This window comes from Geodermatophilus bullaregiensis (genome assembly GCF_016907675.1).
Taxonomy (GTDB): domain Bacteria; phylum Actinomycetota; class Actinomycetes; order Mycobacteriales; family Geodermatophilaceae; genus Geodermatophilus; species Geodermatophilus bullaregiensis.
The window spans coordinates 5,017,718-5,132,522 of sequence record NZ_JAFBCJ010000001.1 but is presented as its reverse complement, the minus strand read 5'-3'; the positions used below and the strand labels follow the sequence as shown (position 1 = coordinate 5,132,522).

The window sequence follows — 114,805 nt, the reverse complement described above, 5'->3', positions numbered from 1 at the left end:
GGTGACGACGCCGGCGCCGACCTCCTCGACGATGCCGAGGTCCTCGTGGCCGAACACGGTGCCCGGCTGGGCGGCCGTCCGACCTCCGTAGACGTACAGGTCGGTTCCGCAGATGCAGGTCGACGTGATCCGCACGATCACGTCGTTCGGCTGCTCGATGTGGGGGTCGGGCACCTCCTGCACGGCGACCTGGAAGGGCTCCTGGTAGACCACCGCGCGCATGCCCTCCCCCCTCGGCTCGGCCCGCTCCCCGCCCTTGGAACACCGGCTCCCGGCGGCTAGCGTGCTGCTCCTCGACCGCGCCCCGAGCCTGGGACGCTCCCCCGCACAGTCCAAGGGGAACGGGATGAACGGCGCGAAAGGTCGGACGAACGGCGCACCACCCGCGACGAGTGGGGCGGCGCTCTCCGAGGAGAACCTCAAGCGGATCGCGGCGGCCCGGGAGCGCTTCACCGCGGGGGCGGACACCGTCCACGGGGTTCGGCCCGAGATCCTCATGTCCTGGTACCGGTGCCGGTCGGAGTACGAGGTCGACCCCGACCTGGAACGGGCACCCGTCGCGGCCGAGGGCGGGACCCACTCGATGGAGCACCACGTGGTGTTCGCCGAGCTGGGCGGCTCGGCGGCCTGCGCCGCCGGGGACGTGACCGGCGTGGACGCTGTCGTCACCGTGGCCGACTCCGACGGCCGCGTCCTGGCCTCCTGGGGGAGCAGACGGATGCTCCGCCTCGCCGCGGGGAGCAACCTCGCCGCCTGGTCCGCCTGGGCCGAGCGGACCAGCGGCACCAACGGCGTGGGCACCTCCCTGGAGAGCCAGCGTCCCGTCCTGGTCAGGGGCCCGGAGCACTGGTGCCGCACCTTCGACGCGTGGACGTGTGCCGGCGTCGCCGTCCGCGACGTCGTCACGCACGAGCCGCTCGCCGTGCTCAACGTGTCCTGCTGGAGGACGCCGCTGTCCGACGCCGTGCTGCCGTGGCTGAGCAGGGCCGCCGCGGCCACCGAGGCCAAGCTGCGGCAACGGGCGCGGCACACCGGCACGCTCCTGGCCGCCGCCTTCGCCGATGCCCGGGTGCCGTGCGCGACGCCGCTGGCCGCCGTGGACACCGCCGGCAAGGTCGTGCTCGCCAACAGCGGGGCCGCCGTCCTGATCGGTACGCCCGCGGACACCCCGGCGTACGCGCCGGCGCAGCGGTGGGCCCCGCAGGTCCCCGGGATGCCCGAGCTGGCCCGCAGGGTCACCGAGCGCGCCCGGCAGGACCCGTGCTGGAACGGGACGACACGGGTCTACGTGCCCTTCCTCGGCACCGCTCTCCCGGTCGCCGTCCGCCCGGTCCTCGACGGCACCCAGGTCATCGGCGCGCTGCTGGCCCTCGGGCCCGCCGACGGGTCCGACGCCGACTCGTCGGAGGTCGAACCGCCACCCGGCCGCCCCGGACCCTCCGTCCCGTGTCCCCGTTCGTCACCCCACCGGGTCGTCGCCCTGCGGGAGGACCGGTGGGTGCTGCTCGACCCGCGCGAGATCCGGTTCGCCGAGGCCGACCACAACAACGTCTGGCTCACCAGTGACCAGGGACGGCTCCTGGGCGCCGCCCGCGGCCTCGACCGCCTCGAGCAGGAGCTGGTGGACGAGGGGTTCCTGCGCGTCCACCGCCGGTTCCTCGTCAACCTCGGCCGCGTGCGGGAGGTCGAGCCGGGCTTCAAGGGGACGCTGTTCCTCGCCACGGACACCCGCGCCCGCGAGACCGTCCCGGTCTCCCGCCGGCACGCGCCGTCCGTCCGCCAGGTGCTCGGTCTGTAGGACACCCCGGGAGGTCCGTGATGCGCAGTGGTCCCGCCGCGGCACTCGCCACGGCCCGTGACCTGTTGCGCCACCACCCGCTCGTCGACGGTCACAACGACCTGCCGTGGGCCGTCCGCACGCGTTTCGGCCGGGACCTCGGCCGAGTGGACCTCGCGGCCCCCGTGCCACAGACGCACACCGACCTGCCGAGGCTGCGGCGCGGCGGGGTCGGTGCCCAGTTCTGGTCGGTCTACGTGCCCGGCACGCTGCAGGGTGACGCGGCGGTGGCCACCACCCTGGAACAGATCGACCTCGTCCACCAGATGGTCCACCGCCACCCGGACGACCTGGAGCTCGCGCTGAGCGCCGACGACGTGGAGCACGCCTTCTCCCGCGGCAGGATCGCCTCGCTGCTGGGCGCCGAGGGCGGCCATGCCATCGCGAACTCGACCGGTGTGCTGCGGATGCTCCACCGGCTCGGCGTCCGCTACATGACGCTGACGCACAACGTGAACGTCCCCTGGGCCGACTCGGCGACGGACGATCCCGTGGTCGGGGGGCTGAGCGCGTTCGGCCGGGAGGTGGTGGGCGAGATGCAGCGGCTCGGGATGCTGGTCGACCTGTCGCACGTGGCGGCCACCACGGCGCGTGACGTCCTGCAGATCGCGGAGGCCCCGGTCGTCTTCTCCCACTCGGGGGCTCGTGCGGTCTGCGACCACCCGCGCAACGTCCCCGACGACCTGCTCCGTCGGCTGGCTGCCAACGGAGGCGTCTGCATGGTGACGTTCGTCCCGGACTTCGTGTCGCCGCGGTGCCGCGCGTGGACGCTCGGGCTCCGGGCCGAGATGGAGCGCCGTGGGCTCGACCCGCGGGACGCCGGCCAGCGAGCCGCGACGGCGGCGGAGTACGTCGCCGACCGTCCCCGCCCGCGCGCGGTGCTCGCCGAGGTCGCCGACCACGTCGAGCACGTGCGGCGGGTGGCCGGCATCGACCACGTCGGCATCGGCGGGGACTACGACGGGACCGACGACGTCCCCGACGGCCTGGAGGACGTCGCCTGCTATCCCGCGCTGATCGCCGAGCTCCTCGACCGGGGGTGGAGCCAGGACGAGTGCGTGCGGCTGATCGGGGGGAACGTCCTGCGGGTGCTCCGTGAGGCCGAGGCCGGGTCGCGGTCCTCGTCCGCCCGGCGAGGCCCGTCCACGGCGAGCATCGCGGACCTCGACCACACCTGACCGGCTCCTGCCGTGCTCACCGCCGGGCAGGCGGCACCGTGACAGCGGCCGCCGCGGTCACGCTGCCGCCTCGAGCACCGCCACGAGCTCCTCCTCGGTGAGCCGCACGGGATTGCCCTGCATGCTGCTCGAGCGCGCGGCCTTCCCGGCGACCTCGGCGTACCGCGCCCGCGCCAGGCCCACCGCCCCCAGGGACGGCACGTCGAGCGCGGCGACCGTCGCGCGCAGCCACGCCACGGCGTCCCCGGCGGTGGCGTCCTCCCGGCCGGTCAGCAGCCGGGCGGCCTCGGCGTAGCGGCGCAGCCCCGGAGCGTCCGGCTCGCGCTCGTGCAGCGCCCGGAGGTTCGCCTCGACCACCGGCGCCAGCAGCGCGGCGCACACCGCGCCGTGCGGTGCGTCGACCGTCCCGCCCACGACGCCGGCGAGGCCGTGCACCGCCCCGAGCTTCGCGTTGGCCAGCGCGATGCCGCCGAAGAGGCTGCACAGCGCCATCTCCTCGCGGGCGACGCGGTCGTCCCCGTGCTCGTGGGCGCGCCGCAGCGCCCGCGCCCCGCGCCGCAGCCCCTCGGCCGCGACGGCGTCGGTCGCCGGGTTGGCCCGGGGCGAGACGTAGGGCTCCAGGCACTGGGTCAGCGCGTCCAGACCGCTGCTCGCGGTCACCGCGGGCGGGCAGCTCAGCGTGAGCAGCGGGTCCACCAGCGCGACGGCCGCGAGCAGGTGCGGGCTGCGGATGCTCGCCTTGACGCCGTGCTCCGGCGAGCCGAGCACGGCGTTGGCGGTCGCCTCCGCACCGGTGCCCGCGGTCGTCGGCACCGCGACGCACGGCGCGGCCGGCCGCCCGACGGGCACCCCGCGGCCCACGCCCTCCAGGTGGTCCAGCGGATCGGTGCCGTTGCCGAGCAGGACCGCGACCGCCTTGCCGAGGTCAAGGACGCTGCCGCCACCGATCGCGACGACGACGTCGGCGCCGGCGGCCCGCGCCTCGCCGGTCGCCGCACGCACGTCGTCCACCGTCGGCTCGCGCGCGACGCTCACGACGGCGACCGGGTCGACCCCGCCGAGGAGGTGGCGGTGGCGTGAGGGGTCCCGCCCCGTGCACAGCACGACCCGCCGGCCCAGGGCGGGCAGCAGCTCGGCGAGCTCGTCGGCCCGGCCCGGGCCGAACAGCACCCGCCGCGGGACGGCGAGGTCGAACGTGCTCACCGGCCGTCGTGCTCCAGCACCACCCGCCCGGGGACTAGTGGGACGCCGTCCCGCGGGCGGGGTGGGCCTTGCGCCGGTGCACCGTCAGGTTCACGACCAGCACGATCAGCGCGCCGACGGCGAGCCCGACGAGCGCGCTGGCGAACGTGTTGACCAGCCACCCCACGACCCCGCCGAGGGCTCCGGTGGCCTCGTGCGCCAGCTCCTCCAGGTGGTGCACGACGCCGTACACGGCGTGCAGCCCGAGCTCGTCGCTGCCGACCAGCAGGATGTGCCCGCCGACCCACAGCATCGCGGCGGTCCCGATCACCGTGAGGGCGGTCAGCAGCCGGGGCATGCCCTTGACCAGCCCACGGCCGAGCCCGGCCACGCCCTTGCGCGAGGACTGGGACAGCCGCAGCCCGGCGTCGTCCATCTTCACGATGAGCGCGACGACCCCGTACACCAGGATCGTGATGAGCAGCCCGACGACCGCGAGGATGATCGCCCGGGACCAGAAGGTCTCGGCGGCCACCTCGTTCAGCGAGATGACCATGATCTCCGCCGACAGGATGAAGTCGGTGCGGACGGCACCGGACACGATGGTGTCCTCGTCCGGTGCCGCCTGCTCACCCGCGGCGTGGTCGTCGTGGTGGCCGCTCAGCCGGTGCCAGACCTTCTCCGCGCCCTCGTAGCAGAGGTAGGCGCCGCCGATCATGAGGATCGGGGTGAGCAGCCAGGGCAGGAACTGGCTGAGCAGCAGGATGGCGGGCAGGATGACGAGCAGCTTGTTGCGCAGCGACCCGAGCGCGATGCGCCGGATGATCGGCACCTCGCGTTCGGCCGCCAGTCCGCGCACGTACTGCGGCGTCACGGCCGTGTCGTCGACGACGACGCCGGCGGCCTTCACGCCGGCCCGCCCGGCAGCGGCACCGACGTCGTCGATCGAGGCGGCTGCTGCGCGCGCCAGCAGCGCCACGTCGTCGAACAGTGCTACGAGTCCACCCGCCACCTTGACGTCCTCCTGATCGGTCGGCACCGGTGTGCCGTCAGAGTGATGGTGGTCCGTCCGGCCGCTCCGCGCGCGCTCACCGCCCCCGGCTCCGCCGATCAGGTCCCGTTCGGCCCCGGTCCGCCGCGGGCGACGGCGAGGTGGTGCGCCACGACCTCACCCAGGGACACCGCGTCGACGGCGACCGTGACGATCGTCGCGCCCTCGGCGGCGTGGCCGGCGGCCTCCTCGCCGCTGTAGGCGTGCACACCGACGGGCACCCCGGCGGCGCCGGCCCGGGCGACGATCGAGGACAGGACCCCGCGCAGCTCGGCCCGGCGGTCCTCGCCGGTCAGCCCGAGGGACAGCGAGAGGTCGCCGGGACCGACGTAGACCCCGTCCAGCCCCTCGACGGCGAGGACGGCGTCGAGGTCGGCCAGCGCGGTCGCGGCCTCCACCATCACGACCACCAGCGGCGCGTCGGCCCCGCCGGAGAGCCGCCCGATCGACCGGCTCCCGGCCGGGGCGTGGCGGCAGGCGGCGACGACCTCCCGGGCGTGGGCGGCGTCGCGCACGTTGGGCACGATGACGCCGCGGGCGCCCAGGTCGAGCGGGCGGCCGACGTCGGCGAAGGACGGGCTGCGCGTCCGGACGAGCGGCACCGAGCCCGCCGCGGTGATCGCCGCCGCGGTCCCCGGCAGCTCGGCCTCGGCCGTGGCGCCGTGCTGCAGGTCGACGACCACGAAGTCCGCGCCCGTGCGGGCCAGGACCTCGCCGGTCACCGCACCGGGCAGCAGGCTCCACAGGCCGTGGCACGGCTGCCCGGCCGACCACCGCGCCCGCAGGTCGCCCTCGCTGATCACCATCCCGGTCCCCCTCCCCCGCGCTCAGCCGGCCGTGCGCGGCAGCAGCGTCAGGCGGACCGTCTCCGGGAGCGCCCGCAGCGCGGCCAGCAGCTCCGGGGGCGGCGGCGCGCTGACGTCGGTCACCGCGTACCCCAGCTCGCCGCGGGTGGCCAGCACCTGCCCGTCCACGTTGAGGCCGTGCTCGCCGACCAGCGCGTCGGCGCGCGCGAGGACGCCGGGCACGTTGCGGTGCAGCAGCGCGAAGCGGGCCGCCGAGGACCCGTGCAGTGCGACCGCGGGCAGGTTGACGCTCAGCGTCGTCGTCCCGGAGCCGGTGAAGTCGACGAGCTTGCCGGCGACGAACCGCCCGATGTCGTGCTGGGCCTCCTGGGTCGAGCCCCCGACGTGCGGCGTGAGGATGACGTTGGGCAGCCCCCGCAGCACGGAGGTGAACGCGTCGCCCTGCTCCCTCGGCTCCTCGGGGAACACGTCGACGGCCGCGCCGGCGATGTGCCCGCTGAGCACGTGGTCGCGCAGCGCCTCGTGGTCGACGACGAACCCCCGGGACAGGTTGAGGAACAGGCTGCGCCGGCGCATCCGCGAGAACTGCTCGGCGCCGAACAGCCCCGCGTTGCCGGCCCGCCCGTCGACGTGCAGCGTGACGGTCTCGGCGGCCTCGAGCAGCTCCTCGAGGCTGCCGCAGGCCTGCGCGTTGCCCAGGGCGAGCTTGTCCTCCAGGTCGTAGAACAGCACCCGCATGCCCAGTGCCTCGGCCAGCACGGACAGCTGGCTGCCGATGTTGCCGTAGCCGACGATGCCCAGGGTCCGCCCGCGGATCTCGTGGCTGCCGGCCGCGGACTTGTCCCAGGTCCCGGCGTGCAGCGCGCGATCCCGGTCGACCAGCCGGCGGGCCAGGCAGATGATCTCCGCGATCGCCATCTCCACGACGCTGCGGGTGTTGGAGTAGGGGGCGTTGAACACCGCGACGCCGGCCGCGGCGGCGGCGGCGAGGTCGATCTGGTTGGTGCCGATGCAGAAGGCGCCGACCGCCGCGAGGCCGGGACTGCGGCGCAGCACCTCCGCGGTGACCAGGGTCTTCGACCGGATGCCCAGCAGGTCCACGCCGTCCAGGGCGGCGACGAGGTCGGCCTCGTCCAGGGCTCCGCGCAGCGACTCGGTCTGGTAGCCGGCCGAGCGGAGGACGTCGGCCGCCACCGGGTCGATGTTCTCCAGCAGCAGGGCTCGGGGCCGGTCCAACGACGTCCTCCTCGTGAGTGGGGCGACCGGCCGCGCGAGGTGGTCCCCGGGTCGTCGGCAGCCGGTCGACGGGGCGGCACGCTCGCGGGCCGTGCGGTGGTCCGATGATCGGCCATCGCCGTCCGGGGACCACAGTGCCCGGTCCGTCGTGCGCGCGCCCTCCGACGTGCCCGCTCGTCGTCCGGACGACGACCGCTCCCGGCTGCGGGCCGTGCGGGGGGACGACGGACGGGCGAGACTGGCACCGCAGCTGACCGGCCGGCGTGTGAGGAGCTGTCGATGATGACCGTGGTGACGACCACCCGGCTGCGTCCGGGCGGGGAGGACGAATGGGACGCGGCGGTGCGGGCCCGGTTCGAGTCGGCGCGCGACCGGCCGGGCTGGGTGTCGGGACAGCTGCTCACCCCGGCGGAGGAGACCGGCACCCGGGTCCTCGTCGGCACCTGGCAGAGCCGGGAGGACTGGGAGTCCTGGCACCACGACCCCGCCTTCCTCGAGCAGCGGTCGACGCTCGAGCGGCTCGAGGAGGAGCCGAGCCGGACGGAGTGGTTCGAGGTCGTCGCGGACGCGCGCCGCGGCTGACCGGCCCGGTCCGGCCCGTGCCGCGCGGGCCGTCCCGGGCCGGCGGGTGAGCGCCCGCCCCGGCCGGTCACCGGCCCGGACGCCGGCTCCGGGAGCGGCCGTGGCCTTCGCCGGCCTGAGCCGGCCGTTCGTGATCGCCCACCGCGGCGGGGCCCTGCAGGTCCCCGAGCACACGCTCGAGGGCTACCGGGTCGCGGTCGGCCAGGGCCTGCCGGTCATCGAGCAGGACGTGTCCGTGCTCGCCGACGGCGGCCTCGGGGTCATGCACGACGGGACCGTGGACCGCACCACCACCTCCACCGGCAACGTCGCCGACCACACGTCGGTGTCCTGGAAGCAGCTCGACATCGACGCCTCGGCCACCCTCGGCGGGGGCTGGCCCGACGGGCTGCGCCCGCCGCTGTTCGAGGAGGTGCTCACCGAGTTCGGCAACCGCGTCCTGCTGTGCGCCGAGGCCAAGAGCAGCGACGCGATGGGCCCGATGATCGACGCGCTCGAACGACGCGGTACCAGCCCGGCGTCGGTGCTGCTGCAGTCCTACGCGCTCGCCGACTGCCGGCTGGCGCGCTCGCGGGGGTGGGACGTCATCTGGCTCGGGAGCACCGACGTCGCCCGCGCCGCCGCGGAGGGCATCGGCTGGATCGGCCCGGAGGCGGGCAGCGTCACCGAGGCGGTCTGCGCGCGAGCGCACGCGGCCGGGGTCGAGGTGGCCTGCCACACGGTCAACCGGCGGCACCAGCGGGACACCCTCGTCGCCCACGGCGTGGACGCGATCTTCTCCGACGACCCGGTCTACGTCGCCGGGGACGCGGGACGCCGCACCTCCGACCTGTTCGCCCGTCAGGTCTGGCTGCCCGGGATGCTGCCCGACACCGGCCGCGGCCGGTTCCACCCGGACGACTCCTCGTGGGGCTGCGACGTCTCCGATCCCGCCACCTCCACGCTCATGGGCTTCCTCGCACCGCCGGACCCGGCGGCGTTCACGCTGCACCTCGACCTCCGCGTGGACGAGGTCCGCGGCGACGGCCGCTCGAGCTTCGGGTGGGTCCTCCTGAGCACCGACGACCACCCGTACCGGCCGTCCCGTCCCTCGCCCGGCGCCGACGGCTACCTGTTCCTCCTGCGGGCGGACGGCGCCCTCGAGGTCCGCCGGGTGACCGACGGGGTGGGCGGCACGCTCGTGTCCTCGGCGGGGGGGACGGCGCTGCGGACGGGCGCCTACGTCCCGCTCCGGATCGGCGTCACCCGCTCGAGCCTCCTGTTCGCCCGCGCGGACACCGTCGGCGCGACCGTGACCGTCGCGGACGCCACCCACCGACCCGTGCCCGTCGTCCACCTCGGCAGCGCGTCGGCCGGGGTCCGCTTCAGGAACCTGGTGCTCGCATGACCGACCCACGCGAACTCCCGGGCCACGGCCCGGCCGACCCCGACGGCTACCTCATCGAGGAGGTCCCGGAGGGCTACCGGTGGACGTGCCGCGCCGACGGCCGCACCGCGGGGCCGTTCCCCAGCCGCGACGAGGCCGTCGTCTCCGCCGAGGCCGACGGCACCGCCTGACGACGTCCTGCTCCGTGGTGGTCGGAGGCCCCTCGCCGGGGCCTCCCAGGGCGTCGTGCGCGTCGGGACCCGCGGTGCCGCACCGGCCGGCGGGTCACGGTCCTGGAGCGGTCGTCCCCCCCGCAACACCGTCCAGCGTCGGCGGACCCGCGGCCGGGACCCGGGCGGTCACCCCGGCGACCACGGCCCACAGGCAGGTGAGGACGTGGAGGACGGCCAGGACCCACCGGCCCTCGGCCGCCGAGAGGCTGGCGTTCGCCAGGAACACGGCTCCGGCGCTCCACCAGAAGACGGGCCGGTCGACGGCCCGGCCGAGGGGGGAGGCGGGACGACGCTCCCACCTCCCCCGCACCTGCAACGGCTCGGCCATCACAGCTGGCTGCAGACGCCGACGTACGTCCAGTCGTACCGTCCGCCGCACGTGGCGCCGTAGTCCTCGTAGGCCGACCCCGGCGGGGACACGTACCACAGGGCGTCGCAGCTGGCCCCGTATCCCTCGGCGCACTCCACCGCGAGCAGGTCGAGCAGGGCCGTGCAGGCTCCGGCGTCCCCACCCTCGCAGTCGTCGATCAGGGTGGAGGCCTCCTCGTTCATGGAGTCCTCCTCGAACCCGTTCGGCAGGTCGTCGGGGTCGGCCTGGCCGGAGCCCTCGGGCACGGGTCCGGCCCCTTCGGTGGTGCTCGGGAGGGCCGAGGGCGGACTGCCTCCTGTCGAGGAGCCGTCGCCCTGGCTGAGGTAGATGCCGACGGCACCGGTGACCGCCGTGATGAGGCCGGCCAGGGCCGTCAGGACACCGGGGAGGGTGGTGAAGAAGCTCCCGTGCGGAGGCGTCCCGCCGGGGGTCGACGGGTCCTGGACCGGCTGCGGGGCTGAGGCCACCCCGAGGGAGGGGGCGGCGCGCCGTAGGTCATGGCGATCCTCCTGTCAGGGGACCGGAGGTGCCCGGGCAGCCGCGCCCGGGGAGGCCACGCGGTCCCGGACGGGCCTCGCCAGGACGGAGCCCCACCCGCTGCCTCCTGATACCGCCGCAGGACGGCGACCCCGGACCCCGTCTCCCCGCCGGCTGCGGGACCGGGGGCTCCTCCGCCACCGGGTGCGGGGACGACGGGCGCGCAGCGGGCCAGGATCTCGACCTGGGTCAGGTGGAAGACGGCCTCCTCCTGGTTGCCCACCGCGGGCACCAGCAGGCGGAGACCGTCGCGCACCCGCGGGAGCGCGTCGCGTCCGTCAGCGAGCCGAGGTCGTCGTGTCCCAGGCGGGCGTCGACCTCCTCCGCGGAGGCGAGTGCCCGTGCCGCCGGCGGGGTGCGGGGCGGGCGCATGACGGCTCCTCGGGAGGTGCGAGGGCCGCGGACGACCACGGGGACCGCCGGCGCGACCGCTTCGGCGGGTGGATCGGTGCTCCACCGACCCGGAGCCCCGGGGCCCGGCCGCTGGTACGCACGGTGCACAGGCGGGCAGCAGCGGTCGACCAGGAGGGTCCGACCCACCACGAGGTCAGGCGTGCGCGGGCCCCTCGGTGGGCGACACGACCTCGCCCCGGTCCCCGCGGTCAGTCCTCCTGCTGGGCGGCCGCCCGCCGCTCCGCGCCAGTCTCCTCCGCGTAGCCGACGTCCTGGCCGGCCACGCGGCCGACGAAGGTCTCCGCCTCGCCCGTACCGGTCGTGCCGTCCGCGTCAGGGCCCGCGCCGGCTCCGCCACCGGTGGCCCGCGACAGCGCCTGTGCGTCGTCGCGCTCGACGTCGTCCTCTCCCGGACGTGGGTCGGACTGCATGGCTCGTCCTCCGTGTCCCCCGGCGACGCCGGGCAGTGATCGGGGCGAGCCGGACATGCCCGGCCCCGACGCCCGCGACACGTCCACGGCCGGACGGCCCGGCTGATCACGCCCCCGTCGAGCAGCCGCAGACGGCGGAGCGGAGCCCCTTTCCTCCGCGACGGGTCCGTGGTCGACTGCCCCATCCCGGCAGCGCCAGCAGGGGTCTGGAGGCGGCGATGTCCCTGGAACAGGACGTGGCGGCGGCTCGCGGAGCGGTCGACGCCCTGGAGAAGGCGTGCGCACCGTTGGCGAGACACTTCGGTGACACGGTGGACTCGCGCAGGCTGAGAGTGGACGTCGCCCGGCTGCGCGACGACCTCAACCTCCTGTGCGGCGCGCACGCCCGCGCGACGCACGAGCCGTTCGCGGTCGTCTACGGCGACGGCGACGACGAGGGCATCGGCGGGTCCGGCCGCACGCGGCGGTGACCACCACCGCGCCACGCGGAGCCGGGGCGGCCACCCCCGGACGCAGGACCGGCACGGACACCTCGGGCCGTGCGGCCATCGGCGCGCGGACGCTGCGCACCGACCGCTGGTGGGTCCAGCCACTGCTCACCGTGCTGGCGCTGGTGGCGTTCATCGCCTACTCGTCGTTCCGCGCCTTCCAGAACGCGCACTACTTCGCCGAGCCCTACATCTCGCCGTTCTACTCGCCGTGCATCACCACGGCCTGCGAGGGCGACACCTTCCCCGAGCTGTTCACCGGGCCGGCCTTCATCTCCCCGGCGATCTACATCCTCGTCGTGCCGCTGGGCTTCCGGCTGACCTGCTACTACTACCGCAAGGCCTACTACCGCTCGTTCTGGCTGTCGCCGCCGGCGTGCGCGGTCGCCGAGCCGCACCGGCGGTACACCGGTGAGACGCGGCTGCCCCTGCTCGGGCAGAACCTGCACCGCTACTTCTTCTACCTGGGCCTGCTCTTCAACGTCGTCCTCACCTACGACGCCGTCCTCGCCTTCCGCGACGAGACCGGCGCCTGGGGTCACATGGGTCTGGGCACGCTGGTGCTCCTGGCCAACGCGGCCCTGCTGTGGCTGTACTCGCTGTCGTGCCACTCCTGCCGGCACATCGTCGGCGGTCGGCTCAACTCCTTCTCCCGCCACCCGCTGCGCTACCGGGTCTGGACGCTCGCGTCGCGGCTGAACGCCTCCCACGTGCGGTACGCGTGGGTGTCGCTCTTCGGCGTCGCGTTCGCCGACCTGTACGTGCTGCTGCTCGCCACCGACACGATCTCCGATCTGAGGTTCTTCTGATGGATCTCGAGAGGCACGAGTACGACGTCGTCGTCGTCGGCGCGGGCGGTGCGGGGCTGCGGGCCGCGATCGAGGCCTCCGAGTCGGGGGCGCGCACGGCCGTGGTGTGCAAGTCGCTGCTCGGCAAGGCGCACACGGTCATGGCGGAGGGCGGCATCGCGGCGGCGATGGCCAACCTCTATCCCGAGGACAACTGGCGGGTGCACTTCCGCGACACCATGCGCGGCGGGAAGATGCTCAACCACTGGCGGATGGCGCAGCTGCACGCCCAGGAGGCGCCGGACCGGGTCCGCGAGCTGGAGGACTGGGGCGCGCTGTTCGACCGCACGCCGGACGGCCTGATCAGCCAGCGCGACTTCGGCGGGCACCGCTACGCCCGCCTGGCCCACGTCGGCGACCGCACCGGCCTCGAGCTGATCCGCACGCTGCAGCAGCGCACCGTGGCCCTCGGCATCGACGTGTACATGGAGTGCACGGTGACCCGGCTGCTCACGGATGCCGACGGCATCACCGGGGCGTTCGGGTACTGGCGCGAGTCCGGCCGGTTCGTGGCCTGGCAGGCGCCGTCGGTCGTGCTGGCGACCGGCGGCATCGGCAAGTCCTACAAGGTCACCTCGAACTCCTGGGAGTACACCGGCGACGGGCACTCCCTCGCGCTGCAGGCCGGCGCCACGCTCGTGAACATGGAGTTCGTGCAGTTCCACCCGACCGGGATGGTGTGGCCGCCGTCGGTGCGCGGGATCCTCGTGACGGAGAGCGTGCGCGGCGACGGCGGCGTGCTGAGGAACTCCGCGGGCAACCGGTTCATGTTCGACTACATCCCCGACTTCTTCCGCAAGGAGACCGCGGAGACCGAGGAGGAGGCCGACCGCTGGTACGACGACAAGCGGAACAACCGGCGCCCGCCCGAGCTGCTGCCCCGCGACGAGGTCGCCCGCGCGATCAACAGCGAGGTGAAGGCCGGGCGCGGCACCCCGCACGGTGGCGTCTTCCTCGACATCGCCTCGCGCCGGTCGGCGGAGTACATCCGCAAGCGGCTGCCGTCGATGTACCACCAGTTCCGGGAGCTCGCCGAGGTCGACATCACCGCCGAGGCGATGGAGGTCGGGCCCACCTGCCACTACGTGATGGGCGGGGTGGAGGTCGACCCCGACACCCAGGCGGCCCGCGTCCCGGGCCTGTTCGCCGCGGGTGAGGTCGCCGGCGGGATGCACGGGTCCAACCGGCTGGGCGGCAACTCCCTGTCGGACCTGCTGGTGTTCGGACGGCGGGCCGGGCTGGCCGCCGCGGAGCACGCGCTGCAGCGCACGGGCCGGATCGCCCTGGACGACGACGCGCTGGCCGACGCCGGACGGGCCGCGCTGGCGCCGTTCGAGCGGGAGGGCGGCGAGAACCCCTACACCGTGCAGCACGACCTGCAGCAGACGATGCACGACCTCGTCGGCATCATCCGCACCGCGCCGGAGGTGCAGCAGGCCCTGGAGCGGATCGCCGCGCTCAGGCAGCGGGTGGCGGACCTGTCGGTCGAGGGCCACCGGCAGTACAACCCCGGCTGGCACCTGGCGCTGGACCTGCCGCACATGCTGCTGGTCAGCGAGTGCATCGCGAAGGCCGCCCTCGAGCGCGAGGAGAGCCGGGGTGGGCACACCCGCGACGACTTCCCGGCCACCGACGCCGAGTGGGCCAGGACGAACCTCGTGTGCTCACGCGCCCCCGACGGCTCCGTGGCGCTGACCCGGCAACCCCTCCCGCAGATGCCCCACGAGCTCGCCGAGATCTTCGAGGAGGTCCCGGCGTGACATACGACGCGACGTTCCGGGTCTGGCGCGGGGACGCCGGCGGCGGCGACCTGCAGACCTTCACCGTGGCGGTCAACGAGGGCGAGGTGGTGCTCGACGTCATCCACCGGCTGCAGGCCACCCAGGTCGGGGACCTCGCCGTCCGGTGGAACTGCAAGGCCGGCAAGTGCGGGTCCTGCAGCGCGGAGGTCAACGGGCGGCCGCGGCTGATGTGCATGACGCGGATGAGCACGTTCGGCGAGGACGAGACGGTGACGGTCACGCCGATGCGGACGTTCCCCGTCATCCGCGACCTGGTGACCGACGTGTCGTTCAACTACACGAAGGCCGCGCAGATCCCGGCCTTCACGCCGCGACCGCGCGACGAGGACGGCAACCACCGGGTGCAGCAGGTCGACGTCGAGCGGTCGCAGGAGTTCCGCAAGTGCATCGAGTGCTACCTCTGCCAGGACACCTGCCACGTCATCCGCGACCACGAGGAGAACAAGGCGGTCTTCGCCGGACCCCGTTTCCTGATCCGGCTGGCCGAGCTGGACATGCACCCCCTCGACGTCCGCGACCGGCGGGGCGCGGCGCAGGACGAGTTCGGGCTCGGCTACTGCAACATCACCAAGTGCTGCACCGAGGTCTGCCCCGAGGGCATCCACCTCACCGACAACGGCATCATCCCGCTCAAGGAGCGGGTGGTGGACCGCCGGTACGACCCGCTCACCTGGCTCGGGTCGAAGATCGGGCGACGCCCGCGGCAGTGACCGCGACCACCTCCCGCTCGAGCCGACCGGTGTGGCCCCACCGGGACCCGGGCGGGGCGCCTAGCCTCGGGTCCGTGGGTTTCACCGTTCCCGACGCGCACCTGCTCGCGCTGCAGGCGCACGAGGGTCAGGTGGACGCGCAGGGACGCGACTACTACCTCGCGCACCTGCGGCCGATCGCCGAGGCCTTGCGCCCCTACGGCGCGCACGCGGAGATGGCGGGCGTCCTGCACGACATCGTCGAGGACACCAGGGACCACCCGGACCCGGCCCGCCGTCACGACCTGGACCGGCTGCGCGCCCTCGGCGTCCCGGAGGTCGTCGTCGAGGCGATCGACGCGGTCACCCGGCGCCCCGGCGAGCTCTACATCTCCGGCTCGATCCGCCGCGCCGCCGCCCACCCGCTCGGCCGCCTCGTGGAGCTGGCCGAGAACAGGCACGACCTCGCCGCCAGTACCGAACTGGCCCGGACGGACCCGGAGAAGGCCCGCTCCCTCCGGGAGGGGCGCTACCGCCCGGCCCGCCGGATCCTGCTCGCCGCGGAGGCCGCTGACGCCAACGGGCGCCGCATCCTGGCCTGACCGCGCCGCCCCACCGGCGTCGGGAGGGAACCCAGGGCGCGCTCCCCCGCACAGCCCTGCTCAGGTCGTCGGCGACAGCGGTGCCGGCTCGCGGGCGGCGCCGGGTGCCTCCTGCCAGCGGTCCGGGAACGGCGAGCCGCGCCGCAGCAGGCCGAAGAGCACCCCGTGCGGCAGCAGCCGCAGCGGGAGCGCAGAGGCCCGGTAGGGGGCCGACGGGACGACGACGCGCCGATTGCGCGCCAGCGCGTCCAGCCCGCGCTCCGCGACGCGGCGCGCGTCGTCCAGTGCCCACGCGGGCACCTGGTCGATCGCCGCGCCGAGGCCGGCGAGGTCCATGAACTCGGTCGGGACGGTCCCCGGGCACAGCGCGGTGACCGCGACCCCGTGCGGGCGGCACTCGGCGTGCAGGGCCTCGGTGAACGACAGCAGCGCGGCCTTCGAGGCCGCGTACGTCGCCATCCGCGGCATCGGCACGACGCCGGACACCGAGCAGACGGTGAGCACCGCGCCGCTCCCCCGCCCCCACCGGCACCGGCCGCGGGCCCGTCGCGGCCCGTGCGGTCGCCGCCATGGTGCGGACGGGGCGTCACCACGACGTCAACCCGCGGCGGGCGGGGCACCGCCGCGCTGCGGACGGCCCGCGGAGCCCGGCAGGCGTCCTCCGGCTCGGCCGCCGCGGCCGCCGGGGGGCAGATACTCGCCTGACCTGGGCGTCGGCGGGGCCGGGGGACGGTAGCGTCGGTGTCGGACCGAGGAGGCCCCATCACCACACACCGTGGACGCTGCGCCGAAGCCCATCTCGGGTGCCCCTGCCGGGGCGACGAGACCATCCACGAGGAACGGTCCCGCGAGATCACCGAGGCCCGCACCCGGTCGGCCGAGCCGGTCGACTGCCCGGAGTGCGGCGCCCCCACCACACCGCTGGCCCTCGTCGCGTGGGGCAACTGCCGGGCCTGCCGCACCGCACACTCCCGGCGGGTCGAGCCCCTGCGCTGGTGACCGGACCGCCGGCCCCCGCACGGCCCGGGGCCCGGTGCGGCGTCAGGGTCGCTCGGCGGGCCCCGACCAGGAGGTCTCGCAGTCGGGGCAGGACCACGCCAGGTGCCGGTGGTGCCGGTGGCGACGCTGCACGCGCCGGACGACCGCCGCGCCACACGACCAGCACGACGAACGGACGTCCAGCGTGCGGGTGTGCTGCCCCACGGCGGAGGACGGGACGACCGACACGGGCACTCCGGGGGTTCGCCGACGCGACCCCGCTCGGGTTCCCGGCGTGGCCGGCCGGCAAACCGGGTCGCCGCGTCCCCGCCCGCGCCGCCCCGGTCTCCGGCCGGGGTCCGGCGGTGCGGCACCGGCGTCCCCGGGTACCCAGCCGCCGGGGACGGCGCGTCGAGGAGGGCGGTCCGGCCGTGGAGGAACGGGTGCAGGTCGACGTCGAGCGCACCGGCGGTCTCGGCGGGCTGGTCACGCACCGGTCCGCGGACACCGGGTCGCTGCCGGCCGAGGAGGCCGGCCGGCTCCGGGACCTGGTCGGCGGACTCGACCTCGAGGCCCTCGGGCGCGCGCCTGCCCCGGCCCGGTCGGTGCCCGACGCCTTCGAGTACGACGTCGTGGTCTCCATCGGCGGGAGGTCGGTCCACCTGCACGCCCGCGACCCCGACGTGCCGGAGCAGCTGCGCCCGCTGATCCGCTTCGTGCTGCAGCGGACGTAGCCGCCTGCGCCTACAGGATGCCGACGGTGCGGAAGGCGCCGCGGACCGCCTGCGCCGCCTGCCGGTCGACCTTGCGGTCCCGCGCGAGGATGCGCGCCTGCGCGCTGAGGACCTGGGCCGCGTCGGCGAAGGTGGCGGTCGGCCACAGGTTCTGCAGGCCGGCGTACCAGATCCGGCCGGCGCTGTCGGTGCCCAGCTCCGACGCGGTGAGGTAGAAGGCGCGGTTGACGATGCCGCTGTTGATGTGGACGCCGTAGTTGTCCTTGGGCCCGTCGTAGTACCCGCTCATGTGGTCCGGCTGCGGGTCCTTGCCGAGCAGCGCGTTGTCGTAGGCGCTGCCGGGGTGCGCCATCGAGCGCAGGGCCTCGCCGTAGAGCCCCTCGGCCATGATCTCGTCGCCGATCAGCCAGTTCGCCGAGTCGAAGTCCTCACCGCGGACCCGCTGCTCGATGAGACTGCCGAACACGTCGGAGAAGGACTCGTTCAGCGCGCCGGACTGCCCCTTGTACTGCAGGTTGGCCGTGAACTGCACGACTCCGTGGGACAGCTCGTGCCCCATGACGTCGGGCGAGGCGGCGAAGTCGACGAAGACCTCCCCGTCACCGTTGCCCAGGACCAGCCGCACGCCGTCCCAGAAGGCGTTGAGGAAGTCCACGTCGAAGTTCACGTTGACGGTGACGGTCATCCCGTTGTGGTCGATGGAGTCGCGGCCGTGCTCGGTGCGGAAGTAGTCCCGCGCCGCCCCCGCGTAGTCGTACGCCTGGTTGACGTTGCGGGCCTCGACGGCCGGGTCCCCCTCGCCCCGCACCAGCTGCACGTCGAAGTTCGCGGTGTTCTCGTCGTCGTAGACCGCGCGGTCGCCCTTGGTCGGCCGCGGCGAGACGACCGTGGTCCGCGCCGACGGGAGGTCCGGGGAGGCGCTCTGGCGCAGGTCGCGCAGCTGCTGGGTCAGCACGGCGGTGCGCTGCGCCGCGCCCGGGTCAGGGGTGTCCACGCTGCTCGACCGCGCGAGGTGCTCGATCACGGCGGGGGGCACGAACGAGCACCGCACGTGGCTGCTGGGGACGGACATGGAGGAGCCTCCTGCGACTGGCGGGGACGGACCCGCCGACCGGGGTGCGCGCACCCGCTCGGTGGGGACGGTCCGGGGCCGTCCCCGGACCGCCCGGGGAGGATCGCGGGGACGACGTCACGCCGGCGTCACGACCGCGTCACCGACCGGCCCACCGGCCGACCGCCGCGACCGGGCACCGGCGGCTCGAAGGAGGGGACGGACGCCCGGCGCCCGTCCGGGGTCACCGCGACGCCGGTCGGGTTGTCGCCGGCCGGGATCCGGGCCGTCACGGCCGTGTGGTGGGGGTCCCTCGACGCCTCGCTCCGGTCGCTGCCCGGGCGGACGTCGTCGAGCCGCCCCCGGCCCGGGCGTGACGGACCCGTGACGACGCCGTGACGGGCGACCCGGACCCTCGCGCCGAGGTCACCCCTCCCCCGCAGCGGACCCCCGGAGGTCTGGGCATGAACGTCCGGATCGGCACCTTCAACGTGCTCAACCTCGCCCGGCCCGGCGAGCGCTACTACCCCGACGAGGCCCCGTACTCCGTGGCCGAGTACGAGGAGAAGGCCGCCTGGACCGCCGGGCAGCTGCGCCGCATGGCCGCGGACCTGGTCGGCTTCCAGGAGGTCTTCCACGAGGAGGCGCTGCGCGACGTCTGCGGCCGGTCGGGCCGCTTCGACGGCGCCACGGTGGTGGCTCCGGGCGCCGACGGGGTCAGCGGCCCCCGGCTGGGCCTGGCCACCCGGCTGCCCCTCGCCGAGCCGGTCTCGACCGTCGTGGACTTCCCCGACGGGCTGGACGCGGTCGTCGACGGCGTCGGTCTCCCCGTCGGGACGTTCAGCCGCCCGGTCCTGCGTGCCCGCGTGGTCCTCGACCCGGCGCTGGACACGCCGGCGACCGTGTTCGTCGCCCACCTGAAGTCCAAGCGGCCCATCCGGGACCCGCAGGCGCCGGAGCACGACCCCCGCGAGGAGGCCCTGGGCAAGGCGCGGGCGCTCGTCCGCCGCGCCGCCGAGGCGGCGGCCCTGCGCTTCCTCGTCCTCGACGAGGTCGTCGGGAACGCCCGGCCGGCGTTCGTGCTCGGCGACCTCAACGACGCCGCCCGCGCGGTCTCCACGGACATCGTCATGGGCGACGCGCCCTCGCGGTCCTGGCCGAGGGCCGCCGCCGACCGGAGGGCCTACTGGGACCGGCTCCTCTACTCGACGTACGAGATGAACGCCCGGCGGGTCGGGCGCGACATCAGCTACACGCACGTCTTCAACGGGCACTACGAGACCCTCGACCACGTCCTCGTCAGCCAGGAGTTCCACGACCGCAACCCGGACCGCATCGGCGAGGTGAGCACCCTGCGGTACTTCAACGACCACCTCTTCGACAGCCAGCTCGGTGACGAGAGGCGCGGTCGCGTCGTCTCCGACCACGGCCAGGTCGTCGCGGAGGTCAGCCTGCGCTGAGACCCGTCACGCCGGGGCGGCGGCGGTCACCGCGGCCACCACCGCCGGGTAGGCGTCCTCGGCGACCCGTCGCAGCTCGGCGTCCGTGCGGTCCTGCACGGGGTGCGGGACCAGCACGAACGGCGCCGGGAAGCCCAGGGCCGCGCCCTGCAGCCGGGCGGCGTCGGCGAACGCCTCGCTGGCGAGGAAGACCCCCACCACGCCGCGACGCTCGAGGTCGGCGATGTCGTGCACACTGCACGACGTGCACGAGCCCTAGTCGGCCAGTGCCTCGATGACCACCTCGCACTGCTCGGTGATCTCGTGCCGCAGGTCGACCGGGGCGACCCGCGCGAACGTCGGTTTGCGGTAGCGGCGCACCGTCACGCCGTCCGCGCGGAGCAGCTCCTCCAGCCGGTCCAGGACGACGTCGCCGCGGGCCTTGCCGATGTCGAGCAGCCCCACGGTGCGGTCCCCCAGCGAGGACGGGCGTGGCAGCGGTGCCCGGGCCGGCGCCTGCCGCTCGCCGGTGGGGTCGAGGACCGTCCTCATGCGCGCACCTCCCGTGTCACCGGGACGCTGCCCGTCGCGCCGCCCACCCAACCACCGACGACGGCACTGAACAGGCCGGCGTCGCCGCCGGCGGAGACGACCAGCAGCCCGCCCGGCCGGAACTTCGGCAGGCCGGCGCCCGCCGGCGCCGCCGGCACCCCCTCGGCCATGCCGCCGGCCCCGCGCGCCACCTCGGCGCCCGGCAGGGTGAGCAGTCCGTCGAGCTCGGCCAGCAGGCGGGCGCGGTCCCAGCCGGACTCCCGGAGGACCCGGCCGTGCTCCGGGGAGACGACCAGCATCGCGTCGAAGGCCATCGGCAGCTTGGGGTGGCCGTTGACGCGCAGGCAGGCGGCGAACGACCGGGCCAGCGACCCCGGATCCCGGCTGAGCTGGTCGACCACCGGCTGCACCCCGCACCCGCCGAACACGGTCACCGCGTCACCGGGCACCCCGCGCTCCGCGGCCAGGGGCGGGAACGGGCTGTCGTGCTCGCGCTCGGCGAAGCAGAAGGTGTACTTGCCCGGGTTGCCCAGCGTCGCCCGGTCGACCTCGCCGGGACGGCCGCCGCCGACGTTGCGCACGACCAGCTGCAGGGCCCGGCCGATCGTGGCGTTGGCGCGGTTGCCCTGCCCGAGGGCGTTGACCCCGCTGTTCATCCCGATCCGCGCGGCGACCGGCCCGTTGACGACGACCACCGGCCCGGCGAAGTAGGTGGTGGCCAGCAGGCCGTGCAGCGCGAACTCCTCCGCGCACGCCGCCTCCAGGGCCGCCAGGACCACCGGCAGGTGCTCGGGCAGGCAGCCGGCCATCACCGCGTTGACCGCGACCTTCTCGACGGTGCACTCGACCAGGTCCGGCGGGACGACGGCCACCACCTCACCGGGGTCGCGGGTGGTCCCGCGCAGCATGCGCAGCACCCGCTCGGGTGTCGGCGGGACGACGGGCAGCCCGTCGGTCCAGCCGCGGTCGAACAGCGCCTCGTGCTCGTCCTCCAGGTCGGCCAGCTCGACCCGGCGGCTGGCCAGCCCCGTGCTCCCGTACCGCGCCTCGAGCGCGTCGACCCGGGACGGGTCCACCGACAGCGACCCGCAGCCGGGCCGGTGCTCGGGCAGGCCCGGGCCCAGCCCGGCGACACCGGTCAGCGCCTCCCACTGCTCGCGGCTCCAGCCCACCACCCGCGCCGTCTCGACGCCGTCCTCGACCCGCAGGAGCGTGGGCACCGTCTCGACGTCCAGCCGGTAGGACACCTCGAGGCCGGTGTCGTCGTGGTCGAACCAGCCGGCGTCGTCCTGGCACCACACCGCGGCGCCGAGCCGCCGCAGCACCGGCTCGACGAGGACGCAGGTCGGGCACTCCCGCTTCACGACGGCGACCAGCCCGTCCGGCAGCTGCACGCAGCCGACCCTAGCCCCAGTCGCCCTCCCCCGTCGCGGGTGCCGCCGCAATGGGAGACACCCAGGGTCCGCCGGGACTAGGGTCGGCGTCCCTGTGACGTGCCTCACACGAGGGGGACCCGATGGCCGACACGACCACACCACTGCGACCGCGCACCACTCCCCGCCCGCGTCCCGCGCCGGACGACGCCGCGGCGCCGGACGACACCGCGCCGCCGACCCCGGTCGAGGGTGGGGAGCCCGTCGGCCTCCCCTCACCGCGGGGCATGGCGCGCGGCCTGGTCGCGACCTTCACCCAGCCCCGGCCGATGGCCCGGGAGGCCGTCCGGCTCGGGCGGGACGCCGCGCGCATCCTCCGGGGCACCGGGGAGATCGCGCCCTCCCCCAGGGACGGCCGGTTCGCCGACCCGGCCTGGTCGCTGCACCCGGGGTACCGCCGGCTCGTCCAGTCCTACCTGGCGACGTCGGCGTCCCTGGACCGGCTCGTGGCGGACTTCGCGGCCAGTGGCGCGGACTGGCGCGAGGTCGAGCAGGTGCGGTTCGTCCTCAACGCGCTGACCAGCGCCATGGCGCCCACGAACACCCTGCTGGGCAACCCGGCCGCGCTCAAGCGGGCGTTCGACACCGCCGGGCTCAGCGTCGTCCGCGGGCTCCGGAACACGCTGCACGACCTGGTGCGCAACGGCGGGCTGCCCCGCCAGGTGGACCGCAGCGCCTTCACCGTGGGCGAGGACCTGGGCATCACGCCGGGAGCCGTCGTCCACCGGGACGAGGTCGTGGAGGTGATCCAGTACCGCCCCTCGACCCCGCGCGTCCGCACGCGCCCCCTGGTGATCGTCCCGCCCCCCATCGGCCGCTTCTACTTCCTCGACCTGCGACCGGGCCGGAGCCTGGTCGAGTACGCGGTCAGCCGGGGCCTGCAGGTCTTCATGATCAGCTGGCGCAACCCGACCAGGGAGCAGTCCGAGTGGGGCCTGGACGAGTACGCCGGCGGCGTCGTCACCGCCGTCGACGTCGCGCGCGAGGTGACCGGGTCCGACGACGTCACCACCCTCGGCCTGTGCGCCGGCGGCCAGGTGATGACGACGGCGCTGAACCACCTGGCCGCGACCGGCGACGACCGGGTGCACGCCGCCGGCTACGCGGTGACCCTGCTCGACTTCTCCAGCAAGGCCCCGCTCGGCGCGTTCTCCGGGCCCCGGCTGCTGGAGGTCGCCCGGCGCAACTCGCGCCGGCGGGGCGTCATCACGGCCCGGCAGATGGGCTCGATGTTCACCTGGATGCGCCCGGACGACCTGGTCTTCAACTACCTGGTGCAGCAGTGGCTCATGGGCGAGGACCCGCCCGCGTTCGACGTGCTCGCCTGGAACGCCGACGGGACGAACCTGCCAGCCCGGCTGCACGAGCAGTTCCTCGACGTCTTCGCGCACAACGCGCTGGTGAGGCCGGGGGCGCTGCGGGTGCTGGGCACGCCGGTCCACCTGAGCCGGATCACCGTCCCGACGTTCGTGACCGGTGCGCTCACCGACCACATCACCCCCTGGGACGGCTGCTACCGGACCACCCAGCTCCTGTCCGGGCCGAGCACCTTCGTGCTCAGCTCCAGCGGCCACATCCAGAGCCTGGTCAACCCCCCGGGCAACCCCCGGGCCCGGTACTGGACCGGCGGGGAGCCCGGGCCGGACCCGCACGCCTGGCGCGCGGCGGCGGAGGAGCACACCGGCAGCTGGTGGGAGCCGTGGTCGGAGTGGGCGGTCGAGCGCTCCGGCGACGAGGTCGCGGCACCGGAGACGCTGGGCAGCGCCGCGCACCCGGTGCTGGAGCCGGCCCCCGGCTCCTACGTGCGCGACCGCCGTCCCGCGTCCGGCTGAGGGGGGCACCGGCAGGACGCCACGACCGTCCCGGCGATCGCGCCGGGACGGTCGTGGCGTGCGGGCGGTCCCGCGGCCGGGGAACCGGGCTCCCCGGCCGCGGACCGCTCAGCCGAAGGCCTGCCGCATCCCCTCGGACGCCGACTCGGTCTCCGCGGACGGCACCGGGGCGGGCAGCTCGGCACCGTGCTCCTGCGGCACGGACGGCGACTGGACGGCGACGACGGCCGGGTCGACCCGCATGACCGCGTACCCGGCCACGGCGCCGGCGCCGAACCCGGGCGCGAAGACCCGCACCGGCTCGGTGACCACCCCGTCGCGCACCGCGTCGTGGATGGCCAGCGGGATGCTCGCCGAGGAGGTGTTGCCGACCTTCTCGATGTTGAAGTAGAGCTGGTCGGCGGTCAGCCCGGCCCGCTCGGCCAGGCCGATCACCATCGTCTTGTTGGCCTGGTGCGGCACGATCAGGTCGATGGCGTCCATCAGGGACCCGTCCCGGCCGTCCGGGGCCGGCAGCTGCCCCAGCTCGTCGATCATCTGGGAGAGGTAGCGGCCGGCCAGCGCCTTCACCTGCGGCCCGAACACCGTGATGTTGTTGTCGAACTCCGGGTTGGGCCAGAGGATCGAGTTGACCTCGCTGGCCGGGCCGCTGGCGTAGGTCTTCATGTAGTCGATGTCGCCGTCGGCACCCTCGGGCGCCGGGCCGACCACCAGCGCCGCCGCGCCGTCCCCGAAGATCATCCGCGACGTGCGGACGTTGCCGATCTTGTCGGAGAACTTCTCGACGCAGACGACGAGGACCGGCCGCTCGACCTCCTGCAGCATCCGCACGGCGTCGGCGACGCCGTAGGGCATCCCCGCGCAGGCGGCGATGACGTCGTAGGCGGCGTAGACCTGGTGCATCCCCAGCTGGCCGCACAGGTAGGTGGCCAGCGACGGGATGAGCCGGGAGCTGGTGCAGGTGCAGACCAGCACGGCGCCGATCTCCTCCGGCTGCCGGCCCGCCTTGTCCAGCGCCGCCTCGGCGGCCTGCAGGGCGAGCTCCTCCAGCGGCAGCGAGCTGTACTCGCGCTGCTCGATGCCGGTCTTCGAGGAGATCTCGTCGGCGCTCATCGGCGACCAGTTGTAGGCGGTGTTGCGGATCAGGTCGTCGTTGCTGCAGACCTGGTCGCCGTGCACCGCGGCCAGCGCCTCGATCCGCGGCTGCACCGAGAAGCGCTGCCGCACGTCGAGCTCCGGGTAGGGCCGGACCGGCGGCCGGGACTCCCGCGGCCCGGCGACGTGCCGGGGCTGGGCACCGGCACGCAGCCGGCGCAGGAAGGCCCGCACCTCCTTGTCGCGGGGGTGGAAGGCCACCACCCAGTCCTCGTCCTTGAGCTGGCTCGCGTCGGCCAACTCCACCTGGGAGCGCTCCCACGGGTACTGGTTGTGCAGCACCATCGCCCAGCGGTGCAGCGCCTCGAGCTCGGGGACGTCCTCGGAGACGTCGAGGATGTCGGTGTAGTCGTAGACCGGGTAGTCCGGGTCGTAGCGCGGCAGCCGGAAGGTCAGGTTGCCCGGCTGCTCCAGGAACTCCGCGACCGTGGGCTTGAGCGCCGGCAGCGTGGACGCGTGGTGCCGGCGGTTGGCGAAGACGTCGAACAGGACGTCGAAGATGCGGTCCTCGCAGCCCTCGTTCCACTTCGACGGCAGCTGGGGGTAGGCCTCCTGGACACCGGTGACCTTTGCCTCGCCGTCCTCCCAGGGCTCGAGGACGGGCAGGAAGACGTCGGAGCGGTTGCGCGGGAGGTCGCCCCAGCGGGTCGGCCGCTTGTCGTACATGGTGATCGAGAAGCGGTTGGCCCAGAACAGGTTCAGCGCGAGGTCGCGCATCAGGTCGTACCGGCTGGCGTACGCGCCGGTCTGCACCCGCTCCAGGATCTCGGTGCCGCTCGGGGCCTTGGTCTCGAAGTCACGGCGGATGACGCTGTCGAGCTGCTCGAGCGTCTCCATGGTGGAGAAGTCCAGCTCGGGCATGATGTTCGAGGGGAACACCATGCGGCCGTGCCGGTTCAGGACGAAGGCGTTCACGGCAGTCCTCTCGGTCGGACGGGTCCAGCTCCGGGGGGGTCCAGCTCTGGGGTTCAGCTCTGCGCGGCGGCGCGCTCCATGCCGCGCTCCACGGCGGCGATGAGGCGGGGCCGCAGTTCGGCGGCGGGGATGATGGCGTGCACCGAGCCCGTCCGCCGGGCGCGCTCGATGTCGTGGACGGCCTCGAACTCGGCGGCGACCTCGCCGAGCTTCTCCGAGCGGACGGCGCTGCGGAGGGTCGCCAGCTGCGCGCGCAGCTGGGCCTGCTCGACGGCGTCGGCCGAGCGGAGCGCGGCCTCCAGCTCCTGCACGCGGGGGTCGGCGCCGGTGCGCTTGTCCACCTCGCGGGAGAAGACGACCGCCGCGGCCGGGGCGCCCCCGATCACCGAGGCGTAGGAGCCCTCGACGGCGAGGACCTCCATGTTGTCGTTGAGCACGCCGGAGAAGACGACGAAGGCGCCCCCGTGATAGCGGGAGACGACGCAGAAGACGATGGGGCCGTCGAAGTTGGTGATGGCCCGGCCGATCTCCGCGCCGTACTCCAGCTGCAGGTTGCGCAGCGACTCCGGTGACCCGTCGAAGCCGGAGAGGTTGGCCAGCACGACCAGTGGCCGGTTGCCGCTGGCGGCGTTGATGGCGCGCGCGGTCTTCTTCGAGGAGCGGGGGAACAGCGTCCCCGCCGTCCACTGGTCGGGCCCGTCGGCCGGGTAGCTGCCCCGCCGCGGGATCGGCCGGGACTCCACGCCCAGGACCGCCACCGGGTGCCCGCCGAGGTGCGCGTCCAGGACGACGGCGGTGTCGGCGTCGGCCATGCCGGCCCACCGCTCCAGGACCGGGTGGTCCTGGTCGGTGACGGCCCGCATGACCGTGCGGATGTCGAACGCCTTCTTGCGCTCGGGGTTGGCCTCGGCGGAGAAGACGTCGCCGACGGTGGTGAACTCGCTGGACGGGTGCTCGTGCGGGAAGGGCCGCACGTCCCGGTCCCGCGGGTCGGAGGTCTCCGCCGGCCGCGGCCAGCGCTCCCCCGGCGCCCGGTAGGTGTGGTCGTAGTGCCGGAACAGCACGTCGAGCGCGCCGGTCAGGTTCGGCGCCCAGTACTGGGCCTGCCCGTTGGGGCCCATCACGCGGTCGTAGCCGCCGATGCCGAAGTTGTCCTCGGCCGACACCCCGCCGGAGTAGTCGAGGGAGTGCTTGCCGGTGAGCACCATCGCGCTGTCCGGCGTCATCACCAGGATGCCCCGGGTGTGCATGAGCATCGTGGCCTCGGCGTTCCAGTACGGCTGGGCGCCGACGTTGATCCCGGTGACGACGACGTTGATCTCCCCGCCGGCCTGGGTGAACTCGATGATCCGGCGCAGCGCGCGGGAGACCCAGTCCATGTTCTCGGTGCCGCTGTCCATCGAGATGCGGGCGCCGGAGGACAGCGCGAACCACTCGACCGGGATGCCGCGCTGCTCGGCGAGGTCCAGCGCCGCGACCACCCGCGCGCACTCGGGCTCGGCGACGGTGCCCAGCGCCTTGGTCGGGTCGCCGAAGAGGGCCACCCGGGTCATGCCCTCGGGGTAGCGCGGCGTCGGCGTGGTCACCAGGCCGGCGACGATGCCCGCCCGGTTCTGCCCCGGCGGGCGCTCGACGGGGACCAGCCGGCCGTCGTCGTCCAGGTCGTGCTCGACGAACGAGCCGGAGGAGCCGGCCAGCAGCGGGGCGAGCTCGTACGGGTAGGGCGCGCCGCGGGCCCGCGAGCTGAGCACCTTCGCGGTGTAGTCGTCCAGCGGGCGCATCGGCCGGGTGGGGCGGTCGGTCACGTCCATGCGCAGGCCGGTGCCGGGCCGGTAGGAGAAGCGCAGCGCCACGTCGCGCGGGGGCCGGCCCTCCTCCTCCTGCAGCCGGGCCAGGAGCACGATCTGGTCCAGCCCGGCGCCGATCGTCAGCGGCGCCGACGTGCGGGCGAAGGTCGCCACCTGGGACAGCGGCACCTCGATCGACGGCCAGGCGTAGAGGTAGACCCGGTTGTGCTCCAGCGGCCGGCGGGACCGGCGCAGCGACTGCGCCCGCCGCAGGCTGTCCAGGCAGGAGGTCAGCTGGCGCTCGACCGTCGGGAAGCCGACGACCTCGCCCTGCTCGTCGCGCAGCGGGGTGAGGTCGCGGACCTCGGCCATCGCGATGAAGCGCTCGTCGTTCGGGTTCTCCTTCGCCGTGACGTGCAGCAGGTAGGTGTCCTCGGCCGACGGCACGCGCGCGCCGTCGAACTCCTTGAGGCGCCAGATCTGGAACCGCTGCGCGGTCAGCGGGTGCAGGCCGCGGACGATGTGCTCCTCGGCCAGCCCGGCCCCGTCCGGCGTCCGCCGGTAGGTGAGCGTCTCGGCCTCGCCGTCCGGGGTGCAGACGGTGACGGTGACCCGGCGGCCGGTCCGCAGCGCCGGGACGTCGACGAGCACGCCGTGCAGCTGCTCGGACACGGCGTCGGCGTCCGCCGGGCGGTCGGGCCAGTTCACGTAGAGGTCGACGACCACCTGCGCCGGGTCGGCGACGTCGGCCAGCGCGCCGGCCACCGACGCCAGCGCCTCGGGCAGCCGCGCCCGGTCGGTCATGAGCGCCAGCAGGTGCAGCCGGGCGCCGTTCAGGTCGTAGCCGGCGGTGACGCAGGTGTCGCCGCCGAGCAGGGTCGCGCGCACGTCCTCGAGGCTGCGGCTGCGGTAGTAGCGGCGGGTGAGCACCTCGAGGACGGGGTCCGGGACGGTGGTCTCCCGCTCGAAGCGCTGGGCCAGCAGGCGGATGAGCGGCTCGGGGCTGGCGACCAGCGCCTCCATCCGCCGGATCTGCTCCGCGGTGTCCCCGCGGGCCGCGGCCTCGTCGAGCGCCTCGAGCAGCTCGCGGGCCCGGTCGAGGACCTCCTGGCGGGCCTGCTGGACGACCGGCTCCTCGAAGTACCGGTAGCGGACGGCGCGGGCCAGGTCCCCCAGCGAGGGGTGGCGCAGCTGGGTGGCCACGACGAGCCGGTCGAGGACCTCCCCCAGCTCCGCGCGCGCCGGGCCCTCCGGCAGCCGGTCGGCGGTCAGCCAGCGGTCCAGCAGCGCCGAGACGGCGGGCAGCTGCTCGCCGACGCGCTGCTGGGCGAGGAAGACCCGGTGCACCGCCTCGGTCAGCGCCGCGCTGGGCTCGAGGTCCTCGACGCCGTAGTGGGCCAGCGCCCGCTGCAGCCGGTCGCGGAAGGTCTCCGGCAGCCCCTCCCGCTCGGCGTCCAGGGAGTGCAGGTAGGAGTGGAAGTACTCGCGCGGGCTGTGGACCTGGGTGTCGGCCTCCTCCTCCTCGCTGGCCGGCCGGTTGCGGGAGAGCTCCGACAGGTCGGCGAAGGTGACCAGCACGTCGAGCTCGGCGGACAGCAGCTGCGCGTCGTCGACGGGCAGCTCGTCGCGGGCGGCGGCGTACTCGGCGACCAGCCGCTTGGCGTGCCCGCCGCTGACGTCGTAGCCGGTGACCAGCGCGCGCAGCGACGCCAACCGGGCCAGCGCCCGGCTCCGCGGGTCGCCGTCGGGCGTCTGCGCCTCCTCCGGCAGGGTCACCCGCTCGCCGGTGGCCTCCTCGACGTCCCCGCCGGTCCGCTCCAGGCTCAGCAGCGGGGCGCCGGCGTCGACCTGGCTGTTGACCGCGGCGCGCAGCTCGCGGACCCGGCCGGCGAACGGCGCGCGCACCGCCGTCTCCATCTTCATGCTCTCCAGGACGGCGACCGGCTGGCCGGCCACGACCTCGTCACCGGGCGCGACGCGGACGGCGACGACCACGGCCGGGGCGGGGGCGCGGACGATGCCGCCGACGTCGCGGCTGACCCGGTGCGTCTCGCCGTCGACCTCCACGAGGGAGGACCCGGGCGCCTCGGCGGCGACCACCGAGTGCCGCCGTCCGCCGATGGTGAGGCGGCTCTCCAGGCGACCGAGCCGGTCCACCTCGACGTCGACGACCCGGCCGTCGAGCCCGACCCGGTGCCGGTCGCGGTCCACGGTGGCGACGGTCAGCCGGTAGACCTGCCCGCGCATGCCGAGCTCGACGGTGCGGCCGACCTCGTGCGGGGCCCGCGGCCGGCCGCCCCGGGCCGAGGCCAGGAAGGCCAGCCGCTCCTGCTCCTCCTCGGCCTCGGCCAGGTCGAGCGCCACCTGCACGAGCGCCACCCACGCCGAGCCGGCCGGCCGGGCGCCGTCGGCGGTGCCGGCACGGTCCAGCCACCCGGTGTCGGCGGTGCCCTGCACCACCTCCGGGCGGTCGAGCAGGTCGAGCAGGAAGGACTTGGTCGTGGTGCCGCCGCGCAGGACGACGGTGGTCTCCTGCAGGGCGCAGCGCAGCCGGGCGAGGGCCTCGGGGCGGTCCTGTCCCCACGCGATCACCTTGGCGATCATCGAGTCGTACTGCGGCGGGATGACGTCGCCGACGCTCATCCCGGTGTCCACCCGGACGCCGGGCCCGGTCGGCAGCCGCAGCAGCTCCACGCGGCCGGGGGCCGGGGCGAAGCCCTGCTCGGCGTCCTCCGCGGTCAGCCGCGCCTCGACCGCGTGCCCGTTCGCCGGCGGCGCGCTGCCCTCGAGCCGGCCGCCGGCGGCCACGTGCAGCTGCAGCTTGACCAGGTCCAGGCCGGTGGTCGCCTCGGTGACGGGGTGCTCCACCTGCAGCCGGGTGTTGACCTCGAGGAACGTGGTGAGCTGCTCCTCCGGCTGGTAGAGGAACTCGACGGTGCCGGCGCCGACGTAGCCGGCGGCGCGCACGAGCGCGACGGCGGACTCGCGCAGGGCGGCGTCCTGCTCCGGGCTCAGCGCCGGGGAGCTGGACTCCTCGAGCACCTTCTGGTTGCGCCGCTGCACCGAGCAGTCGCGCACCCCGGGCGCCCACACCGTGCCGTGCCGGTCGGCGATCACCTGCACCTCGACGTGCCGGCCGCCCTCGACCAGCCGCTCCATGAACACGACCGGGTCGCCGAAGGTGCGCAGCGCCTCGCCCTGCGTGCGGACCAGCGCCTCCTCGAGCTCGTCGGGCGAGCGGACGACGCGGATCCCGCGTCCGCCGCCGCCGCTGCGGGCCTTGACGATGAGCGGGTAGCCGATGGCCTCGGCGTGCCGCCGGCCGTCGTCCGGGCCCTCCACCGGGCCGTGGCTCCACGGCGCGACCGGGACGCCGACCTTCTCGGCGAGGACCTTGGCCTCGATCTTGGCGCCGAGCAGCCGCATCGCCTCCGGCGACGGCCCGACGAACGTCACGCCGAGGTCGGCGCACAGCTCGGCGAAGGCGGGGTCCTCGGCGACGAAGCCCCAGCCGACCCAGGCCGCGTCCGCGCCGCTGGCGCGCAGCGCCCGGCCCAGCTCGGCGTGGTCGAGGTACGGCGAGGTGGCCCCGGTGTCGTCGAGCAGCACCGCCTCGTCGGCGGCGCGCACGAACGTCGCCCGCCGCTCGGCCTCGGTGTGCAGGGCGACGACGCGGGTCCGGGTGCCGTGCTCGGCGTTGAGCTCCCGCACCGCACGGATGAGCCGGAGCGCCGGCTCCCCACGGTTGACGACGGCGATGCGGTCGAACACCGGGCACTCTCCTCGATCGCTGGGCTGACGGGGGTGCGGGTGCTACATGTCCAGGCCGCCGTTGACGCCCCAGACCTGGCCGGTGATGTAGCCGGAGGCGTCCGCGGCGAGGAAGTGCACGACGCGGGCGACCTCCTCCGGCTCGCCGAGCCGGGCGAGCGGGATCTTCGCCTTCAGGTTGTCGAGCACCTTCTCCGGGACGCTCTCGAGCATCTCCGTGGCCGTGTAGCCCGGTGTCACGGCGTTGACCGTGATGCCCAGGCCGTCGGTCTTGCCGGAGCGCTGCACCTGCATCGCGGCCTCGCGGGCCAGCGTCTTGGTCAGCCCGAGCAACCCGGCCTTGGCCGAGGAGTAGTTGGACTGGCCGATGCCGCCGGTCTCCCCGATCACCGAGGAGATCATCACGATCCGCCCGCTGCCGCGCTCGATCATGTGCTTGAGGGCGGCCTGGGAGAGGTAGAAGGCGCCCGAGAGGTTGACGTCGATGACCCGGCGCCAGTCGTCGTCGGTCATCTTCAGCACCGTGCGGTCGACGGTGATGCCGGCGTTGTTGACCAGGATGTCGAGCCGGCCGTGCTGCTCGATCACCTCGGCGACGGTGCGACGGCAGTCGTCCGGGCTGGCGATGTCGCCGCGGTGCACGGTCGCCTGGCTGTCGGGGTAGGCCCCGGTGACGTCCTGGACGAACATCTCGGCCCGCTCGGTGTTGCCGCTGTAGCCCGCGGCGACCACGGCCCCCTGGGCGGCCAGGCTGCGGCAGATCGCCGCGCCGATGCCCCGGGTACCGCCGGTCACGAAGGCCACCCGCCCGGAGAGCTTGTCGCCGGTCCTGCTCGTGCGTGTCTGGGTGGCTGTCACCGACTCCTCCTGAGGACTCGGACGCGTGCGCCCCCGTGCCTGCACCGGGGCGACCACGACGCCGTCTTCTCCGGCGTCGGGGTACGGGCAGCATCCTGCGCTGGAGGCCGCACGGCAAGGCAGAGGGCGCGCTGGGTCCGACGACGACGCGGCGGACCGGCGTGGCGGGGGTGTTCCGTGGCCGGCCGGGCGGGCGGCCGTGCCGTGGGTGGTCCCCGGCGGGGGTGGTCGCCGACCGGCTCCCGGACGGCGGGCGGCGGGTCAGGGACGACCGTGGTCGGGCCGCCCCGGGCCGCCGGCGTCGCGGCGCCGCGCGCCCGCCCGCCGGGGGACGGCGCCCGGGCGGACGGGTGCGGGCAGCGCGTGGCAGACCGGCGCGCACGGCGGCCTGTTCGCCGCCGGCGGCCGGCAGTGCGCCGCCGGGGGTCTCCCGTCGACGGCCCGGCGGTGCTGCTGGGCGCGGGCGCAGGCCAGGGACTCGCGGAAGCCCTGCGCGTACCAGAGCGGGGCGTTGAGGACGACCCCGGCCGGTGCGGCCGCCCCGAGGTCCCAGACGAGGCGGGCGAGGTCCTCGGGACCCAGCCCGTGGCACCACGGGCCCACCGGGGCGGGTTCCCCGGCCGGCTCGAGACCGGCCGCCAGGCGCCCGTCGGCACGCCCCAGGACGCGGGCTGCCTCGAGGGCGCGCTGGAACGGCGACGACGACTCGTGCGCGCTCGTGTCCACGGCCCGCCTCCAGACGCTCGTGCGATCGCGGTCGTCGACCTCGGCGACCCGCTCCCCGGGCGGGCCGCGGTGGTGGACACCGGTCAGAGGAGGCGGAGGGGTCCGGTGATACCCAGCGGCCGCCCGGCGGCGCCGACGTCGGAGGGGACCGCCACCCGGCCGGCGGCGGTCCCCTCCGACGTCACCCGGCCGCAGTGGTCACCAGGTGACCGGCGCGTCCGGTGGTCCCACGTCCGGCGGCGGGGGCTCCGGCTCGACCTCGGCCACGCCGGGGACCGCCTGCAACCGCTCGCGCGCGTCCTCGGGAGCCGCGCCGACGATGACGCCGATCTGGTCGAGCACCTGCTCGGCGGCCAGCCCGCGCGCGGTCAGGTCCGCGGCGATCTCCGCGAGGTCGCGCTGCCCGTCGGTGGTGACCACCCACCGCCTGCTGCCGGCCACGGGGACTCCCTCCGCCCGGTGGGCGACCCGCGGGCCGCCGGGGACGGCCCGGCGGCCCGCGGGCACGCTCACGCGGCCACGCTCACGGGGCCTGGACCAGGCCCGCCCCGACCCGCGCCGCCGGGTGCGGCAGGTGCCGGGCCGTGGCCACCAGCCTCCGCCACAGGCTCTCCCCGCGCAGGGACGGCGAGGGCTGCGCCCAGAGCGCCGCGCAGCCGGCGACGTGCGGGGTGGCCATGCTGGTCCCGCTCTTGGTGCCGTACCGGGTCGGCCGCGGCACCGAGGACAGGACGTCACGCCCGGGAGCGGCGATCTCCACCTTGCCGAAGTTGGAGAAGGCGGAGGGTGCCAGCGTCCGGTCGAGGGAGGCGACCGACATGATCGTCGGCGAGTTCGCCGGCGCCCCGGTCGCCGCCGAGGCGTTCCCCGCGGCGGCGACGATCAGCGACCCGTTGTTCAGCGCCGCCCGCCCCGCCGCCGTGTAGGCGGCCTGGACCGGCGCCTGCGACCCGAGGGACATCGAGATGACCTCGCAGCGGTTGGCGATCGCCCAGTTCATCCCCGCCAGCACGCCGGCCGTGGACCCCGACCCGGTGTTGGACAGGACCTTGCCCGCGAAGACCGAGGTCCGGTGGCCGATCCCGTACCGCGGGGTGCTGCCGGCCGGCGCCTTGGGGCCGCAGGCCGTGCCGATGCAGTGGGTGCCGTGGCTGTGCAGGTCCTGCACGGGCTGGCCGACGAAGGTCTGGTGCACGACGTGCCGCCCGGTGAAGTCCGGGTGCCCGAGGTCGAGTCCGGTGTCGAGCACCGCCACCTTGACGCCGGCCCCGCTGCGCGTGCTCTGCGGGACCCGGCAGGCCACCAGGCCCCACGTGGCGCCGAGGACGAGGGTCTCCTCCTCGCCCACCTCCACCTGGTGCCGACGGCCGTTGCCGAGGTCGCGGGCGATCACCTCGGCCGCCTGCACGAAGCCGCGCAGGTACTCCGAGACGCCGTCGGTGTCGCCGTCGGTGAGGTGGGTCCGGAGGGACTCGAGGGTCTGCTGCTCGGCGAAGACGAAGTACTCGGGCTCGATCGCCTCGACGGGGCTGTCGGAGGCGACGGCCGTCTCGGCGGTCATGCCGCGCTCCGTCGCGGCGGGGCCGCTGAGCACGGCCGCGCCGATCTCCGGGAAGACGAGGACCTCGGCGTCACCGACGTCCCCCAGGGACACGGCCTGCCGGTCGAAGTCGCGGGCGTCGGCGACCCGCATGCCGCTCGAGCTGAGGGACTGGATCCCCGCGTCGACGGCGTCCTCCCGGAAGGTCGCGATGAAGCGGCCCGTCTCGAGGCTGTCGCCGCCGCTGTCCAGCGCGGCCGCGAGCAGGTCGTCGACCGGGGTCGACAGGGTGGGACCGGACGGGGATCCGGGACTGGTCATGGTGTTGCACCACCGTCTCTGGGGTGAGGGACTACGACACCGACGAGCGTGGGGATCGCGCGTCACCGGCCCGTCAACGCGCCGTCACCCCACCGGCGGCCGGGCCGGTGCCGCCGGCACCGGCCCGCGGCGCCCTCGTGGCTCCCGCCCTCGCCGTCCTCCCCCGCCGTGGCCCGGCGGCGCGGACGACGCCGGGGTGGGCGGCGCCGCACCACGACACCGTCACGCGGCTCCCGGCGGGCGCGGCGGGCGGTCTCCGGCGGCGGCTGCCCGTCCGCAGCGGCTCCTCCCCTGACGCCGGGTCCGGCCTCCGCGGTCAGCGGGTGAGCGCGGGCTCCTCCTGGCGGGTCCCGCTCCCCGGCACGTCGGTGACCCGGGGGCTCCCGGCCAGGTAGGCGAGCAGGCCGCGGGGCGCGTACTCCTCACCCAGCAGCTCGTGCCGCCGGACCGCGCTGGCCGCGACCGACTCCGAGGACGGGTCCTCCTGGCCGATGGCCCGCGAGTGGGGCCGCAGCAGGCGGAAGGCCCACCTCCGCGAGTCGTGCAGGCGGCCCAGGGGATCGGGGTCCACCGGGAAGGTCCGGCCGTCGTAGGCCGCGGGGCCGCCGTCCCCGGACCGGCGGAAGGCGTCGTCGCGGAACCCCAGGCCGCACGAGCGGGCGCGGTCGACCATCCACAGCAGCGCGATGTCGGCCAGCTCCGACTCCCGGTGCCCCCCGCCGACGTCGCAGTGGTCGCCGGTGAACCAGACCTGCTCCACCTGCGCGCGCCCGGCGACCGACCGGCGGTCCCAGAGGGTCGGGGCGAAGGGCCGGCGCCGCTCGTCGACGGCCAGCGCCTGGTAGGCGGCGTCGACCGTGCTGCTCAGCCGGGTGTCGTGGAACTCCAGCCGGCGGTTGGCGATCCGCGACAGCCCCAGTCCGACCGACGGGATGCCGAGGGAGCCCACGGTGTCCCACACGCCGAGGAAGCGGATCCGCGGTTCGTGGCTGTAGGACCGCCGGAACAGCTGCGACTCGAGGTCACGCGGGCGCACCGCCCGGGACCGGTACAGGGTGTGGGCCTCCTTCAGCCGGCCGGCGTGCTCGCGCCGCAGGACGCCGCAGTTGCGGATCAGCCCGACCGTGCTGCGGGCGGTGTAGGCCCCGCGGCTGAAGCCGAGGAAGAACAGCTCGTCGCCGGGGTCGTAGTGCTCCACGACGAAGCGGTAGGCGTCCTGCACGTTGCGCGAGAGGCCCACGCCGAAGGCCCCGCCCCGGAGCCGCTCGCCCGGCTTGGTCCCGACCCCCCGCTGGTAGTAGACCCGCTGCTCGACGCCGTCCTCCCCCCGGTCGTCGACCGCGAGGGCGACCTTGGTGACGTTCGTGGGGCAGGGCCGGCCGTCACGCTCCTGGTCGGCGGTGTTCCAGGTGCCGTCGCAGCACAGCACCAGACGCTTGGGCACGGGCCTCTCCTCCGCTGGTCGCGTCCCCCGAGGGGCAGGTCGCGGACACTAGGAGCCGCCGCGTCACGGCGCCGTCACCGCCGCCCGCCGCAGGGCCGGGTCACGCGCCCGGCGCCCCGGCGGTCGTGCGGGCCCCCGGTCGCGGCCCCGGGACGCCCGGGCCGCCGACGACGACGCGCACCTGCCACCGGGACACCAGGTCCTCCATCTGGCGGGTCGGCGGGACGCCGAGCTCGCGGGCCAGCGCGTCCCGGAAGGTGGTGTAGGCGCGCATCGCCTCGGCGAGGTTGCCCTCGGCGAGGTGCACCCGGACGATCGCCCGGTGCGCGCTCTCGCGCAGCGGCTCGTCCCGGGCGGCCTCGTAGGCGGCCTGCACCGCCTCGCCGTAGCGGCCGGCGAGCACCAGCCGGTCGGCCAGCACCTCGAGCGCGTGCATGCGCAGCTGGCGCAACCGCTCCCGCTCGAGCAGGACCCAGTCGTCGTACCAGCCCGGGAGCAGCTCACCGGCCAGCGCCGCCGCGGGCGTGGCGATGCGCTCGACCCGGGTCCCCGGGTCGAGGACCGCGCGCGCCCAGTCGACGAGTTCGCGGACGTCGACGCGCACCCCCCGCGCCAGCGCCACCGCGCCCCCGGACACGTCCACCAGCCCCGGCACCGCCTTCTGCACGCGCCACAGGGCGGAGCGCAGGCTGCCGTGGGCGTGCGACTCGGGGACCTCCGGCCACAGCTGGCCGGCGACCGCCCCGCGGGCCGGGCGGCCGCTCAGGCCCAGGTGCGCGATCAGCCGCTGGACACCGTGCGGCAGGCCGCCCACCGTCGTCTCCGCGCGGGCGTCGTCCACGGAGACCCGGAAGCCGTCGAGCAGGGAGACGCGTGCGTTCATGAGGCCCCTCTCGAGCCCTCGTCCGGGCGGTCGGTGGGTCCTGGCAGGTGGTGTGGTGGTGAGGACGAATCGTTCCGACACGCCGGGTGGACGTCAATGGACGTTGGACCCTGACCGCGCCCGGACCGGGACGACGGCCGTCGTCCCACCGTCAGGAGGCCGCCCGCCGCAGCCGGGCGGCGCCTCGGACCAGCTGGGTCATCTGCTCCGTCGGCGGCACGCCGAGCTCGTCGCGCAACAGGTCCCGGAAGACGTCGTGGGCGCGGAGCGCCTCGGCGAGGTTGCCCTCGGCGAGGTGCACGCGCACGACGGTGCGGTGGGCGCTCTCCCGCAGCGGCTCGGACCGGATCGCCAGGTACGCGGCCTGCAGCGCCTCCCCGTGCCGGCCGGCGGCGGCGAGGCGGCCGGCCACGGTCTCCAGCGCGCGCAGCCGCAGCTGGGCGAGCCGGTCCCGCTCCAGCAGGACCCAGTCGTCGTACCAGCCGGGGAGCAGGTCGCCCAGCAGCGCCGGGTGCGGCAGCGTCACCCGGTCGCCGCCGGCCCGGGGGTCGCAGGCGCGCTCGACCCAGGTGCGCAGCTCCCGCACGTCGGTCCGCACGCCGACCGCGAGCCGCAGGGTGCCGCCCGACACCTCCACCAGCCCCGGGGCGGACCTGCGCAGCCGCCACAGCGCGGACCGCAGGTTGGCCTGCGCCCTGTCCTCGGGGACGTCGGGCCACAGCGAGCCCGACACCGCCGTGCGCGCCGGGCGGCCGGCCCCAGGCACAGGTGGGCCACCACGCGCTGCGCCGCCCGGGGCAGCTCCTCGTCGACCGGCCGGTCCGCGATCCGGCCGTCCAGGACGCTGAAGCCGTCGAGCAGGGTGACGCGCCGTCCGCTGTCCGGAGCGGCACGCAGGAGCTGGTCCATGGGCGTCCCCGATCGTGAGTGCCGACGTCGACGAGCAGAGGGGTGCCGGGGGCCGCTGATACACCGGAGCCGGGGACGGCCCGCCGTGACGCCGCGGTGACGCCCGGCCGGGAGGGTCGGCCCGGACGGACGGCACGGCGCACGACGAGACGAGGTGGCGCAGGTGACCGCGACGCGGACCGCCGACGACCCGGTGCAGAGCCCACTCACGCTGGTCATGGGCGTGCGCTCGCCCGACGACCGCCGGGCGCTGCAGGCGAAGCTCGAGGCGCTGCAGTCCCTGCCCCGCGAGGAGAACCCGGTGGTGACGGCCCTCGACGCGATCGCCACCGTGCACTTCGCGCGCTTCGTCTTCCTCGACGCGGACCGGCTCGCCGTGATCACGACCTACGACGGCGAGTTCGACGTGTACATCAACGAGTTCGTCGACCACATCGGGGACGTCTTCAACGACCTGCTGCAGCACGTGGACGGCGCCCCGCCGCTGCCCGTGCAGCGCCACCGCGAGGAGTTCCTCGACTACGTGCGCCGCCACGACCTGCGGTGCCTGCCGCCGTTCTACAGCGCCTACCCGGACCGGACGGTGCTCGACGTCCTCGCCGCGGACAGCGGCAGCTGACGCGAGGTCCCGGTGCTCGACCTCGCCGACGTCCAGGGCGTCGTCCTGCGCGGGTACACGATGCCCCGCGCGCGCCACCTGGCGCTGCGGGTGGACTCCCCCGCCGCCGGCCGGGAGCTGCTCGGCTCCCTCGTCGACGGGGACCCGCGCCGACCCCAGGTCACGACCGGGACGCCGTGGACCGAGAAGCCCGACTGCTGCCTCAACCTGGCGGTGACCGCCGGCGGCCTGCGCGCCCTCGGGGTCCCCGAGGAGTCGCTGGCGACCTTCCCGGAGGAGTTCACCGCGGGCGCGCGGGCCCGGGCGGACCGGGTGGGCGACGTCGGCCCGAGCGCCCCCGAGCACTGGCTGCCCGTCTTCCGGGACCCGGGGCTGCACCTGCTGGTCTCGCTGTTCGGGCAGTCCTCCGCGGCGGTGGAGCGGGTCACCGACGACCTGCTGGCCGGGACCGCCCCGGGGCTGACCGAGCTGTGCCGGCTCGACGCCGCCCTGCTGGGCGACCGGGTGGACCACTTCGGCTACGTCGACGGGATCTCGCAGCCCACGGTCTCCGGCGCGCCCCCACCGGGACCGCCCGACCGGCTCCCCGTGGCGCCGGCGGGCGCCTTCGTCCTGGGTCACCCCAGCCAGTTCCGCGACTTCACCTACCCGGTGCCGGCTCCGCCGGCGCTGGGCCGCAACGGCAGCTTCGCGGCGTTCCGCGTGCTGGCCCAGGACGTCGACGCCTTCCACGACCTGCTCGCCGAGCAGTCCCGCCGCACCGGCGCGTCACCGGAGCTCGTCGCCGCGCGGCTGTGCGGGCGCTGGCGCGACGGGACCCCCCTGGTCCTCTCCCCGGACACCGGCTCGCCCGTGCCGCCGGTGCCGCCGGAGCGGCTGAACGACTTCGGCTACGCCGCGGACCCGAGGGGCGAGCGCTGCCCGATCGGGTCGCACGTCCGGCGGATGAACCCGCGGGACTCCCGCGTGGCCGGCAACGGCGGGCACCAGCACCGGATCGTGCGGCGCGGGCTGACCTACGGCCCGCCCTACGACCCCGCCCACCCCCGCGACGGGCACGACCGCGGGCTGCTGGGGCTGTTCATCGGGGTGAGCCTGCGCGACCAGTTCGAGTTCGTGATGGGCCAGTGGGCCAACGACGGCCGGTTCGCGCCGGGCCTGGGACGGACCCAGGACCCCTTCCTCGGCGCCGGCGGCCGGATGCCCCTCGCCGTCCCCGGCGGCGGGCGGGCCGAGCTCACCGACCTGCCCCGGCTGGTCACCACCCGCGGCGGTGCCTACTGCTTCCTCCCGAGCGTCACCGCGATCGGCCACCTCGCCGGCCTGTGACAGCGGTGTGCGCACTGGTTGCCCGGTGCTGGCCCGGGCTCGGACGCCGGCGGGAGCTGGTGCCGGTCGGCTGACCACGGTGGGGAGCCGGACCTGCAGCAGTGTGCGCCCACGGCGCATCGTGGTCTCCGGGACGAGCCCTCAGCGCACGTCACCGCCGGCGTCGGAGGCCACGGCCGCCGACCCATCGGCACACCGCTGTGAGTCGCCGGCCGGGGAGTCGCGCGGGTCAGCTCCGCCGCGCTCCCCGCGCCCGCGCCTGCTGCGCCCGCGCCGCCACGGCGTCGTGCGCCGGGAAGCGGCCGGGGCTGAGGAGGCCGATCATGGACGGCGTCGGCGCGACCCCCAGGGTGTCGGCGAGCACCTCCCGGAACGCCTCGTAGGCACGGCACGCCTCGGCGGTGTTGCCCTCGGCCAGGTGGACCCGCACGACGGCACGGTGCGCGCTCTCCCGGAGCGGTTCCTCGTGCACCGCGGCGTAGGCGGCCTCGGCGGCCTCGCCGAACCGCCCGGCGACGACGAGCTCGTCGGCCAGGGCCTCGAGCGCGTGCATCCGCAGCTGGCGCAGCCGCTCACGCTCGAGCAGCACCCACTCCTCGTCCCAGCCGGGGAGGAGCACCCCGCGCAGTGCCTGTCCCGGCAGCGCGAGGTCCTCCCCGCGGACGCGCGGGTCGAGGACCAGCGACGCCCACGTCTCCAGCTCGCGGACGTCGACGCGCACACCGGCGGCGAGGGACACCGAGCCCCCCGACACCTCGACGGTCCCGGGCGCCACCCGCCTCAGGCGCCACAGCGCCGACCGCAGGCTGCCGTGCGCGTGGTCCTCGGGCACGTCGGGCCACAGCTGGCCGGCGATCGCGTTCCGGTCGGGGCAGCGCGACAGGCTCAGGCGGGCGACGAGGCGCTGGACCGCGCGCGGCAGGTCGCGCAGCGGCACCCCGGTGTCGTCCCCCAGCCGGAGCGCGAAGCCGTCGAGCAGGGTCACCCGGGTGGGAGGTGCGAGGGTCACGGGGCATCCCCCTCGGGGAGCCGTCGGTGTGGTGACGGGGAGAGCTCAGGTACCGACGGCTGGTGATCGTCGGCGGCTCACCCGTCGCTGTCAATCGGGTTTCCCGCGTCGCGGAGGAACGCGTCCAGCCAGGCACGCACCGCGTCGAGGACGTCGTCGGGGGACGAGGCCAGGGCCACGGTGGCCTCCTGTGTCCCGCGCCGGCCCGGCGAGGTGTCCACGGTCGTCAGCCGGCCGCGGAAGGCCGGGGCGCCGTCCTCGAGCCAGACGCGGACGAGCAGTGCGGCGCTGCGGTCGCCGTCCACGGTCACCGTCCATCGGGGTCGTCCCTGCGGCCCGCCCCAGCGGGCGGCCCGTCGCCCACGAGTCGTCATGATCGCGGGGCCCCATCCTGACTCGTGACCCCGAGCGGTGCACTCCCCCGACCGGGGGGTGTCCGTCGAGGTGGGGGCCCACCCGTCGCGGGCACCCGCACCGCCGGTCCCCCACGCCGCGGTCGGACGGGTGGCCGCACGGCCGCCCCTCCGATCGCGGGAGCCGCGCAGCCACCCGTCACCGGGCGGTCACGGAGACCCGGGCACCGGCTCCCCACGACGGCGTCACCCGCGCCGGGCACGCGGCGCGCCGGGTCGCCGTGGTCGCGACGGGCGCAGCCGCTGGACATAGTGTGACCCGCACCACTCCTCGCCCCACGGAGGTCCGCGTCATGACGACGACCGCACCCACGAAGGCCGCCGAGCAGGGTCACCCGGACGTCGAGGACGCCGGCCACGTCGACGTCCTCGTCGTCGGAGCCGGGGTGTCCGGCATCGGCGCCGCCCACCACCTGCGCGAACGATTCCCCGACCGGAGCCTCGTCATCCTGGACGCACAGGACAACCGCGGCGGGACCTGGTGGACCCACCGGTACCCGGGCGTGCGGTCCGACAGCGACCTGTTCACCTACGGCTACCGGTTCAAGCCCTGGCGCGGCCCGTCGATCGCCGCGGGCGGGGAGATCCTCGACTACCTCGACGAGGTCATCGCCGAGGACGACCTCGGCGGCCACATCCGCTACCACCACCGGGTCACCGCGGCGAGCTGGTCCACCGAGGACCGCCGGTGGACCGTGGAGGTCTCCCGCGGCGACACCGGGGAGCAGCTGCGGTTCAGCACCGACTTCCTGTGGATGTGCCAGGGCTACTACAACCACAGCCGGCCCCACCGGCCGCGGTGGGAGGGCATGGACCGGTTCCAGGGGCTGGTCGTGCACCCGCAGCAGTGGCCCGAGGACCTCGACCTCACCGGCAAGCGCGTCGTCGTCATCGGCTCCGGGTCCACGGCCGCCACGCTGATCCCGGCGATCGCCCAGGAGGCGGCGCACGTGACGATGCTGCAGCGCTCCCCCTCCTACTTCCTGGCCCCGCCGGTCACGCACGAGCTCGCCGTGACCCTCCGCTCGCTCGACATCCCCGAGGACTGGACGCACGAGATCCTGCGCCGGGCCTACAGCGCCCAGTTCAACGAGCTGGCGCGGATGTCGCACGAGGCGCCCGACGAGCTGCACGCGTTCCTGATGGAGTCGATGCGCCCGCTGCTGCCCGAGGGCTTCGACGTCGAGAAGCACTTCACGCCCCGCTACCGCCCGTGGCAGCAGCGCATCGCCATCGTCCCGGAGGGTGACCTGTTCGCGGCGCTGCGCGAGGGGAAGGCCTCGATCGTCACGGACACCATCGAGACCTTCACCGAGACCGGGATCCGGGTCGGCTCCGGCGAGGAGCTCCAGGCCGACGTCGTCGTCTCCGCCACCGGCTTCGACCTGTCGGCCTTCGGCGACGTCGAGTTCAGCGTGGACGGCGAGCCGGTCGTCTTCCCGGAGCGGGTCACCTGGCGCGGCATCATGATCAGCGGCGTGCCGAACATGGCCTACGTCTTCGGCTACTTCCGGCACAGCTGGACGTTGCGGGTGGACCTGGTGTGCGACCTGGTGGTCCGGCTGCTCGAGCTCATGGAGACCAAGGGCGCCACCATGGTGGTCCCGACGCTGCGGCCGGAGGACGCGGGCATGCAGCTGCGGCCGTGGTCGGACCCGGAGAACTTCAACGCCGGCTACGTCCTGCGCTCGCAGCACGTCCTGTTCAAGCAGGGCGACCGCGAGCCGTGGACCCACATGCTCGAGCACGCGGAGGAGGCGGAGATCCTGCCGAAGGCCGACCTCGAGGACGGGACGCTGGTCTACCGCTGATCCCCGCCGACCTCCGGGGGACGGCCGCCGGCACGGGAGCCGACGGCCGTCCCCCGGAGGTCTTGTCGGTGGGCGGCCCCGCCTGCCAGGCTCGCCGTCCCAGCTCAGCGAGGAGCTCGCCATGCCGCAGACGGCCTGCCGGACCGGAGTCACGCTCAACTACGAGACCAGCGGCGAGGGCGACCCGCTGCTGCTGGTCATGGGGACGTCGGGGTCGATCCCGCTGTGGGGCGAGGTGGTCCCGCGGCTGTCCGAGCGGTACCGGGTGATCGCCTTCGACAACCGCGGGCTGGGCGGCAGCGAGCGGGGCGAGGGGCCGATCAGCGTCGCCTCCCTGGCCGAGGACGCCTCGGCCCTGCTGCACGCGCTCGACGTGCCGCGGGCCCACGTCATGGGGTGGTCGCTCGGCTCCGCCATCGCGCAGGAGCTGGCGCTCAGCCACCCCGAGCAGGTGGCGAGCACGGTCATGTACGCCACCTGGGGACGGTGCGACGGCTTCCAGCGGGCCGTCCTCGCCGCGCTCCGGCTGCCCTACGCGGTCCGGGACGTGGAGGCGGCACTGACCGTCGCCGGCATCGCCTTCTCACCCCAGCTGCTCGACCACCCGGACTTCGCCGAGCTGCTCGCACCGCTGCTGCCCGCCTTCCCGCAGGACGAGGCGCAGATGCAGGTGACCACCGAGCAGTGGGACGCCGACCTGGCGCACGACACGCTCGACCGGCTCGGGGACATCACCGCACCCACCCTGGTGGTCGTCGGCGAGCAGGACCTGCTGACCCCGCCCTGGCAGGCGAAGGCCGTCGCCGAGGGCGTCCCGGGTGCCCGCTTCGAGCTCGTCACCGGCCCGGGCTCGAGTCACGGGATGCACCTCGAGCGCCCGGAGGACCTGGTCCGGATCGTCACCGACTTCCTGAGCGCCCACCCTGTGCGGCACTGACGCCCCGGCGGACGAGGAGGACGCGCGGTGCGGCTGGACGCGCTCTACGTCGACGGCGACATCACCACGGGCGACCCGGACCGACCGCGCGCCCGCCGGCTGGGTGTGTGGCGGGGGCGGGTCGCGGGCCTCGACGACGACCTCGACGGGTGCACCGCCGACACCGTCGTCGACCTGCGCGGGGCTCCCGTCGTCCCCGGGTTCCACGACGCCCACCACCACCTGAGCATGCGCGGGCAGCGGCTGCGCCAGGTCGACCTGACCTCCCCCGGCGTCGCCGGCCTCGACGAGCTGTACGCGCGGGTGGCCGAGCGCGCCGCGTCACTGGAGGCCGGCGCGTGGGTCCTCGGGCACGGCTACGACCAGAACAAGATCGGCGGGCACCCCACCCGCGAGGCCCTCGACCGGGCCGCCGGGGGCCGGCCGGTCTGGCTGACGCACAACTCCGGGCACATGGGAGTGCTCAGCACCGAGGGCTTCCGCCGGGCGGGCCTGGCCGACCTCGACGCCGTGCCGGACGTGCCCGGCGGGCGCGTCGCGCGCGACGACCGGGGCCGTCCGGACGGACTGCTCGCCGAGCGGGCCCAGGAGCTGGCGCAGGCGGTCCTGCGCCCGGAGCCGTTCGAGGACTGGGTCCGCGGGATCGGGATGGCGAGCGACGTGGCGCTGTCCGAGGGCACCACCAGCATCACCGAGCCGGGCATCTGCGCCGGCCTGGCGGGCAACGGCCCCGCCGACCTGGCCGCGTTCCTCACCGCCCGCGAGCGCGGGGTCCTGCGCGTGCGGGCCACGCTGATGCCGGCGATCGACACCCTCCACGAGACCGGCGACGTCGAGCCGGGGCACCCGTGGTTCGGCCTGGACCTCGGCGTGCGGACCGGGCTGGGCGACGAGTGGGTGCGCGTCGGCGCGGTGAAGGTGTTCTCCGACGGCTCGCTCATCGGCCGGACCGCGGCGATGCGCGAGCCCTACGCCGACCCGCCCGGCGCCGCCGGCTTCCTGGTGGAGGAGGCGGCGACCCTGCACGAGCGGATCGTGGCCGCGCACGCCCACGGCTGGCAGGTCGCCACGCACGCGATCGGGGACGCCGCGCTCGACGTCGTCCTGGACGCCTACGAGGACGCGCAGCGCCGCTTCCCCCGCCCCGGCGTGCGGCACCGCGTCGAGCACGCCGGCGTCACCGGCGACGACCAGGTCGCCCGCATGGCCGCGCTCGGCGTCGTCCCGGTGCCGCAGGGGCACTTCGTGGGCGAGATCGGGGACGGCATGCTGCAGGCGCTGGGGCCCGAGCGCAGCCGGCTGTGCTACCGGCAGCGGAGCTTCCTCGACGCCGGCATCGTCGTGCCGGGCAGCTCGGACTGCCCCGTGGTGCGGGGCGCCCCGCTGCTGGGCATCCACGACCTGGTCAACCGGCGCACCGGCTCCGGGCAGCCGTTCACCCCGGAGGAGGCGCTCACCGTCGAGGAGGCGCTGCACGCCTACACGTACGGCTCGGCCTACGCCGACCACCAGGAGCACGAGAAGGGTCGCCTCGCGCGCGGGCTGCTGGCCGACCTGGTGGTGCTCGGCGAGGACCTGTCCGCGGTCGACCCCGCCCGGATCGCCGACGTCCCGGTGGTGGCCACCGTCGTCGGCGGGGTGCCCGAGTTCGGGGCCGGCGACCTGCGCGTCTCCTGAGGTCCGCGGCGGCGTCCCGCCCGGTTCAGCGGACGCCCTCCCACAGCGCGCGCTGCTCGCCCCGCGGGTCCTCGACCAGCCGCACCTGCGCGCCGAAGTCCTGCACCGGCCGGCGCGGCACGTCGTAGGGCGCCCAGCCCGGGTCGCCGTCGGTGACGAACCGGACCCACGCGCCGTGCATCGCGTCGGCCAGCTCCGGCGGTGCGACCCCGCCGGTCAGGGCGCCGTGCGCCTCGTGCGCCAGCGTGTCGAAGGTGAAGCCGAGCTCGAGGGCGTGACAGGCGCCGAGCCGGCCGCCGAACTGGGGTGAGGGCCAGGAGAACTCGTAGACCCAGGTCCGCCCGCCGGGGGCCTGCGCCTCGGCCAGCCGGATGGCCGGCAGCCGGAAGAACCAGTCGGTGGCGACGTCGGCCAGCAGCTCGCCCGGCGTCGCGCCCGGGCGGGCCGCGCCGTAGACCTCGAGCGCCCGGTCGGCCGGCAGCCCGTACCCGGCGATCGCGAGCCCGAGCAGCTGGTCGTTCACCATGTCGACGACGCCGTTGGGCACGAGGAACAGCCGCTGCTCGTCGCGGTTCGCACCGACCAGCACGGCGACGTCGCGGGCCGAGCCTGCCGCGACCGCCCGGATCGGCAGGTCGGGCAGGACCTCGCCGTCGACGACCGGTTCGAACGCCAAGAGGTTGGCCGCCACCTCGCCGAAGCGGCCGGGGTCGGGCATGACCGCGATCTCCGCGGCCAGTCCCTGCTGGGCGGCGATCAGGTCGGGGACCGGGACGGCGGCCAGCGCCTCCCGCGTCGGCGGCACGGCCAGCCGCTCGGCGAGGTAGCCGCAGATCCGGGTCGCCGTGGCCGGGGTGAGCGCGTGGTGACCGGCGCCGCTCTGCAGCACCGCCCGGCCGAACAGCCCCCGCGCCGACGGCATCGCGAGCAGGGAGCCCACGCTCATGGCGCCGGCGGACTCCCCGCCCACGGTGACCCGGGCCGGGTCGCCGCCGAACGCGGCCACGTTCTCCTGCACCCAGCGCAGCGCGGCCACCTGGTCGAGCAGGCCGCGGTTGGGCGGGCCGTCGTCGGCGAAGTGCGCGAACCCGTCGACGCCGAGCCGGTAGTTGATCGTCACGCAGACGACGCCGTCGCGGGCGAAGGCGGTGCCGTCGTAGACCGGCACCGCGCCGGAGCCGTTGACGAACGCGCCGCCGTGGATCCACACGAACACCGGCAGCCCGGAGCCGCCGGGGTCGGGGGTCCAGACGTTGAGGTTGAGGCAGTCCTCGCCGGGGATGACCGGCTCGGGCAGCAGCACGTCGTAGGGCGGGGCGTAGGGCGGCTTGGGCACCGTCGGCCCGTACTCGGTGGCCGGGCGCACGCCCTCCCAGGGTAGCGCCGGCTGCGGGGCGGCGAACCGCCGCGGGCCGAAGGGCGGGGCGGCGTAGGGGATGCCGAGGAAGGCGTGCACCCCGTCGCGCTCGGTGCCGCGCACCGCGCCGCTGCTGGTCGAGACCGTGGACTCCGTGCTCACCCCGCCACCCTGGCGCCGCGCGGGCGCGGGGGCCACTCCGGGCCGGCCGGCAGGGCCGTGGCGGCCGGGTCAGGCGTGCAGCGCCGCCCAGAACGCCGCCCGGACTCCTCCCGCCCCCCAGGCGTTCGGCTCGATGACGTCGCAGAACCACAGTCGCCGCTGCGCCGGCCGTGCCGCGTGCTGCGACGGGTCGCCCGCGCGGAGCCCGTGGCCGTGGAAGGCCCCGGCGACGTCGGCGACCGCGGCACCGTGGCGCGCCGCGACACCGCGCAGCGCCTCGTTGAGCCCGCCGATGGCCGCGACGGCGTCGGGCCAAGGCGGCAGCCCCAGGGCGGCGGCGTCCCCGGTCCCGTCGCTCGGGTCGTAGACGGTGCCGACGACGACCCGTCCACCCGGCGCCAGGGGACCGGCGAGCTCGGCCAGGGCCGCGTCGACGGCCGCCGCCACGCGGGGGACCACCTCGAGGGCCCCGGCCGTGTCCCCGTACACCGACAGCAGGTCGTTGCCACCGATCGTGAGGGTGACCAGCGTGGGCCGTGCCGGCAGCGCCCGGAGACGGGGCAGCTGGGCCTGCAGGAGCGTGCGGGTCGTCGCGCCGTCCGTGGCCAGCAACGCGAACGTCGTCGCCGGGTCCAGGGACAGGAGGTCACGGCCGCGCCAGTCGGGGAAGTCGTCGTCGCGGTTGCGGAACAGCAGGCCGGCGCCTCCCCGCCCGGGGCCGCCCGCGTAGTCGTCGATGGAGATGGAGTCGCCGAGGGCGACGTAGCACGGCGGGGCGGCGGGCACGGGGACATCCTGCGCGCGGTCCCCGGGCCCTCACCCGAGGCGGTGCGCCGCGGCCGCCGCGAGAGTGCCCAGGGTGTTCGTCGCGAGGTGCAGCAGGACGGGTGCCAGCAGGCTGCCGCTCCGCAGCCGCAGCCAGGTGAACAGGACCCCCGCCGCGGCCGTGACCGCGCAGCCGAGGACCACGGCGAGACCCCGCAGGACCGGCCCGTCGACCAGGTCGTTGGCCGCCACCGCGCTCAGCGTGGGACGGACGTGCCAGAACCCGAAGACCACCGCCGCGGCCGCGGTCGCGGCGGGCAGGGACACGAGCCGGGCCAGGGCCGCGAGCAGCACGCCGCGGAACGCGACCTCCTCCCACAGGACCGTGCCGAGCGGGATGCGCACCAGCACCTGGTACGCGACCTCACCGCCGTCGGCCCCGGCGAGCCGCGCGTCGGCGAACAGCGGCCGGACCGCCGGGATCGCCAGACCGGCCGCACAGCCCGCGGCCACCACGGCGGCGGGCAGCCCGCCCCACCGCAGTCCGACCGTCAGCCGCCGCCGGTCGAGACCCAGGTCCCGCCAGGAGAGGCCGGCGGCGCGGGCCGCCACGAGCAGCACGACCGTCGCCGCCACGTTGACCGGCACGTAGGACCCGGGGAGGCCGGGCAGCCGCGGGACGACGACGTTGTTCCACGCGCCGAGGACGAGGACGAGCGGTGCGGCGAACGCGAGGGCTCTCGCACGGCCGGGTGGGCGAGCATGCACGGGTGAGGTCCTTCCCCGTGGCGCGCCGGTCCACGTCCGTGGCGGTGGCCGTGGTCGCGGCCGGGGTCGCAGCCGTGGTCGCGGTCGGGGGCGAGCTGTCCGCGGCCGCGCTCGTCGCCGTCGGGACCGCCGGCGCGGTCGTGGCCGGTCTGGGGCTGGTGCGGCGGTCCGGTGAGGCGGCCCCGCCGGTGGGCCGGCGCGGCCTGCCGTGGCTCGGGTGGCTCACGGCGGCCGGGTCGTGGGAGCTGGTGACCCTGGCCGACGACGACGTGCCGACGGTGAGCGACCTGGCCGATCCCCTCCTCGCGCACCCGGTGCTGCGCGGCGCGGCCACCGTGTGCTGGCTGGCCGCCGGGGCCTGGCTGCTCGCCCGCCCCCGCCGCCGGGCACGGGCCCGGTGAGCGGCACCGCGGCGGGCGTCGCCGGGGTCGTGTGCCTGCTCCTCGCCGGGCTGGCCGTCGAGGCCTGGGCCCGCTGCCGACCCGGCCCGGCGACCGCGGCCCAGGCGGTGGGCGCCGCCATGCGGACCGCTGCCGGTCGCGCCGCCGTCCTGCTCGCCTGGCTGTGGCTCGGCGTGCACCTCCTGGCCCGCTGAGACCGTCGGCGGGAACGCGCCGCCGGTCCCCGACCGGTCAGGCGCGACCGACGACCGTCGTGACCGGCAGACCGAAGCGGCGCTCGATCTGGTGCGGGACGTCCGAGCCGAGCCAGCGCGAGATCCGCTTGGGCAGGGTCGCCACGATGACCTCGTCGAAGTCGTGGTCCCTGAGGGCCTCCTGGACGGCCTCCAGCGGATGGGGGTTCCCCAGGTGCCCCTCGGCCTCGACACCCAGCTCGGCGAGCTCGGCCAGCATCCGGGACAGCCGCCCCCGGGCCTCCTCCGTCGCCTCCTCGTCGGTCCCGGGCCCGCCGTAGCTGGTGGCCAGGCTCGGCATGGGCACGAGGCCGCCGGCCGCCGGCACGACGTGGTAGTTGGCCGCGCGGGTGTCGGGCACGAGCACGTAGAAGGACGAGTCCCCCGCCGCCACCCGCTGGCGGATCTCCTCCCGGAGCTCCCGCCCGCCCAGGGTCTGGTTCGCGACCACGAGATACCTGCGCATCTGATCGACCTCCGTGCGTCGACCTCCCGGGGATCGGAGTCTAGGGACCCGCGAGCCGCCGGACCACGTGTTCGCACGCGCTCCGGCGGCTCGACCGTGGGTGCGGTCGTCAGCCGGGGCGACGGACGTCGGCGGCCACGGCACTGGTGTCGCCGTGCATGTCCTCCAGCTCCACGCCCTTGGTCTCCCGCACCCAGCGCAGCACGAAGATGAGGGAGAGCACCGCGAAGACGGTGTAGAGGCCGTACGCCAGGCTGAGGGAGATGTCCGAGAGCGACGGGAAGCTCACCGTGATCAGCCAGTTGGCCACCCACTGCATGCACGCGGCGAAGGCCAGCGCTGCGGCGCGGATCCGGTTCGGGAACGCCTCCCCCAGCAGCACCCACACCACCGGCCCCCACGACATGCCGAACGCGACCACGAAGAGGTTCGCCGCGATCAGCGCGATGGGCCCGGTGACGTCCGACAGCACCGGGGCGCCCTCGGCGTTCAGCGGTGCGGTGCCGAAGACGACCGCCAGCGTGCCGAGGGTGACCGCCATCCCGACCGAGCCGATGAGCAGCAGCGGCCGCCGGCCGAAGCGGTCGACGCTGGCGATGGCGATCAGCGTGGTCGCGATGTTCACCACGGACGTGATGACCGTGATGACCAACGAGCCGCTCTCGCTGAAGCCGACGGCCTGCCACAGGACGCTCGAGTAGTAGAAGATCACGTTGATCCCGACGAACTGCTGGAAGACCGACAGACCCAGGCCCACCCAGACGATCGGGAGGAGACCGGACCGCGGAGCGCGGAGGTCGGCCCACGACGGCCGCGTCTCCCGCTCCATCGTCTCCCGGATCCGCTCGATCTTGATGTCGAGGCCCCGCTCCCCCAGCAGGGTGCTGAGGATCCGCCGCGCCTCCGGGATCCGGTGGGTGGCGATGAGGTACCGCGGCGACTCGGGGATGGTCAGGGTCAGCACGCCGTAGACCACGGCCGGGACGGCCATGGCGAGGAACATCCACCGCCAGGCCTCGAGGCCGAACCAGAACTCGTTGCGCGATCCGCCCGCGGCGCTGGCGAAGGCGAAGTCCACCAGCAGGGACAGGAAGATGCCGCTGACGATGGCGAGCTGCTGCAGCGACCCCAGGCGACCGCGGATCCGGGCCGGCGCGACCTCCGCGATGTAGGCCGGGGCGATGACGGACGCGACGCCGACACCGATACCGCCGACGATCCGGCCGAAGACCAGGATCGCGAGGTTGGGGGCGAACCCGGTGACCAGCGCGCTGGCGAAGAACAGGACGGCGGCGACCTTCATCGTGAACAGCCGCCCGAAGCGGTCGGCGAACTTCCCGGCCGTCAGCGCGCCGGCCGCGGCCCCCAGCAGCGCCGAGGCCACGGCGAAGCCCAGTGGCCCGGCGGCGACGTCGAACCGGTCCTCGATGGCGGCGACGGCGCCGTTGATCACCGCGCTGTCGTAGCCGAAGAGGAAACCACCCAGCGCCGCCACGGACGCGATCCGCACCGCACTGCGTCCGCTCCCCGTGTCCGTGTCGTCGTAGATGGACGCGCTCTCATCGAATGAACCGTGCTCGCTCACCGGATCCCCCTCCGCCGTCCCCCGCGCGCCACACCCTGTGCCGCCTGGCCCTGCCGTCCCCCGCGTGCCGTTCCCCCGCGCTGTCTCACCGGCGCCGCGCGAGGTCCGCGGCGCCGACGATGCCCGCCTCCGGACCGAGCTCGGCGAGCCGGACGCCCGGCACCTCCCGGTACGCCCGGGCGGTGATCCGCTCGTGCAGCGTGCGCGCGGCCGGCTCGCGCACCAGCTCCCCCGCGGCCGACACCCCACCGCCGAGGACGAACACGCCCGGGTCGAGGACGGCGGCGAGGCTGGCCATGCCGTGTCCGAGCCAGGTGCCGACCACCCGGAACGCCTCGAGGGCCGCCTCGTCGCCGTCCTGTGCCGCCTGGGTGACCGCGAGCCCGGTGATCGCCTCCGGCCGCCCGCCGGCCAGCTCCAGCAGCCGGCCGGCGATGGCGGGTGAGATCGAGGCCAGCTCCTGCGCCTCACGGACCAGCGCCCGGCCACTCGCGTAGCGCTCCCAGCAGCCCCGGCCGCCACAGCCGCAGCGCCGGCCCCCGGGCTCCACGGTGAGGTGGCCGAACTCCCCCGCGATGCCGAGCCGTCCCCGGTAGAGCTGGCCGTCGACCACCAGGCCACCCCCCAACCCGGTGCCGAGGGTCAGGATGACGAGGTAGCCCTCACCCCGCCCGGCACCGAACCGGGCCTCCGCCCAGGCTGCCGCGTTGGCGTCGTTCTCCACGACGACGGGCAAGCCGCACCGCGCCTCGACGGCGGTCCGCAGCGGCTCGTCCCGCCAGGCCAGGTTGGGGGCGAAGACCACGGTGGAGCGGGCCGCATCGACGAAGCCGGCCGCTCCGACACCCACCGCCTCGACCTCGTGCGCGGCCTGCAGCTCCCGCACGACGTCCCCGATGATCTCCTCGATCTTCGCCGGGTCCTGGGACGGCGTGTCACGTCGGGAGGTGGCGACGATGACACCCCGCTCGTCCACCACCCCGGCCGCGACCTTGGTTCCCCCGATGTCGACGCCGATCGCGAGTGCCACGGTCGCCCCTCTGGTCCGGGTGCGGGGTGAGCCAGATCACGGACGACTCTGCTCCCTGGTCGTGCCCGACGCCACCGGAGCGGGTGCTCCCGATCCGCGGCCGGGTCGCGCCGCCGGGCCACTGCTCCGTCTCCGTGGTGGTCGGACCGGGCGCCCCGGCACGACCGGCTGCGGCGGCTCCCCACGGACGACCGCGCCCCGGTTCCGGTGCCGGTCCCCGCACGAGCATGATGTGCCCCAGCTCACGGCGCTCGCCCGTCCGCAGCCGGGACCGCAGGCGTCCGTCCGCCACGGGGACGACCGGTCACCGACGCCCCCCGAGGGGCGGATCAGGAGGTGTGGGATGGCGGCCACGAGGATCCTGGGCATCGTGCTGGCCGGCGGTGCGGGGAAACGGCTCGCGCCGCTGACCGAGGACCGGGCCAAGCCCGCCGTGCCCTTCGGCGGCCTGTACCGGCTGATCGACTTCGCGCTGTCCAACCTCGTCAACGCCGGCATCCTCAAGATCGCCGTGCTCACGCAGTACAAGAGCCACAGCCTCGACCGGCACATCACCACGACGTGGCGACTGTCGAACCTGCTCGGCAACTACGTCACCACGGTGCCGGCCCAGCAGCGCCTCGGCCCGCGCTGGTACACCGGTTCGGCCGACGCGATCTTCCAGTCGCTGAACCTGATCAACGACGAGCGCCCCGACCTCGTCGTCGTCTTCGGCGCCGACCACGTCTACCGCATGGACCCGGGCCAGATGTGGCGCCAGCACCTCGACGGGGGCGCCGGGGTGACGGTCGCGGGCATCCCGGTCCCCCGCCGCGAGGCCACCGCCTTCGGCGTCATCCAGACCGCGGACGACGGACGGCGGATCGAGGCGTTCCTGGAGAAGCCCGCCGACCCGCCCGCGCTGCCCGGCCGCCCCGACGAGACCTTCGCGTCCATGGGCAACTACGTCTTCAGCACCGAGGCGCTGCTCGACGCGCTGCGCACCGACGCCGCCGACGAGGACAGCAAGCACGACATGGGCGGCGACATCGTCCCGATGCTCGTGGGACAGGGCGCGGCGCAGGTCCACGACTTCACGACCAACCAGATCCCCGGGGAGGAGCCCGGCACCGAGCGCTACTGGCGTGACGTCGGCACGCTGGACTCCTACTTCGACGCACACATGGACCTGTGCGCGGAGACCCCGGCGTTCGACCTCTACAACGAGCGCTGGCCGATCCTCACCCACATCCCGTCCCGGCCACCGGCGAAGTTCGTGCACGACGACGGCGACCGGGTCGGCCGGGCGATCAACAGCATCGTGTCCAACGGCGTCATCGTCTCCGGCGGCTGTGTGCGCGGGTCGGTGCTCTCCCCCGGTGTCGTCGTGCACAGCTGGGCGTCCGTCGAGCGGTCGGTGGTCCTGGACGGCACGCACGTCGGCCGCCGGGCCGTGGTCCGCGACGCGATCGTCGACAAGAACGTCCGCATCGGCGAGGGCGTCGAGATCGGCGTCGACCAGGAGGACGACCGCGCCCGCGGCCTCGTCGTCTCGGAGGCCGGCATCACCGTCGTCGGCAAGGGACGGGAGATCCTGGAGTAGCCGCCGACACGGCAGCAGGTCCGGACCAGGTGCGGCCGGGTCGGCCCCCGGGAGCGGGACCTCCGGCCCGGGTGGCAGCGGGCATCGGCCGGTCCCTGGTCCCTGGTCCGTCCCCCTGCGAGGCTCCTCGCGTGACCGGGATCCGGGCGGGGCGGCGGACGCACACCGTCCTCGCGTCGGCCGACGACCGCGGCTTCTCCTCGTTGCGGCACAGCGCCCCGCCGCGCGCGGCGCGCTACGCGCTCGGCCGTCAGCTGCGCCGCAGCGCACCACGCTCCGCACTCGGGGACTGGGCTCCCGCACCCGACCGTCCGGACGTCGTCGACCAGGTCGCCCGCTCCCACGAGGGGCGGCTGGACCGGCTGGTCCCCGTGCGCGTCGGGCGGATGATCGCCTCCCCCTACGCCTTCCTGCGGGGAGCGGCCACCGTGCACGCCGTGGACTTCGCCGCGTTGCCGGCCACCGGGATCACGCCGGTCGTGTGCGGCGACGCGCACCTCGGCAACTTCGGGTTCTACGCCTCCCCCGAGCGCGACCTCGTGTTCGACCTCAACGACTTCGACGAGGCGCACCCGGGGGCGTGGGAGTGGGACCTGCGCCGGCTCACCACGAGCGTCTGGGTGGCGGGCCGGGAGAACGGGGCGGCGGAGACCGCGTGCGGTGAGGCGGTGGAGCGGTGCGTCGAGGAGTACCGCCTGCAGGTCGCCGCACTGGCCGAGCAGCCGCTGCTCGCCCGCTCGTACGAGCACCTGGACGTGGCCCGGTTGCTGCGGACGGCGCCCGGAACGGGTCTGCGGGCCGAGATCGAGACGTCGGCCCGGCGGGCCCGCCGGCGCACGGGTGACCGGGCGCTGCCCCGGATCACCGAGGAGCGCGAGGGTGCCCGCCGGATCGTCACCGAACCACCGCTGCTCACCCGACCGCAGCCGGCCGAGGCGGAGCAGCTGGCCGAGGCGCTGGACGCCTACCTGACCACGCTGCCCCCGCACTGGGCCCGGGTGGTGGGGGGCTACCGCCTGGTCGACATCGCCCACAAGGTGGTCGGCGTCGGCTCCGTGGGGCTCCGCGCGTGGGTGGCGCTCTGCGAGGGCAGCAGCACCGACGACGTGCTCTTCCTCCAGCTCAAGCAGGCCCGGCGCTCGGTGGTCGCGCCGTTCGTGCACGGCGAGTCGGCGTGGCACGCCCACCAGGGCCAGCGCGTCGTGGAGTACCAGCAGGCGGTGCAGACGGTGAGCGACCCGCTCCTCGGCTGGACGAGCGTCGGTGACGTCCAGTACTACGTCCGCCAGTTCCGGGACATGAAGGGCGCGATCACCGTGGCCGGCATCGACGCCGGCGCGCTGGTCTCCTACGCGGGCATCTGCGGGTACCTGCTGGCCAAGGGGCACGCCCGGACCAGCGGGGCGTCGATGATCGCGGGCTACCTGGGAGGCGGCACGAAGGTGCGCCGGGCCCTGTCCCGGTTCGCCCGCGCGTACGCCGACCAGACCGAGCGCGACCACGCCGACCTGGTGCGGGCCGTCCAGCGGGGCGTCCTGCCGGCCGAGACCGGCATCTGAGGGGACCGTCGTCACACGGGAGAGGAGCTGGCATGCGGATCGCGGTGGCGGGTGACCACGCGGGCTGGTCGCTGAAGGAGGAGGTCAAGGAGCTCCTCGCCGGGCACGACGTCACCGACTTCGGCACCGGGGACAGCACGGCGTGCGATCTGTCGGACTTCGTCTACCCCGCGGCGCTGGCCGTCGGTGACGCCCGGTTCGACCGGGGCGTCTTCGTCGACGGGGTCGGCTACGGCAGCGCGCTGATCGCGAACAAGGTCCCCGGCGTGTACGCGGCGGTGTGCCAGGACCCGTTCTGCGCCACACTCGCCCGCTCGCACTCCGACACGAACGTCCTGTGCCTGGGCGCGAAGGTCATCGGATCGGGTCTCGCTCTCGAGACGGTGCGGGCCTGGCTGACGACCGACTTCCTCGCCGACGTCCCGCGGTACGCCGTGCGCGTGGACAAGGTGCGGGAGATCGCCGAGAGGCACGTCCGGCGAGACCCGTGACGGGACGTCCCGGCGGGCGCCGGGTGTCCCGACACGGGGCGGCCTCGGCCGTTGTCCGGGGCCGGGGAGGAGAGCACAGTGGGCCGCGCGGCGGTGCCGCAGGGGCGTCGCCGTTCCCAGGGAGGAGTGGTGGCATGTACGCCCGATCCACCACCGTGCGAGTCCGGCCGGAGGCCGTCGACGACGTCGTCGCCTTCGTCCGCGACGACGTCATGCCGATGGTCACCCAGCTCGACGGCTGCACCGGTCTCTCGGTCCTGAGCGACCCGGACACCGGTCGGTGCATCGTCACCAGCGCGTGGGAGACCGCGGACGCGATGCAGGCGGGCGCCGACCGGGTCCGCGCGTCCCGGGAACGCGCGGCCGAGAGGTTCGGTGCCACGCCCGAGGTCCAGGAGTGGGAGATCGCCGTCCTGCACCGGGCGCACCGGGCCGGGGACGGCGCCTGCGCGCGGGTGACCTGGGCCCGGACCGACCCCGCGCACCTGGACCGGGTGACCGACGCCTACCGGGAGAGCCTGATGCCCTGGTGGGAGCAGACACCCGGGTTCTGCAGCAACAGCCTCATGGTCGACCGCCGGGACGGCCGGTGCGCCTCCGCGGTCGTCTTCGAGGACCGCGAGGCGATGGCGGGCACCCGCGACCAGTTCACGACGCTGCGCGAGGAGTTCGCGAGCCGGATGGGGGTGGAGGTCCTCGAGGTCGCCGAGTTCGATCTCGCCCTGGCCCACCTGCGGGTACCCGAGACCGTCTGACCGGCACGCCCCAGCAGGTCCCCGGGCCCTGCTGCGCGGTCCGGTCGCGCGATCTCCGCGGGCTCCTCGCCGATCCGTCGCGGGAGTCGTGCGGCCGGGCCTCTCGTCGTCGACGAGGCGACGGGTCAGCCGACGAGGCGACCGGTCACCAGCGCCACCGGACCTCGACCTGGGTCCACGAGACCTGGAGCGTGGAGACCTGGGTCGCGCCCGGCGCCGGCGCTCCCGGGACGCGGCCGACGACCGCGGGCCCGGCCGGCGTCGCGTGGCCCCGGGCCAGGCGGGCGATCGCCGCCGCCACCCGGGCCGCCGTGACCGCCGTGACGGCGAGCGCCGCCACCGGGAGGAGCGGCCCGCCGGCGAGGGCGCGGATCCCCGCGGCGACGACCGCGCGGCTCCCCGACGACCCCGCCGCCGGGTGCACGACGGGGCGCGCCGCCCGGGGCAGGACGGCGTCGGGTTCGACAGGCTCGAGGTCGGTCACGCGTCCTCCCGGGGACAGCACCCGCCGTGCCGTCCTCCCCATGGTGGGTCGCCCGGCCGGGCACGTCCACCGGCACGGTGCCGGCACGGCGTGTCCGTCGCCGTGTCCGTCGCCGTGGTGGACGTCGCCGTCGTCGCCGCGCCGGAGCGGCGGCGCGGTGCCAGCATCGGTGGATGAGCTACGGCCACGCGGTACAGGAGGAGCTGCGCGAGCCGTCCCGCGCGCTACGCCGGGCCATCCCGGAGGTCTACGACGGCTACCGCAGGATGCACGCCGCCGCGTACGCGCCCGGTGCGCTGGACGAGAAGACCAAGGAGCTGATCGCCCTGGCGATCGCGGTCAGCAAGGAGTGCGACGGCTGCATCGCGTCGCACGCCCGCGGCGCCGCCCGCACCGGCGCGACACCGGAGGAGGTCGCCGAGGCGCTCGGCGTCACCATCGCCATGACCGGCGGACCGGGCACGGTCTACGGTCCGCGCGCCTTCGCCGCCTACCGGGAGTTCGCGGAGGCGGCCGCACCCGCCCAGGACGGCGACCCGCACGGGTCTGCGGTGAGCTGAGCCGGGCGGCGCACCGGGTCACCGACCGCCGGCCAGCGCGGCGAGCTCGACGACGGCGTCCACCAGGGCCTCGCCGTCGAGCAGGACGGCGTCGTTGTGGTCGGCGCCGGGCACCTCGACCCGGCGGTGCAGCTGCGCGGCGGCGTCGGCCACCCGCCGGCTCTGCGCCGGCGGGACGATCGTGTCCGCGCCGCCGTACACGACCGTCGTGGGCGCCCGCACCCGGGCGACCTGCTCGGCGACCGGGTAGCGGTCGCGCAGCAGCGCCCGGACCGGCAGGAACGGGTAGTGCTCGCGGCCGACGGCGGCCAGGTCGACGAAGGGGGACCGCAGCAGCAGCCCGGCCGGCGGGTGCTCGACGGCCAGCTCGGTGACGACGGCGCAGCCCAGGCTCTCCCCGAGGTACAGGAGCCGCTCCTCGGGGACGGCGGCCTCCTCCAGCAGCCAGCTGCGCGCGGCCCGGACGTCGAGGGCGAGCCCCGCCTCGCTGGGGCTGCCGGGGTTGCCCCCGTAGCCGCGGTAGTCGAACAGCAGCACCGCCAGCCCGGCCGACGACAGCGCCCGCGCCAGCGGCGCGCGCAGGCCCCGGTGCCCGCCGTTGCCGTTCGCCACGAGGACGGCGGGCGCGTCGGCGGCCGGGCCGGGGACGAACCAGGCGCCCAGCGTGAGGCCGTCGGCGGTGGCCAGCCGGACGTCCCGGCCGCCGGGGACGGCGTCGGCAGCCGCGGGCAGGGGACCGCCGCCCGGGAGGTAGACCAGGCGCCGCTGCACGCTCCACAGCAGACCCACCAGGACAGCGAACACGACCGCGACGACCAGCGCCGCGCGGAGCACCGAGCGCAGGGCCCGCCGTCGCGGACGGGGAGCGCCGGTGCCGGCCATCCGCGTTCAGGCGGTGGGGGGCGAGGGGTGCAGGGTGATCCGCAGCTCGGCGGCCGCGTCCACCTGCTCGCGGCTGTAGCGGAGGGGGAAGGCCTCCCCGCGGGCCCAGGGGCCGAAGAGGTCGGTCGCGTGGGGGGTCCCGAGGCGGCCGGACTGGCCGGGGGCGTTCATCGCCAGGGACTCGTCCCAGGCGCCGACGTCGACGGCGATGCGGAAGGTCGCGCCGGAGGTCTGCACGAAGTCCGGTCCGTACGCGGTGTTGCCCACCGTGTCCCCGCTGCCACCGCGGGGCAGCGGGCCGACGGCCAGCTGGTCCTCCGGCAGCCCGCTGAGCAGGGCCGCGAACGGGTGGGTCATCCGCGCGACGTGCAGCCGTCCCCAGGCCCACCGCTCCCGGTCGGGCCCCAGCAGCCGTTCCACCTCGGCGACGGCCGCCGGCACCGTCTCCGCGACGACCCCGGCGAGGACCTGCTCGGGATCCGGGCCGAGCCGGTCGCCGGGCTCCTCGACCAGCTCGACGTCGACCCGCGCGTCGGCGAGGGCGTCCTCCTGCCCCGCGATCCGCGCGGCGGCGTCCGGCACCGCGGCCGGGGCGACGAGCTGCGCCAGGGCCCGCCGGAGCAGGGCGGGCCGCAGGTGCCGCCGGTACCAGACCTCGAACAGGGCGGCGGCCGCCGAGTCGGCCCGGAGCTGCACGTCCCAGCCGAGCAGGAGGTCGAGCCCGTCGACGTCGTCCGGCAGCGGGAGGGCGCGGACCCGGGTCAGGATCCGGCGGGCGGGGACGCTCAGCACGTCGACCTGCAGCGCCACCGCGTCCTGCGGCGTCGCCGCCGGCGTGGCGGCCAGCACCTCGTCGATGCGCTGCCGCCGGTACGGCGCCGACCAGTCGTAGGAGACGTGCCGCTCCGCGGGGAAGTCCGCGGGCAGGTTCATCTCGTTGGCCGTGGCGATGGACCCCGAGGGCGGGTCGACCGACGCCGGGAGCTCGTCGGCGTCGAGGAAGCCGGCCCACTCGTACCGGCCGTCGCCGGGCACCGGCAGCGTGCCGTCCCAGTTCGGCCGCCGTGGGGTGCGCCCGCCGGCCGTCCAGCCGATGGTCCCGCCGGTGTCGGCGTACACCTGGTTCTCCGGGGGCGCGCCCCAGCGGCCCATCGCGGCCCGGAACGCGTTCCCGTCCCGGGCGCGCAGGTACTCGATGCTCCCGAGGTAGGGGGCCATCCCCGGTCCGAGCCACGCCGCCCGGACGGCGAACGCGGTGCCGGTGGCCGGGTCGGTGCGGATCACCGGCCCGTGCCGGGTGAACAGCAGCTCCACCTCGACCGGCTCCCCGTCCCGGACGGCGATCGTCTCGCGCTCGACCCGCATCGCCTCCCAGCCGTCCCCGTAGCGGTACCGCAGCGGGTCCTCCGGGTCGGTCGCGTAGACGTAGAGGTCCTCCTGGTCGACGGGGAAGATCGTGAGCCCGAAGGCGACGCGGCCGTTGTGGCCGATGGAGATCCCCGGCAGCGCCGGCTCGCCGGCGCCGATCACGTCGAGGCCGGGCGCGCTGAGGTGCACGAGGTAGCGGAGCCCGGGGAGCGCGGCGGCGGCCCGGTGCGGGTCGTTGGCCAGCAGGGGACGGCCGGTCGCCGTGCGCGCACCGGAGAGCACCCAGTTGTTGCTGCCCTCGGGGAGCACGCTGCCGCGCGCGGCGTCCGGGGACGGCGCGCCGAACACGGGTGGGAGGGTGGCCAGGTCGTACACGGCCAGCACGTCGTCCGGGATCAGGCCCAGGTCCAGCCCCTCGGGCACCGCGAGGGGCCGCGGGGGCTCCCGCTTCCGGCGGAGGTCCTCCACCGCGGCCGGGTGGTCCCGGAGCGTCAGGGCCCGCGCGACCTCCTCGCGGAGGTTGGCGAACAGCCCGTGGCTGCGGATGCGGGTCACGTCGGAGGGGTCCCAGAGGGCGGGCCGGTAGCCGAGCTGACGGAACTCGGCCGGCAGGAGCGCCGGGTCCTCCCGGGTCAGCTGCACGAAGGCGTTGACGCCCGCGACGAAGGCCGTCGCCGCCCCTTCGGTGTCCGGTCCGTAGGCCGCCCAGTCGCGCTGCGCGTCCCCGCGGAACAGGAACAACCGGGCGGCCCGGTCGCGGTCGACGTGTTCGGGCCCGAGGACCTCCGCCAGCTGTCCCAGTCCCCGTCGCCGCCAGAGGTCGATCTGCCAGAGCCGGTCGCGGGCGGCGGTGAAGCCCTGCACCCGGAAGGCGTCGTCGCTGGTCGCCGCGTACACGTGGGGCACCCCCCACCGGTCGACGACGACCTCGGCCGGGGCGGTGAGCCCGGGGAGGACGAAGGACGTCCGGTCCGGTGCCACGTGTCGTACCCCCGTCGCTCGTTCCCCGTTCCTCGTCGCGCAGTCCTACGCCATCGGCGGCGATCCCGCCTCCCGTCCCGCCCCGGGGACGCCCCGGGCGCCCGTCCGGAGCGCTACGTTGCCCGGCGTGGACCCCACCGCACCGCTCCGGGCCGATGCGGTGTCCCGGGCCTTCCGCGAGGAGCTCCCGCCGCTCCGGCAGGCGGCCGTGCTGTCCTGGCTGGCCTTCGCCACGACGTTCGGCACGGTCCGGGCCATCACGTACAGCATCCGGGACGGCCGCGGCCCGTTCCGCGACGTCGCCCCCGGCGGGGTGCACCTGCACCACTACCTGTGGGGCATCGCGCTGCTGTCGGCGGTCGGCGGCGTGGCCGTCCGTGGGGAGGACCGCACCCGCCGGCACCCGCTCGTGGCGCTGGGCTACGGGACCGGGATGGCCCTGGTCGTCGACGAGTTCGCCCTCCTGCTGGACCTGCGGGACGTCTACTGGCAGCGCCAGGGACGGGTCTCCGTGGACGTCGGGGTCGGGGTCGTCGCGCTGGGCGGCACGGCCCTGGCAGCAGGGCCGGTGGTGCGCCGGCTGCTGCGTCCGCGCCCCGGCCGCTCCGCCGGGCCGGCGACACCCCCGGGCGGCCCGGCCCCGGCGGCGGGCAGCCCGCCCGGTGGGCGGACCGGCCGGGGACGTCCGCCGGGCTGACCGCACCCGCGCGGCTCAGCCGGCGGCGGGCGGCCGCGACCCGCCGGGGCCGGCGGCCGCCGCGACGACGTCCCGGCCCGGCCGGCCGAGCGCGACGGCCACGGCGGGGAACACGAGGACGGTGAGGACGCCGGCGCCGACCAGGGCGGCGGCGTTCTCCGGCAGCATCGTCCCGTTGCGCAGGCCGATCTCGGTCAGCGCCACCAGCACCGGGAGGGCCGTGGCCGTCACCAGGACCGTCTGGACCCGCTCGCGCCGGTCCAGCACGCCCCGGTAGACCACCAGCGCGGGCAGCCCCCGGACCGCGAGCATCAGGGCGAAGAAGAGCACGACCCGCAGCGGCGCCTCGGCGATCGAGCGGAGGTCGAGGGCCATGCCCGAGTAGACGAAGAAGACCGGGATGAAGAACCCGTAGCCGACGGCGTCCAGCTTCGACTCCAGGGCCGGCGAGGACGTGCCCACCCAGCGGCGGAGGACGACGCCGGCGAGGAAGGCGCCGAGCACGGCGTCGAGGTGGAAGCGGTCCGTGACGGCGATCAGTGCGACGAGCAGGAGGATCGTCCCGCGCAGGGTGATCTGGGCGGTCTCGTCCTGGCCCCGCGAGATCACCGTGGCGAGCCGGCCGCCCGCCCGGACCGCGCGGCGGGCCAGGCCGAGCAGGAGCGCGAGGACGGCGACGGCCCCGAGCGAGGCCAGCGCGGTGAACCGGTTCTGCGTGCCCAGGAACACGGCGATCGCCAGGACGGGGAACAGCTCCCCCACCCCTCCCGCCGCCAGCAGGCACCTCCCGAGCCGGCCGTGCAACAGGCCGTTGTCCCGCAGGATCGGCAGCAGGGTCCCCAGCGCGGTGGTGGTCAGGCCGAGGGCCACCGGCACGAAGGCCCGGACGAGGCCCGCTCCGGACAGCAGGGCGACCACGCCGATCGCGATCAGGACCGAGGCGGACCAGGCCACGACCGCGCGCCGGCCGGCGTCCTGGCCGAACAGCCGCAGGTCCACCTCGTAACCGGCGAGGAGGAAGACGAAGCCGAGGCCGACGTCGGCCAGCACCTGGACCTCGCCGGGCGTGCTGAGGTCCAGGACCCCCGGCCCGATCAGCACGCCGCCGGCGAGCAGGAGGACCACCTGCGGCACCGGCAGCCGCGGCAGCAACCCGACCACCAGCGGGGCCACCAGCGCCACTGCGGCGACGGCCACCAGCGTGTCGACCCCGAGAAGACCGTCCACCCGGTGCTCCCGTCGTCCGGCCCCGGCGCCGCCGCTCCCGACGCGAACCGGATTCTGCTCAGGACCTGCGGGCGGGTCCAGAGCGGGACGCCGGTGCGGCCGTCGTCGGGCCGGGGCGGCCCGGTCGCCGCGTCCGGCCTGCCGGGTGGGCCGCCCGGGCGTCGCGCAGCGTCGTCCCGTCACCCGGCCCGGTCATGCCGCGCCCGCCGGACCCGCCGGCGTCCCCCGGAGCCGACGCGTCCCCTCCCCCGGGACCGGCCCCGCTCGCGCCACGGTGTGCGCACACGACGCACAGGGCGGACCGCATGGACACGACAGGCACCGCAGGCCACGGGAGCGCCCGGTCCACCGAGGCGCAGGACACGCCGGCGACGGAGCCCGCCACGACGCCCCTGGCGCACGCGCCCGCCGCACCCGGCGGGGAGGACCACGCCCAGGAGGAGGTCACCGGGTACGAACGGTCCCCCAGCGACGTGCTTCGGACCGGCGTGCTGGCCGTCGCGACCCTCCTCGTGGCCCTGCTCGCCCGGTGGTCGCAGCAGGAGACCCGGGCGCTGGACGAGGACCTGGTGCAGCGGCTGGCCTCGGCGGCACCCACCCCGGAGCGGCTCGTGGCCGGTGCCTCCACGCTGCTGGTGGTCGCGGCGGTCGCCGCGGCCTGGGTCGTCCCGCTGGTGACGCGCCGCCCCCGGCTGTTCGGCCACCTGCTCGTCGGCGGCGCCCTCGCCGCCGCACTGGCGCGAGGGGTCGGGTGGGCCGTCGACGGCGGCGGCACCGACGTCCCGCTCCGCGGGCTCGCCCGGCCGGGAGGCCTCGACGACGCGCTGGCGGTGGACGGCCTGGCCGTCGCCGCGGCGTCGTTCGTGGTCCTCGCGCCCTCCGTGTCCCGCCGGTGGCGGCGCGCCGGGGCCCTGGTCCTCGCGCTGACGGCGCTGCTGCAGCTCCTGGCGCCCCCGGCGGTCCCGGCCACCCTGGGCCTGGCGCTCGTGCTCGGCGCCGCGGCCGGCTCCGGGACGCTCCTGGCGTTCGGCCGTCCCCTCGGCCGGCCGACCCGCACCGCCGTGGCCGCGGCTCTGGCCGGCAGCGGCCTCCAGCCGGTCGACGTGCAGCCGGCCTCGGTCGACGCCCGGGGGTCGGTCCCCTGGACCGCCCGACTGCGGGACGGGGACCAGGTGTTCGCCAAGGTCATGGGCGCCGACAACCGCGCCGCGGACCTGCTGTTCCGCGCCTACCGGTTCCTCCGGTTGAGGGACGTCGGGGACGAGCGGCCGTTCTCCTCCCTGCGCCGCACGGTCGAGCACGAGGCGCTGGTGTCGCTCCTCGCCCGGGACGCCGGTGCGCGCACGCCCCGGCTCCGGACCGTCGCCCCGGTGGGACGCGACTCGTGGCTGCTGGCCTACGACCTCGTCGACGGCACGACCCTCGACCGGCTGCCGGACACGGCCGCGACGGAGCCGGTCCTCCGCGGGATCTGGGACCAGCTGGCCGTCCTGCGCGGGCACGGCGTCGCCCACCGCGACCTGCGCCGGGCCAACCTCCTCCTCGACCGGTCGGGTGCCCCGTGGCTCCTCGACTGGGGGTTCAGCGAGGTCGCGGCCACACCCGCACTGCTCGACGCGGACGTCGCCCAGCTCCTCGTCGCCCTGGCGCTGCAGGCCGGCGTCGACCCCGCCGTCGACACCGCGGTCGCCCGGCTCGGACCGGAGGCGGTGGCCGCGTCGCTCCCCCGGCTGCAGCCGAAGAGCCTCAGCGGCGCCACCCGGGAGGCCGCGAAGCACCACGGGGACCTGCTCGGGGAGATCCGGACCGCCGTCTGCGCGCGGTGCGGTGTCCCCGAGCCGCGACTGGCGGACCTGGACCGCATCCGGCCGCGGACGCTCCTCGTGGGAGCGGTGCTGGTCCTGGTCGCCTACGTCCTCGTCCCGCAGCTCGGCGACGTCGCCGGCATGGCCGCGCGCGTCCGGGAGGCGGACTGGGCCTGGTCGCCGCTCATCCTGGCGACGTCCGCGCTGACCTACGTGGGGGCCGCCGTCAGCCTGGCCGGGGCGGTGCCGGCACGGGTGCGGGCGATCCCCACGCTCGTGGCCCAGCTCGCCTCCGCCTTCGCCGGCAAGCTGGCACCCGCCGGGCTCGGGGGCATGGCGCTGGACGTCCGCTACCTGCAGCGCAGCGGTGTGGACCTCCCGGTGGCGACGACGGCTGTCGGTCTCAGCTACGCGGCCGGGTCGGTCGTCCACGTGGTCCTGCTGCTGGTGTTCGGGACCTGGGCCGGCCGGTCGCTGCTCGGCTCCGTCCGGCCGGCCGGGTCGCCCGTCGTCGGGGGTGCCCTGGCGGTGCTCGTGCTCACCCTCGCCGCGTTCGCGGTCCCGGCCGTGCGGCGGTTCGTCGCCGCGCGGCTGGTGCCGCTGCTGCGCCGCTCCGTGCACGGCGTCGCCCACGTCCTGCGCAGCCCCGGCAGGCTCGCGCTGCTCCTAGGCGGGTCGGCCCTGACGACGCTCGGCTACCTGGCCTGCCTGTACCTGTCGACGCGGGCCCTCGGTGGCGGACCGGACCTGGCCACCGTGGGCGCGGTCTACCTCGTCGGCGCCGCCGTCGCCGCGGCCGCCCCGACGCCCGGCGGGCTGGGCGCCCTCGAGGCCGCCCTCATCGCGGGACTCGTCGGCGCCGGGATGGACCACACGACCGCCGTCCCGGCGGTCTTCCTCTACCGGATCGCGACGTTCTGGCTGCCGGTCCTGCCCGGGTGGGCGGCCTTCGGCTGGCTGCGGAGGTCGCACTACGTGTAGGCGCGAGGCAGGCCCGGACCCGGCCGCCGGACCCGGCCGCCGGCGGGTGGAGGTGCCCGTCGACACCACCCCCGGTGCAGGGTCAGCCCTGAGGACGGTCGAGGGTCCGCCTGCTGGTCCCGCCCCGGTCGCCGGGCCCACGCTCGGTCCTGTTCCCCTCACCTGACGGAGGCTCCCGTGTCCGGCACCGTGACCTGGGTGCGACAGCACCGGCTGACCAGCTTCTTCGCCCTCGCCTACGCGGTGTCGTGGACGCCCTGGGCGTTCGACGCGGCCGGGTTCTCGCTGGGCACCCCCTTCTTCCCCGGCGGGCCGCTCGTAGCGGCGCTCGTCGTCATCGCGGTCGTCGACGGCCGGCGGGGCTTCCGGGAGCTCGGCTCGCGGCTGGTCCGGTGGCGGGTCGGCTGGGTCTGGTACCTCGTCGCACTCGGCCTCCCCGTGCTGATGGTGCTCGTGACCGGACTCGTCACGTCCTGGACCGGCGCTCCCGCACCCGACCTCTCCTCGATCGTCTGGGCCGACGTGGCCCTGCTGCTGGCGCTCCGCGTGGTCAACCCGACCGACAGCGCGCTGGGCGAGGAGCCCGGCTTCCGCGGCTACGCCCTGCCGCACCTGCAGGACCGGCTGTCCCCGCTGGCGGCGGCCGGGGTGCTCGGCGTCCTGACCGCGGGCTGGCACCTCCCGCTGGTCGCCCTCGGCAACCTCGGCTGGATCGGGCTGCCCTCGACCGTGGTGATCACCTTCCTGTACGTCTGGCTGTTCAACCGGTCCGGCGGCAGCCTGCTCATGGCGGTGCTGTTCCACGCCAGCCAGGGGGCGTTCACCTTCGGCATGCTCGGCTTCGACGGCGCCGACGCCGACCGTGCCGCCTACGTCTACTTCGGCGTCCTCGTGGTCGCCGTGGCCGCCGTCGTGGGCCTGGACCGCCCGGCCTGGCGCAGGGCGCCGGAGTCGGCCGTCGACGCCGAGCGCGTCCCGGCCGGCGCCGGCCGCTGACGCGGTCCTCGCGACCGAGACGACACGCCAGGCCCGGGACGCCGACGTCCCGAGGCCGTGAGGTCCCGGACAGCGCCGCCGGCGCTCGTCCGGGGGGAGGATGTGCCAGGTGGACCAGCTCACGGTCCCCGAGGACCGGATCGAGACCCGGCCACCGCAGCGCGCACGGCGGTCGGTCCGGCGCCGGCCGCGGCGCCGTCCCTTCCGCTACACGCTGCCCGGCCTGGCGGGCGCACTGGTCCTCCTCTGCGTGTCGCTCACCCCGTCGCTGCTCCCGCGGACCGGGCTGACCCAGGGCCTGATCAGCGGCATCACCGCCGCCTTCGGCTACGGCGTCGGTGTGCTGGCCGCCGGCGCCTGGCGGGCGGTCGTGGACCGGGACGCGCGGCCCGCCCGGCGGCGCTCGTGGCTCGTCCTCGGCGGGGTCGCGCTCGTCTCCTTCGTCGCGGCGACCGCGTACGGCCGCTACTGGCAGGCCCGCATCCGGGAGCTGATGGACGCCCCCGCCGACAGCGCGCTGTCCGTGGTCGTGGTGCCGGCGGTCGCCGCCGTGGTCTTCGTCCTGCTCGTCGCGCTGGCCCGCGCGGTGCGGCGCGTCTGCGGCTCGATCGCGCTGCTGCTCGACCGGTGGATCGGCGCGCGCGCCGCCCGGGCGGTCGGCTGGGCCGTCGTCCTGGTGGGCTCGGCGCTCCTGCTCAGCGGGATCGTGGTCGACCAGCTGGTCGCGGCCGCCGACCGGGCCTTCTCCGTCCGCGACGGCCGGACCGACGAGGGAGTGGTCGCGCCCACCGGCGCCGAGCGCTCGGGCGGACCGGGGTCCCTGGTCGACTGGGGGTCGCTCGGCCGGGAGGGCCGCACGTTCGTGGGGACCGGACCCTCGGCCGGCGACATCGCGGCGTTCACCGGAGCGCCCGCGACACAGCCGGTGCGCGCCTACGCCGGGCTCGACTCCGCCCCCACCACCGAGCTGCGCGCCCGCCTCGCCGTCGACGACCTCGTGCGCGCCGGCGGCCTGGACCGCGCCGTCCTCCTGGTCGTCACGACCACCGGGTCGGGCTGGGTCGACCCCGGCGCGGTGGACCCCGTCGAGTACCTGGCCGGTGGGGACAGCGCCGCGGTGGCCATCCAGTACTCCTACCTGCCGTCCTTCGTCTCCTACCTGGTGGACAGCGACCGGGCCCGCGAGGCCGGGCGGGAGCTCTTCGACGCGGTGTACGAGCGCTGGAACCGGCTGCCGCTCGACGGGCGCCCGCGCCTGGTCGTGACGGGCGAGAGCCTGGGCTCGTTCGGCGGCGAGACCGCGTTCAGCGGCGAGTACGACCTGCGCAACCGGACGGGCGGGGCCGTGTTCGCCGGCCCACCGGAGTTCAACACGCTGTACCGGGAGTTCGTCAGCGACCGGGACGAGGGCAGCCCCGAGATCGAGCCGGAGTACCGGGACGGCCGCACGGTCCGCTTCACCGACGACCCCGGTGAGGAGATCGCGCCGGTCACCGAGCCGTGGGACGGCTCGCGCGTGCTGTACCTCCTGCACCCCTCCGACCCCGTCGTCTGGTGGACCCCGGAGCTCGTCTACGCCCGCCCGACCTGGCTGGAGGAGCACCGGGGCGAGGACGTCGTCGACGCGGTCCGGTGGATCCCGTTCGTCACCTTCTGGCAGGTGACGGCCGACCTGCCGTTCGCCGGCAACGTGCCGGACGGGCACGGGCACGTCTACCGGTCCCAGTACGTCGACGCCTGGGTGCACGTCCTGCAGCCGCCGGGCTGGGACGCCGAGCGGGTCGCGCAGCTGCGCGACCTCCTCGCCCGGGGCGGCTGACCACGGCGGGGCCGGACCGGGCGGTCACAGCCCCAGGGAGCCGGAGGCCGGGTCGGCCCACCGGCTGGAGGCGTCGTAGGAGCGGACGACGAGGGACCGCCAGCGGCCGGTGCGGCTGATCTCCTTCTCCGGCACGCCCTGGGCGTAGGCGGTGGTGGCGAAGCCGCGCCGCAGCGAGTGCGGGGACAGTCCCTCGGTGGAGACGCCGGCGCGCCGGGCGGCACGCTCGAGCACGAGGTCGACGCTGCGGGTGGTCAGCGGGGCCGTCCCGAGCCGCGGCGTGCGCCCCTTGCCGACCGACCGGAACAGCGGGCCGGAGGTGACGCCGTGCTCGGCCAGCGCGGCGAGCCAGGCCCGGACGGCGCGGACGGGGCAGGTCACCTCGCGGACCCCCTCGGCCAGGGCGAGGGTCTCCCCCGCGCCCTCCTGGTCGGTCTTGGAGAAGCGGAGCAGGACGTCGAGGCCGCCGTGCCCGGCCGGGGCGAGGTCCTCGATCCGCAGCCAGCACAGGTCGGAGGCGCGCAGGCCGAGGGCGTAGCCGACCAGGATCAGGGCGCGGTCGCGCCGGCCGGCGAGGGTGCCGGGGAGGTCCTCGACGAGGGCCCGCACGGTCGCGGTGTCCACCGCGCGGGCGCGGCGCGGCCGGTGGCCGGCGCGGACGGCGGTGCGGCGGATCCCGGCCAGGGTGCGCCGCACGCCCTCGCTGTCCCCCGGCGCCGGGTGCCCGGCCGAGCGGTGCGCGTCGTTGAGCGCCGACAGCCGCCGGGAGACGTAGCTCGGGCTGCGTCCCTCGTCGGCCATGGCGGCCAGCCAGGCGGCGACGGTCAGCGGGTCGGCGGGCAGCGCGGAGGACAGCGACCGGCCGGCGCACCAGGCCGCCCACGCCCGCACGTCGCGCGCGTAGGCGTCCCGGGTGGCGTCGGCCTGCGCCGCGGCGAGGTACGAGCCGACCGAGCCGAGGTCACCGGGCAGGAGCAGCCCGTCGTTCCCTGACGGCCTCGGGACGACGGCGGTATCCGCGACGTCGTCGTGCGAGCTGGTCGGGGACGTCACGGGGACCCCCCGGCTGGTGTCCAGTGGCACGATCCGTCGTCGTTGTCCTCTGGGCCGCTCACAGTGGTGTCGCCGCCAGCCGAGTGCACCATGATCGCTCGAGTCAGGAACCGATACCCCACCCTCGTCATCGGCTCGCTCATCAGCAGCACTCCCACTGGCGGACGTACTCAGCGGCCAGTGCGAGGAGGTCGGCGTTATTCTCTGCGTGGCCGACCAGGACGTTGCACCGGTGGCAGATCAGACTGCGCGTGACCCCTGAGGTGTGGCAGTGATCGACCACCAATTTGACCGTGTTGACCGCGGGTGAGCCATCGCGCCGGGGTCGCCCAGTGGTGAGCAGCGGCAGGTCGTCTTCGTGGGTACGGCACAGTGCGCAGCGGAAGCCCTGGTCTTCGCGCATCTGGTCGTACGTGGCAGCGGTCACGCCATAGCGGCGCTTGAGGTCCGAGTCGCGGCGAGTGTGCCGGTTGCGCTCCTCCCACCTCCGTTTGCTCTCGGCCACGACAACAACGGTGCAGGGGCAGGTACGCCATGTGCCCCGAGGCTGGCCACAGGTGTGCTCAATCCGGTTGCGCCCCATTTGCTTACCTCACAACTCCCTGCCGGATCGCTACCGATAAACACCTTATCTACGAAGCCATCGGGGACTGACTCGTGGGGTGTCCTGCCGTTCAGCTGATCGATGACATCAATGGATGCATGGTTGCATCTATGCATCTAACGTCCTGTCCATGACACAACCGGCAACGGACGGTTCCCCTGAGGACTGCGTGTTTCCCGGGTGCACGGAACCGCGCCGGCAACGGGTGCCGGGTCGGAGCGGACCGCCCCCGCGGTTCTGCGACCGACCCGACCACAACCCCGAGACGGCCCGCCGGGCCCGAACACGGGCGGCCGCACCACGGGCCGCCGGTGCGGTCGCCGCCGTATCAGCGCTGGCCGAGGACCTCCCCCCGGAGGGCCGGGTCCGGCAGCTGGTGGGCCGGTGGGCCACGGCGGCCCGCGAGGCCGCGGCCGCCGCCGAGGCGCAGTCCGCCCTGCTCACCGCCGCCCTCGAGGCCCTCGACCAGTACCGGGACGAGACGACCGTGGAGGCCCGGATCGCCCAGGCCCGGTCCGACGTCGACGCCGCCCACGCCGCGCAGCTGCGCGCCGAGGAGCAGGCCCGGCTGGCCGCGCGGTTCCGCGCCGAGGCCGAGGACGCACGGGAGAGGGCGGAGGAGGGACGACGGTCGGCGGAGGAGGCGCGGCAGGCGGCCGAGCGCGCCACCGGGGCCGCGCGGCGGACCGCCGAGCAGCAGGTCGCCGACGCCCGGGCCGAGGCCGCGCACCGGGTGGAGCTCGCCGAGGAGGCGCGCCGCGAGGCCGAGACGGCCCGCGCTCAGGCGGAGGCCGAGCGCGACCGGGCAGGCGAGGAACGGGCCGCCGCCCGGCAGCAGGCGCGCGACACCGAGACCCGGCTCCGGGCGGCCGAGCGCGACGCCGAGGAGGCGCGGCGGGCCGGGACCCGCGCCCGCGAGGACGCCGCCCGCGAGCACGACGCCCTCGTCGGGGCCCGCGCGCAGTGGGCCGTCACCGAGCAGACGCTCACCGCGACCGTCCGGACGCGGACGGCGGAGCGCGACGAGGCCGTCGCCGCCCGGGACGAGGCGCGGACCGCCGCGGCCACCGCGCGGGAGCAGGCCCGCGACGCCGAGCGGGAGCGGGACGAGGCCCGGCGCGCCGAGCAGGACGCGCGCTCCCGGGCGCAGGAGGCCACCGGCCGCGCGGCGGCCGCCGAGCAGGTCCGCCAGGAGGCGCTCACCGGGGCGGCGCGGACCGCCCAGCGCGCGGAGGACGCCGACCGGCGGGCGGCCGGGGCCGAGGCGACGGCGCGCCGCGCCAGCGAGCGGATCGGCGCCCTGACCGCCGAGGTCGGGGCCCTGACCGCCGAGGTCGAGGCCCTGCGCGCCCGGCCGGCCACCTGAGGAGGGCAGGGACCGCTCGCAGGGGTGCCCGGCGGGCCCCGGCCGGCCGCCGTCCGGCAGCCGACGGGGCGGCCCGTCCCGTCGGCGCTGGGGAACCCGTACAGTCGACCCCGGTCGCTGTCGTACCTCTGCTTCGTTCACGAACGTCCGCAGTCGTCTCTGCCTGACGTTCCTCTCGGTCCTGCCGGTCGGTGCGGCGACCCGGGACCGGCACTCCGCCGTCCTGACACCCCAGCACGGAAGAGAGAACGACATGACGCAGGGCACCGTGAAGTGGTTCAACGCGGAGAAGGGCTTCGGCTTCATCGAGCAGGACGGCGGCGGCGCCGACGTCTTCTGCCACTTCTCGGCGATCTCCGGGAGCGGCTACCGGTCGCTCGAGGAGGCGCAGCGCGTCGAGTTCGACGTCACGCAGGGCCAGAAGGGTCCCCAGGCGGAGAACGTCCGCGCGATCTGATCGCCGTCTGATCGCCCCGGTGGGGCACGGCGGGACTCCGCCGTGCCCCACCGGCACGTCGCGGGGCCGCTATGCGGCCGCGGCCGCCCGCCGGACGAGGTCGGCGACCGCGGGCTCCGCGGCCCGGCGGCCGGCGGCGAGGAACGACTCCGAGATGACCTCGTTCAGGCGGGCGCGCGACATCATGTCGTTGCCCATGACCTGCTGCTCGCGCGCACCCGGGGCGAAGACCACGGTCTCGATCCCCTCCGCCCGCAGCGCCCTGACCTCGCGGTCCAGCAGCCGGGTGGCGTGCCGGCGGGCCGCGGCGAAGAAGTCGGGGCGCCACCCGGCCGAGCCGCTCATCGGCGAGACCACGATGACGAGGTCCAGCCCGAGACCCCGGAGCACCGCCGCGTTCGTCGGGGAGTGCACCCCGCCGTCGACGTAGCTGCGGCCGTCGATGCGGACCGGCGCGAAGTACCCGGGCACCGAGCACGAGGCCGCGACGGCGAGGTGCAGCGGTGCCGGCGGCGTGCCGGGACGTCCGAAGACGACGCGGCGGCCGTCCCGCCGGCGGACCGCGGTGATCCACAGCGAGGCGGCCGGCCACCCCGGCGCCTTCTCCTCCAGCTCGCGCAGCGCGGCCAGCTGCTCGACGATGTCGTGCTGTCCCGGCGCCAGCAGGGTCATCCCGGCGGCCATCGGCCGGAACTGCCACGGCCGGGTCAGCGCCCGGTGCACCATCGACGGGCCCGGCAGCCGCAGCGGGCGGCGGAGCAGGTCGAGCGGGCGGAAGGGCGCCAGCTCGGGGACGGGCGTCGCGGCGACGGCGCGCATCACGTCGCCCTCACCGGACAGCGGCGCCTTCACCGTCCAGGCGGCGAGGTCCTCCGCCGAGACGCCGAGCCGCAGCAGGGTCCCGGTGATCGACCCCGCCGACGTCCCGACGACCACCTCGGCGCGGCGCGCGTCGAAGCCGAAGTCGTGCTCCAGCACCGCCAGCACGGCCGAGTGGTAGGCCTGCCCGACGACGCCACCGCCACCCAGCACCAGGCCGACGCGCGTCATGCGCCGAGCCTGTCACGCGCGCACCGCCTCCACCGGGTCGTCCCACTCCAGGTGGTGGTCGCGCACCCACGCCTGCGGGTCGCGCCGTCGCAGCACCAGCGGCATCACCAGGTCGCGCACCACGCGGCCCGCGGCGGGCGGCGCCTTCGCGCTGCTGGTCCGGAACCCCTGCGCGACGACCCGCTCGGCCCGGCGCCGACGCGCCCGCTCGTACGCCGGCAGCGCATCGGCCACGGGCAGGTCGCGCAGGCAGCGGGCCAGCACGACGGCGTCCTCCATGGCCAGCGAGGACCCCTGGCCGGCGGCCGGCGAGGTGGCGTGCGCCGCGTCGCCGACCAGCACCGTGCGCCCGTCGTGCCACCGGCGGACGGCGGGGACGTCGTAGGTGGTCCACCCGCGCAGCGCGTGCGGGGTGGCGTCGACGAGCCCGACCGCGGGTGAGCGGTCACCCCGGTGCAGGTCGCGCAGCAGCGCCCGCCACTCCGCGTCCGACCTGCCGGCGACCGCGTCGGGCGCCGGCTCCCGCGGCGCGGGCGGGTTGGCGAACCACCAGGTGCGCCCGTCCGGGGCCGGCAGCCAGCCGAAGAACGAGCGCCGGCCGAAGACCATCGTCAGCCGGCCAACCTCCGCACCGGCCGGTGCGTGCTCGGCGTAGCCGGCGGTGTTGAGCACCGGCACGAAGCGGGGCGGGGCGGCCTCCGGGTCCAGCAGGCCGCGCACGGTGGAGCGGACGCCGTCGGCACCGACGAGCAGGTCGGCGGACTGCGTCGTGCCGTCGGCGAAGGTCGCCGTCACGCCGCCGGGGCCGGTGGCCGCGGCGACCAGCCGGGAGCCGTGTCGGACGTCGATGCCGCGGCGCCGTGCCTCCTCGCCCAGCACCCGGTAGAGGTCCGACCGCCGCAACGACACGCCATCGGCGCCGTCCCGGCCCGTCGGCAGCGTCCCGAGCACCCGCCCGGTCCCGCTGCGGAACTCGATCACCGGCGTCGGGAAGCCGGCGTCCCGGACCGGCCGGTCGGCGTCGACCGCCCGCAGCGCGTCGAGGCCGTTGACCTGCACCCCGAGCCACGCGCCGACGTCGCCGTCGGGAGCCGGGTGCGCCTCGTGCACGGTGACGTCGATGCCCGCCTTCTGCAGGGCCATGGCGGTGACCGGGCCGGCGACACCGCCGCCCACCACGAGTGCCCTCATCCCGTCCCCCCGTCAGTCGGTCGCGTCGGCACGCAGCAGCGCACTGCCCGGTACCACCAGCCGGCGCACGTGCCGGTCGACGTCGTCCGGGCCCGGCGCCGGCTCGGCGTCGTCGAGCGCGCCGATGGCGTAGAAGTCCGTCGTCGCGGTGACGCTCTGCCAGCGCCACGCCAGCTCGCTCCCGCCCAGGTGCGGCAGCAGGGGCGCCAGGGCGGCGCAGTAGCGGTCGGCCGAGGCCCGCACCGCCGCCGCGCCGTTGGCCTCCCACCGCTCGCGCGGCTCGTCGAACAGCCGCGTGAACACGCGCGCGGCGTAGCGGCCCCGACCCGCGCACCGCAGCGCGACGATCGGCCGCACCCAGCCGTCGACCAGCCCCTCGACCCCGGCGGCGTCGGGCCGGGCCTGCAGCGCGCGCTCGCGGTCGGCGAGCACCTCGTCGACCACCCGGCGGCCCACCGCCGCCACGAGGCCCGCCTTGTCGCCGAAGTGGTAGCCCACGGCGGCGGCGTTGGCCACGCCGGCCAGGCGCAGCACCTGGCGCACCGAGGTGCCCGCCGGTCCGTGGACGGCCAGCAGCTGCTCGGCGGCGTCCAGCAGTCGCCCGGGGGTCGTGCACTGGGACATCCGGCCTCCGTGCTGGGCCCGCCTGACACGGGTGTGTCAATCGATCGTCTGGAACAGCATGCCGTCCGGACGATCCGGGGCCGACTCGGCCCTCTGCTCGCCGTCATGTGCGCAGCCCTCGCGCTGGTCATCGCCGCCGGCTCGTCGCCGGCCCTGGCCGTGCCGGAGGTCGCGGGCGCCACGGGGGCCTCGCAGACCGAGCTGACGGGGGCGGTCAACGCGTGCGCGCTGACCTTCGCCGCCCTGCTGCTGCCGCTCGGCATCGCCGCCGACCGCTTCGGGCGGCGCGCGGCGCTGCTGGCCGGGCTGGCCGCCTTCGCCGCCTGCAGCGCGGCGTCCGGGCTGGTCACCGACCCCGCGCACGTCGTCCTGCGGGGGCTGGCCGGGGCCGGGGGCGCGGCGGTCATGCCGGCCACGCTGTCGGTGCTGGTCGACGCCCACCCGCCGGAGCGCCGGGCCTCGGCGAGCAGCGTGTGGTCCGCGGTCTCCGGCGCCGGCGCGCTGCTGGGGCTGTCGCTCGCGGGCGTCCTCCTGGAGTTCGCGTGGTGGGGCAGCGTCCAGATCACCTTCGGCGCCCTGTCCGCCGCCGTCGCGCTGCTGTGCGCCGTGGTCGTCCCGCCGTCGCGCGACCCGGACGTGCCCCTCGACCCGCTCGGCGGCGCGCTGGCGCTCGGCGGCCTCGGGGGCCTCGTCCGGGGGATCATCGAGGGACCCGAGCGCGGGTGGACCGACGGGACGACCCCGACCGCCCTGGCCGCCGGGCTGGTGCTCCTCGCGGCCTTCGTCGTCCACGAGCTGCACAGCCGGCACCCCGTGCTCGCGTCCGCCTGTTCCGCGACCGCGGCCTGTCCGTGGGCAGCGCGGCGGTCGTCCTCCAGTTCGCCGCCGCGTTCGGCCTGTTCTTCCTCGCCCCGCAGTGGCTGCAGTACGTGCACGGGCAGTCCCCGCTGCACGCCGCGCCGTGGCTGGCGCCGATGGCGCTCGGCATCGCCCCCACCGCGCAGGTCACCCCGGTCCTGCTGCACCGCTTCGGCGCGCGCGCCGTGGCGGCGTGGGGCTGGGCCGGATGGCGGCCGGCCTGGTGCTGCTGACCCGCCAGGCCGACGGCGCGGCTCCGCTCCGGCACTCCGCGGCGACCGTGTTCGTCCTCGGCGTCGGTTTCGGGCTCGCCCTGACGCCCGGGACCGCGCTGATCATCGACGGCCTGCCCGCCGGCCGAGGGCACCACCGCACCCCCGGCCGGCACCGCGGCGACGGCTGCCCCGTGAGCGCGGCCCGGCGCCACGGCGGGACCGGGAGCGGTCGTGCGCACACCGCGCGGACGCCGTCCCCGCCCGGACGTCGGTACCGGCGGAGAGGATGCGCGCATGGTGGCCTTCTTCCTCCCCCGGGCGAGCGACGACGACCAGGCGGAACGGCTCTACGAGGCGCTCGCCGAGTTCGCCGGCTGCGAGCCCGCTCCCCCGGGACGGCGGGTGCAGGCGATCGCCTTCACCCAGGACGGCGCCCGGTGGGTCGCCGAGGTCGGGGAGGAACTGCGCGGGCAGCGGACCACGCAGCAGCTGCGCCGCGGCGAGCTCCTCGAGCGCACCGAGACGCTCACCGCCACCGCCCGGGTGCTCGCCGTCTACCCCGGCACGCCCTTCGTGGTCGTCACCGACGCGCAGCCGATCACCGGGACGCCGTCCGAGTGGGCCAACCCCTTCCCCGCCCAGCCGGACGACGTCACCTGGTTCGACGCCCCGTGAGCGGGGTGCCGTCCCGGCCGACCGGAGCCCCCCGCGCGGGCGCACGTACCGTTCCTGGGGTGTCGAGGCTCGCGGAATGGCAGGGAGAAGGCCGGGTAGTGGACCCGACGACGAGGGCGGCGCGTGAGAGGTCGGCCCTTCAGAGGACTGGACCCCACGGATGATCGGCCCACACATGAACGGCTCAGGCACGAACGGCAACGCCACGCACCGGTTCGGCAACACCGCCGTCCTGGCGCTGCAGACGGCCGACGCCACCCGGGTGGTCACCTCCGACGCGCTCGACGACGCGCTCGCCGGGACCTACCAGCGCGTCGGGCTGCGGCGCGGCCTGCTCGAGCGCCTGGCCGGCATCCGCGAACGCCGCTGGTGGGCCGACGGCGTCACCTTCGTCGACGGTGCCGCCGAGGCCGGCGCGAAGGCGATCAGCGAGAGCGGCGTCGACCCGGCCGGCATCGGCCTCATGATCAACACGTCGGTCAGCCGGAAGTACCTCGAGCCCTCGACCGCGGTGGCGGTCCACCACGCGCTCGGCCTGCCGCGCTCCTGCCAGAACTTCGACGTGACCAACGCCTGCCTGGGCTTCGTCAACGGCATGGAGCTGGCGGCCGCGATGATCGACTCCGGCCTGGTCGAGTACGCCCTCGTCGTCAACGGCGAGGACTCGCAGCCGGTGCAAGAGCGCACCCTCGACCGGCTCGACCAGCCGGGCACGACGTCCAAGGACGTGATCGCCCAGTTCGCCACCCTGACGCTGGGCTCCGGTGCCGTCGCCATGGTGCTGGGCCGCGCCGACCGGCACCCCGAGGGGCACCGTCTGGTCGCGTCGGTGAGCCGCGCGGGCACCGAGCACCACGAGCTGTGCGTCGGCGACAACGACCTCATGCGGACCGACCTCAAGGGCCTGCTCGACGCCGGCCTGGCGCTGTCCGAGGACATGTGGGCCGACGCCGCCGCCGACGTCGACTGGGCCGGCGGCATGAGCCGCTACATCGTCCACCAGGTCTCCAAGGTGCACACCAAGGCGATGTGCGACCGGTTCGGCATCGACCCCGCCCTGGTCCCGACGACGTTCCCGACGCGGGGCAACCTCGGCCCGGCGTCGGTCCCCTACACGCTGGCCGGCCAGCAGGACTCCCTCGCCGGCGGCGACCGCGTGCTCCTCATGGGCATCGGCTCGGGCCTCAACGTCTCCTGCCTCGAGCTCGCCTGGTGACGGCGGACGGCGCAGGGCAGTCGCCCTCCCCCGTCGTGCCGGCACTGCCCGGGCTGGACCCGGCGTGGTCCCGCACGCTCGCCGTCGCCGACGCCACGGGGGCCAAGCACACCTGGCACGTCCTCGACAACGGCGTCCAGGACCCGGTCGGCACGCTGCTGTGCGTCCACGGCAACCCGACCTGGTCCTACCTGTGGCGGCGGCTGCTCGCCGCGGCCCCACCCGGCTGGCGGGTGCTCGCCCCCGACCACCTCGGCATGGGGTTCTCCGACCGGCTGCCCGAGCCGCGGTCGCTGCGGCAGCGGGTGGCCGACCTCGGGGACCTCACCGCCGCGCTCGGCCTCACCGGCCCGGTGGTCACCGTCGGGCACGACTGGGGCGGCGTCATCTCCCTCGGCTGGGCGCTGGAGCACCGGCAGGACCTGCGCGGCGTCGTCCTCGCCAACACCGCCGTCGCCATGCCCGAGGGCGACCTCGGCCCGGCGCTCATCCGGATGGCGCACGCGCCCGGGGTGCGCGCAGCCGTCACCGTCGGCACCCCGGTGTTCGTCAAGGCGACGACGGCGCTGTCCCGCCCGGCGCTGCCGGCCGACGTCCGGCGCGCCTTCGCCGCGCCCTACCGGACGCCGGAGCGGCGGCGGGCGGTGGGCGACTTCGTCGCCGACATCCCCTTCGCCCCCGGCCACCCGTCCCGCCCGGTGCAGGAGGCGATCGCCGAGGGCATCCGCGGGCTCGACGTCCCGGCGCTGCTGCTGTGGGGTCCGCGTGACCCCGTCTTCGGCGAGCGCTACCTCGCCGACCTGCGCCGCCGGATGCCGCAGGCCCGGCTGCACCGCTACGAGGGCGCCTCGCACCTGCTGCCCGAGGACGCCCCGCAGTACGCGCAGGCCGTGGCGCAGTGGGTCATCGACCTCGGGACCCCGCCGACCCCGCCGGCCCGCCCGGCGGTCGACGCCGGGCGCCGCCTCTGGACGGCGCTGGACGAGCGGTCCGCCGACGACGTCCCCGCGGTGGTCGAGGTCGGCGGCACGACGGTGACCTGGGCGGCGCTGGCCTCCCGCGTGCTGCACCTGGCCGCCGGGCTGGCCGCCGCCGGCGTCCGCCCCGGGCAGCGCGTCGCCCTGCTCGTGGAGCCCTCGGCCGACCTCACCGCCGCCGTGTACGCCGTCTGGCGCGCCGGCGCCGTGGTCGTCGTCGCCGACAAGGGCCTCGGGTTCGCCGGCATGCGCCGCGCGCTGCGCAGCGCGGCCCCCGACGCCGTGATCGGCGGCCGGCCGGGGCTGGCCGCCGCCCGCCTGATGCGGCTGCCCGGCACCCGGATCGCGGCCGGCCGGCCGGGCCGGGCGGGGCGGGGCGCGCTCGGCGCGGCGCACACGCTCGACGAGCTGGAGGCCCTCGGCCGGTCCGCGCCGCTGCCCGCGGAGGTCCCGGTCGACGACGACTGCGCGGTGCTGTTCACCTCCGGCGCCACCGGGCCGGCCAAGGGCGTCGTCTACACGCACCGCCAGGCCGCCGCCCAGCTCGAGCTCGTGCGCTCCACCTACGCCCTGACCGCCGGCGACCGGCTGGTGGCCGCGTTCGCGCCGTTCGCCATCCTCGGGCCCGCGCTCGGCATCGGGTCCGCCGTCCCCGACGTCGACGTCACCGCACCCGGCTCGCTGACCGCGGCCGCCCTGGCCGACGCCGCGGCCGCCGTCGACGCGACCGTCGTCTTCGCCTCCCCCGCGGCGCTGCGCCGGGTCGCGGCAACCGCGCCGGACCTGTCGGCCGGGCAGCGGGCGGCGCTGTCCCGCATCCGGCTGCTCATGTCCGCCGGCGCCCCGGTCCCGGCGTCGCTGCTGCGCTCGCTGCGGGCGGTCCTCCCGGCCGCCGACGCGCACACCCCCTACGGCATGACCGAGGTCCTCCCGGCCACCGACGTCTCGCTGGCCGGCATCGAGGCCGCCGGGGACGGCGAGGGCGTGTGCGTGGGCTCCCCCCTGGCGGGGGTCACCGTGCGGGTCAGCCCGCTGGCGCCCGAGGGGATCGCCGACGGCGAGCTCACCGACCGCCCCGGCGTGACGGGCGAGGTCTGCGTCCGGGCCGCGCACGTCAAGGACCGCTACGACGCGCTGTGGGCGCTCGAGCGGGCGGCGTCCCGGGACCCGGGCTGGCACCGCACCGGCGACGTCGGCCACCTCGACGCCGACGGGCGGCTGTGGATCGAGGGCCGCCTGCAGCACGTGGTCACCACGGCTGCGGGCGTCGTGACCCCGGTCGGGATCGAGCAGCGGGTGGAGCGGGTCGACGGCGTGTCGGCCGCGGCCGCCGTCGGCGTCGGCCCGGTCGGGGCGCAGGTCGTCGTGGTCGTCGTCGTGCCGTCGGACCGCCCGCGAGGCCGCCGCCGGCGGCGGATGGACCTGGCCGGCCCGGACCTGGCCGACGCCGTGCGGGCGGCCGCCGGGGTCGACGTCGCGGCGGTGCTGACCACCGCGGAACTGCCGGTGGACGTCCGCCACCAGTCGAAGGTCGACCGCACCGAGGTCGCCCGCCGGGCCGCGTGCGTGCTGGCCGGCGCCCGCGCCCCGCGGCGCGCCCGCCGGTCGTGAGGGTCCTGGTCACCGGCGCGAGCGGGATGCTGGGGCGGGCCGCCGCCACCGCGCTGCTCGGGCGCGGCGACGAGGTGACCGTCCTGCAGCGCCGTCCCTCCGGACTGCCGTGCCGGGAGGTGCTGGGCGACGTCGCCGACCCGGCGGTGGTCGGCCGCGCCGTCCGGGGCCAGGACGCCGTGCTGCACCTGGCCGCGAAGGTCGACGTCACCGGCCCGTGGTCGGAGTACGCGCACGCCAACGTCGGCGGCACCCGCGCCGTCGTCGACGCCTGCCGCGCGGCCGGCGTCGGCCGGCTGGTGCACGTCTCCTCCCCGTCCGTGGCGCACGCCGGCACGGCGCTGACCGGCGTGGGCGCCGAGCCGGCCGACCCCGCCCGGGCCCGCGGCCGCTACTCCCGGTCCAAGGCGCTGGCCGAGCTCGACGCGCTGGCCGCCGACTCCGCCGCGCTCGCCGTCCTGGTGGTCCGCCCGCACCTGGTGTGGGGCCCGGGCGACACCCAGCTCGTCGAGCGCGTCGTCACCCGCGCGCGGGCCGGGCGGCTGCCGGTGATCGGCTCGGGCGCGGCGCTCATCGACACGACCTACGTCGACAACGCCGCCGCGGCCCTGGTCGCCGCCGTCGACGCCTGCGGACCCGTGCACGGCGAGGCCCTCGTCGTCTCCAACGGGGAGCCCCGACCCGTCGCGGAGGTCGTCGCCCGGCTCTGCCGGGCCGCCGGGGTCCCGGGACCGCGCCGGCGGGTGCCGTTCGGCCTGGCCTACGTGGCCGGCGCCGCGGTCGAGGGGGTCTGGGAGGCGACGCGGCGGCGCACGGTCCCGCCGGTCACCCGCTTCCTCGCCGAGCAGCTCGCGACCGGTCACTGGTTCGACCAGCGGCGCACCCGCACCGCCCTCGGGTGGCGCCCGCACGTCCCCCTCGACGAGGGCTTCTCGCGCCTGGCCGTCTGGTACGCCGCGGCCTAGCGACGGGCGAGGACGGCCAGGGCGAGCGCGCCGCCCCAGCCGGCCACCACGACCGGCGTCTCGACCGGGTCGGCGCCGCCGGGGCGGAGCCGGGCGCGGGTCCACCGTTCGCTCGGGTAGCCCACCGACAGGCCGGTGCCCAGCCACCGCAGCACCCAGCGGGCCCGGTCGTCGGACCCGGCGCCGGGCCCGCGGAGCAGCCGGGCGGTGGCCCACAGCTGCGGCACGAGCAGGTACGGCGGGGCGCTGTAGGCGGTGCCGAACCACAGCCAGTCCCGCACGAGGTGCTCCGGGCTCCCCGCCACGAACGGGACGTCGAAGTGCCGGCGCCGCCGCAGCGCGACGACGTGACCCGCCAGCTGCGCGGCCAGCTGGACCGAGGAGACCGCCGCGAGCGTCGACCGGTGCGCCATGCCGCCGCACCGTAGGGCCGCGGGCCCGCCACGGGTGGTCCCGCCGCTCCGCGGTGCGCGCGGCGGGCCGGTCGGGGACCGTGGGGGCACGGTCCGCGCAGGACCGGACCCCCGTCGACGGCGGACACCGGCCGGGGCGCAGGTGCGGACGGCGAGGAGGCCGGGTGGGCGGGGACGGCACCCACAGGCACGGCGGGGAGTCGTTCCGGCGGTTCGTCCGGTTCGCCGCCGAGCGGCGCGCCGTCCTGCTGTCGACCGCGCTGCTGCTGACCGGTGACCGCGGCGCGGCCGAGGACCTCGTGCAGCGCACGCTCACCCGTGCCCGGCGGCGGTGGCGGCGGATCGCCGGGGACCATCCGGTGGCGTACACCCGGCGGGGGCGGGTATCTGCCGCCCGTGGACGTCGTCTCCTTGGGCAAGGCCGGACTGCAGGGTTGGCGTGCGAAGCTGGCCGATGCCGTCGCCGGACCGGTCGCCAGGCGCTCCCGGGTCGACGCCGACCAGGTGCAGGCGGTGGTCGGCGGGGTCTTCTTCGTGCTGTCGGTCGTCTACGTGATCGGCACGGTCCGGCGCATGGCCGGGCAGGGCTGACCCGGGACGCGCTGCGCGGCTACGCCGTCGGGCGGTAGATGGCGGTGGCCTGGGCGGTGGCCAGCCGGGCGTCCTCCTCCCGCACCACCGACAGCTGGGTCTCGTCGGGTGGGAGCAGCGTCTGGAACGCCCAGTCGAGGGCCACCCGGATCCGGTTGGACGTCGCCGGCAGCGCGTAGAGGTGGTAGCCGCGGGCGACCACCTTGGCCACCGGGCCGGTCAGCGGGATCCCCAGGGGACGGGCGACGGCGTCGAGCCCGCCGAGGTCGGCGACCAGGCCCAGGTCGGGGTGCCGGTAGGGGCGGGCGGTGCCGTGGCCGAGCGCGGCCGCGACGTTGCGGCCCAGGGCGACGCCCTGCCGCTGCGCGTGCTGGGCGGTGGGCTGGGTGTCGGGCCGCTGCCCGTCGGCGGCCGCGTCCACCGCGAGGTCGGGCACGGCCGCGGCGTCCCCGGCCGCCCAGACGCCGTCGGCACCGGGGACCGACAGCTCGGGGGTGGTGACCAGCCGGCCGCGGCGGGTCGGCAGCCCCAGCTCCATGACCAGTGGGCTCGCCACCACCCCGGCGCCCCAGACCAGGGTCCGGGTGGCGATCGTGGTCCCGTCGGTGAGGACGACACGCGTGTCCTCCGCCGAGGCGACGCTGGTGCGCAGGCGGACGTCGACGCCGCGGTCGCGGAGCACCCGCAGCGCGTGCGCGCCGAGCCGCGGGCCGAGCTCGGGCAGGACGGCCGGGGCGACGTCGACGAGCACCCACCGCACGTCCCGGGCCCGGGTGCGGTCCCAGCGCCGCTCGATGCGGGTCAGCCAGCGCTGGGCCTGGGCGACGAACTCGGTGCCGGTGTAGCCGGCGCCCACGGCGACGACCGTGAGCATCTCCGCGCGCGCCGCCCGGCCCTCCTCGGTGTCGGGCTGGGCGTCGGCCAGGTCGAGCTGCTCGAGGAGGTGGTCGCGCAGGTAGACGGCCTCCACCAGCGTCTTCAGCCCCCGGGCCTGCTCGGGCACGCCCAGGATGTCGAACTGCCGGGTGATCGACCCGGGCACCAGGACCAGCTGGTCCCAGTCGAGCCGCTGCACCAGGCCGGCGCGCTGCACGGTGACCCGGTGGCCGGTCAGGTCGACGTCGGAGACGCGGCCCAGGACGAGCCGCACGCGCGGCAGGGTGCGCCCCAGGGACACCGCGATGTGCCGTGCCTCGACGACGCCGGTGGCCACCTCCGGCAGCAGCGGGCTGTACAGGAGGTAGTCGTTGGGGGTGACCAGCACCAGCTCCGCGGTCCCGCGCGGCAGGTGCCGCTGCAGGTACCGCAGGGCGTGGAAGCCGGCGAACCCGCCGCCGACCACCACCACCCGCGGCGGACGCCCGGTCGGGACCGCGGCGTCCCCCCGCGCCCTCGGGAACGGACGGCGGCGGCGCGGCGAGCCGGTCATGCGCGGATGCTGCCACCGCCCCGGGCGGGACCGATTCAGTCGGATGACTGTCCCCGCCCGCGCGCCCCGCGGCCCCACGCGCCGCGCTCGGGCTCACCCCCGTGGTGGAAGCGCGGCGCCGTCTACCGGGTCCACCCCCGCTCGTTCGCCGACGGGGACGGCGTCGGCGACCTCCGCGGCCTGCGGGCCCACCTCGACCACCTGACCGCGATGCACGTGGAGGCGCTGTGGCTGTCCCCGGTGGTCCCCTCGCCGATGGCCGACCTCGGCTACGACGTCGCCGACCACTGCGACGTCGACCCGCTGTCCGGCACCCTCGACGACCTCGACGGACTGGTCGCCGACTGCCCCGTGCCCGGCCTCCGCGTGCTCCTCGACCGGGTGCCCGACCACTCCGACCGGCACCCGTGGTTCCTGGCGTCGCGCCCGTCCCGGGAGGACCCGAAGCACGACTGGTACGGCTGGCGGGACGGCGCACCGGACGGCGGGCCGCCCAACGACTGGCGGTCGGAGTCCGCCGCGGTGGGCCCGGCGGGCGGGCGGCCGCCGGCATCGGCGGGCAGCACGGCGGCGGGGACGGGACCGCCGGAGGTGCCGGGGACGCACGGGCGACCTCCACTCGTCGGACTCGGGGCGCGGCGACCGCCGACGCCGCCGCGACCCTCCCGGCCCGCCGCCGGCCCCCGCGCCAGGGACACCAGGGACACCAGGGACTTCCACGGGCGCGACGACCCGGCCCGACCGCGACGCTCGAGGGACTCCCGATCCCGGCCGGTACCGGCGCGAGGAGCCGCGACAGTGACGACCTCCCGAGGAGCAGCCATGGACTACGACGTCATCGTGCTGGGTGGCGGAGCCCCCGGTGAGCACTGCGCCGCCCGGCTCGCGGAGGGCGGACTCCGGGTGGCCGTCGTCGAGCGGGAGCGGGTCGGCGGTGAGTGCTCGTACTGGGCGTGCATCCCGTCGAAGACGTTGCTGCGGCCGGGTGAGGCCCTGGCGGCGGCACGGCGGGCACCGGGCGCGGCCCAGGCGGTGACCGGCCCGGTCGACACGGCCGAGGCCTTCGCCTGGCGGGACTTCATGGTGTCGAACTACGACGACACGAGCGCCGCCGCGTGGGCGAAGGGCGAGGGCATCGACGTCATCCGCGGCCACGGCCGGCTCGCCGGTCACGGCTGCGTGCGGGTGGACGACACGACCTACACCGCCGAGCACGTCGTCGTGGCCACCGGCTCGGACCCCTTCGTCCCGCCGGTCCCGGGCCTGCGCGAGCTGCCCGGCTTCTGGACCAGCCGCGAGGCGACGAGCATGACCGAGGTCCCCCGCCACGTGCTGGTCCTCGGCGGCGGCCCCGTGGGCGTGGAGATGGCCCAGGCCGTCACCCGGCTGGGCGGCTCGGCGTCGATCGTCGAGGGCATGGACCACCTGCTCGCCCGCGAGCCGCGTGCGCTGGGGACGGCGCTGGGGACGGCGCTGGAGGCCGAGGGGGTGCGCCTGCACTTTGGCCAGATGGCGTCGGCCGCGCGCCGGGACGGCGAGGACTTCGTACTCGAGTTCCCCGACCGCGAGCCCCTGCGCGGGGACCGGCTGCTGGTGGCCACCGGCCGCCGTCCCCGGGTGCAGGACATCGGCCTGGAGACCGTCGGTCTCGAGGAGCTCCGCCTCGACGCGCGGTTGAACGCCCGCGAGGGGCTGTGGGCTGTCGGTGACGTGATGACCCCGTGGCCGCTGACGCACGTCGGCAAGTACCAGGCGCGGGTGGTGGCGTCGAACATCCTGGGCCGGCCGCGCGCCGTGGACTACTCCGCCGTCCCGCGGGTGACCTACACCGACCCGGAGGCCGCCGCCGTGGGGGCCGCCGACGGCCCGGTCACGGTGACCGTCCCGCTGTCGGGGGTGGCGCGGACGGCGACCTGGACCCGCTCCTACGACACCGAGCCCGGCTTCCTCACGCTGGTCTCGGACGGGTCGCGCCTGACCGGGGCGTACGCCCTCGGCCCCGGGTCCGGTGAGTGGCTGCAGCAGGCCACCCTGGCCATCCGGGCGCGCGTGCCCCTGGAGGTGCTCGAGGACGTCATCCAGCCGTTCCCGACGTTCTCGGAGGCGTTCCTGCACGCACTGCTGGAGCTGCGCGCCACCACCCGCACCTGAACCACCACCCGCACCTGAAACGGCGCGAGCGCCCCGTCGAGACGGTCCACCCGGTCCCGGCAGCGAACCGGGTCCGGTGCCGTGCGGCCGGGTCGCCCGGCCGACCCGAGCCCACCGGCCGCGAGCGGGGGCGCGGCAGGTGGGGCGTCGGCGTGGTCCGACCGGCACGGTAGGCCGGTGCGGGGTCAGGCCGGGAGCTGCTCCCCCGACTGCTCGCGGACCAGGTAGCGGGCGTACCAGGCGGGCCAGTCGGCGTCGGTCCCGCCGGTGCGCGCCTCGTGCTCCCGGTGGGCGGCCGCGGCCCGTCGGAGCGCCTGCACCAGCTCCGCCTCCGACGGGTAGGTGGTGTCGCCGTCGACCCGGCCGGGGAAGCGTGTGGTGATCTCCTGGAGCACCCAGCCGTTGCCGTCGGGGTCGGCGAAGGACACGAACGACCCGTAGGTGCCGCGGTCGGGGTGCGGGCCGGGGACGGGCGGGTCGTTGCCCGGGAAGCGGCAGGCGTAGCCGGAGACGCAGTGGTAGACCTCGCTCGCGTCGACGCCCCGGGCGACGAGGTCCGCCCGCGCGGCCTCGATGTCGGACACGACCAGGTGCAGACCCTGTGCGGAGCCCGGCTCGGCCGGCGTCACCTTGGTGCCGAACTGGATCGAGCACCCCGAGCCCCTCGGCGTGAACTGGATCCCGCGGAAGCCGTCGTCGTCGCGGAAGTCGCCGTCGAAGCGCCAGCCCAGCCGCCGGTAGAAGTCGATGGCGCGGTCGACGTCGGCGACCGGGATGACCACCACCTCGAGGCCCATGTCGACCGCGGCCGGTCCCGTCGTCGTGCCCGCGGCGTCGCGGGTCTCCGTGGTGCTCACGTGGGCCTCCCTGTGTCGTGGCTGTGTCGGCACGACCGTCGCGTCCGCCGCCGCCGGGTCGCACCAGGGAGACCCCCTGGCCGCCCCCTGGTCCCCTGGCCGCGGGCGGCGGGGAGCTCGCGCGGACCGGGGGGCCGGGACCCCAGTCAGATGACGGATGCCCGCGGCCGTGGCCGTCCCTAGCGTCGTCCGCGGGGACGGGCGGTCCCGCCGTCCGGGCGAGGAGGCGCGATGGCAGACGCACGCCTCGGCACGGCGTCACGACACAGCGCGGTGCGGCCGGCCACCGCGTCCGGCCGCTCCGGCGTCGGGACCCGTCCGCCGGCCGGCCGCCGGGCCGACGCCGGACCCCGGACCGGCCGGCCGGTGTTCCGCGAGGGTGCTCTCCCGCCGGCCGCGTGGCCGGGCCTGGTGGGACGGCGCGCCGAGTGCGAGCGGCTCGGCGGCCTGGTGGCGGCGGTCGCCGCCGGCCGCAGCCAGGTCCTCGTGGTGCGGGGGGAGGCCGGGATCGGCAAGACCGCGCTGCTGCGGTTCCTCGTGCACTGCGCCGCGGGCTGCCGGGTGGCCCGCGCGTCCGGCGTCGAGTCGGAGCTGGAGATGGCCTTCGCGGGCCTGCACCAGCTGTGCCACCCGTTCCTCGACCGGCTGCCGGCGCTGCCCGGCCCGCAGCGGGAGGCGCTCGCCACGGCGTTCGGGCTGCGGCCGGGCGACCCCCCGGACCGCTTCCTCGTGGGGCTGGCCGTGCTGACCCTGCTCTCCGAGGTGGCCGAGGAGCGGTCGTTCGTCTGCGTGGTCGACGACGTCCAGTGGCTGGACCAGGCCTCGGTGCAGACGCTGGAGTTCGTCGCCCGGCGGCTCGACGCCGAACCGGTGGGGATGGTCCTCGCCGCGCGCGGCGCAGGCGACGGCCCGCCCTTCGCCGGTGTCCCGCAGCTGGTGGTCGGGCCGCTCGCGGACGAGGACGCGGCCGCCCTCCTGCGGTCGGCGGTGCCCGGGGCGCTGGACCCCCGGGTGCGCGACCGCGTCCTGGCGGAGTGCCGCGGCAACCCGCTGGCGCTCCTGGAGCTGCACCGGGGGGCCTCCGCCGCCGAGCTCGCCTTCGGGGGCGACGGCGGCGCTCCCGGGAGCTCGCTCGTCTCCCGCCTGGAGCAGGGGTTCGCCGACCAGCTGCACGCCCTCCCCCGGGCCTCCCGGCAGCTGCTCCTCGTCGCGGCCGCCGACCCGGTGGGCGACGTCCGGCTGCTGCAGCGCGCCGCGGCACGGCTGGGGATCGGGGCGGACGCGGTGTCGGCGGCCGAGGCGTCCGGGCTGGTGGAGCTGGGTGACCGGGTGCGGTTCCGCCATCCACTGGTCCGCTCGGCCGTCCGCTCCGCGGCTCCCCGCGAGGAGCTCCGGCAGGTGCACCGCGCGCTGGCCGAGGTCACCGACCCCGGCTCCGACCCCGACCGCCGGGCCTGGCACCGCGCCCAGGCCACGGTGGGCACGGACGAGGCCGTCGCCGCCGACCTGGAGCGCTCGGCCGGCCGGGCGCTCGCGCAGGGCGGGCTCGCGGCCACGGCCGCGTTCCTCGGGCGCGCGGCCCTGCTCACGCCCGACCCCGCACGGCGGGTGCGGCGGGCGCTCGACGCGGCCCAGGCCACGGTGGTCGCCGGCGCCTTCGAGGACGCCTCGGCCCTGCTCGCGACGGCCCGGGCGGGCCCGCTCGGGGAGGCCGGGCGGGCACGGGCGGAGCTGCTGGAGGCCCGGATGCGGTCGGCCACCAGCCGCGACGAGGACGCGCTGCCGCTGCTGCTCGCCGCGGCCCGCCGGCTCGAGCCGCTCGACGCCGACCTCGCCCGGGACACCTACCTCGACGCGCTGTCCTCGGCGCTGTCCGCCGGCCGGGCGACGGGTCCGGACGTGCGCGAGGTGGCGCGCGTCGTCCGGGACGCCCCGCTGCCGCACGCGCCCCGCAGCGGGGACCTGCTGCTGGAGGCCCTGGCGGTCCTGGTCACCGACGGGTACGCCGCCGCTGCCCCGGTCTCGCGGCGGGCGGTGCAGGCGTTCCTCCGCGAGGAGCCCACCCTGGCCGAGGCGCTGCGGCTGACCCCGCTGGCCGCGTCGACGGCGGTCTCGCTGTGGGACGACGCCGGCTGGGATGCCCTGACCCGCCGGCACGTGACCGTCGCACGGGAGAGCGGCGCCGTGGGCGCCCTGCCGCTCGCGCTCGGCCAGCGGCTGCTCGTGCCGCTGCTGGCCGGGGACCTCGCGGCCGCCCGGGCGCTGGTGCTGCAAGTCCGGTCGGTGGAGGAGCTCACCGGCGGCCGGACGTCCCTGGCGCTGCACGGTGAGGCGGCCGTGGCCGCCCACCGGGGCCGCGGCGAGCGGGACGAGCGCGTGGTGGACGAGGCCGTCGAGGCCCTCGAGGCGGTCGCCGCCGCGGATGCCGCCGGGTTCCCGCCTGCTGGAGCGGGCCGACCGGGTCGGGACGGGGACACGGGCGCGACGACGGTGCAGTGGGCCCGCGCCGTGCTGTGCAACGGCCTCGGCCGGTACGCGGACGCGGTGCCGGCGGCCCGGGAGGCGACCGCCGGGCCGCTGAGGCACGGCCCGTCCTCCTGGGCGCTGGCCGAGCTGGTCGAGGCCGGCGCGCGCAGCGGGGACACCGCGACGGCGGCCGCGGCGCTCGAGACGCTGTCGGCCGTGGCGGGCGCCAGCGGCACCGAGTGGGTGCTGGGCGTGACGGCGAGCCGGCGGGCCCTGCTGCGCGGAGGCCGGGCCGCCGAGGAGCTGCACCGCGAGGCCGTCGACCGGCTCGCGGGCACGCGGGTCCAGGTCGAGCTCGCCCGGGCACGGCTCCTCTACGGCGAGTGGCTGCGCCGGGAGGGCCGCCGGGTCGACGCCCGGGTCCAGCTGAGGACCGCGCACGAGGCCCTTGCCGCGATGGGCGCGGAGGCGTTCGCCGAGCGCGCCCGGCGCGAGCTGCAGGCCACCGGGGAGACGGTGCGCCGGCGCGCGGTGGAGACCTCCGCCGAGCTCACCGCCCAGGAGACGCAGGTGGCGCGGCTGGCCGCGCGGGGCCACACCAACTCCGAGATCGCCACGGCCCTCTACATCAGCCCGCGGACGGTGGAGTGGCACCTGCGGAAGGTGTTCGGGAAGCTCGGCATCACCACCCGCCGGGACCTCTGGCGGTCCCCCCTGGGCGCGGACCGCGTCCCCACCTGATCCGGGCCGGCGCCGGCGGTCATCACACCTCGGGCGCCGGGCGCGCCGCCGGGTCCGCGCCGGCGACGGGGCGGGGTCGGCGGTTCCACCCGTACAACCGCGACCGGTCGCCGCCTTCCCGGGCCTCCCGCAGCCCGGGGTGGCGAGGTCCCGGTCGGGGCGGATCGCGGCGGTGGCCGCGCGCAGGTCGTGCCAGAGGTCGTCGATCGACGGCCGACCCCAGGACCAGTGACCGTCGTGGACCGGGTGGACCGGGTGGACCGGCCTCCAGCACGAGGGTGTGCGGGATCACCGGGTCGTGCTCGGAGACGACCTGCGTGTGGGCGACCGCGATCCGCGACTGGGCCGCCGACTCCAGGTGCTGCGGGTGCTCCTCGGGGCAGTGGTGCCCCGCGCGAGCGTGCGGACCATCGGGTCGTCGCCCTGCAGCTCGCCGAGCGTGCGGACGGTGCGGGTGTGGTCGGGGAGCCGGTGGTCGGGGAAGCCAGCCCCCGGGACGATGTCGGGACGCACGGGGTGCCACCTCGTCGTCCGACATCCGGGGCGGCGACCGGTCCCGGAGCGGCACCCGCGCCGGGCCGCCGTCGTCCGGGTCCCGGGACCAGTCGGCACACCAGGGGGTTCCCCTGGGTCGGCACGGGGACCGTCCGCGCCAGCCTGACGGGACCGGCCCCGACCGGGTCCGGTCCGGCCAGGACGAGGAGCGCACGTGGTGGACATGAACCTCGAGGTCGTCGTCGTGCCCGTCTCCGACGTCGACCGGGCCAAGCAGTTCTACAAGACCCTGGGCTGGCGCGAGGACGCCGACGTCGTCCTGGAGGACGACTTCCGCCTCGTCCAGATGACGCCGCCCGGCTCGGGGTGCTCGATCCACATCGGCACCGGGATGGGATCGGAGCGGCCGGGCTCGGCGGGGGACCTGTTCCTCGCCGTGGACGACGTCGAGGCCGCCCGCGCCGAGCTCGTCGCGCAGGGCGTGGACGTCGGCGAGATCGTCCACGACGCCCGCGGGGCGCTCGCGCTGCGCGCGGACCCCGCGACGCAGGCGGCAGGCCTGGACCCCGGACGCCGCAGCTACGCCTCGTACGCCCCGTTCACCGACCCCGACGGCAACCGCTGGCTGCTCCAGGAGATCACGACCCGCCTCCCCGGCCGCTGACCCGGCCCCGAGACCCACGAGGACCCACCGATGGACGTCGAGAACCTGACCGCCCTCCTGCGGGAGGCCGAGGACCACCACGGCGAGTACGAGCCGACCTCACCGCCCCACCACTGGTCCGGCTGGTACGCCGCCTACATCATGGCGCGCCAGGAGGGCCGGACGGAGGACCAGGCCGTCGCCGACGCCACCCTCCACGTCGAGGGCGCCCGGCAGTGACCACCGACCAGCAGCCGCGCACCGCAGCGGTGTCCTGACCCAGCACACCGAGGAGGTCCCCGTGGACGTCAAGCTCGAGGTCGTCGTCCTGCCCGTCACCGACGTCGACCGCGCCAAGCAGTTCTACAAGGGGCTGGGTTGGCGCGAGGACGCCGACATCGTGGCGGGAGACGACTTCCGCATCGTGCAGATCACGCCACCCGGGTCGGGGTGCTCGATCAGCTTCGGCACCGGGATCACCCGCATGGTCCCCGGGTCGCAGGAGGGGCTGCTGCTGGTCACCGAGGACATCGAGGCCACCCGCGCCGAGCTCGTCGAGCACGGCGTCGCGGTGAGCGAGGTGTTCCACGGCGCGGCCGGGCGGTTCCACCCCGACGAGCCGGGCGTGCGGCTGCCGGGGCGGGACCCGGCCGGCGGCAGCTACTCCTCGCACGCCGTGTTCAGCGACCCGGACGGCAACGGCTGGGTCCTGCAGGAGGTCACGCAGCGCCTCCCGGGCCGGTGAGCCCGCCGCGCCTGTGCGTCCGGCCGTCCCCGCACGGGGCGGCCGGGCGCCGGGCCGGTCCTGCCCGGGACGGCGGCGACGCCGTGCGGGTGGCCGGTGCCCCGTCGGCGGGGCCGCCGGTGCCACGGCCGGCCGGCGCGGCCTGCAGGCCCCGGCGCGAGGTGGTCCCCGACTCGTCGGACACCGTCCGCAGGTGCCACTCGACGGTGCGGGCGCCGAGGAACAGCGTCGCGCCGATCCCCGGGTCCGCCCGCCCGTCGCGAACGAGCCGGGCCGCTCGGCGAGGCAGGCCGCGCCCATCGCCTCGAACGCGGGCCCCGCGCCCAGGGTGTGCCGCTCCCGCGCGCCCGCGCGGCCAGGTTCTCCGCGGCGGCCGGGGCGACCTCCCGGTCCCCGACGCGGGCGGCGGCCTCGACCAGCGGGCCCCCGGGGCACGCCAGGGACGGCCACGGGCGCGAGCGACCCCGGCGCGGGCCGAGGCTGGGGGCGCACGCCGCCCGTGAGAGGACCTCGGCCATGACCTCGGACCACCTGAGCTCCGACCACCTGCTGGACCGCGCCCGCCGTCTCGGGCAGCTGTTCCGCTCCGACGACGTCCGCGCCGAGGACCGCGGGGACGCCGACGGCGCCGACGCGCTGTGGCCGGTCGAGGCCGACTTCTCCCTCGCCGCGGCGACCGACTGGCTCAACTCGCGCCCGCTCACCGGCGCCGACCTGCGCGGCCGGGTGGTGCTCGTCGACTTCTGGACCCACACCTGCATCAACTGGCTGCGCCAGCTCCCGTACGTGCGCACCTGGGCCGACGCCTACCGCGACGCCGGGCTGGTCGTCATCGGGGTGCACTCCCCCGAGTTCTCCTTCGAGCACGGCGCGGACGGCGTCCGCCGGGCCGCGGAGGCCCGCTCGATCGGCTACCCGATCGCGGTCGACGACTCCTTCGGCGTCTGGCGGTCCTTCCACAACCACTTCTGGCCGGCGCTCTACCTCGTCGACGCGACCGGGCGGCTGCGCCACCACGTCTTCGGCGAGGGCGGCTACGAGGAGACCGAGACGGTCCTGCGGCAGCTGCTCACCGAGGCCGGCGCCGGCGACCTCGGGCCGTACCCGGTGCCCGTCGAGGCCCACGGCGTCGAGGCCCCCGCAGACTGGGACAGCCTGCGATCGGCCGAGACCTACCTCGGCTACGACCGGACCACCGGCTTCGCCTCCCCGGGCGGGGTCGTGGCCGACCGGCCGCGCACCTACTCCGCCCCCGACCGGCTGCGGCTGGGCCACTGGGCCCTGGCCGGTGCCTGGACGGTGGCCCGCGAGGCGGCGGTGTCCCACGAGCCCGGCGGGCGGCTGACCGTCCGCTTCTCCGCCCGCGACCTCCACCTGGTCGCCACGCCGGGACGGCAGGGGACGCCGGTGCGCTTCCGGCTGCTCCTGGACGGCCGGCCGCCGGGCGCCGACGCCGGACTCGACGTCGGCGCCGACGGCTCCGGGACGGTGGCCGAGGGCCGGCTGCACCAGCTGGTCCGCCGCTCCGGCGCGGTCGACACCGCCACTGCCGAGGTCGAGTTCCCCGACCCCGGCGCCGAGGTCTACGCCGTCACCTTCGGGTAGCCGGCGCGACGGTCATCTGACCGATGCGCCGCGCCCCGCCCGCCCCGGAGGGTGACCCCGCCGGGTCCGAGGAACACCGGACGAGGAGGAGGACGGCCATGGCACTGGTCTCCCGGGGGTTCGGGCGCCGGAGGTCGGCCACGACGGACGACCGGCTGCCGCCGGGCCAGTACGACACCGGTGACCAGTTCCCGGTGCTGTCGGCCGGCCCGACCCCGCGGACACCGCTGGCGGAGTGGGACCTCGTGGTGCGCGGCGAGGTCGCCGCCCCGCAGACCTGGACCTGGGAGGAGTTCCGGGAGCTGCCCCGCGAGTCGGTCTCGGTCGACATCCACTGCGTGACCAAGTGGTCGAAGTTCGACACCCGCTGGGAGGGCGTCTCGGTCGACACCCTGTTGGCCGACGCCGGCGTCGAGGGGTCCTACGTGGTGGCCTTCTCCGACGGCGGGTACACCACCAACCTGCCCCTCGACGACGTGACCGGCGGCCGGGCGTGGGTGGTCGACACCTACGACGGGCAGCCCCTCGCCCCCGAGCACGGCGGCCCGGCGCGGCTGCTCGTCCCGCACCTGTACTTCTGGAAGAGCGCGAAGTGGGTCCGCGGGCTGTCCGTGCGGCCGCGGAACGAGCCCGGCTTCTGGGAGACCTTCGGCTACCACGACCGCGGTGACCCGTGGCGCGAGCAGCGGTACAGCGGCGACTGACCTGGCTGCGCGCCAGGCTGACGGACAACCTGCCCGCGAGCACCAGGGTCCGGCGGTTGGTCTTCGACGTGGACGGCTGGCCCGGGCACCTGCCCGGGCAGCACGTGGACGTCCGGCTGACGGCCGAGGACGGCTACACCGCCCAGCGCAGCTACTCGATCGCCTCACCGCCCGAGGACCCCCGGCTGCACCTGCTCGTGGAGGACCTCCCGGGCGGTGAGGTGTCGCCCTACCTCACCGAGGAGATGCAGGCCGGGGACGACCTGGAGCTGCGCGGGCCGATCGGCGGGTACTTCGTCTGGTCGGCCGCCGCCGACGCCGCCACCCCGGCCGATCGACGGCGGCCGGTGCAGCTCGTGGCCGGGGGCGCCGGGGTCTCGCCCTTCCTCGCCATGCTCGACCACGCGCGGCGCGCCGGGGACCCCACCCCGGTCCGGCTGCTCTACTCCGCCCGCACCGCCGACGACGTCCTGGGCGGGGACCTGCTCGGGCCCGGGGCCACGGTGACCCTCACCCGGGGCGCGCCGCCGGACTGGACGGGACCCACGGGGCGCGTCGACGGCGCCCTGCTGCAGGAGCACGCCTTCCCGCCCGACGCCCGGCCGAGGGTGTTCGTGTGCGGCCCCACCGTCTTCGTCGAGACCGTCGCCACCACCCTGGTGGACCTCGGGCACTCCCCGTCGGCGATCCGGCTCGAGCGCTTCGGCGGCACCGGGGACCCGGCGTGACCGCCCCGCCGGGAGGAGCAGCCGTGCACCCGACGGCCGCGCCCACCACGACCGCGCGCCCCACCGTGGGGACCGTCGTGCACCCACCGGTCACGACTGTGGAACCGAGGGCGCACCTGGCCGCGGCCGCCTACCTCATGAAGCGCCTGTCCGGCCCTCCCGTCACCGTGGCACCGGGCACGCCGGTCGGCGAGGCCCTGCGGTCGATGGTGGCGGGCCGATCCACCACCTGCTGGTGGTCACCGGCGGGGTGCTGGTGGGGATCGTCGACACGACGGACCCGTGCCGCGCCGCCATCGACGCGGACGTCCCGCCGGTGCCCTCGGCCCCGGGCACGGCCTGACCGTCCCGGGGCGCACGCCCCGGGACGGTCAGCCGGCGGGCGGCGCCGACAGCAGGAGGACGCCGCTCATCTCCAGGCGCAGCCCGGCCTCGTCGGAGGCGCACCGCAGGACCACCTCCGTGCAGGTCGGGCAGCGCAGCACGAGCGCGGGGGCGTCGGCGTAGAGCAGGTGCGCGCCCAGCGCGGCCCGGCCACCGCAGTGCGCGCAGGTGACCATCGCCGTCGTCGGGTCGACGGCGAGCACCTCGGACAGGACGCCGGCCGCCGCGTTCCCGTCCAGCCGGCGGTCGTCGGCGTCCGTGGTGTCGGTCATGGGGTGCCTCCCGTCTCCCGCACCGTCCGGTGCGGGGATCGTCCCGGCTGTCCGTCGGGGACAGCGGGTACCACTCGCAGCGCCGGCCCCGTGCGGCCCCCGCCGTGGAAACGGCGGATCGCGGCCAGCGTCTCGGCGGGCCGCTCCTCCGCCATGAAGTGACCGCAGTCCAGCGCCTCGCCGGTCACGTCGTCGGCCCACTCCCGCCAGACCGCCAGCGTGTCGTACCAGGCCGCCAGCGCGCCCCGGCCGGCCCACAGGACCTGGAGGGGGCAGGTGATCCTGCGCCCGGCGGCGCGGTCCTCGTCGTCGTCCCGCCGGTCGCAGGTGGCACCGGCGCGGTAGTCCTCGCAGACGGCGTGCACGACGGCCGGGTCGCGGACGCACCGGGCGTAGTCGGCCACGGCCTCCGGCCGGAAGCCCCGGATGACGCCGCCGAACTCGGCGTCGAGGAAGAAGGACTCCGGATCCGGGGCGATGAGCCGCTCGGGGATCGGCTCGGGCAGGGCGAGGAACGCCCAGTGCCAGTAGCCGAGAGCCGTGCGCGCGTCGGCGCGCGCCCACACCTCACCGGTGGGGACGACGTCCATGACCGTGACCCGGCGCACCGCGTCCGGGGAGTCGAGTGCCATGCGGTAGGCCATCCGGCCGCCCCGGTCGTGCCCGGCGACGTCGAACTCGTCGAAGCCGAGCTGTCGCATCAGCCGCACGCCGTCGCCGGCCATGGCCCGCTTGCCGTGGGTCTCGTGGCCGGGGACGGTCGGCGGCTTCGAGCTGTCCCCGTAGCCGCGCAGGTCCGGCGCCACCACGGTGAACTCCTCGGCCAGCGCCCCGGCGACGCCACCCCACACGAGGTGGGTCTCCGGGTAGCCGTGCAGCAGCAGCAGCGGCGGCCCCGACCCGCCCGACCGCACCCGGAGCGTCACCTCCCCCACGGCGAGCTGCGCCTGGGCGTAGCCGTCGAAACCGTCGCCGCGAGCCGGCCCCGGTGGTGTCATGACGGGTCCGGCCGGTCAGTCGTGGAGGGTCGCGAGCGGCCGGCTCTCGTCCACGACGTAGGTCGAGAGCATCTTCGTCGTGACGACGCCGGCGTTGCGGGCGTCGTGCACGACGCCCGGCGGGATCAGGAAGGGGTCGCCGGTGCGCAGCCTGACGGTGGGCCGGTCGTCGAACTCCATCGCCACGTCGCCCCGGACGGTGTAGCCGCCCTCGGGTCCCGGGTGGCTGTGCCGACCCGACGCCACGCCCTCGGGGATCTCGGCGAGGGCCTGGACGATCTCCCGACCGGGCACCGGAGACGGGGAACGCTGCAGCTCCGTCCGCGTGAACCGCGCGCCGGCGGCCGGCCGGACCATCTCGGTGCCCCGCTCACACGGTCGCGGACGCGGCGGCGTCGGCCGCCTCGAGGACGATCCGCACCGTCTCGGCGGGGTGGGACATGCCCACGACGTGCGAGGCGCCCGCGATCTCGACGGTGCGGCGTGACCCGGCCCGCTCGGCCATGATGCGGTGCGCGCCCGCCGGGATGTTGCGGTCCAGCTCGCCGAACACGAACCAGCTCGGCACCGTCCGCCACAGCGGCGGGTCGCCCGACGGCTCGAAGAGCGCGGCCTCGGTCACCGGGCGCTGGGTGACGGCCATCTGGGTCGTCTGCGCCTCGGGCAGGTCCTCGGCGAACTGGTGGTGGTACCGCGCCGGGTCGATGTAGGTGTCCACCCCGCCGTCGCCGAGCGGCACGCGGGTCAGTGTCGGGCCGAGGGTGCCGCCGGGGGCGAGCGAGGACGCGTCGCCGCAGCTCTCCCCCGGCTCCAGCGCGTACCCGGCGACGAACACCAGCCCCTGGACGTCGCCGGCGTCGGCGGGCACGCTGGACAGCAGCGCGCCCCCGTAGGAGTGGCCGACCAGCACGACCGGGCCGTCGATGCTCCGGACGAGGTCCGTGAGCGCGGCCGCGTCCCGGGCGACCCCGCGCAGCGGGACGGCCCAGGCGATCACGCGGTGCCCCTCGTCGACCAGCGGCGTGATGACGTCGTTCCAGCTCGACGACTCGGCGTAGGCGCCGTGGACCAGGACGATGGTGGGCTTCATGTCGGGCTCCTCCGGCGGGTCCGCCGCGACGGCTGTCCGGCGGGGCCGAGTCTGTGCGGCGCCGGCACGGCTGGGCATCGGTCAACTGACTCGACCGGCCGGGCAGGCGGGTACGGACGCATCAGCCGGGCTGCGGCTCGACCCGCTCGAGGGACTGCACGTGCACGTCCTGCACGCGCAGGATCGCGTGGCCGCCCCGGAACAGGACGGTCCAGCCGTCCTCGCGCTCGAGCTCCACGTCGTCGTAGGTCTCGCGCACGACCTGCTCACCGTCTCCGTAGACCATCTGGTACGTGGGCACCACACGTCCCTCCCTCGTCGACCCCCGTGTCGGCGGTCGTGGAGGCACCGACCGTGGTCCGCGAGCGCGGCCGTGGCATCGGTCGTGCGACTGCGGTGCGCCGGAGGGGGCCGGTCCCCGCCGGGCGCCCGGCTCGTGGGCGTCCCGGCGTCGGTGGGCCGACGACGGCCGGACCGGCGCAGAATCCGTCCGGACGCCGACCACCCCTCCCACGGAGACCCCCATGCCTGCGACCGTCTCGCTGCGTGACCGCAAGCGCCGGGAGACGCGTGAGCGGCTGGAGGAGACGGCGCTGCGCCTCTTCGCCGCGCGCGGCTACGACCACGTGACCGTCGAGGACGTGTGCCGCGAGGCGCAGGTCGGGCCGGCGACCTTCTACCGGCACTTCGGCACCAAGGAGGAGGTCGTCTTCGCCTACCGGACGGGCTTCGACGAGGCGATGCAGGCCGCCATCGCGTCCGCGCACGGGGAGGCCGGCCGCAGCGAGCAGCTCCTCCGGGTCCTGCGGTCCTTCGCCGGCCACCTGCAGTCGCAGCGGGCGTCGCTGGCACTGCGCGACCGCATCGTCCTCGGCCACGACGGGCTGATGCGACGGACGCTCGCGGACCAGCGCGCCGTCGAGACGCAGCTCGCCCGCGGCCTGGCGGAGCTGCGCGGCCTGCCGGAGCCCGACGACGCCGTCGTCGCCGAGGCGGCCGTCGGCATGGTGGTGCTCCGGCTGGCCGTGCGGTCCTGGCGCGAGGGGCGCAGCGACCACCTGCCCACGGCCACCGAGGCGGCGTACGCGCTGGTGCGGCAGGTACTCGACGACGACGGGACCTGACAGCCGGGCACCGCCGCTCCCGGCGGTCAGCCGGCACCCCGCTCACCCACCTCCTGCGGCACCCGGGCGAGCGCGTCCCGCAGCGCCGCCCGAGACGAGATCCCGAGCTTGGGGAAGACCCGGTACAGGTGGGCGCTCACCGTCCGCGGTGAGAGGTAGAGCTGCACGCCGATCTGCTTGTTGGTCAGCCCGGACGCCGCGAGCAGCGAGATCTCGTGCTCCTGGGGGGTCAGTCCCACCGCTGCCGCCCGGGCCACCGGTGACCGGGACACCCCCGTCGCCCGCAGCTCGTGCTCCGCCCGCACGGCCCACGGGCGGGCGCCCAGCCGGGTGAAGGCCTCCAGCGCGCCGGCCAGGTGCAGCCGGGCGGCACCGGTCGCCCGGACCCGGCGCAGGTGCTCGCCGTAGGCCAGCTGGACCCGGGCGGACTCGAACGGGTGGCGGTCGGCTCCCGGTGTCGCCATCGCCTCCTCGAAGCACGCGGCGGCACCGTCGTCCGGGGCGGTGAGGGCGGCCGACCCGGCCGCCAGCAGGACCAGCCGGGGGCACAGCCGGAAGACCTCCAGTCCCCGCATCGCCGCCACGTGGGCCCCGGCCTCCTGGCGCCGGCCGGTGCGGACCGCGGCCTCGACCAGGTCCAGGGTCACCCACGCGGCCACCGGCACGTGCGGGGCCACCACACCGGGCGGGCTGATCGCCGCCGCCTGCCGGTAGGCCTCCTCGAAGTCGCCCTCCGCGAGGGCCGCCAGCGCACGGGCGCGGTACGCGGAGTGCTCGAGCGCGCGGACACCGCGCGGCCCGGCCCAGGAGACGACCTGCCCGGCGAGGGTCCGGGCCGTCTCGTGACGACCCTCGGCGGCCGCGAGCAGCGCCAGGCAGCAGGTGCCCGAGAGGCTGGGGAGCCGGTAGCCCAGGGCCTCACCCAGCTCGACGGCCTCCTCGGCCGTCCGGCGGGCCTCCTCCCACCGCCCGGCGCCGTAGGCGTCCTGACACAGCACGACCAGGGCGTCGACCGCGCAGGCCACGGCGCCGCCCTCCCGCCCGTTCCCCACCACCCGCCACAGCGCCTGCCGGCAGCCGTCGAGCCGGTCGACGTAGGAGGCGGCCAGCCCGGTCCGCACGATCTGCGCCGGGTCCTCCTCGGCGTCGATGCCCGCGATCACCCGGTCCAGCTGCCGCAGGTCCGCGGCGGTGGCGAGTGCCGGGGCGCCGAACGTCGACCGGGCGACCGAGAGGGCGGGGCCCAGCCGGTGCCCCAGCCGGGCGGCCGCCGACTCCAGGGCCTGCCACGGCTCGGCCCGGCCGCTGGAGTGACAGATGACCAGGAGGCCGTGCAGGGCCTCGTCGAGGTCACCCACCCCGACGGGTCCGAGCAGCGCGGACTCGATCGCGCGCACCAGCGCGACGTGGGCGCCGTCGACGTCCCCGTCCCCGGTGGAGAGGTGGTAGGAGGCGGCCATCGCCGTCTGCAACGAGCCCCCGCCGTCCGGATCGGCCCGCCGGGCCTGCAGCAGGAGGTCCGGGACACTGCGCAGGTCACCGGCCGCGTGCGCGCCCACGTAGGCGGCCCTCGCCAGACGGCGGGCCCGGTCGGGACCGGACGGGCTGAGGTCCGCGGCCCTCAGCAGCGCGGTGACGGCACCGACCCCGTCGCCCTTCCGGAGTGCACGGTCCGCGGCCTCGTCGAGCAGGTCCGCGGCCGGCCCGTCCGGGCCGACGGCCGCCTCGGCCAGGTGCCACGCCCGGCGCTCGGGCTGGTCGACGAGGACCTCGGCCAGCGCGGCGTGGGCACGGCGGCGCTCGCCGCTGGTCGCCAGCTGGACGGCTGCCGAGCCGACGAGCGGGTGCCACAGGGACACGCGCCGGGTCCCCGCGTCGACGCGCAGCAGCCGCGCCCTCTCGGCCGGGGCCAGGACGTCCAGCCAGTCCTCGTCGCGGGACGCCGAACCGAGGACCCGGAGGTCCCCGGTGCCGTCCAGGGCGGCCAGCAGCAGCAGCCGCCGGGTGGCGGGCGGGAGGTCGCGCATCCTGCCGGCGAACACCGCCCCCAGGTGGCGGCTCAGGGGCAGGACCGAGGGCAGCGCCTCGAGCGCCACCCGCTGTCGACCGGTGAGCGCGGCCGGCAGCTCGAGGAGCGCCAGCGGGTTGCCCTGGGCGGCGGCGACGACGCGCCGGCGCACCCGGGGGGCCATCGTCGGGTAGCGGCCGGCCACCAGCTCCTCGGCGGCTCCCTCCTCGAGCGGTCGCACCTCGTGCTCGGGCAGGCCGGCCAACGGGCCGGACCCGTCGTCGCCCCACCGGGACGCGGCGAGCAGACCGATGCGGGCGCCCGCCGGGACGCGGCGGGCGACGAAGCCCAGCACCTCGGCGGTCGTGCGGTCGAGCCACTGCAGGTCGTCGACCACCACCAGCACGGGTCTCCCGACGGCGAGCTCACGCAGCGACGTGAGGACCGCGGTGGAGACCACCAGCCGGTCCGCGGTCGGGCCCGCCCGGTACCCGAGGCTGTGCGCGAGGGCGTCGCGGTGCAGGTCGGACAGGGCCGTCAGCTCGCCGAGCACCGGGACCAGCAGCTGGTGGAGACCGGCGAAGCCCACCTCCGCCTCGGCCTCCACACCCGCGGCGGACAGCACCCGGGTCCCGGCGGCGCCGGCGGCTCGCGCCGCCACCTCGAGCAGGGCGCTCCTGCCGACCCCCGGTTCGCCCGTGAGCACCAGAGCCGCACCGTGTCCGGCCGCCCGGTGCAGGAACGAGGTCAGCACCGCCACGTCCCCGGCTCGCCCGACCAGGGAGCCGGCCGGGTACCCGGAGCCGCCATCGTCCACCGGTGCCCCCTCGGCTCGGAGCCGTCGACCCGACCGGGTGGAGGGGAGTTCCGGCTGTCCGTCCCGTGGAGACGAGAGTCTCTCTCGCCAGTTGCGGACTCCACAACCGCCTCGTGCGCGGATCGACGGCTCGTCACGGCACGCCTGCGGACGGCCACCGCCGCGACGCAGCCCCGCGCGCGCGGTCAGATGACCGATGCCCGGTGCCGTGCCGGACCGGATGCTCGCCGGACCACGGGACGAGCGGTCGGCCGGCGGCCCGTCCCCCGACCGGGAGGTGTGGCGGCATGGGGACCGGGATCTTCGGCACCGACGGGACCGATCCGGAGGAGGACTCGGGGGTCCTCGACGCCCGCGACACGCTGGAGGACCTCGGCGGGATCGAGGACGTCCTCGACACGGGGTGGTCCCCGCCCGAGCGGCCGTGGGGGGTCGACGAGTGGGGCACCACGGAGTGGGAGGAGTCCACCGGGGAGAGCCTGGACGGCCGCCTCGCCCGCGAGCTGCCGGAGACCGACCGCAGCGAGGGCGACGGGCTCGGCGACACCTCGGACACCGACGGTGAGCTGCTCGACGACGAGGTCGGCGACCGGCGTGCCGGCCGGCTGGTGGAGGGCGAGGGCGGCTGGGGAGACGACGAGCCGGAGCTGCACGCCGTCGACGCCGGCATCGACTCCGGCGCCGCCTCGGCGGAGGAGGCGGCCGTGCACGTCGTCCCCGGCAGGGACGCGGACCGGTTCTCCGGGTGGGAGGACCGCCCGTAGCGCAGGGGTGCGGGCGGTCAGGCGCGCAGGTAGGCCAGCACGGCGAGCACCCGCCGGTTGACGTCGGCCGCCTGGTGCAGGTCGAGCTTGGTGAACACGTTGTGCACGTAGGCCTCGACCGTCTTCGGGCTGAGGAACAGCCGCTCGCAGATCGCCTGGTTCGACCGCCCCTCCGCCATCACGGCCAGCACCTCCCGCTCCCGCTCCGACAGCGCGTCCAGGGGGTTGCGCACGCGGCGCCGGCCGACGAGCTGGGCCACGACGCCGGGGTCGATCACCACTCCGCCGGCCGCCACCCGGCGCAGGGCGTCGGTGAGCTCGCCGGGGTCGGTGACGCGCTCCTTGAGCAGGTAGCCGGTGCCCGTCGCGCCGGACTCGACGAGCCGCATCGCGTAGTGCGGCTCGACGTGCGCCGACAGCACGAGGACACCCACCCCCGGGTGGCCGGCGGCGAGCACCCGCGCGGCCTCCAGCCCCTCGGTGGTGTGGGTGGGGGGCATCCGGATGTCGAGGACGACGGCGTCCGGCGGGTCCCGCTCGACCGCGGCGAGGAGGGCGTCGGCGTCCCCCACCTGCGCGGTGACGTCGAACCCGGCGTCGGCGAGCAGCCGCGCCACGCCCGCCCGGAACAGCGCCGCGTCGTCGGCGACCATCACGCGCACGGGACCGTCGCGATCACCCGGGTGCCGCCGCCCCGTGGGCTGCGCACCGTCAGTTCCCCGCCGAGCGTGGCCACCCGGTCGGCGAGCCCGCGCAGGCCCGAACCGCCCGGGTCGGCCCCGCCGGCGCCGTCGTCGCTCACCTGCACGCGGAGCCCGCCGGCGTCCTGCCGCACGTCGACGACGACCTGCCCGGCGCCCGCGTGCTTGGCCGCGTTCGCCAGCGCCTCGGAGACGACGAAGTAGCAGGTCTGCTCGACCGCGTCCGCCCACCGCCGGTCGGGCACCGCGCCGACCACGGCCGGCACCGGGCAGCGCTCGGCGAGGGAGTGGAGGGCCGGCCCCAGCCCGGCGTCGGTCAGCAGCACCGGGTAGATGCCCCGGGCCAGCTCGCGCAGCTCGTCGAGGGCCCCGGCCAGCTCCGCGCCCGCCTCGTCCAGGAGCGCGCCCAGCTCACCGCGCCCGGCGGTGTCGAGCTGGGTGTGCGCCAGCCGGAGCGCGAGGGCCACGGTGACCAGCCGCTGCTGGGCTCCGTCGTGCAGGTCCCGTTCCACCCGGCGGCGGGCGCCGTCGGCCGCCTCGACGATCCGCGCCCTCGACGCCTGGACCTCCCGGAGCTGGCTGCGGACCTCGGCGTGCAGCCGCTCGTTCTGGACCGCCAGGCCCGCCCCGGCCGCCACCGCCGCCACGAGCTCGGGCTCCCCCGCGAGCACCGGGTCGTGCACCAGCACCGCGATCCGCTCGCCGTCGCGCTCCAGGTAGGTCAGGGCCCGGCCGCCGACGGGCCCGACGCGGACCGGGGCACCGGTGGGGTCGACGAAGGCACCCCGCTCCGGCAGCCAGTAGGCCAGCTCGAGCGACGGGTCGTGCAGCGCGGCGGCCAGGGCGCTGCGCAGCCGCTCCGGCACGGGCAGCCCGGCGCCCAGCTCCACGATGAGCCGGCCCACCGCCGACCGGTCGAGCTGGCTGCGCAGGAGGCCCAGCAGCAGCGCCAGGGGCCACACCACCAGGACGACCTGCGCCGACCAGGCCAGCGCCACCCCGACCGCCGGCGGGATGAGCAGCAGGACCGCCGTCCGCTCCACCAGGATCGTGACGACGATCAGCGCCGCGCCCACCGCCCCGGGGGTGAGGCTGCGGCGCTGCGCGGGCCCGGCCGACCGCCACCTCCTGAACACCACGCCGAGCAGGGACACGAGCAGCACCACGACCACGCCCTGCACGGCCAGGTCGACGCCGGAGGGGTCGAACCCCCCGTTGCTCGGGGCGATCACCAGCCCGTTGGGCGGCGGTCCCTCCCCGAGCTGGCGCCGGGCACCGAAGGCGAAGAGGAAGACGGCGTCCAGCGGTGCGGAGAGCAGGTAGCCGGCCGTCACCAGCACCCGCTCCACCCGGTCCTGCACGCGCCCGGCCGGGAAGGTGGCCAGCAGGTGCACCAGGACGCTCAGGTGGACCGAGCCGAGCAGGACGCCGACCACGAACCCGGCGCGGGTGTCGACCGCGACCGCGAAGCGGGCGAACCAGGCGAAGCCGAGCACGACCATCAGGACGCCGGTGCGGCTGTCCGGGCGGCGCGTCCAGGCCACCAGGCCCACACCGACGAAGGACCAGCCGACGGCGAGGCCGAGGACGAGGGTGGGCGCCAGCAGGTCGGCGGGCACCGAGTAGCCGCCCCACACGAGCGCGCTCGCCGCCGCGACGCCCGCGGCCCCCCCGGCCGAGGCCACCACCGCGCGCGTGCGGGGCCTCAGCCGCTGCACGGGACCGGCCGTCCTGGTCCGTCGATCACACGCAGCAGTGTCTCGCCGCTCAGGTCCGCTTTGGCGATGAAGCCGCGCGCCGTGCTGGTCTCGACCCGGTGGCCGTAGTCGAGCAGGGCCCGGCTGGAGACGAGGACGACGATCGGCTCGGGCTGTCCCCGGGCGAGCGCCTCGGCGACCGCGAAGCCGTCCAGGTCGGGCAGCTGGACGTCGAGGAGGACGACGTCGGGCGCGAGGTCGCGGGCCGCGGACAGGGCGCCGGCGCCGTCGGCGGCCTCCCCCACGACCGAGAAGCCGCCCGCCACGAGCAGCCGGCGGGCCAGCGACCGGAAGGGAGCGTGGTCGTCGACGATCAGCACCCGCGCTGTCACGGGGTCGAGGCTGGCACCGCCGCCGGGCGCCGGACCACGGGGCCAGCCCCGTGCCCGGCCGGGGGGTTCGCCCGCTGGTCGGCACCTCCCCGACCGGCGGACTCTCGGACCGGTCAGGATCCAGCCGTCCCCGGGAGGCAGTCGTGTCCCGCACCGCGCACCGAACCCCGACCACCTGCCGCGCCGGAGCGGCGGCAGCCGCCGCCGTCCTCCTGCTGACCGCGTGCGGCGGCGGTGACACGGGCGCCGCGAGCGACCGGCCGGAGGAGACCTCCGCCGCGGAGGCCGACGCGGGCGGAGCGACGTCCGGCGCGGCCGACTTCTGCGCCCAGGCGGCCGGGATCGACGAGCGGGTCGACACGGCGCTGGAGGACCTCGAGGACGACGACCCGTCGGTCTCCGACGCCTTCCGCCAGATCGCGACGGAGCTGCGCGGCATCGACGCCCCGGAGTCGATCACCCCCGACTGGGAGGCCATGGCGGCGGGCCTGGACCGGATGGCCGACGCGTTCGGCGACGTCGACGTCACCGACCTCGGCTCGCTCGAGGCACTCGACCGGGCCGAGGGCGACCTGAGCACGGCGAGCGCCCGCGTGGACGACTACCTCAGCGACGAGTGCGGCCTCTGACCCGCCGGCCGGCGCGGGACCCGGGACGCCGGCGAGGCCCACGGCCCCGCGCCCGGAGGGCCACACTGACCCCTCCCGGAGCCCGTCCGCAGCACGGAGAGGGAGGCCACCGATGTCCCGTCCCGGCCGGCCGCGCACCCGTGTGCGGGGGCGCCGGACCGCCGCCGCGGTGGCCCTCGCCGCGGCGGCCTGGGTGCTGGTGCTCAGCGTCGCGGCCGCGCTGGACGACTTCCCGCGCGGCCTGCTCCTGCTGGCCTGCGGTGCCCTGGTCGCCGCGGGCGCGTGGCAGGGGGTGCTCCGCCGCGGCTGGGGACGGGTCGCCGGCCTCGCCGTCGCCGGCGTCGCGCTGACCGGCGGGGTCGTGGTGCTGGCGGACTCGGGCTACCGGCGCACCGTCCTGCTGCTCGGGCTCGGCGCGCTGGTCTGGCACGCGGCGGCCCGGTCGGCCTTCCGGCCGGACGTCGAGCTGCCCGCCGCCGAGCGACCGCGCCGGCCGGTGGTCGTCGTCAACCCGCGGTCGGGCGACGGCCGGGCGGTGCGGACCGGGCTGGCCGCGGCGGCCCGCGAGCGGGGCATCGACGTGCTGGAGCTGCGGCCCGGCGAGGACCTGGCCGCACTGGTGCGGGGCGCGGTCGAGGCCGGCGCCGACGCCGTGGGCATGGCCGGCGGTGACGGCTCCCAGGCCGTGGTCGCCGCCGTCGCGGCCGAGGCCGGCCTCCCCTACGCCTGCATCCCGTCGGGGACGCGCAACCACTTCGCCCTCGACCTCGGCGTGGACCGCACCGACGTGGTGGGGGCGCTCGACGCCCTCGTCGACGGCGGCGAGCGGGTGGTCGACCTGGCCGAGGTCAACGGCCGGGTCTTCGTCAACAACGTCTCCCTGGGGGTGTACGCGCAGGCCGTGCAGGAGGGCGGGTACCGCGCCGCGAAGGTGCGGACCCTGCTCGCCACGGTGCCCGAGGCCCTGGGCGCCCGGGGCGGTGCGCAGGACCTGCGCTGGACGACGCCGGGCGGGCGCACCATGCAGGGCGCGGCGGTGGTCCTGGTGGGCAACGGCCAGTACCGGCTGGCCGGGGCCGCCGGCGCGGGGACCCGCCCGGCCGTCGACCAGGGGCTGCTCGGGGTGACCGTGGTCGACCCGCCCGGCAGCCGCGAGCGGCGCGGGCGGCGCCCGGTGCGCCAGTGGGCGACCCCCGAGTTCCGCGTCGAGGCGACCCAGCCGGTGGCGGCGGGGGTCGACGGGGAGGCCACGGTGCTGGCACCGCCGGTCACCTTCCGGTCGCGCCCGGCCGCCCTGCGGGTCCGCATCGCCGCCCACCACCCCGGCGCCTCCCCGTCGGCGATCGAGCCGGTGGGTGCGCTGGCGGCCCTGCGCGCTCTCGCCCGCATCGCCGGCGGCGGCGACCCGCGGCAGCTGCCGCCCCGGGGAGCGCCGGCGGCGCGGCAGCGGGACGCCGTGTGACAGTGGCGGCGTGCACCTGCTGCTGGAGTACACCCTCGCCGACGACTACCTGGAGCGGCGCGCGGCGCTGCGCGAGGACCACCTCGCGCTGGCGCGGGCCGCGCACGAGCGGGGCGAGCTGCTGCTCGCCGGCGCGCTCCCCGACCCCTACGACCGCGCCCTGCTCGTCTGGACGGCGGAGCGCGAGGTCGTCGAGCGGTTCGCCCAGCAGGATCCCTACGTCGTCCACGGGCTGGTCACCGCCTGGACGATCCGGCCGTGGAACGTCGTCGTCGGCTGACGGCGTCACACGGGCCGTCACACGCCGGCGCCGTCTCCTGTGCGCAGCCGACGCCCGTGCCCGTCGACGACCTCCCACCGAGCCCGCGCGGTCTCGTCACAACCGGTCCACGGTGCGCTTGAGTGGCGGTCGGGAGGAGCAGAGAGGGCCGCAGCCACCTGGGCCGGGTACCGGCCCACCGAGTTCCTCGGACCCCGTCGAGAGCCGTGTGCAGCGGTCCCGTGAGTGCTGCGGGCACACGCGCTGCCGGCCGCCCGGGGCGCCGACGGTCACCTCGGCGTCGCCGGACCCCCGCCCCGACGTGGCCCGCACCGCGACAGCCACGAGCACGAGAGGGCGACACCCATGGCCACCACCCTGCCGACCCTGACACCGGTCGAGGACACCCTGTTCCTGACGCTCTGCTGCAGGGCCCTGGACAACCGCTCGCCGCACCCCGTCCTGGGCGACGAGATCGCCGACGAGATCGTCCGCACGCTCGACTACGACCACGAGCGGTTGAACACCAACACCAACCTCGTCCTCAACGTGGCGCTGCGCGCCAAGAAGATCGACGAGGTCGCGTCGCGCTTCACCGCCCGCCACCCCGATGCCGTCGGGCTCGACCTGGGCGCGGGGTTCGACACGCGGGCGGCCCGCATCGCCGTGCCTCCCACGGTCGAGTGGCACGACGTCGACCTGCCCGAGGTGGTGGCCGCCCGCGAGCTCGCCGTCCCGGAACGCGCGAAGGCGCACACCATCGCCGCGGACGTGCGGGACCAGGACTGGCTCGACGCCCTGCCCCGCGACCGGCCCGCCGTGATCACCGCCGACGGCCTGATGGGGTTCCTCACCGAGGACGAGCTGGTCTCCCTGCTCCGCCGGCTGGTCGACCACTTCCCGAGCGGGGAACTGGTCTTCAACGGGTACACGCGGTTCACGATCTGGGTGGCACGCCACTCCCGGGGCACGAAGTCGGTCGCCGGCCAGGTGCGGTTCCCCGGCATGGACGACCCGCGCCGACCCGAACGCTGGGACCCCCGGCTGCACCTGGTCCAGGAGGTGCTGCTCAGCCGGCAACCCGAGATCGCCCGGTTCCCACCCGTCCTCCGCGCCTACTACTGGCTGTCGGCGCGCAGCACGTCGTGGTCCCGCAAGGGCACGCTGGTCCTGCACTACCGGTTCTAGGTCGGCTCCCGGTCCCGGGTCGGCGCGGGCGGTAGCCTCCGGCGGGTGACCAGGGCCGCAGCCGAGCAGCGGGTCACCCGCCGTCGACTCGACGCCCTCACCCTCGGCCTGTTCACCGTGGCCCTGGGCACCAACATCCCGACGCCGCTGCTGCTGGTCTACCGGCGCACCCTGGACCTGTCCGACGCCGACCTCACCGCCGTCTTCGGCTGCTACGCGGTCGGCCTCGTCGCGGCGCTGACCGTCTCCGGTGCGGCCTCGGACCGCTTCGGCCGGCGGGCGCTGGTGCTGCCCTTCGCGGTGGTCGCCGGCCTGGTCTCGCTGCTGTTCGTGCCCGCCGTGAACTCCCTGCCGCTGCTCTACGCGTGCCGGCTGCTGCAGGGCGTCGTGTCCGGGGTGGTGTTCTCGGTGGCCAACGCGTGGCTGCAGGACCTCGCCGGTCCCGACGGGCAGCGGTCGGCGGCCACCCGCGGGGCGGTGTCGACGTCTCTGGGGTTCGCGGTCGCGCCGGCCATGAGCGGGGTGCTCGCCCAGTACGGCCCCGCGCCGACGACGCTGCCCTACCTCGTGCACGTCGCGGTGCTGGTCGTCGGGCTCGGGCTGCTCGTGACCGTCCCGGAGACCGTGCACGTCCGGCGACCCGGCCGGCTGATGACCCTGGGGCTGCCCCCGGAGGCGCGCCGGCCGTTCTGGGCGGTGCTGGCGCCCACCGCCGTGGGCGTCTTCGCCTTCCCGACGGTCGCGGCGACCCTGCTGCCGCTGCTCGTGGTGCCCGGCGGCGTCGGGGTGGCCTATGCCGGCGTCATCGCCGGGCTGGCGCTCGGGGCCAGTGCGGTGGCGGCCCGCGTCGGCCGCGGCGCCGAGCGGGGTGCCGGCCCGCTCGGGATGGTCCTCGGCGCGGGAGGCCTCGCCCTGGCCGTGGTTGCGATCGTGGCCGGGTCCGAGCCGCTGCTGCTGCCGTCGTCGGCGCTGATGGGCGCGGGCGGCGGGCTGTGCCTCACCGCGGGACTGACCCTCACCGCCCGCCTCGCGCCGCCGCACGCCCGGGGCGCGATGAACAGCGCGTTCTACGCCTTCGCCTACGCCGGCTTCGGCACCCCGCTGCTGCTGGCCTGGCTGGGCTCGCGGGTCGGCGCGGTGCCGGCGGTGTCGGCGTTCGTCGCCGTCCCGGCCGCGATCGCCGCCTGGCTGTGGTTCGAGCTGCGCCGCGGTGGCCCGCGGGGCTGAGCCGTTGGTACCGCGGCACCCGGAGGGCCACGATGCGGTCGTGGACTTCGCCCAGGCCCAGCAGATCTTCCTCTCGCCACCGGACGCCGAGCGCCCGCCGTCCGGCGTGCCCGACTCCCCCTCCCGCCGGCTGCGCGACGCCGCCGAGCCGATCGCGACCGTCAGCTGGTGGGGCCGGCCGGTGAACGACCGCCTCGCCGCCCTGGGCCTGGACTTCCTGACCGGCTACGTGTGGGGCCGCGCCGCGCCGATGGGCGAGCCGGCCCCGCTGGTCGTCGTCGCCGCGTTCGGCGTCTTCGAGCCGGGCCTGGTCACCGGCCTCTACGAGCAGGCGCGGGCCACGGCGTCCCGCGCCGACGTGCTCGCCGCCCGCGAGCAGGGCGTGGTGGCGGCGCTGCACGACCTGCTGCCCGGCGCCGACGTCACCGGCGCGGTCGCCGCGCTGCGCCGGGGCACCGACGTCGCGGCGCGGGACCTGGCCGGCCGGCCGCTGTTCGCCGGCCAGCTGTCGCTGCCCTGGCCCGAGGACCCGCTCGGGCAGCTCTGGCACGCCACCACGCTGCTGCGCGAGTACCGCGGCGACGTGCACGTGGCCGCCAACGTCACCGCCGGCGTCACCGGCGTGCAGATGAACCTGCTGACCGAGTACTGGGTGGGCTGGGAGCACACCGCCTACGCCGGCACCCGCGGCTGGTCGCCCGAGGCGATGGCCGCGGCCGACGCCGGCCTGGCCGGCCGCGGGCTGGTCGCCGACGGCCGGCTCACCGACGAGGGACGCCGCCTGCGGGACCGCATCGAGGCGCAGACCGAGGCCGCCCTCGGGCCCGTCCTCGACGCCATCGGCCCCGAGCTGCCCGAGCTCACCCGCCGGCTGGACGACTGGTCGGCGGCGATCGTGGCCGGCGGCGCGGCGCCCCCGGACGTCTACAAGCGGGTCAGCGGCTGAGAGAGGACCCCCGTGCCCCCCGCCACTCGCAGGCTCGCGGCGGGCCCCTGCACGGAGGCCGGAGGATGGGTCCCGGCGGCAGCAGCCGGTGCCGCCGGGAGGACGGGGAGGACGACGTGACGGTGCGCAGTGCGGTCCGCTGGGCCGCGACGCACGGCGCGATGCGGCTGGCGATCCGGGCGCGGGCGCGGGCCGGGAACCCCGACGCCGAGGTGCTGCGCGACCCCGCGGTGCGCGAGGACCCCTTCGCCCACTACGAGCGGCTGCGGACCGCCGCGCCGTTCGCCGGCGGGGCGTTCGCGCGGGTCAGCGTCCACCACGACGTGTGCACCGACGTCCTGCGCAGCGACGACTTCGGCCAGATCGGCGGGAACCGGACCGAGGGGATGCCGCCCCTGCTGCGGACGGCGCTGCGGCTGGCCGGGCCGCGGCGGAGCACCGGCCCGATCGACCCGCCGTCGATGCTCGCCGTCGACCCGCCGGAGCACACCCGCTACCGGCGACTGGTCAGCCGCGCCTTCAGCGCGCGGGCCGTGGCCCGGCTGCGCGAGCGCACCCGGCAGATCGCCGACGAACTCCTCGACGGGCTGGAGCGCGAGGCGGCGGCCGACGGCGGGCACGCCGACCTCGTCGCCCGCTACGCCAGCCTGCTGCCGGTCACGGTCATCTCCGAGGTGCTCGGCGTCCCCGTGGCGATGCGCGAGCGGTTCCTCGCCTGGGGCGACGGCGCCTCGCCGAGCCTGGACATGGGCGTGGACTGGCGCACCCACCGCAGCGTCGAGCGCAACCTGGGCGAGCTCGACACCTGGTTCCGCGGGCACGTGCAGCGGCTGCGCCGCTCCCCCGGTGAGGACCTGCTGTCCGCGCTGGTCGCCACGGCCGACGACGACGGCAGCGGGCTGACCGAGCAGGAGCTGCTGTCCACGGCGCTGCTCGTCTTCGGCGCCGGCTTCGAGACCACGGTCAACCTCGTCGGCAACGGCGCAGCCCAGCTGTTCGCCCACCCCGACCAGCGCCGGCTGCTCGCCGAGGACCCGTCGCTGTGGCCCAACGCCGTCGACGAGGTGCTCCGCGTCGACTCCCCGGTGCAGCGGACCGGACGGCGGGTCAGGCGGGACACCACCGTGCACGGCGTCCCCCTCCGGGAGGGCGACCTGGTGCTGCTCGTGCTCGCCGCGGCCAACCGGGACCCGCGGGTCTTCCGCGACCCGCACGTCTTCGACGTCACCCGGGCCAACGCCCGCGAGCACGTCGCCTTCTCCAGCGGCATCCACTTCTGCCTGGGCGCCGCGCTCGCCCGGATGGAGGGCGAGGTCGCGCTGCGGGCGCTGTTCGAGCGGTTCCCCGACCTGGCCGCCGCCGGCGCCGGGCGGCGCCGCCGCACGGTCGTCCTGCGCGGCTACGAGTCGCTGCCGGTGGTGCTCCCCCCGCAGACCGCCGCCGTCGGCTGATCGGCACGCCGACCCCGTCGCCGTCCCGGCGCGCGGCCGCGGCGCACGCGGAACGGGCCGGCGCCTCCCCCTCCTGCACGAGGCCGGCTACGCACATCGGAGGGGGACGATCCCCTCGGACGCCGGTCCGGGGCGTGGTGGGACCACGGTCCCGTGCTCTCCCGGCCGGCCGTCGGTGACCTCCTTCCCCCCGGCCGCGTCGAGCACCTAGGGTCGCCGGCACGCAGGCAGCGCGCGCCGGCACGACGGGGGACGCTGTGATGGACCGACGTCAGTTCCTGGTCATCGCGGGGGCCGCGGTGGCCGCTCCGTTCGCGGTCTGGCTCGGCGTCGACGCGCTGACCGACGACCCCGGCACGGGGTCGCCGGCCGCCCCCTCGCCGGCCGCTCCCTCGCCGGCCGCTCCCTCGCCGGCCGGCGGCGGCCTCCCCGCGGCCGACTACACGCTGGGGGCTCCGACGCGGGACCTGCTGGCACGGACCGGCACCTCCCTCGTGGCGCCCACCGGGGTGTTCTCCACGCCGTTCGAGGACCCCCGCCCGCGGGAGGACACGACCTGGGACATGCGGGGGGCGCGCTTCGTCGGCTGGTTCGACGCCGACGCCCTGTACGAGACGGGCGAGTACGCGGGGGGCTCCAGCGAGGAGCAGAAGAACAACCGGCCGATCCGGATCGGCCACCGGCAGCCGGTGGGCGGGGCCGCGATCATCGGCGGCGTCGTCGAGGGCGCCCAGCCCGAGACGCTCACCTGGGAGCGGATGAAGTACGGCCAGCACGTCCAGGACGACACCGACCGCTGGGTGGAGGCGGGGCGGCCGGAGGACGTCGACCCGCTGCGCGGTCAGGTCGACAACCGCAACCAGGACGGCGACCCCCGGGTGTACGTCCGGCCCGGTGGCTGGGCGGTGTGGGACGGGGTGCAGGTCCGCAACACCCACGACGGCATCGGGGTCTACGGCGACCACACGCAGGGCCCCGGCGCCTGCTACATCCGCAACTGCTGGCTGCGCGACGTCCACGACGACGCGATCGAGAACGACGACTGGCACGAGCTCGACGTCCTCGACACCCTCGTCGAGGGGACCTACACCTTCCTGTCCTGCCAGAACCACGGGCTCAACGACGTCCGGCCCGTCTCCACCGTCACCGTGCAGGACAGCGTCATCCGGCTGCGTCCCTTCCCCGGCGGGTACAAGACGCACTCGGCCGACGCCGTCCACGGACAGATCTACAAGAGCCAGGACAACGCCCCCGCGCTGGTGCTGCGGAACGTGGTGATCGCCTCCGAGCGGTTCCGGGACCCGGAGGGCGACGGCCCGCAGCTCCCCGAGCGCCGCGGCGACGTGGTCGACCGCTACGAGGACGTCACCCTGGTCTGGCTCGGCTCCGGTCGCTATCCCGGCAACGTGCCCCCCGGGTGCCACGTCACGACCGACCGGGCCGTCTACGAGCGCGCCGTCGAGGACTGGAAGGCCCGCCACGGCGTCGGTCCCGCCGGCGACGTGCAGATGGACCGCGTGCTCTGGCCGGAGCCCGTCTCGCGCTAGGCCGCAACCAGGAGGACCAGTGCCGGTGCCCACGCCCACGCCCACGACGCCGCCCCCGCACGCCGACCCGCCGGACGGTGAGCACCGACCCCCGCTGGCGCTCGTGGAGCAGCTGTGCGCCCGGCTCCGGGAGGCGGGTGTGGCCTACTGCCACTGGAAGAGCACCGATGCGATCGACCTGTCCGCGTCGGGCGTGAACGACCTCGACCTGCTCGTGCACCGCCGGCACCTGCCGGTGTTCCTCGGCGTCCTCGCCGACTGCGGCTTCCGGCAGGCCCTGCCCACCCGGCGCGGCCGCCGGGTGCCCGGCGTCCTGCACCTCTACGGCCGGGACGCCGCCACGGGCACGCTCGTGCACGTCGACGCCCAGGCCCAGCTGGTGCTGGGGGACGACACCACCAAGAACGTCCGCCTGCCGGTCGAGGAGGCCTACCTGGACTCCTGCCGGCACGGGGCGCTCTTCCCCGTCCCGGCGCCGGAGTTCGAGCTCGCCGTCCTCGGCGTGCGCCTCGCCCTCAAGCACGGCACGTGGGACGCCGCCGTCTTCGGCCTGGCCGCGCTGGGCCCCGGCGAGCGGCGCGAGCTGGAGTACCTCACCGCCCGGGCCGACCCCGCCGAGCTGCGCCGGGTCGTCGACACCTGGCTGCCGTGGGTCGGTTGGGCGGACTGGTCGCGCCACCACCGCGCGCTGCTCGACGACGCGCCGCTGGC

104 protein-coding genes and 3 pseudogenes (2 of these 107 cut by a window edge) are annotated in these 114,805 nt (G+C 76.1%); 57 read left to right on the top strand and 50 right to left on the bottom strand.

The features are described 5' to 3' along the window. Positions 1–222, bottom strand: the 5' end (the start) of a protein-coding gene (locus JOD57_RS24600; protein WP_204694428.1) for a glutathione-independent formaldehyde dehydrogenase. 924 nt of this gene lie to the left of the window's left edge; the window shows 222 of its 1,146 coding nt (coding positions 1–222); it begins with the start codon at positions 220–222; its stop codon lies beyond the left edge, outside the window. Between the two features lie 124 nt (positions 223–346). Here JOD57_RS24600 and JOD57_RS24595 point away from each other — a divergent pair, with 124 nt between their 5' ends. Then, positions 347–1,798, top strand: a complete 1,452-nt coding sequence (locus JOD57_RS24595) for a DNA-binding protein (RefSeq protein WP_204694427.1) — start codon at positions 347–349, stop codon at positions 1,796–1,798. Positions 1,799–1,818: 20 nt separating this feature from the next. After that, positions 1,819–3,015: a dipeptidase gene (locus JOD57_RS24590; protein WP_204694426.1), complete on the top strand. Its 1,197-nt coding sequence runs from the start codon at positions 1,819–1,821 to the stop codon at positions 3,013–3,015. Between the two features lie 57 nt (positions 3,016–3,072). Here the strand turns inward: JOD57_RS24590 and JOD57_RS24585 are convergent, their stop codons facing one another. The 4 genes from JOD57_RS24585 to serA form a co-directional block, all read right to left on the bottom strand. Continuing rightward, positions 3,073–4,218: an iron-containing alcohol dehydrogenase gene (locus JOD57_RS24585; protein WP_204694425.1), complete on the bottom strand. Its 1,146-nt coding sequence runs from the start codon at positions 4,216–4,218 to the stop codon at positions 3,073–3,075. Positions 4,219–4,252: 34 nt separating this feature from the next. Further along, positions 4,253–5,236, bottom strand: coding sequence for a DUF808 domain-containing protein (locus tag JOD57_RS24580; protein ID WP_307824921.1), 984 nt, complete (start codon positions 5,234–5,236; stop codon positions 4,253–4,255). Between the two features lie 71 nt (positions 5,237–5,307). Further along, on the bottom strand, positions 5,308–6,054 hold the full coding sequence (locus tag JOD57_RS24575; RefSeq protein ID WP_204694424.1) for an HpcH/HpaI aldolase family protein: 747 nt from the start codon (positions 6,052–6,054) through the stop codon (positions 5,308–5,310). A 21-nt stretch (positions 6,055–6,075) separates the two neighbouring features. Next, positions 6,076–7,290: a phosphoglycerate dehydrogenase gene (gene serA / locus JOD57_RS24570; protein WP_204694423.1), complete on the bottom strand. Its 1,215-nt coding sequence runs from the start codon at positions 7,288–7,290 to the stop codon at positions 6,076–6,078. Positions 7,291–7,569: 279 nt separating this feature from the next. Here serA and JOD57_RS24565 point away from each other — a divergent pair, with 279 nt between their 5' ends. The 3 genes from JOD57_RS24565 to JOD57_RS24555 all read left to right on the top strand — a co-directional run bounded on the left by JOD57_RS24565 (position 7,570) and on the right by JOD57_RS24555 (position 9,429). Next, positions 7,570–7,872, top strand: coding sequence for an antibiotic biosynthesis monooxygenase family protein (locus tag JOD57_RS24565; RefSeq protein WP_204694422.1), 303 nt, complete (start codon positions 7,570–7,572; stop codon positions 7,870–7,872). A 100-nt stretch (positions 7,873–7,972) separates the two neighbouring features. After that, positions 7,973–9,259, top strand: a complete 1,287-nt coding sequence (locus tag JOD57_RS24560; protein ID WP_204694421.1) for a glycerophosphodiester phosphodiesterase — start codon at positions 7,973–7,975, stop codon at positions 9,257–9,259. Further along, positions 9,256–9,429: a hypothetical protein gene (locus tag JOD57_RS24555; protein ID WP_204694420.1), complete on the top strand. Its 174-nt coding sequence runs from the start codon at positions 9,256–9,258 to the stop codon at positions 9,427–9,429. The genes JOD57_RS24560 and JOD57_RS24555 overlap by 4 nt, the downstream gene beginning before the upstream one ends. Before the next feature lie 94 nt (positions 9,430–9,523). On the opposite strand, the gene JOD57_RS24550 is transcribed toward JOD57_RS24555, so the two are convergent. From JOD57_RS24550 to JOD57_RS24540, 3 genes are all read right to left on the bottom strand, one after another. Continuing rightward, positions 9,524–9,799, bottom strand: a complete 276-nt coding sequence (locus tag JOD57_RS24550) for a hypothetical protein (protein ID WP_204694419.1) — start codon at positions 9,797–9,799, stop codon at positions 9,524–9,526. Next, positions 9,799–10,308 carry a hypothetical protein gene (locus JOD57_RS24545; RefSeq protein WP_204694418.1) on the bottom strand — a complete coding sequence of 170 codons (510 nt, stop codon included), beginning with the start codon at positions 10,306–10,308 and terminating at the stop codon, positions 9,799–9,801. The genes JOD57_RS24550 and JOD57_RS24545 overlap by 1 nt, the downstream gene beginning before the upstream one ends. Positions 10,309–10,980: 672 nt before the next feature. Beyond that, complete coding sequence (locus JOD57_RS24540; protein WP_204694417.1) at positions 10,981–11,202, bottom strand: hypothetical protein; 222 nt, start codon at positions 11,200–11,202, stop codon at positions 10,981–10,983. 218 nt (positions 11,203–11,420) lie between these two features. On the opposite strand from JOD57_RS24540, the gene JOD57_RS24535 reads away from it, so the two are divergent. From JOD57_RS24535 to JOD57_RS24515, 5 genes are all read left to right on the top strand, one after another. Next, on the top strand, positions 11,421–11,672 hold the full coding sequence (locus JOD57_RS24535; RefSeq protein ID WP_204694416.1) for an Rv0250c family protein: 252 nt from the start codon (positions 11,421–11,423) through the stop codon (positions 11,670–11,672). Continuing rightward, entirely contained in the window at positions 11,669–12,499 is an 831-nt protein-coding gene (gene sdhC, locus JOD57_RS24530; protein ID WP_204694415.1) for a succinate dehydrogenase subunit SdhC, read from the top strand. The genes JOD57_RS24535 and sdhC overlap by 4 nt, the downstream gene beginning before the upstream one ends. Continuing rightward, positions 12,499–14,298, top strand: a complete 1,800-nt coding sequence (locus JOD57_RS24525; protein WP_204694414.1) for a fumarate reductase/succinate dehydrogenase flavoprotein subunit — start codon at positions 12,499–12,501, stop codon at positions 14,296–14,298. The genes sdhC and JOD57_RS24525 overlap by 1 nt, the downstream gene beginning before the upstream one ends. Then, a complete protein-coding gene (locus JOD57_RS24520; RefSeq protein ID WP_204694413.1) occupies positions 14,295–15,050 on the top strand; it encodes a succinate dehydrogenase/fumarate reductase iron-sulfur subunit in 756 nt (251 codons plus the stop codon). The genes JOD57_RS24525 and JOD57_RS24520 overlap by 4 nt, the downstream gene beginning before the upstream one ends. A 74-nt stretch (positions 15,051–15,124) precedes the next feature. Beyond that, complete coding sequence (locus tag JOD57_RS24515; protein WP_204694412.1) at positions 15,125–15,631, top strand: phosphohydrolase; 507 nt, start codon at positions 15,125–15,127, stop codon at positions 15,629–15,631. Positions 15,632–15,691: 60 nt separating this feature from the next. Here JOD57_RS24515 and JOD57_RS24510 read toward each other — a convergent pair. Further along, a pseudogene (locus tag JOD57_RS24510) lies at positions 15,692–16,138 on the bottom strand (SDR family NAD(P)-dependent oxidoreductase); the annotation flags it as partial. A 902-nt stretch (positions 16,139–17,040) separates the two neighbouring features. Here JOD57_RS24510 and JOD57_RS24505 point away from each other — a divergent pair. Further along, entirely contained in the window at positions 17,041–17,343 is a 303-nt protein-coding gene (locus tag JOD57_RS24505; protein WP_204694410.1) for a protealysin inhibitor emfourin, read from the top strand. Between the two features lie 10 nt (positions 17,344–17,353). On the opposite strand, the gene JOD57_RS24500 is transcribed toward JOD57_RS24505, so the two are convergent. Beyond that, the gene (locus tag JOD57_RS24500; protein ID WP_204694409.1) at positions 17,354–18,415 is read right to left on the bottom strand and encodes a M4 family metallopeptidase; all 1,062 of its coding nucleotides are present in this window, start codon (positions 18,413–18,415) and stop codon (positions 17,354–17,356) included. Positions 18,416–18,858: 443 nt separating this feature from the next. Between JOD57_RS24500 and JOD57_RS24495 the strand changes: the two genes are divergently transcribed. Then, positions 18,859–19,854, top strand: coding sequence for an endonuclease/exonuclease/phosphatase family protein (locus JOD57_RS24495; protein ID WP_204694408.1), 996 nt, complete (start codon positions 18,859–18,861; stop codon positions 19,852–19,854). A 6-nt stretch (positions 19,855–19,860) separates the two neighbouring features. Here JOD57_RS24495 and JOD57_RS26560 read toward each other — a convergent pair. Further along, a pseudogene (locus JOD57_RS26560) lies at positions 19,861–20,385 on the bottom strand (UGSC family (seleno)protein). Further along, entirely contained in the window at positions 20,382–21,779 is a 1,398-nt protein-coding gene (locus JOD57_RS24480; RefSeq protein ID WP_204694405.1) for a thioredoxin family protein, read from the bottom strand. The pseudogene JOD57_RS26560 and the gene JOD57_RS24480 overlap by 4 nt, the downstream one beginning before the upstream one ends. Positions 21,780–21,901: 122 nt before the next feature. Here JOD57_RS24480 and JOD57_RS24475 point away from each other — a divergent pair, with 122 nt between their 5' ends. Continuing rightward, entirely contained in the window at positions 21,902–23,650 is a 1,749-nt protein-coding gene (locus tag JOD57_RS24475; RefSeq protein WP_204694404.1) for a PHA/PHB synthase family protein, read from the top strand. 108 nt (positions 23,651–23,758) lie between these two features. Here the strand turns inward: JOD57_RS24475 and JOD57_RS24470 are convergent, their stop codons facing one another. The 9 genes from JOD57_RS24470 to JOD57_RS27155 form a co-directional block, all read right to left on the bottom strand. Next, on the bottom strand, positions 23,759–25,720 hold the full coding sequence (locus tag JOD57_RS24470; protein WP_204694403.1) for a 3-oxoacyl-ACP synthase III family protein: 1,962 nt from the start codon (positions 25,718–25,720) through the stop codon (positions 23,759–23,761). Positions 25,721–25,773: 53 nt separating this feature from the next. Next, the gene (locus JOD57_RS27160; RefSeq protein WP_204694402.1) at positions 25,774–31,278 is read right to left on the bottom strand and encodes an ATP-binding protein; all 5,505 of its coding nucleotides are present in this window, start codon (positions 31,276–31,278) and stop codon (positions 25,774–25,776) included. 42 nt (positions 31,279–31,320) lie between these two features. Continuing rightward, on the bottom strand, positions 31,321–32,136 hold the full coding sequence (locus JOD57_RS24460; protein ID WP_204694401.1) for a 3-oxoacyl-ACP reductase family protein: 816 nt from the start codon (positions 32,134–32,136) through the stop codon (positions 31,321–31,323). Between the two features lie 261 nt (positions 32,137–32,397). Continuing rightward, positions 32,398–32,862 (bottom strand): hypothetical protein, encoded by a 465-nt coding sequence (locus JOD57_RS24455; RefSeq protein WP_204694400.1) that lies wholly within the window; start codon positions 32,860–32,862, stop codon positions 32,398–32,400. A gap of 198 nt (positions 32,863–33,060) precedes the next feature. Then, on the bottom strand, positions 33,061–33,375 hold the full coding sequence (locus JOD57_RS24450) for a hypothetical protein (protein ID WP_204694399.1): 315 nt from the start codon (positions 33,373–33,375) through the stop codon (positions 33,061–33,063). A 10-nt stretch (positions 33,376–33,385) separates the two neighbouring features. Beyond that, complete coding sequence (locus JOD57_RS24445) at positions 33,386–34,723, bottom strand: S8 family serine peptidase (protein WP_204694398.1); 1,338 nt, start codon at positions 34,721–34,723, stop codon at positions 33,386–33,388. A 316-nt stretch (positions 34,724–35,039) separates the two neighbouring features. Then, complete coding sequence (locus JOD57_RS24440; RefSeq protein ID WP_204694397.1) at positions 35,040–36,167, bottom strand: T6SS phospholipase effector Tle1-like catalytic domain-containing protein; 1,128 nt, start codon at positions 36,165–36,167, stop codon at positions 35,040–35,042. 100 nt (positions 36,168–36,267) lie between these two features. Continuing rightward, positions 36,268–37,050, bottom strand: coding sequence for an AfsR/SARP family transcriptional regulator (locus JOD57_RS24435; RefSeq protein WP_204694396.1), 783 nt, complete (start codon positions 37,048–37,050; stop codon positions 36,268–36,270). A 151-nt stretch (positions 37,051–37,201) separates the two neighbouring features. After that, on the bottom strand, positions 37,202–37,816 hold the full coding sequence (locus JOD57_RS27155) for an AfsR/SARP family transcriptional regulator (RefSeq protein WP_307824920.1): 615 nt from the start codon (positions 37,814–37,816) through the stop codon (positions 37,202–37,204). A gap of 306 nt (positions 37,817–38,122) precedes the next feature. On the opposite strand from JOD57_RS27155, the gene JOD57_RS24425 reads away from it, so the two are divergent. Both JOD57_RS24425 and JOD57_RS24420 read left to right on the top strand, forming a co-directional pair. Continuing rightward, positions 38,123–38,578 (top strand): hypothetical protein, encoded by a 456-nt coding sequence (locus JOD57_RS24425; protein WP_204694395.1) that lies wholly within the window; start codon positions 38,123–38,125, stop codon positions 38,576–38,578. A 12-nt stretch (positions 38,579–38,590) separates the two neighbouring features. Further along, positions 38,591–39,907 (top strand): Dyp-type peroxidase, encoded by a 1,317-nt coding sequence (locus JOD57_RS24420; protein ID WP_204694394.1) that lies wholly within the window; start codon positions 38,591–38,593, stop codon positions 39,905–39,907. 229 nt (positions 39,908–40,136) lie between these two features. Here JOD57_RS24420 and JOD57_RS24415 read toward each other — a convergent pair whose 3' ends face one another. Continuing rightward, positions 40,137–40,916 carry an AfsR/SARP family transcriptional regulator gene (locus tag JOD57_RS24415; protein WP_204694393.1) on the bottom strand — a complete coding sequence of 260 codons (780 nt, stop codon included), beginning with the start codon at positions 40,914–40,916 and terminating at the stop codon, positions 40,137–40,139. A gap of 77 nt (positions 40,917–40,993) precedes the next feature. Then, positions 40,994–41,221: a hypothetical protein gene (locus JOD57_RS24410; protein WP_307824918.1), complete on the bottom strand. Its 228-nt coding sequence runs from the start codon at positions 41,219–41,221 to the stop codon at positions 40,994–40,996. Between the two features lie 401 nt (positions 41,222–41,622). Between JOD57_RS24410 and JOD57_RS24405 the strand changes: the two genes are divergently transcribed. From JOD57_RS24405 to JOD57_RS24395, 3 genes are all read left to right on the top strand, one after another. Then, entirely contained in the window at positions 41,623–43,140 is a 1,518-nt protein-coding gene (locus tag JOD57_RS24405) for a flavin-containing monooxygenase (protein WP_204694391.1), read from the top strand. 121 nt (positions 43,141–43,261) lie between these two features. Next, positions 43,262–44,077 (top strand): alpha/beta fold hydrolase, encoded by an 816-nt coding sequence (locus tag JOD57_RS24400; RefSeq protein ID WP_204694390.1) that lies wholly within the window; start codon positions 43,262–43,264, stop codon positions 44,075–44,077. 27 nt (positions 44,078–44,104) lie between these two features. Then, positions 44,105–45,754 carry an amidohydrolase gene (locus JOD57_RS24395; protein ID WP_204694389.1) on the top strand — a complete coding sequence of 550 codons (1,650 nt, stop codon included), beginning with the start codon at positions 44,105–44,107 and terminating at the stop codon, positions 45,752–45,754. A gap of 25 nt (positions 45,755–45,779) precedes the next feature. Here the strand turns inward: JOD57_RS24395 and JOD57_RS24390 are convergent, their stop codons facing one another. The 3 genes from JOD57_RS24390 to JOD57_RS27150 all read right to left on the bottom strand — a co-directional run bounded on the left by JOD57_RS24390 (position 45,780) and on the right by JOD57_RS27150 (position 48,806). Continuing rightward, positions 45,780–47,273: a carboxylesterase/lipase family protein gene (locus JOD57_RS24390; RefSeq protein ID WP_204694388.1), complete on the bottom strand. Its 1,494-nt coding sequence runs from the start codon at positions 47,271–47,273 to the stop codon at positions 45,780–45,782. 69 nt (positions 47,274–47,342) lie between these two features. Continuing rightward, positions 47,343–48,059 carry a GDSL-type esterase/lipase family protein gene (locus tag JOD57_RS24385; protein ID WP_204694387.1) on the bottom strand — a complete coding sequence of 239 codons (717 nt, stop codon included), beginning with the start codon at positions 48,057–48,059 and terminating at the stop codon, positions 47,343–47,345. A gap of 30 nt (positions 48,060–48,089) precedes the next feature. Further along, positions 48,090–48,806, bottom strand: a complete 717-nt coding sequence (locus JOD57_RS27150; RefSeq protein WP_204694386.1) for a CPBP family intramembrane glutamic endopeptidase — start codon at positions 48,804–48,806, stop codon at positions 48,090–48,092. A gap of 2 nt (positions 48,807–48,808) precedes the next feature. Here JOD57_RS27150 and JOD57_RS24375 point away from each other — a divergent pair, with 2 nt between their 5' ends. Further along, complete coding sequence (locus JOD57_RS24375) at positions 48,809–49,207, top strand: hypothetical protein (RefSeq protein ID WP_307824916.1); 399 nt, start codon at positions 48,809–48,811, stop codon at positions 49,205–49,207. After that, entirely contained in the window at positions 49,204–49,401 is a 198-nt protein-coding gene (locus JOD57_RS24370; RefSeq protein ID WP_204694385.1) for a DUF6186 family protein, read from the top strand. Before JOD57_RS24375 ends, JOD57_RS24370 begins: the two co-directional genes overlap by 4 nt. A gap of 37 nt (positions 49,402–49,438) precedes the next feature. Here the strand turns inward: JOD57_RS24370 and JOD57_RS24365 are convergent, their stop codons facing one another. From JOD57_RS24365 to JOD57_RS24355, 3 genes are all read right to left on the bottom strand, one after another. Continuing rightward, positions 49,439–49,906 (bottom strand): putative universal stress family protein, encoded by a 468-nt coding sequence (locus JOD57_RS24365; RefSeq protein ID WP_204694384.1) that lies wholly within the window; start codon positions 49,904–49,906, stop codon positions 49,439–49,441. 109 nt (positions 49,907–50,015) lie between these two features. Continuing rightward, positions 50,016–51,416 carry a sugar porter family MFS transporter gene (locus tag JOD57_RS24360; protein ID WP_307824915.1) on the bottom strand — a complete coding sequence of 467 codons (1,401 nt, stop codon included), beginning with the start codon at positions 51,414–51,416 and terminating at the stop codon, positions 50,016–50,018. A 160-nt stretch (positions 51,417–51,576) separates the two neighbouring features. Next, positions 51,577–52,521 (bottom strand): ROK family glucokinase, encoded by a 945-nt coding sequence (locus tag JOD57_RS24355; protein WP_204694382.1) that lies wholly within the window; start codon positions 52,519–52,521, stop codon positions 51,577–51,579. Between the two features lie 343 nt (positions 52,522–52,864). Here JOD57_RS24355 and glgC point away from each other — a divergent pair, with 343 nt between their 5' ends. The 4 genes from glgC (at position 52,865) to JOD57_RS24335 (ending at position 56,908) form a co-directional block, all read left to right on the top strand. Continuing rightward, a complete protein-coding gene (gene glgC, locus JOD57_RS24350; protein ID WP_204694381.1) occupies positions 52,865–54,103 on the top strand; it encodes a glucose-1-phosphate adenylyltransferase in 1,239 nt (412 codons plus the stop codon). A 131-nt stretch (positions 54,104–54,234) separates the two neighbouring features. Beyond that, the gene (locus tag JOD57_RS24345; RefSeq protein WP_307824914.1) at positions 54,235–55,662 is read left to right on the top strand and encodes a DUF2252 domain-containing protein; all 1,428 of its coding nucleotides are present in this window, start codon (positions 54,235–54,237) and stop codon (positions 55,660–55,662) included. A gap of 32 nt (positions 55,663–55,694) precedes the next feature. Continuing rightward, the gene (locus JOD57_RS24340; protein WP_204694380.1) at positions 55,695–56,153 is read left to right on the top strand and encodes an RpiB/LacA/LacB family sugar-phosphate isomerase; all 459 of its coding nucleotides are present in this window, start codon (positions 55,695–55,697) and stop codon (positions 56,151–56,153) included. A 134-nt stretch (positions 56,154–56,287) separates the two neighbouring features. Further along, entirely contained in the window at positions 56,288–56,908 is a 621-nt protein-coding gene (locus JOD57_RS24335) for an antibiotic biosynthesis monooxygenase (protein WP_204694379.1), read from the top strand. A gap of 145 nt (positions 56,909–57,053) precedes the next feature. Here JOD57_RS24335 and JOD57_RS24330 read toward each other — a convergent pair whose 3' ends face one another. Further along, positions 57,054–57,392, bottom strand: coding sequence for a hypothetical protein (locus JOD57_RS24330; RefSeq protein ID WP_204694378.1), 339 nt, complete (start codon positions 57,390–57,392; stop codon positions 57,054–57,056). A gap of 173 nt (positions 57,393–57,565) precedes the next feature. Between JOD57_RS24330 and JOD57_RS24325 the strand changes: the two genes are divergently transcribed. Next, complete coding sequence (locus JOD57_RS24325; protein WP_204694377.1) at positions 57,566–57,952, top strand: carboxymuconolactone decarboxylase family protein; 387 nt, start codon at positions 57,566–57,568, stop codon at positions 57,950–57,952. Between the two features lie 18 nt (positions 57,953–57,970). On the opposite strand, the gene JOD57_RS24320 is transcribed toward JOD57_RS24325, so the two are convergent. Then, positions 57,971–58,834, bottom strand: a complete 864-nt coding sequence (locus JOD57_RS24320) for an alpha/beta hydrolase (protein WP_204694376.1) — start codon at positions 58,832–58,834, stop codon at positions 57,971–57,973. A 6-nt stretch (positions 58,835–58,840) separates the two neighbouring features. Further along, positions 58,841–61,183: a penicillin acylase family protein gene (locus tag JOD57_RS24315; protein WP_204694375.1), complete on the bottom strand. Its 2,343-nt coding sequence runs from the start codon at positions 61,181–61,183 to the stop codon at positions 58,841–58,843. Positions 61,184–61,310: 127 nt separating this feature from the next. Between JOD57_RS24315 and JOD57_RS24310 the strand changes: the two genes are divergently transcribed. Then, positions 61,311–61,880 carry a hypothetical protein gene (locus JOD57_RS24310; protein ID WP_204694374.1) on the top strand — a complete coding sequence of 190 codons (570 nt, stop codon included), beginning with the start codon at positions 61,311–61,313 and terminating at the stop codon, positions 61,878–61,880. 15 nt (positions 61,881–61,895) lie between these two features. Here JOD57_RS24310 and JOD57_RS24305 read toward each other — a convergent pair whose 3' ends face one another. After that, a complete protein-coding gene (locus JOD57_RS24305) occupies positions 61,896–63,107 on the bottom strand; it encodes a cation:proton antiporter (protein WP_204694373.1) in 1,212 nt (403 codons plus the stop codon). A 1,187-nt stretch (positions 63,108–64,294) separates the two neighbouring features. Between JOD57_RS24305 and JOD57_RS27395 the strand changes: the two genes are divergently transcribed. The 3 genes from JOD57_RS27395 to JOD57_RS24290 all read left to right on the top strand — a co-directional run bounded on the left by JOD57_RS27395 (position 64,295) and on the right by JOD57_RS24290 (position 68,708). Then, positions 64,295–65,893 carry a lysylphosphatidylglycerol synthase domain-containing protein gene (locus JOD57_RS27395; RefSeq protein WP_372440307.1) on the top strand — a complete coding sequence of 533 codons (1,599 nt, stop codon included), beginning with the start codon at positions 64,295–64,297 and terminating at the stop codon, positions 65,891–65,893. A gap of 177 nt (positions 65,894–66,070) precedes the next feature. Then, the gene (locus tag JOD57_RS24295) at positions 66,071–66,889 is read left to right on the top strand and encodes a CPBP family intramembrane glutamic endopeptidase (protein ID WP_204694371.1); all 819 of its coding nucleotides are present in this window, start codon (positions 66,071–66,073) and stop codon (positions 66,887–66,889) included. A gap of 109 nt (positions 66,890–66,998) precedes the next feature. Continuing rightward, on the top strand, positions 66,999–68,708 hold the full coding sequence (locus JOD57_RS24290; RefSeq protein WP_204694370.1) for an alpha/beta hydrolase: 1,710 nt from the start codon (positions 66,999–67,001) through the stop codon (positions 68,706–68,708). A gap of 24 nt (positions 68,709–68,732) precedes the next feature. On the opposite strand, the gene JOD57_RS24285 is transcribed toward JOD57_RS24290, so the two are convergent. Then, positions 68,733–69,761: a site-specific integrase gene (locus tag JOD57_RS24285; protein WP_204694369.1), complete on the bottom strand. Its 1,029-nt coding sequence runs from the start codon at positions 69,759–69,761 to the stop codon at positions 68,733–68,735. A 142-nt stretch (positions 69,762–69,903) separates the two neighbouring features. Then, positions 69,904–70,266 (bottom strand): endonuclease domain-containing protein, encoded by a 363-nt coding sequence (locus tag JOD57_RS24280; RefSeq protein WP_204694368.1) that lies wholly within the window; start codon positions 70,264–70,266, stop codon positions 69,904–69,906. A gap of 475 nt (positions 70,267–70,741) precedes the next feature. On the opposite strand from JOD57_RS24280, the gene JOD57_RS24275 reads away from it, so the two are divergent. After that, complete coding sequence (locus JOD57_RS24275; protein WP_204694367.1) at positions 70,742–71,731, top strand: hypothetical protein; 990 nt, start codon at positions 70,742–70,744, stop codon at positions 71,729–71,731. Positions 71,732–71,984: 253 nt separating this feature from the next. Continuing rightward, on the top strand, positions 71,985–72,188 hold the full coding sequence (locus JOD57_RS24270) for a cold-shock protein (protein ID WP_204694366.1): 204 nt from the start codon (positions 71,985–71,987) through the stop codon (positions 72,186–72,188). A 69-nt stretch (positions 72,189–72,257) separates the two neighbouring features. Here the strand turns inward: JOD57_RS24270 and JOD57_RS24265 are convergent, their stop codons facing one another. Genes JOD57_RS24265 through JOD57_RS24255 form a run of 3 tightly spaced genes read right to left on the bottom strand, consistent with a single transcriptional unit; the run spans position 72,258 to position 75,053 of the window. Then, positions 72,258–73,238 carry a patatin-like phospholipase family protein gene (locus JOD57_RS24265; protein WP_204694365.1) on the bottom strand — a complete coding sequence of 327 codons (981 nt, stop codon included), beginning with the start codon at positions 73,236–73,238 and terminating at the stop codon, positions 72,258–72,260. A gap of 12 nt (positions 73,239–73,250) precedes the next feature. Then, positions 73,251–74,429, bottom strand: a complete 1,179-nt coding sequence (locus JOD57_RS24260) for an FAD-dependent monooxygenase (protein WP_204694364.1) — start codon at positions 74,427–74,429, stop codon at positions 73,251–73,253. A 12-nt stretch (positions 74,430–74,441) separates the two neighbouring features. Continuing rightward, a complete protein-coding gene (locus JOD57_RS24255; protein ID WP_204694363.1) occupies positions 74,442–75,053 on the bottom strand; it encodes a TetR/AcrR family transcriptional regulator in 612 nt (203 codons plus the stop codon). A 105-nt stretch (positions 75,054–75,158) separates the two neighbouring features. Between JOD57_RS24255 and JOD57_RS27390 the strand changes: the two are divergent. From JOD57_RS27390 to JOD57_RS24225, 6 genes and pseudogenes are all read left to right on the top strand, one after another. Beyond that, positions 75,159–75,683, top strand: a pseudogene (locus JOD57_RS27390) (MFS transporter); the annotation flags it as partial. Between the two features lie 221 nt (positions 75,684–75,904). Then, positions 75,905–76,144, top strand: a complete 240-nt coding sequence (locus JOD57_RS24245) for a hypothetical protein (protein ID WP_204694362.1) — start codon at positions 75,905–75,907, stop codon at positions 76,142–76,144. A gap of 276 nt (positions 76,145–76,420) precedes the next feature. Next, complete coding sequence (locus tag JOD57_RS24240; RefSeq protein ID WP_204694361.1) at positions 76,421–76,801, top strand: hypothetical protein; 381 nt, start codon at positions 76,421–76,423, stop codon at positions 76,799–76,801. 175 nt (positions 76,802–76,976) lie between these two features. Further along, positions 76,977–78,017 (top strand): 3-oxoacyl-ACP synthase III, encoded by a 1,041-nt coding sequence (locus JOD57_RS24235; RefSeq protein WP_204694360.1) that lies wholly within the window; start codon positions 76,977–76,979, stop codon positions 78,015–78,017. A 35-nt stretch (positions 78,018–78,052) separates the two neighbouring features. Next, the gene (locus tag JOD57_RS24230; RefSeq protein ID WP_307824911.1) at positions 78,053–80,605 is read left to right on the top strand and encodes an alpha/beta fold hydrolase; all 2,553 of its coding nucleotides are present in this window, start codon (positions 78,053–78,055) and stop codon (positions 80,603–80,605) included. Beyond that, positions 80,602–81,570 (top strand): NAD-dependent epimerase/dehydratase family protein, encoded by a 969-nt coding sequence (locus tag JOD57_RS24225; RefSeq protein ID WP_204694359.1) that lies wholly within the window; start codon positions 80,602–80,604, stop codon positions 81,568–81,570. The genes JOD57_RS24230 and JOD57_RS24225 overlap by 4 nt, the downstream gene beginning before the upstream one ends. On the opposite strand, the gene JOD57_RS24220 is transcribed toward JOD57_RS24225, so the two are convergent. Continuing rightward, positions 81,567–81,983, bottom strand: coding sequence for a hypothetical protein (locus JOD57_RS24220; RefSeq protein WP_204694358.1), 417 nt, complete (start codon positions 81,981–81,983; stop codon positions 81,567–81,569). The two genes, JOD57_RS24225 and JOD57_RS24220, sit on opposite strands and share 4 nt — an antisense overlap. 396 nt (positions 81,984–82,379) lie before the next feature. Between JOD57_RS24220 and JOD57_RS24215 the strand changes: the two genes are divergently transcribed. Then, positions 82,380–82,574, top strand: coding sequence for a hypothetical protein (locus tag JOD57_RS24215; protein ID WP_204694357.1), 195 nt, complete (start codon positions 82,380–82,382; stop codon positions 82,572–82,574). A gap of 19 nt (positions 82,575–82,593) precedes the next feature. Here JOD57_RS24215 and JOD57_RS24210 read toward each other — a convergent pair whose 3' ends face one another. Next, positions 82,594–84,003, bottom strand: a complete 1,410-nt coding sequence (locus JOD57_RS24210) for an NAD(P)/FAD-dependent oxidoreductase (protein ID WP_204694356.1) — start codon at positions 84,001–84,003, stop codon at positions 82,594–82,596. Between the two features lie 6 nt (positions 84,004–84,009). Between JOD57_RS24210 and JOD57_RS24205 the strand changes: the two genes are divergently transcribed. Beyond that, a complete protein-coding gene (locus JOD57_RS24205; protein ID WP_204694355.1) occupies positions 84,010–86,154 on the top strand; it encodes an FAD-dependent oxidoreductase in 2,145 nt (714 codons plus the stop codon). A 185-nt stretch (positions 86,155–86,339) separates the two neighbouring features. On the opposite strand, the gene JOD57_RS26555 is transcribed toward JOD57_RS24205, so the two are convergent. Next, complete coding sequence (locus JOD57_RS26555; RefSeq protein WP_307824910.1) at positions 86,340–87,011, bottom strand: VOC family protein; 672 nt, start codon at positions 87,009–87,011, stop codon at positions 86,340–86,342. A gap of 231 nt (positions 87,012–87,242) precedes the next feature. Here JOD57_RS26555 and JOD57_RS24195 point away from each other — a divergent pair, with 231 nt between their 5' ends. The 7 genes from JOD57_RS24195 to JOD57_RS24165 all read left to right on the top strand — a co-directional run bounded on the left by JOD57_RS24195 (position 87,243) and on the right by JOD57_RS24165 (position 95,138). Then, a complete protein-coding gene (locus JOD57_RS24195) occupies positions 87,243–90,218 on the top strand; it encodes an ATP-binding protein (protein WP_204694354.1) in 2,976 nt (991 codons plus the stop codon). A gap of 718 nt (positions 90,219–90,936) precedes the next feature. Beyond that, positions 90,937–91,377 (top strand): VOC family protein, encoded by a 441-nt coding sequence (locus JOD57_RS24190; RefSeq protein WP_239573169.1) that lies wholly within the window; start codon positions 90,937–90,939, stop codon positions 91,375–91,377. 30 nt (positions 91,378–91,407) lie between these two features. Then, positions 91,408–91,596, top strand: a complete 189-nt coding sequence (locus JOD57_RS24185; RefSeq protein ID WP_204694353.1) for a hypothetical protein — start codon at positions 91,408–91,410, stop codon at positions 91,594–91,596. A gap of 61 nt (positions 91,597–91,657) precedes the next feature. Beyond that, positions 91,658–92,101 carry a VOC family protein gene (locus JOD57_RS24180; protein ID WP_204694352.1) on the top strand — a complete coding sequence of 148 codons (444 nt, stop codon included), beginning with the start codon at positions 91,658–91,660 and terminating at the stop codon, positions 92,099–92,101. 516 nt (positions 92,102–92,617) lie between these two features. After that, positions 92,618–93,706, top strand: coding sequence for a redoxin domain-containing protein (locus tag JOD57_RS24175; protein ID WP_204694351.1), 1,089 nt, complete (start codon positions 92,618–92,620; stop codon positions 93,704–93,706). Positions 93,707–93,804: 98 nt separating this feature from the next. Then, the gene (locus JOD57_RS24170; protein WP_204694350.1) at positions 93,805–94,410 is read left to right on the top strand and encodes a molybdopterin-dependent oxidoreductase; all 606 of its coding nucleotides are present in this window, start codon (positions 93,805–93,807) and stop codon (positions 94,408–94,410) included. Then, positions 94,380–95,138 carry an FAD-binding oxidoreductase gene (locus JOD57_RS24165; protein WP_307824908.1) on the top strand — a complete coding sequence of 253 codons (759 nt, stop codon included), beginning with the start codon at positions 94,380–94,382 and terminating at the stop codon, positions 95,136–95,138. Before JOD57_RS24170 ends, JOD57_RS24165 begins: the two co-directional genes overlap by 31 nt. A 371-nt stretch (positions 95,139–95,509) precedes the next feature. Here the strand turns inward: JOD57_RS24165 and JOD57_RS24160 are convergent, their stop codons facing one another. The 5 genes from JOD57_RS24160 to JOD57_RS24140 form a co-directional block, all read right to left on the bottom strand. Further along, positions 95,510–95,794: a DUF6510 family protein gene (locus JOD57_RS24160; RefSeq protein WP_204694349.1), complete on the bottom strand. Its 285-nt coding sequence runs from the start codon at positions 95,792–95,794 to the stop codon at positions 95,510–95,512. Beyond that, positions 95,791–96,792: an alpha/beta fold hydrolase gene (locus JOD57_RS24155; RefSeq protein ID WP_204694348.1), complete on the bottom strand. Its 1,002-nt coding sequence runs from the start codon at positions 96,790–96,792 to the stop codon at positions 95,791–95,793. Before JOD57_RS24155 ends, JOD57_RS24160 begins: the two co-directional genes overlap by 4 nt. A gap of 15 nt (positions 96,793–96,807) precedes the next feature. Next, complete coding sequence (locus tag JOD57_RS24150; RefSeq protein ID WP_307824907.1) at positions 96,808–97,086, bottom strand: cupin domain-containing protein; 279 nt, start codon at positions 97,084–97,086, stop codon at positions 96,808–96,810. A 76-nt stretch (positions 97,087–97,162) separates the two neighbouring features. Further along, a complete protein-coding gene (locus tag JOD57_RS24145; protein ID WP_204694346.1) occupies positions 97,163–97,882 on the bottom strand; it encodes an alpha/beta fold hydrolase in 720 nt (239 codons plus the stop codon). Positions 97,883–98,003: 121 nt separating this feature from the next. Continuing rightward, the gene (locus JOD57_RS24140; RefSeq protein ID WP_204694345.1) at positions 98,004–98,183 is read right to left on the bottom strand and encodes a hypothetical protein; all 180 of its coding nucleotides are present in this window, start codon (positions 98,181–98,183) and stop codon (positions 98,004–98,006) included. A 223-nt stretch (positions 98,184–98,406) separates the two neighbouring features. Between JOD57_RS24140 and JOD57_RS24135 the strand changes: the two genes are divergently transcribed. Further along, positions 98,407–99,006 (top strand): TetR/AcrR family transcriptional regulator, encoded by a 600-nt coding sequence (locus tag JOD57_RS24135; protein ID WP_204694344.1) that lies wholly within the window; start codon positions 98,407–98,409, stop codon positions 99,004–99,006. A 26-nt stretch (positions 99,007–99,032) separates the two neighbouring features. On the opposite strand, the gene JOD57_RS24130 is transcribed toward JOD57_RS24135, so the two are convergent. Next, positions 99,033–101,831, bottom strand: a complete 2,799-nt coding sequence (locus JOD57_RS24130) for a helix-turn-helix transcriptional regulator (protein ID WP_204694343.1) — start codon at positions 101,829–101,831, stop codon at positions 99,033–99,035. A gap of 287 nt (positions 101,832–102,118) precedes the next feature. Here JOD57_RS24130 and JOD57_RS24125 point away from each other — a divergent pair, with 287 nt between their 5' ends. After that, positions 102,119–102,595 (top strand): DUF5709 domain-containing protein, encoded by a 477-nt coding sequence (locus tag JOD57_RS24125; protein ID WP_239568777.1) that lies wholly within the window; start codon positions 102,119–102,121, stop codon positions 102,593–102,595. Positions 102,596–102,612: 17 nt separating this feature from the next. Here JOD57_RS24125 and JOD57_RS24120 read toward each other — a convergent pair whose 3' ends face one another. Genes JOD57_RS24120 through JOD57_RS24110 form a run of 3 tightly spaced genes read right to left on the bottom strand, consistent with a single transcriptional unit; the run spans position 102,613 to position 105,385 of the window. Next, positions 102,613–103,248: a response regulator transcription factor gene (locus tag JOD57_RS24120; protein ID WP_239568773.1), complete on the bottom strand. Its 636-nt coding sequence runs from the start codon at positions 103,246–103,248 to the stop codon at positions 102,613–102,615. Beyond that, entirely contained in the window at positions 103,248–105,014 is a 1,767-nt protein-coding gene (locus JOD57_RS24115; RefSeq protein WP_204694341.1) for a sensor histidine kinase, read from the bottom strand. Before JOD57_RS24115 ends, JOD57_RS24120 begins: the two co-directional genes overlap by 1 nt. After that, positions 105,002–105,385: a response regulator transcription factor gene (locus tag JOD57_RS24110; protein WP_204694340.1), complete on the bottom strand. Its 384-nt coding sequence runs from the start codon at positions 105,383–105,385 to the stop codon at positions 105,002–105,004. The genes JOD57_RS24115 and JOD57_RS24110 overlap by 13 nt, the downstream gene beginning before the upstream one ends. A 143-nt stretch (positions 105,386–105,528) precedes the next feature. Between JOD57_RS24110 and JOD57_RS24105 the strand changes: the two genes are divergently transcribed. From JOD57_RS24105 to JOD57_RS27145, 9 genes are all read left to right on the top strand, one after another. Beyond that, a complete protein-coding gene (locus tag JOD57_RS24105; RefSeq protein ID WP_204694339.1) occupies positions 105,529–106,014 on the top strand; it encodes a hypothetical protein in 486 nt (161 codons plus the stop codon). A gap of 112 nt (positions 106,015–106,126) precedes the next feature. Continuing rightward, positions 106,127–107,476 (top strand): diacylglycerol/lipid kinase family protein, encoded by a 1,350-nt coding sequence (locus tag JOD57_RS24100; RefSeq protein WP_204694338.1) that lies wholly within the window; start codon positions 106,127–106,129, stop codon positions 107,474–107,476. A 10-nt stretch (positions 107,477–107,486) separates the two neighbouring features. Then, positions 107,487–107,756, top strand: coding sequence for a YciI-like protein (locus JOD57_RS24095; RefSeq protein WP_204694337.1), 270 nt, complete (start codon positions 107,487–107,489; stop codon positions 107,754–107,756). Between the two features lie 345 nt (positions 107,757–108,101). Next, complete coding sequence (locus tag JOD57_RS24090; protein WP_204694336.1) at positions 108,102–108,923, top strand: class I SAM-dependent methyltransferase; 822 nt, start codon at positions 108,102–108,104, stop codon at positions 108,921–108,923. A 45-nt stretch (positions 108,924–108,968) separates the two neighbouring features. Then, positions 108,969–110,150 (top strand): MFS transporter, encoded by a 1,182-nt coding sequence (locus tag JOD57_RS24085; protein WP_307824906.1) that lies wholly within the window; start codon positions 108,969–108,971, stop codon positions 110,148–110,150. A 40-nt stretch (positions 110,151–110,190) separates the two neighbouring features. Continuing rightward, positions 110,191–111,096, top strand: coding sequence for an SCO6745 family protein (locus JOD57_RS24080; RefSeq protein ID WP_204694335.1), 906 nt, complete (start codon positions 110,191–110,193; stop codon positions 111,094–111,096). 116 nt (positions 111,097–111,212) lie between these two features. Beyond that, a complete protein-coding gene (locus JOD57_RS24075; protein WP_307824905.1) occupies positions 111,213–112,547 on the top strand; it encodes a cytochrome P450 in 1,335 nt (444 codons plus the stop codon). 260 nt (positions 112,548–112,807) lie between these two features. After that, on the top strand, positions 112,808–114,094 hold the full coding sequence (locus tag JOD57_RS24070; protein ID WP_204694333.1) for a hypothetical protein: 1,287 nt from the start codon (positions 112,808–112,810) through the stop codon (positions 114,092–114,094). Between the two features lie 25 nt (positions 114,095–114,119). Beyond that, positions 114,120–114,805 carry the start of a hypothetical protein gene (locus JOD57_RS27145; protein ID WP_204694332.1) on the top strand. The gene runs 838 nt beyond the window's last position, so only the first 686 of its 1,524 coding nucleotides appear in the window; its start codon is at positions 114,120–114,122; its stop codon lies off the right edge, out of view.

Excerpts from the sequence above, each read along its gene's own strand:
- JOD57_RS24595 (WP_204694427.1), top strand. The coding sequence starts at position 347 with ATGAACGGCGCGAAAGGTCGGACGAACGGCGCACCACCCGCGACGAGT.
- JOD57_RS24590 (WP_204694426.1), top strand. The coding sequence starts at position 1,819 with ATGCGCAGTGGTCCCGCCGCGGCACTCGCCACGGCCCGTGACCTGTTG.
- JOD57_RS24575 (WP_204694424.1), bottom strand. The coding sequence starts at position 6,054 with ATGGTGATCAGCGAGGGCGACCTGCGGGCGCGGTGGTCGGCCGGGCAG.
- JOD57_RS24565 (WP_204694422.1), top strand. The coding sequence starts at position 7,570 with ATGATGACCGTGGTGACGACCACCCGGCTGCGTCCGGGCGGGGAGGAC.
- JOD57_RS24555 (WP_204694420.1), top strand. The coding sequence starts at position 9,256 with ATGACCGACCCACGCGAACTCCCGGGCCACGGCCCGGCCGACCCCGAC.
- JOD57_RS24550 (WP_204694419.1), bottom strand. The coding sequence starts at position 9,799 with ATGGCCGAGCCGTTGCAGGTGCGGGGGAGGTGGGAGCGTCGTCCCGCC.
- JOD57_RS24540 (WP_204694417.1), bottom strand. The coding sequence starts at position 11,202 with ATGCAGTCCGACCCACGTCCGGGAGAGGACGACGTCGAGCGCGACGAC.
- JOD57_RS24535 (WP_204694416.1), top strand. The coding sequence starts at position 11,421 with ATGTCCCTGGAACAGGACGTGGCGGCGGCTCGCGGAGCGGTCGACGCC.
- JOD57_RS24525 (WP_204694414.1), top strand. The coding sequence starts at position 12,499 with ATGGATCTCGAGAGGCACGAGTACGACGTCGTCGTCGTCGGCGCGGGC.
- JOD57_RS24500 (WP_204694409.1), bottom strand. The coding sequence starts at position 18,415 with ATGTCCGTCCCCAGCAGCCACGTGCGGTGCTCGTTCGTGCCCCCCGCC.
- JOD57_RS24495 (WP_204694408.1), top strand. The coding sequence starts at position 18,859 with ATGAACGTCCGGATCGGCACCTTCAACGTGCTCAACCTCGCCCGGCCC.
- JOD57_RS24475 (WP_204694404.1), top strand. The coding sequence starts at position 21,902 with ATGGCCGACACGACCACACCACTGCGACCGCGCACCACTCCCCGCCCG.
- JOD57_RS24445 (WP_204694398.1), bottom strand. The coding sequence starts at position 34,723 with ATGACCAGTCCCGGATCCCCGTCCGGTCCCACCCTGTCGACCCCGGTC.
- JOD57_RS24435 (WP_204694396.1), bottom strand. The coding sequence starts at position 37,050 with ATGAACGCACGCGTCTCCCTGCTCGACGGCTTCCGGGTCTCCGTGGAC.
- JOD57_RS24405 (WP_204694391.1), top strand. The coding sequence starts at position 41,623 with ATGACGACGACCGCACCCACGAAGGCCGCCGAGCAGGGTCACCCGGAC.
- JOD57_RS24400 (WP_204694390.1), top strand. The coding sequence starts at position 43,262 with ATGCCGCAGACGGCCTGCCGGACCGGAGTCACGCTCAACTACGAGACC.
- JOD57_RS24365 (WP_204694384.1), bottom strand. The coding sequence starts at position 49,906 with ATGCGCAGGTATCTCGTGGTCGCGAACCAGACCCTGGGCGGGCGGGAG.
- glgC (WP_204694381.1), top strand. The coding sequence starts at position 52,865 with ATGGCGGCCACGAGGATCCTGGGCATCGTGCTGGCCGGCGGTGCGGGG.
- JOD57_RS24340 (WP_204694380.1), top strand. The coding sequence starts at position 55,695 with ATGCGGATCGCGGTGGCGGGTGACCACGCGGGCTGGTCGCTGAAGGAG.
- JOD57_RS24335 (WP_204694379.1), top strand. The coding sequence starts at position 56,288 with ATGTACGCCCGATCCACCACCGTGCGAGTCCGGCCGGAGGCCGTCGAC.
- JOD57_RS24325 (WP_204694377.1), top strand. The coding sequence starts at position 57,566 with ATGAGCTACGGCCACGCGGTACAGGAGGAGCTGCGCGAGCCGTCCCGC.
- JOD57_RS24320 (WP_204694376.1), bottom strand. The coding sequence starts at position 58,834 with ATGGCCGGCACCGGCGCTCCCCGTCCGCGACGGCGGGCCCTGCGCTCG.
- JOD57_RS27395 (WP_372440307.1), top strand. The coding sequence starts at position 64,295 with ATGGGCGCCGACAACCGCGCCGCGGACCTGCTGTTCCGCGCCTACCGG.
- JOD57_RS24270 (WP_204694366.1), top strand. The coding sequence starts at position 71,985 with ATGACGCAGGGCACCGTGAAGTGGTTCAACGCGGAGAAGGGCTTCGGC.
- JOD57_RS24265 (WP_204694365.1), bottom strand. The coding sequence starts at position 73,238 with ATGACGCGCGTCGGCCTGGTGCTGGGTGGCGGTGGCGTCGTCGGGCAG.
- JOD57_RS24260 (WP_204694364.1), bottom strand. The coding sequence starts at position 74,429 with ATGAGGGCACTCGTGGTGGGCGGCGGTGTCGCCGGCCCGGTCACCGCC.
- JOD57_RS24255 (WP_204694363.1), bottom strand. The coding sequence starts at position 75,053 with ATGTCCCAGTGCACGACCCCCGGGCGACTGCTGGACGCCGCCGAGCAG.
- JOD57_RS24240 (WP_204694361.1), top strand. The coding sequence starts at position 76,421 with ATGGTGGCCTTCTTCCTCCCCCGGGCGAGCGACGACGACCAGGCGGAA.
- JOD57_RS24235 (WP_204694360.1), top strand. The coding sequence starts at position 76,977 with ATGAACGGCTCAGGCACGAACGGCAACGCCACGCACCGGTTCGGCAAC.
- JOD57_RS24220 (WP_204694358.1), bottom strand. The coding sequence starts at position 81,983 with ATGGCGCACCGGTCGACGCTCGCGGCGGTCTCCTCGGTCCAGCTGGCC.
- JOD57_RS24210 (WP_204694356.1), bottom strand. The coding sequence starts at position 84,003 with ATGACCGGCTCGCCGCGCCGCCGCCGTCCGTTCCCGAGGGCGCGGGGG.
- JOD57_RS24205 (WP_204694355.1), top strand. The coding sequence starts at position 84,010 with ATGCTGCCACCGCCCCGGGCGGGACCGATTCAGTCGGATGACTGTCCC.
- JOD57_RS24195 (WP_204694354.1), top strand. The coding sequence starts at position 87,243 with ATGGCAGACGCACGCCTCGGCACGGCGTCACGACACAGCGCGGTGCGG.
- JOD57_RS24190 (WP_239573169.1), top strand. The coding sequence starts at position 90,937 with ATGAACCTCGAGGTCGTCGTCGTGCCCGTCTCCGACGTCGACCGGGCC.
- JOD57_RS24185 (WP_204694353.1), top strand. The coding sequence starts at position 91,408 with ATGGACGTCGAGAACCTGACCGCCCTCCTGCGGGAGGCCGAGGACCAC.
- JOD57_RS24175 (WP_204694351.1), top strand. The coding sequence starts at position 92,618 with ATGACCTCGGACCACCTGAGCTCCGACCACCTGCTGGACCGCGCCCGC.
- JOD57_RS24170 (WP_204694350.1), top strand. The coding sequence starts at position 93,805 with ATGGCACTGGTCTCCCGGGGGTTCGGGCGCCGGAGGTCGGCCACGACG.
- JOD57_RS24160 (WP_204694349.1), bottom strand. The coding sequence starts at position 95,794 with ATGACCGACACCACGGACGCCGACGACCGCCGGCTGGACGGGAACGCG.
- JOD57_RS24155 (WP_204694348.1), bottom strand. The coding sequence starts at position 96,792 with ATGACACCACCGGGGCCGGCTCGCGGCGACGGTTTCGACGGCTACGCC.
- JOD57_RS24145 (WP_204694346.1), bottom strand. The coding sequence starts at position 97,882 with ATGAAGCCCACCATCGTCCTGGTCCACGGCGCCTACGCCGAGTCGTCG.
- JOD57_RS24135 (WP_204694344.1), top strand. The coding sequence starts at position 98,407 with ATGCCTGCGACCGTCTCGCTGCGTGACCGCAAGCGCCGGGAGACGCGT.
- JOD57_RS24125 (WP_239568777.1), top strand. The coding sequence starts at position 102,119 with ATGGGGACCGGGATCTTCGGCACCGACGGGACCGATCCGGAGGAGGAC.
- JOD57_RS24120 (WP_239568773.1), bottom strand. The coding sequence starts at position 103,248 with ATGGTCGCCGACGACGCGGCGCTGTTCCGGGCGGGCGTGGCGCGGCTG.
- JOD57_RS24100 (WP_204694338.1), top strand. The coding sequence starts at position 106,127 with ATGTCCCGTCCCGGCCGGCCGCGCACCCGTGTGCGGGGGCGCCGGACC.
- JOD57_RS24090 (WP_204694336.1), top strand. The coding sequence starts at position 108,102 with ATGGCCACCACCCTGCCGACCCTGACACCGGTCGAGGACACCCTGTTC.
- JOD57_RS24070 (WP_204694333.1), top strand. The coding sequence starts at position 112,808 with ATGGACCGACGTCAGTTCCTGGTCATCGCGGGGGCCGCGGTGGCCGCT.